95 protein-coding genes and 1 tRNA gene (2 of these 96 cut by a window edge) are annotated in these 115,343 nt (G+C 54.0%); 60 read left to right on the top strand and 36 right to left on the bottom strand.

What is annotated here, in order from left to right; genetic code table 11:
• A protein-coding gene (pta, locus tag SOM82_RS14035; RefSeq protein WP_320459728.1) for a phosphate acetyltransferase crosses the window boundary here: on the bottom strand, positions 1 to 1,963 show its 5' portion. Its footprint begins 179 nt before the window's first position; only the first 1,963 of its 2,142 coding nucleotides appear in the window; its start codon is at positions 1,961 to 1,963; the stop codon falls past the left edge of the window.
• A gap of 77 nt (positions 1,964 to 2,040) precedes the next feature.
• Complete coding sequence (gene ackA / locus SOM82_RS14030) at positions 2,041 to 3,243, bottom strand: acetate kinase (protein ID WP_154127449.1); 1,203 nt, start codon at positions 3,241 to 3,243, stop codon at positions 2,041 to 2,043.
• A gap of 337 nt (positions 3,244 to 3,580) precedes the next feature.
• Between ackA and yfbV the strand changes: the two genes are divergently transcribed.
• The 4 genes from yfbV (at position 3,581) to SOM82_RS14010 (ending at position 7,201) form a co-directional block, all read left to right on the top strand.
• On the top strand, positions 3,581 to 4,036 hold the full coding sequence (gene yfbV / locus SOM82_RS14025) for a terminus macrodomain insulation protein YfbV (RefSeq protein ID WP_154127448.1): 456 nt from the start codon (positions 3,581 to 3,583) through the stop codon (positions 4,034 to 4,036).
• Between the two features lie 90 nt (positions 4,037 to 4,126).
• Entirely contained in the window at positions 4,127 to 4,621 is a 495-nt protein-coding gene (locus SOM82_RS14020) for a YfbU family protein (protein ID WP_154127447.1), read from the top strand.
• A gap of 11 nt (positions 4,622 to 4,632) precedes the next feature.
• Positions 4,633 to 5,292: a sugar phosphatase gene (locus tag SOM82_RS14015; RefSeq protein WP_320459729.1), complete on the top strand. Its 660-nt coding sequence runs from the start codon at positions 4,633 to 4,635 to the stop codon at positions 5,290 to 5,292.
• A 76-nt stretch (positions 5,293 to 5,368) separates the two neighbouring features.
• Positions 5,369 to 7,201, top strand: coding sequence for an SLC13 family permease (locus SOM82_RS14010; protein WP_320459730.1), 1,833 nt, complete (start codon positions 5,369 to 5,371; stop codon positions 7,199 to 7,201).
• 38 nt (positions 7,202 to 7,239) lie between these two features.
• Here the strand turns inward: SOM82_RS14010 and yfbR are convergent, their stop codons facing one another.
• Positions 7,240 to 7,839, bottom strand: coding sequence for a 5'-deoxynucleotidase (yfbR, locus tag SOM82_RS14005; RefSeq protein WP_154127446.1), 600 nt, complete (start codon positions 7,837 to 7,839; stop codon positions 7,240 to 7,242).
• Between the two features lie 94 nt (positions 7,840 to 7,933).
• A complete protein-coding gene (gene alaA / locus SOM82_RS14000) occupies positions 7,934 to 9,148 on the bottom strand; it encodes an alanine transaminase AlaA (protein WP_320459731.1) in 1,215 nt (404 codons plus the stop codon).
• A gap of 114 nt (positions 9,149 to 9,262) precedes the next feature.
• Here alaA and SOM82_RS13995 point away from each other — a divergent pair, with 114 nt between their 5' ends.
• From SOM82_RS13995 to nuoN, 15 genes are all read left to right on the top strand, one after another.
• Positions 9,263 to 9,544, top strand: coding sequence for a hypothetical protein (locus SOM82_RS13995; protein WP_501083531.1), 282 nt, complete (start codon positions 9,263 to 9,265; stop codon positions 9,542 to 9,544).
• A gap of 486 nt (positions 9,545 to 10,030) precedes the next feature.
• Positions 10,031 to 10,966 (top strand): transcriptional regulator LrhA, encoded by a 936-nt coding sequence (gene lrhA, locus SOM82_RS13990; RefSeq protein WP_154127444.1) that lies wholly within the window; start codon positions 10,031 to 10,033, stop codon positions 10,964 to 10,966.
• 634 nt (positions 10,967 to 11,600) lie between these two features.
• Positions 11,601 to 12,041 carry an NADH-quinone oxidoreductase subunit NuoA gene (nuoA, locus tag SOM82_RS13985; protein WP_154127443.1) on the top strand — a complete coding sequence of 147 codons (441 nt, stop codon included), beginning with the start codon at positions 11,601 to 11,603 and terminating at the stop codon, positions 12,039 to 12,041.
• Positions 12,042 to 12,056: 15 nt separating this feature from the next.
• Entirely contained in the window at positions 12,057 to 12,731 is a 675-nt protein-coding gene (nuoB, locus tag SOM82_RS13980; RefSeq protein WP_003861482.1) for an NADH-quinone oxidoreductase subunit NuoB, read from the top strand.
• Positions 12,732 to 12,820: 89 nt separating this feature from the next.
• On the top strand, positions 12,821 to 14,623 hold the full coding sequence (gene nuoC / locus SOM82_RS13975; RefSeq protein WP_154127442.1) for an NADH-quinone oxidoreductase subunit C/D: 1,803 nt from the start codon (positions 12,821 to 12,823) through the stop codon (positions 14,621 to 14,623).
• A gap of 2 nt (positions 14,624 to 14,625) precedes the next feature.
• Positions 14,626 to 15,126: an NADH-quinone oxidoreductase subunit NuoE gene (nuoE, locus tag SOM82_RS13970; protein WP_095282749.1), complete on the top strand. Its 501-nt coding sequence runs from the start codon at positions 14,626 to 14,628 to the stop codon at positions 15,124 to 15,126.
• Complete coding sequence (gene nuoF, locus SOM82_RS13965; protein WP_320459733.1) at positions 15,123 to 16,460, top strand: NADH-quinone oxidoreductase subunit NuoF; 1,338 nt, start codon at positions 15,123 to 15,125, stop codon at positions 16,458 to 16,460. The genes nuoE and nuoF overlap by 4 nt, the downstream gene beginning before the upstream one ends.
• A gap of 57 nt (positions 16,461 to 16,517) precedes the next feature.
• Positions 16,518 to 19,244 carry an NADH-quinone oxidoreductase subunit NuoG gene (gene nuoG / locus SOM82_RS13960; RefSeq protein WP_320459734.1) on the top strand — a complete coding sequence of 909 codons (2,727 nt, stop codon included), beginning with the start codon at positions 16,518 to 16,520 and terminating at the stop codon, positions 19,242 to 19,244.
• On the top strand, positions 19,241 to 20,218 hold the full coding sequence (gene nuoH, locus SOM82_RS13955) for an NADH-quinone oxidoreductase subunit NuoH (RefSeq protein WP_095282746.1): 978 nt from the start codon (positions 19,241 to 19,243) through the stop codon (positions 20,216 to 20,218). The genes nuoG and nuoH overlap by 4 nt, the downstream gene beginning before the upstream one ends.
• Positions 20,219 to 20,231: 13 nt before the next feature.
• A complete protein-coding gene (gene nuoI, locus SOM82_RS13950; protein ID WP_154127439.1) occupies positions 20,232 to 20,774 on the top strand; it encodes an NADH-quinone oxidoreductase subunit NuoI in 543 nt (180 codons plus the stop codon).
• 10 nt (positions 20,775 to 20,784) lie between these two features.
• Positions 20,785 to 21,339, top strand: coding sequence for an NADH-quinone oxidoreductase subunit J (gene nuoJ / locus SOM82_RS13945; RefSeq protein ID WP_320459735.1), 555 nt, complete (start codon positions 20,785 to 20,787; stop codon positions 21,337 to 21,339).
• Positions 21,336 to 21,638, top strand: a complete 303-nt coding sequence (nuoK, locus tag SOM82_RS13940) for an NADH-quinone oxidoreductase subunit NuoK (protein WP_003861496.1) — start codon at positions 21,336 to 21,338, stop codon at positions 21,636 to 21,638. The genes nuoJ and nuoK overlap by 4 nt, the downstream gene beginning before the upstream one ends.
• Positions 21,635 to 23,476: an NADH-quinone oxidoreductase subunit L gene (gene nuoL / locus SOM82_RS13935; RefSeq protein WP_320459736.1), complete on the top strand. Its 1,842-nt coding sequence runs from the start codon at positions 21,635 to 21,637 to the stop codon at positions 23,474 to 23,476. Before nuoK ends, nuoL begins: the two co-directional genes overlap by 4 nt.
• A gap of 75 nt (positions 23,477 to 23,551) precedes the next feature.
• Entirely contained in the window at positions 23,552 to 25,081 is a 1,530-nt protein-coding gene (gene nuoM / locus SOM82_RS13930) for an NADH-quinone oxidoreductase subunit M (RefSeq protein WP_320459737.1), read from the top strand.
• A gap of 6 nt (positions 25,082 to 25,087) precedes the next feature.
• Complete coding sequence (nuoN, locus tag SOM82_RS13925) at positions 25,088 to 26,545, top strand: NADH-quinone oxidoreductase subunit NuoN (protein WP_154127436.1); 1,458 nt, start codon at positions 25,088 to 25,090, stop codon at positions 26,543 to 26,545.
• Positions 26,546 to 26,644: 99 nt separating this feature from the next.
• On the opposite strand, the gene SOM82_RS13920 is transcribed toward nuoN, so the two are convergent.
• Together SOM82_RS13920 and rnz are read right to left on the bottom strand one after the other, a co-directional pair.
• Positions 26,645 to 27,649: a chemotaxis protein gene (locus tag SOM82_RS13920; protein WP_154127435.1), complete on the bottom strand. Its 1,005-nt coding sequence runs from the start codon at positions 27,647 to 27,649 to the stop codon at positions 26,645 to 26,647.
• Between the two features lie 64 nt (positions 27,650 to 27,713).
• Positions 27,714 to 28,631 (bottom strand): ribonuclease Z, encoded by a 918-nt coding sequence (rnz, locus tag SOM82_RS13915; RefSeq protein ID WP_320459738.1) that lies wholly within the window; start codon positions 28,629 to 28,631, stop codon positions 27,714 to 27,716.
• Between the two features lie 72 nt (positions 28,632 to 28,703).
• Here rnz and SOM82_RS13910 point away from each other — a divergent pair, with 72 nt between their 5' ends.
• The 10 genes from SOM82_RS13910 (at position 28,704) to SOM82_RS13865 (ending at position 38,628) form a co-directional block, all read left to right on the top strand.
• Positions 28,704 to 29,165, top strand: coding sequence for a GNAT family N-acetyltransferase (locus SOM82_RS13910; RefSeq protein ID WP_320459739.1), 462 nt, complete (start codon positions 28,704 to 28,706; stop codon positions 29,163 to 29,165).
• Positions 29,166 to 29,218: 53 nt separating this feature from the next.
• Positions 29,219 to 29,524, top strand: coding sequence for a stress response protein ElaB (gene elaB / locus SOM82_RS13905; RefSeq protein WP_154127432.1), 306 nt, complete (start codon positions 29,219 to 29,221; stop codon positions 29,522 to 29,524).
• Between the two features lie 97 nt (positions 29,525 to 29,621).
• Positions 29,622 to 30,917 carry an isochorismate synthase MenF gene (gene menF / locus SOM82_RS13900; protein ID WP_320459740.1) on the top strand — a complete coding sequence of 432 codons (1,296 nt, stop codon included), beginning with the start codon at positions 29,622 to 29,624 and terminating at the stop codon, positions 30,915 to 30,917.
• An 88-nt stretch (positions 30,918 to 31,005) separates the two neighbouring features.
• Positions 31,006 to 32,676, top strand: coding sequence for a 2-succinyl-5-enolpyruvyl-6-hydroxy-3-cyclohexene-1-carboxylic-acid synthase (gene menD / locus SOM82_RS13895; RefSeq protein WP_320459741.1), 1,671 nt, complete (start codon positions 31,006 to 31,008; stop codon positions 32,674 to 32,676).
• Positions 32,673 to 33,449, top strand: a complete 777-nt coding sequence (gene menH / locus SOM82_RS13890; protein ID WP_320459742.1) for a 2-succinyl-6-hydroxy-2,4-cyclohexadiene-1-carboxylate synthase — start codon at positions 32,673 to 32,675, stop codon at positions 33,447 to 33,449. Before menD ends, menH begins: the two co-directional genes overlap by 4 nt.
• Positions 33,446 to 34,303 (top strand): 1,4-dihydroxy-2-naphthoyl-CoA synthase, encoded by an 858-nt coding sequence (gene menB / locus SOM82_RS13885; protein WP_320459743.1) that lies wholly within the window; start codon positions 33,446 to 33,448, stop codon positions 34,301 to 34,303. Before menH ends, menB begins: the two co-directional genes overlap by 4 nt.
• On the top strand, positions 34,303 to 35,268 hold the full coding sequence (menC, locus tag SOM82_RS13880; protein ID WP_320459744.1) for an o-succinylbenzoate synthase: 966 nt from the start codon (positions 34,303 to 34,305) through the stop codon (positions 35,266 to 35,268). Before menB ends, menC begins: the two co-directional genes overlap by 1 nt.
• On the top strand, positions 35,265 to 36,626 hold the full coding sequence (gene menE, locus SOM82_RS13875) for an o-succinylbenzoate--CoA ligase (protein ID WP_320459745.1): 1,362 nt from the start codon (positions 35,265 to 35,267) through the stop codon (positions 36,624 to 36,626). Before menC ends, menE begins: the two co-directional genes overlap by 4 nt.
• A gap of 171 nt (positions 36,627 to 36,797) precedes the next feature.
• On the top strand, positions 36,798 to 37,337 hold the full coding sequence (locus SOM82_RS13870; protein ID WP_154127426.1) for a YfaZ family outer membrane protein: 540 nt from the start codon (positions 36,798 to 36,800) through the stop codon (positions 37,335 to 37,337).
• 91 nt (positions 37,338 to 37,428) lie between these two features.
• Positions 37,429 to 38,628 (top strand): nicotinamide mononucleotide deamidase-related protein YfaY, encoded by a 1,200-nt coding sequence (locus SOM82_RS13865; protein WP_320459746.1) that lies wholly within the window; start codon positions 37,429 to 37,431, stop codon positions 38,626 to 38,628.
• A 30-nt stretch (positions 38,629 to 38,658) separates the two neighbouring features.
• Here the strand turns inward: SOM82_RS13865 and glpC are convergent, their stop codons facing one another.
• Genes glpC through glpA form a run of 3 tightly spaced genes read right to left on the bottom strand, consistent with a single transcriptional unit; the run spans position 38,659 to position 42,723 of the window.
• The gene (gene glpC / locus SOM82_RS13860) at positions 38,659 to 39,849 is read right to left on the bottom strand and encodes an anaerobic glycerol-3-phosphate dehydrogenase subunit GlpC (protein WP_320459747.1); all 1,191 of its coding nucleotides are present in this window, start codon (positions 39,847 to 39,849) and stop codon (positions 38,659 to 38,661) included.
• A complete protein-coding gene (gene glpB / locus SOM82_RS13855) occupies positions 39,846 to 41,105 on the bottom strand; it encodes a glycerol-3-phosphate dehydrogenase subunit GlpB (protein ID WP_320459748.1) in 1,260 nt (419 codons plus the stop codon). The genes glpC and glpB overlap by 4 nt, the downstream gene beginning before the upstream one ends.
• Positions 41,095 to 42,723: an anaerobic glycerol-3-phosphate dehydrogenase subunit A gene (gene glpA, locus SOM82_RS13850; protein WP_320459749.1), complete on the bottom strand. Its 1,629-nt coding sequence runs from the start codon at positions 42,721 to 42,723 to the stop codon at positions 41,095 to 41,097. The genes glpB and glpA overlap by 11 nt, the downstream gene beginning before the upstream one ends.
• 255 nt (positions 42,724 to 42,978) lie before the next feature.
• Between glpA and glpT the strand changes: the two genes are divergently transcribed.
• Positions 42,979 to 44,331, top strand: coding sequence for a glycerol-3-phosphate transporter (glpT, locus tag SOM82_RS13845; protein WP_154127421.1), 1,353 nt, complete (start codon positions 42,979 to 42,981; stop codon positions 44,329 to 44,331).
• A gap of 23 nt (positions 44,332 to 44,354) precedes the next feature.
• Here the strand turns inward: glpT and yfaE are convergent, their stop codons facing one another.
• From yfaE to ubiG, 4 genes are all read right to left on the bottom strand, one after another.
• On the bottom strand, positions 44,355 to 44,609 hold the full coding sequence (gene yfaE / locus SOM82_RS13840; RefSeq protein ID WP_015959801.1) for a class I ribonucleotide reductase maintenance protein YfaE: 255 nt from the start codon (positions 44,607 to 44,609) through the stop codon (positions 44,355 to 44,357).
• Positions 44,609 to 45,739 carry a class Ia ribonucleoside-diphosphate reductase subunit beta gene (gene nrdB / locus SOM82_RS13835; RefSeq protein ID WP_320459750.1) on the bottom strand — a complete coding sequence of 377 codons (1,131 nt, stop codon included), beginning with the start codon at positions 45,737 to 45,739 and terminating at the stop codon, positions 44,609 to 44,611. The genes yfaE and nrdB overlap by 1 nt, the downstream gene beginning before the upstream one ends.
• A 52-nt stretch (positions 45,740 to 45,791) precedes the next feature.
• Positions 45,792 to 48,077 carry a class 1a ribonucleoside-diphosphate reductase subunit alpha gene (nrdA, locus tag SOM82_RS13830; RefSeq protein ID WP_154127419.1) on the bottom strand — a complete coding sequence of 762 codons (2,286 nt, stop codon included), beginning with the start codon at positions 48,075 to 48,077 and terminating at the stop codon, positions 45,792 to 45,794.
• Between the two features lie 348 nt (positions 48,078 to 48,425).
• Positions 48,426 to 49,154 (bottom strand): bifunctional 2-polyprenyl-6-hydroxyphenol methylase/3-demethylubiquinol 3-O-methyltransferase UbiG, encoded by a 729-nt coding sequence (ubiG, locus tag SOM82_RS13825; protein ID WP_320459751.1) that lies wholly within the window; start codon positions 49,152 to 49,154, stop codon positions 48,426 to 48,428.
• A 146-nt stretch (positions 49,155 to 49,300) separates the two neighbouring features.
• Between ubiG and gyrA the strand changes: the two genes are divergently transcribed.
• Complete coding sequence (gene gyrA / locus SOM82_RS13820; RefSeq protein WP_320459752.1) at positions 49,301 to 51,949, top strand: DNA topoisomerase (ATP-hydrolyzing) subunit A; 2,649 nt, start codon at positions 49,301 to 49,303, stop codon at positions 51,947 to 51,949.
• A 135-nt stretch (positions 51,950 to 52,084) separates the two neighbouring features.
• Complete coding sequence (gene rcsC, locus SOM82_RS13815; RefSeq protein ID WP_320459753.1) at positions 52,085 to 54,931, top strand: two-component system sensor histidine kinase RcsC; 2,847 nt, start codon at positions 52,085 to 52,087, stop codon at positions 54,929 to 54,931.
• 50 nt (positions 54,932 to 54,981) lie between these two features.
• On the opposite strand, the gene rcsB is transcribed toward rcsC, so the two are convergent.
• Together rcsB and rcsD are read right to left on the bottom strand one after the other, a co-directional pair.
• A complete protein-coding gene (rcsB, locus tag SOM82_RS13810; RefSeq protein WP_110509325.1) occupies positions 54,982 to 55,632 on the bottom strand; it encodes a response regulator transcription factor RcsB in 651 nt (216 codons plus the stop codon).
• A 16-nt stretch (positions 55,633 to 55,648) separates the two neighbouring features.
• Positions 55,649 to 58,321 carry a phosphotransferase RcsD gene (rcsD, locus tag SOM82_RS13805; RefSeq protein ID WP_320459754.1) on the bottom strand — a complete coding sequence of 891 codons (2,673 nt, stop codon included), beginning with the start codon at positions 58,319 to 58,321 and terminating at the stop codon, positions 55,649 to 55,651.
• 750 nt (positions 58,322 to 59,071) lie between these two features.
• Here rcsD and SOM82_RS13800 point away from each other — a divergent pair.
• The 6 genes from SOM82_RS13800 (at position 59,072) to mgtE (ending at position 66,454) form a co-directional block, all read left to right on the top strand.
• Complete coding sequence (locus SOM82_RS13800) at positions 59,072 to 60,202, top strand: porin OmpC (protein ID WP_154127414.1); 1,131 nt, start codon at positions 59,072 to 59,074, stop codon at positions 60,200 to 60,202.
• A gap of 116 nt (positions 60,203 to 60,318) precedes the next feature.
• Positions 60,319 to 61,374 carry an FAD:protein FMN transferase ApbE gene (gene apbE, locus SOM82_RS13795; protein WP_320459755.1) on the top strand — a complete coding sequence of 352 codons (1,056 nt, stop codon included), beginning with the start codon at positions 60,319 to 60,321 and terminating at the stop codon, positions 61,372 to 61,374.
• Between the two features lie 72 nt (positions 61,375 to 61,446).
• A complete protein-coding gene (gene ada / locus SOM82_RS13790) occupies positions 61,447 to 62,511 on the top strand; it encodes a bifunctional DNA-binding transcriptional regulator/O6-methylguanine-DNA methyltransferase Ada (RefSeq protein ID WP_320459756.1) in 1,065 nt (354 codons plus the stop codon).
• Entirely contained in the window at positions 62,511 to 63,161 is a 651-nt protein-coding gene (gene alkB, locus SOM82_RS13785) for a DNA oxidative demethylase AlkB (RefSeq protein WP_320459757.1), read from the top strand. The genes ada and alkB overlap by 1 nt, the downstream gene beginning before the upstream one ends.
• A gap of 76 nt (positions 63,162 to 63,237) precedes the next feature.
• Positions 63,238 to 64,881, top strand: coding sequence for a multidrug ABC transporter permease/ATP-binding protein (locus SOM82_RS13780; protein WP_320459758.1), 1,644 nt, complete (start codon positions 63,238 to 63,240; stop codon positions 64,879 to 64,881).
• 136 nt (positions 64,882 to 65,017) lie between these two features.
• On the top strand, positions 65,018 to 66,454 hold the full coding sequence (mgtE, locus tag SOM82_RS13775; RefSeq protein ID WP_154127409.1) for a magnesium transporter: 1,437 nt from the start codon (positions 65,018 to 65,020) through the stop codon (positions 66,452 to 66,454).
• Here the strand turns inward: mgtE and SOM82_RS13770 are convergent.
• Positions 66,417 to 67,718, bottom strand: coding sequence for a SulP family inorganic anion transporter (locus tag SOM82_RS13770; RefSeq protein ID WP_320459859.1), 1,302 nt, complete (start codon positions 67,716 to 67,718; stop codon positions 66,417 to 66,419). The genes mgtE and SOM82_RS13770 overlap by 38 nt on opposite strands.
• Positions 67,719 to 67,908: 190 nt before the next feature.
• Between SOM82_RS13770 and mqo the strand changes: the two genes are divergently transcribed.
• A complete protein-coding gene (gene mqo, locus SOM82_RS13765) occupies positions 67,909 to 69,564 on the top strand; it encodes a malate dehydrogenase (quinone) (protein ID WP_154127408.1) in 1,656 nt (551 codons plus the stop codon).
• Positions 69,565 to 69,599: 35 nt separating this feature from the next.
• Here the strand turns inward: mqo and eco are convergent, their stop codons facing one another.
• Positions 69,600 to 70,109, bottom strand: coding sequence for a serine protease inhibitor ecotin (gene eco, locus SOM82_RS13760; RefSeq protein ID WP_320459759.1), 510 nt, complete (start codon positions 70,107 to 70,109; stop codon positions 69,600 to 69,602).
• A 202-nt stretch (positions 70,110 to 70,311) separates the two neighbouring features.
• Between eco and SOM82_RS13755 the strand changes: the two genes are divergently transcribed.
• On the top strand, positions 70,312 to 70,572 hold the full coding sequence (locus SOM82_RS13755; protein ID WP_154127406.1) for a DUF2534 family protein: 261 nt from the start codon (positions 70,312 to 70,314) through the stop codon (positions 70,570 to 70,572).
• A gap of 556 nt (positions 70,573 to 71,128) precedes the next feature.
• The gene (locus SOM82_RS13750) at positions 71,129 to 71,383 is read left to right on the top strand and encodes a hypothetical protein (RefSeq protein ID WP_154127405.1); all 255 of its coding nucleotides are present in this window, start codon (positions 71,129 to 71,131) and stop codon (positions 71,381 to 71,383) included.
• A gap of 487 nt (positions 71,384 to 71,870) precedes the next feature.
• On the opposite strand, the gene SOM82_RS13745 is transcribed toward SOM82_RS13750, so the two are convergent.
• The 3 genes from SOM82_RS13745 to SOM82_RS13735 form a co-directional block, all read right to left on the bottom strand.
• Positions 71,871 to 71,947, bottom strand: a tRNA-Pro gene (locus tag SOM82_RS13745).
• Positions 71,948 to 72,018: 71 nt separating this feature from the next.
• Positions 72,019 to 73,779 carry an LPS biosynthesis-modulating metalloenzyme YejM gene (gene yejM, locus SOM82_RS13740; RefSeq protein ID WP_320459760.1) on the bottom strand — a complete coding sequence of 587 codons (1,761 nt, stop codon included), beginning with the start codon at positions 73,777 to 73,779 and terminating at the stop codon, positions 72,019 to 72,021.
• Positions 73,780 to 73,798: 19 nt separating this feature from the next.
• Positions 73,799 to 74,026 carry a YejL family protein gene (locus SOM82_RS13735; RefSeq protein WP_001135586.1) on the bottom strand — a complete coding sequence of 76 codons (228 nt, stop codon included), beginning with the start codon at positions 74,024 to 74,026 and terminating at the stop codon, positions 73,799 to 73,801.
• A 133-nt stretch (positions 74,027 to 74,159) separates the two neighbouring features.
• Here SOM82_RS13735 and yejK point away from each other — a divergent pair, with 133 nt between their 5' ends.
• Positions 74,160 to 75,167, top strand: a complete 1,008-nt coding sequence (gene yejK, locus SOM82_RS13730) for a nucleoid-associated protein YejK (protein ID WP_154127403.1) — start codon at positions 74,160 to 74,162, stop codon at positions 75,165 to 75,167.
• A 50-nt stretch (positions 75,168 to 75,217) separates the two neighbouring features.
• Here the strand turns inward: yejK and rplY are convergent, their stop codons facing one another.
• Both rplY and radD read right to left on the bottom strand, forming a co-directional pair.
• The gene (rplY, locus tag SOM82_RS13725; RefSeq protein ID WP_154127402.1) at positions 75,218 to 75,502 is read right to left on the bottom strand and encodes a 50S ribosomal protein L25; all 285 of its coding nucleotides are present in this window, start codon (positions 75,500 to 75,502) and stop codon (positions 75,218 to 75,220) included.
• A gap of 124 nt (positions 75,503 to 75,626) precedes the next feature.
• On the bottom strand, positions 75,627 to 77,387 hold the full coding sequence (gene radD / locus SOM82_RS13720; RefSeq protein ID WP_320459761.1) for a DNA repair helicase RadD: 1,761 nt from the start codon (positions 77,385 to 77,387) through the stop codon (positions 75,627 to 75,629).
• 151 nt (positions 77,388 to 77,538) lie between these two features.
• Between radD and rsuA the strand changes: the two genes are divergently transcribed.
• From rsuA to SOM82_RS13705, 3 genes are all read left to right on the top strand, one after another.
• On the top strand, positions 77,539 to 78,246 hold the full coding sequence (rsuA, locus tag SOM82_RS13715) for a 16S rRNA pseudouridine(516) synthase RsuA (protein ID WP_154127400.1): 708 nt from the start codon (positions 77,539 to 77,541) through the stop codon (positions 78,244 to 78,246).
• A gap of 15 nt (positions 78,247 to 78,261) precedes the next feature.
• Positions 78,262 to 79,458, top strand: a complete 1,197-nt coding sequence (locus SOM82_RS13710) for a Bcr/CflA family multidrug efflux MFS transporter (protein WP_320459762.1) — start codon at positions 78,262 to 78,264, stop codon at positions 79,456 to 79,458.
• Between the two features lie 334 nt (positions 79,459 to 79,792).
• The gene (locus tag SOM82_RS13705) at positions 79,793 to 80,137 is read left to right on the top strand and encodes a YejG family protein (RefSeq protein WP_320459763.1); all 345 of its coding nucleotides are present in this window, start codon (positions 79,793 to 79,795) and stop codon (positions 80,135 to 80,137) included.
• Positions 80,138 to 80,140: 3 nt separating this feature from the next.
• Here SOM82_RS13705 and yejF read toward each other — a convergent pair whose 3' ends face one another.
• The 9 genes from yejF to SOM82_RS13660 form a co-directional block, all read right to left on the bottom strand.
• Positions 80,141 to 81,730: a microcin C ABC transporter ATP-binding protein YejF gene (gene yejF / locus SOM82_RS13700; protein WP_320459764.1), complete on the bottom strand. Its 1,590-nt coding sequence runs from the start codon at positions 81,728 to 81,730 to the stop codon at positions 80,141 to 80,143.
• Position 81,731: 1 nt separating this feature from the next.
• The gene (locus SOM82_RS13695) at positions 81,732 to 82,757 is read right to left on the bottom strand and encodes an ABC transporter permease (protein WP_154127398.1); all 1,026 of its coding nucleotides are present in this window, start codon (positions 82,755 to 82,757) and stop codon (positions 81,732 to 81,734) included.
• Positions 82,757 to 83,851 carry a microcin C ABC transporter permease YejB gene (locus SOM82_RS13690; RefSeq protein ID WP_320459765.1) on the bottom strand — a complete coding sequence of 365 codons (1,095 nt, stop codon included), beginning with the start codon at positions 83,849 to 83,851 and terminating at the stop codon, positions 82,757 to 82,759. The genes SOM82_RS13695 and SOM82_RS13690 overlap by 1 nt, the downstream gene beginning before the upstream one ends.
• 9 nt (positions 83,852 to 83,860) lie before the next feature.
• Complete coding sequence (locus SOM82_RS13685) at positions 83,861 to 85,666, bottom strand: extracellular solute-binding protein (RefSeq protein WP_320459766.1); 1,806 nt, start codon at positions 85,664 to 85,666, stop codon at positions 83,861 to 83,863.
• A 90-nt stretch (positions 85,667 to 85,756) separates the two neighbouring features.
• On the bottom strand, positions 85,757 to 87,313 hold the full coding sequence (locus SOM82_RS13680; RefSeq protein WP_320459860.1) for a cyclic di-GMP phosphodiesterase: 1,557 nt from the start codon (positions 87,311 to 87,313) through the stop codon (positions 85,757 to 85,759).
• Between the two features lie 200 nt (positions 87,314 to 87,513).
• Positions 87,514 to 88,083 (bottom strand): bifunctional murein DD-endopeptidase/murein LD-carboxypeptidase, encoded by a 570-nt coding sequence (mepS, locus tag SOM82_RS13675; protein ID WP_154127395.1) that lies wholly within the window; start codon positions 88,081 to 88,083, stop codon positions 87,514 to 87,516.
• Between the two features lie 412 nt (positions 88,084 to 88,495).
• Positions 88,496 to 89,212: a phosphatase PAP2 family protein gene (locus SOM82_RS13670; protein WP_320459861.1), complete on the bottom strand. Its 717-nt coding sequence runs from the start codon at positions 89,210 to 89,212 to the stop codon at positions 88,496 to 88,498.
• Positions 89,213 to 89,246: 34 nt separating this feature from the next.
• A complete protein-coding gene (locus SOM82_RS13665) occupies positions 89,247 to 90,233 on the bottom strand; it encodes a CobW family GTP-binding protein (protein ID WP_320459767.1) in 987 nt (328 codons plus the stop codon).
• 123 nt (positions 90,234 to 90,356) lie between these two features.
• Positions 90,357 to 91,823 carry a mannitol dehydrogenase family protein gene (locus SOM82_RS13660; RefSeq protein WP_320459768.1) on the bottom strand — a complete coding sequence of 489 codons (1,467 nt, stop codon included), beginning with the start codon at positions 91,821 to 91,823 and terminating at the stop codon, positions 90,357 to 90,359.
• Positions 91,824 to 92,028: 205 nt separating this feature from the next.
• Between SOM82_RS13660 and uxuA the strand changes: the two genes are divergently transcribed.
• Positions 92,029 to 93,219 carry a mannonate dehydratase gene (gene uxuA / locus SOM82_RS13655; protein WP_320459769.1) on the top strand — a complete coding sequence of 397 codons (1,191 nt, stop codon included), beginning with the start codon at positions 92,029 to 92,031 and terminating at the stop codon, positions 93,217 to 93,219.
• Positions 93,220 to 93,265: 46 nt separating this feature from the next.
• Here the strand turns inward: uxuA and yeiP are convergent, their stop codons facing one another.
• Complete coding sequence (gene yeiP / locus SOM82_RS13650; RefSeq protein ID WP_154127392.1) at positions 93,266 to 93,838, bottom strand: elongation factor P-like protein YeiP; 573 nt, start codon at positions 93,836 to 93,838, stop codon at positions 93,266 to 93,268.
• Positions 93,839 to 94,003: 165 nt separating this feature from the next.
• Between yeiP and SOM82_RS13645 the strand changes: the two genes are divergently transcribed.
• On the top strand, positions 94,004 to 94,258 hold the full coding sequence (locus SOM82_RS13645) for a YkgJ family cysteine cluster protein (protein WP_320459770.1): 255 nt from the start codon (positions 94,004 to 94,006) through the stop codon (positions 94,256 to 94,258).
• On the opposite strand, the gene setB is transcribed toward SOM82_RS13645, so the two are convergent.
• Entirely contained in the window at positions 94,255 to 95,436 is a 1,182-nt protein-coding gene (gene setB / locus SOM82_RS13640; RefSeq protein WP_154127390.1) for a sugar efflux transporter SetB, read from the bottom strand. The two genes, SOM82_RS13645 and setB, sit on opposite strands and share 4 nt — an antisense overlap.
• A gap of 363 nt (positions 95,437 to 95,799) precedes the next feature.
• On the opposite strand from setB, the gene fruB reads away from it, so the two are divergent.
• From fruB to fruA, 3 genes are read left to right on the top strand one after another with little or no spacing between them, the layout of a single operon-like run.
• Entirely contained in the window at positions 95,800 to 96,930 is a 1,131-nt protein-coding gene (gene fruB, locus SOM82_RS13635; protein ID WP_320459771.1) for a fused PTS fructose transporter subunit IIA/HPr protein, read from the top strand.
• Positions 96,930 to 97,868, top strand: coding sequence for a 1-phosphofructokinase (gene fruK / locus SOM82_RS13630; protein WP_154127388.1), 939 nt, complete (start codon positions 96,930 to 96,932; stop codon positions 97,866 to 97,868). The genes fruB and fruK overlap by 1 nt, the downstream gene beginning before the upstream one ends.
• A 16-nt stretch (positions 97,869 to 97,884) precedes the next feature.
• The gene (fruA, locus tag SOM82_RS13625) at positions 97,885 to 99,573 is read left to right on the top strand and encodes a PTS fructose transporter subunit IIBC (RefSeq protein ID WP_154127387.1); all 1,689 of its coding nucleotides are present in this window, start codon (positions 97,885 to 97,887) and stop codon (positions 99,571 to 99,573) included.
• A 64-nt stretch (positions 99,574 to 99,637) separates the two neighbouring features.
• Here fruA and nfo read toward each other — a convergent pair whose 3' ends face one another.
• Both nfo and SOM82_RS13615 read right to left on the bottom strand, forming a co-directional pair.
• Entirely contained in the window at positions 99,638 to 100,495 is an 858-nt protein-coding gene (gene nfo, locus SOM82_RS13620; protein ID WP_154127386.1) for a deoxyribonuclease IV, read from the bottom strand.
• Positions 100,496 to 100,559: 64 nt separating this feature from the next.
• A complete protein-coding gene (locus SOM82_RS13615; RefSeq protein WP_320459772.1) occupies positions 100,560 to 101,606 on the bottom strand; it encodes a YeiH family protein in 1,047 nt (348 codons plus the stop codon).
• Positions 101,607 to 101,728: 122 nt separating this feature from the next.
• Between SOM82_RS13615 and yieE the strand changes: the two genes are divergently transcribed.
• The 3 genes from yieE (at position 101,729) to cirA (ending at position 106,457) form a co-directional block, all read left to right on the top strand.
• A complete protein-coding gene (gene yieE, locus SOM82_RS13610; RefSeq protein ID WP_154127384.1) occupies positions 101,729 to 102,595 on the top strand; it encodes a DNA-binding transcriptional regulator YeiE in 867 nt (288 codons plus the stop codon).
• A 130-nt stretch (positions 102,596 to 102,725) separates the two neighbouring features.
• Positions 102,726 to 104,195, top strand: coding sequence for a lysine-specific permease (gene lysP / locus SOM82_RS13605; protein ID WP_320459773.1), 1,470 nt, complete (start codon positions 102,726 to 102,728; stop codon positions 104,193 to 104,195).
• A 291-nt stretch (positions 104,196 to 104,486) separates the two neighbouring features.
• Entirely contained in the window at positions 104,487 to 106,457 is a 1,971-nt protein-coding gene (cirA, locus tag SOM82_RS13600) for a catecholate siderophore receptor CirA (RefSeq protein WP_320459774.1), read from the top strand.
• Between the two features lie 72 nt (positions 106,458 to 106,529).
• On the opposite strand, the gene fghA is transcribed toward cirA, so the two are convergent.
• Positions 106,530 to 107,366, bottom strand: a complete 837-nt coding sequence (gene fghA, locus SOM82_RS13595) for an S-formylglutathione hydrolase (protein ID WP_320459775.1) — start codon at positions 107,364 to 107,366, stop codon at positions 106,530 to 106,532.
• A 138-nt stretch (positions 107,367 to 107,504) separates the two neighbouring features.
• Between fghA and SOM82_RS13590 the strand changes: the two genes are divergently transcribed.
• From SOM82_RS13590 to mglC, 7 genes are all read left to right on the top strand, one after another.
• Positions 107,505 to 108,653: a YbfB/YjiJ family MFS transporter gene (locus tag SOM82_RS13590; protein WP_320459776.1), complete on the top strand. Its 1,149-nt coding sequence runs from the start codon at positions 107,505 to 107,507 to the stop codon at positions 108,651 to 108,653.
• 104 nt (positions 108,654 to 108,757) lie between these two features.
• Positions 108,758 to 109,426: a GTP cyclohydrolase I FolE gene (gene folE, locus SOM82_RS13585; RefSeq protein WP_154127379.1), complete on the top strand. Its 669-nt coding sequence runs from the start codon at positions 108,758 to 108,760 to the stop codon at positions 109,424 to 109,426.
• 15 nt (positions 109,427 to 109,441) lie between these two features.
• Positions 109,442 to 110,599, top strand: a complete 1,158-nt coding sequence (gene yeiB, locus SOM82_RS13580) for a DUF418 domain-containing protein YeiB (RefSeq protein WP_320459777.1) — start codon at positions 109,442 to 109,444, stop codon at positions 110,597 to 110,599.
• 155 nt (positions 110,600 to 110,754) lie between these two features.
• Entirely contained in the window at positions 110,755 to 111,777 is a 1,023-nt protein-coding gene (gene galS, locus SOM82_RS13575) for an HTH-type transcriptional regulator GalS (RefSeq protein ID WP_154127377.1), read from the top strand.
• 294 nt (positions 111,778 to 112,071) lie between these two features.
• A complete protein-coding gene (gene mglB / locus SOM82_RS13570) occupies positions 112,072 to 113,070 on the top strand; it encodes a galactose/glucose ABC transporter substrate-binding protein MglB (protein WP_154127376.1) in 999 nt (332 codons plus the stop codon).
• An 81-nt stretch (positions 113,071 to 113,151) separates the two neighbouring features.
• Positions 113,152 to 114,672: a galactose/methyl galactoside ABC transporter ATP-binding protein MglA gene (mglA, locus tag SOM82_RS13565; protein WP_154127375.1), complete on the top strand. Its 1,521-nt coding sequence runs from the start codon at positions 113,152 to 113,154 to the stop codon at positions 114,670 to 114,672.
• Between the two features lie 15 nt (positions 114,673 to 114,687).
• Positions 114,688 to 115,343: the 5' portion of a galactose/methyl galactoside ABC transporter permease MglC gene (mglC, locus tag SOM82_RS13560; RefSeq protein ID WP_100779526.1), read on the top strand. The gene runs 355 nt beyond the window's last position; the window shows 656 of its 1,011 coding nt (coding positions 1-656); the start codon lies at positions 114,688 to 114,690; its stop codon lies beyond the right edge, outside the window.

Genomic DNA, 115,343 nt, shown 5'->3' with positions numbered 1-115,343 from the left:
CCGGGAAGATGAACACGGTAGCGCGACCAGCAACAGGAGAATTCGGCGCTTTGGATTTCGCTACGTCAGCCATTACTGCGGCGTCGTACTGCAGCGGACCATCGATCATCAGGTCTGGACGTTTTTCCTGTGCCAGACGAGTCGCTTCGCGAACTTTCTCTACATCGCTACCTGCACCAGAGGTGCCAGTGGAGTAGGAGAGCATCGCTACGCGTGGTTCGATACCGAAGGCAATTGCGGAATCCGCAGACTGGATGGCGATTTCGGCCAGCTGTTCAGCGGTTGGATCCGGGTTAATCGCACAGTCACCGTAAACGTAAACCTGTTCCGGCAACAGCATGAAGAACACGGAAGAAACCAGAGAGCTTCCCGGTGCCGTTTTGATCAGCTGCAGCGGTGGACGAATGGTGTTCGCCGTGGTGTGAACCGCACCGGAAACCAGACCATCAACTTCGTCCTGTTCCAGCATCAGCGTACCCAGAACCACGTTGTCTTCCAGCTGTTCGCGGGCAACGGCTTCGGTCATGCCTTTACTCTTACGCAGCTCGACCAGACGCGCAACGTAGCTTTCACGTACCACTTCTGGATCAACGATTTCGATACCTGAACCCAGCTCAACGCCCTGAGACGCAGCAACACGGGTGATCTCATCCGGGTTACCCAGCAGCACACAGGTCGCGATTCCGCGTTCAGCACAGATGGCTGCCGCTTTCACTGTCCGCGGTTCGTCGCCTTCTGGCAGAACAACGCGTTTGCCCGCTTTACGCGCCAGCTCGGTCAGCTGGTAGCGGAAGGCAGGAGGAGACAGGCGACGGCTACGCTCGGAGGTGGCAGTCAGAGACTCAACCCAGTCTGCATTGATATAGCTTGCAACGTATTCCTGAACTTTCTCGATACGCTCGTGATCGTCAACCGGAACTTCCAGGTTGAAGCTCTGCAGGCTCAGGGAGGTTTGCCAGGTGTTGGTGTTAACCATGAAGACTGGCAGGCCGGTCGCGAATGCACGTTCGCACAGCTTGCTGACGCGCGGATCCATTTCGTATGCACCCGTCAACAGGATTGCACCAATCTCGACGCCGTTCATGGCGGCCAGACAGGCTGCAACCAGTACGTCAGGACGGTCTGCGGAGGTCACCAGCAGGGAGCCTGCACGGAAGTGTTCCAGCATGTGCGGAATGCTACGCGCACAGAAGGTGATGGATTTCACGCGGCGGGTATTGATGTCGCCTTCGTTAACCACGGTGGCATTCAGGTGGCGCGCCATATCAATTGCGCGGGTGGCAATCAGATCAAAGCTCCACGGCACCGCGCCGAGAACAGGCAGCGGGCTGCTTTCACCCAGTTTTGCCGGATCAACTTTCACGACTTTCGCTTTGGAAGAGTCGTCGAAAATTTCAGAGAGATCAGGGCGAGTACGGCCTTGCTCATCAACCGGAGCGTTCAGTTTGTTAACGATCACGCCTGCGATATTGGTGTTTTTCGCGCCGCCGAAGCTGCTGCGAGTTAACTCCATACGCTCTTTAAGCTGTTCCGGGGTATCGGTACCCTGGGACATCACGAAGACAATTTCAGCGTTAAGCGTTTTGGCGATTTCGAAGTTCAGGGACTGAGCAAACTGATGTTTGCGCGTCGGAACTAAACCTTCAACCAGTACTACTTCCGCGTTCTGCGTGTTGGCGTGGAAGTTAGCAATGATCTCTTCCATCAGCACGTCTTTCTGGTTGCTGGACAGCAGAGACTCGACGTGGCTCATCTTCAGCGGTTCAGCGGCTGGCAGATTGGAGTTGGCACGCACAATGGTAGTGGTCTGGTCTGGCGCGTCGCCACCCGCACGAGGCTGGGAAATAGGTTTGAAAACGCTCAGGCGAACGCCTTTACGCTCCATAGCACGGATAACGCCAAGGCTGACGCTGGTCAGGCCGACGCTAGTTCCGGTAGGGATCAGCATAATAATACGGGACACGGTTTATCCTCTTTTGGTTACCGCCGCAATTGGGCGGGGTACAAAACAGCACCGCCAGCAGGGCTGGCGGTGTGGAATCAGGCAGTCAGACGGTGCGCGTCTTGCGCGATGACCAGCTCTTCGTTGGTTGTGATAACCAGAGCCGGACGGGTGCCTTCTTTGTTGATGAAGCCAGACTTGCCGAAGCGGGCAGCCAGGTTACGCTCATGATCAACTTCGAAGCCCAGAACGCCCAGTTTGCCCAGGGACAGTTCGCGAACCATCGCCGCGTTCTCACCGATACCACCGGTAAAGATAACCGCGTCCAGACGACCATCCATCAGCGCGGTGTAAGAACCGATATATTTCGCCAGACGGTGGCAGTAAACGTCCATTGCACGTTTAGCGTCTTCTTTGGTGGTGTAGTTGTCTTCAACATAACGGCAGTCGCTGGTGACTTCGGTCAGACCCAGCAGGCCGGACTCTTTGGTCAGCATTTTGTTGATAGCATCAACGCTCATGCCCAGGGTGTCGTGCAGGTGGAAGATGATCGCCGGATCGATATCACCGCAGCGAGTCCCCATCACCAGACCTTCCAGCGGGGTCAGACCCATAGAGGTATCAACACACTGGCCGTTGCGGATTGCAGAGACGGAACCACCGTTGCCCAGGTGGCAAGTGATGATGTTCAGTTCTTCAACTGGCTTGTTCAGCGTTTTTGCGGCTTCCTGAGTCACATAGAAGTGGCTGGTGCCGTGTGCGCCATAACGACGAACGCCATGCTCTTTGTACAGGCTGTACGGCAGGGCATAGAGGTAAGATTCTTCCGGCATGGTCTGATGGAACGCGGTGTCGAAGACAGCAACGTTTTTGTCTTTCAGATTCGGGAAGGATTTCAGCGCTTCCGCGATGCCGATCAGGTGCGCAGGGTTGTGCAGCGGTGCAAAAGAGGCTGCATCTTTGATACCCTGAATCACGGAATCGTCAATCACCACAGAACCGGTGTACTTCTCGCCGCCGTGTACAACACGGTGACCGATCGCAGTCAACTGAGCAGACAGTTCTGGTTTTTGTGCCAGAATAGTGTTAACGATAAAGTTCAGCGCTTCACTGTGAGCGGCGCCTGCACCTAAAGCCGCTTCTTGTTTGCCGCCTTCCATTTTCCATTTGATACGTGCTTCTGGGAGATGGAAACATTCGGCTAAACCAGAGAGGTACTCTTCACCGTTGAGCGCATCGATGATGGCGAATTTCAGTGAGGAGCTACCGCAGTTCAGAACCAGTACTAACTTACTCGACATGGAAGTACCTATTATTGATACGTGGCTAAAAAAACGTCAGTGAGTCTCGTAGCGTAGCGCAAGATGACCCAGACATTTATGATTAACATCATGCCAAAGACACTTTCTGGCATGATGAAAGAAATCCATATGATTTTATGCCATTTTGAACGATTTTCAGACAATGGCATAATATGCGATAATTTGACGAGTTAACGATCCTCGTCTAAGGCCCTTCGAGGCTGGCACAGAATACCCGATACTGGGTAGTGATGACAAAATATTTTGAACGTTGTCATAGCTTGTTGTGGTTTTGCACGAAAATTTTAAATTTTATATGTGAAGTTGAGGTACAGCCATGTCGACACCTGAGATCCCCTCCGTGAGCTTCTTTAGTTTGTTTCGTCGGGGCCAGCATTATGCAAAGACGTGGCCCCTGGAAAAGCGCCTGGCGCCAGTGTTTGTAGACAACCGCGTCATCCGCATTACTCGCTATGCGATCCGTTTTATGCCGCCGATTGCCGTCTTTACGCTCTGCTGGCAGATTGCTCTGGGTGGTCAACTTGGCCCAGCTGTAGCAACCGCGCTGTTTGCGCTGAGTCTGCCAATGCAAGGTTTATGGTGGCTGGGTAAGCGCTCGGTCACCCCGTTGCCCCCTACTATTTTACACTGGTTTTATGAAGTGCGCGGTAAACTTCAGGACGCCGGGCAGGCGCTAGCACCCGTCGAAGGCAAACCGGATTACCAGGCGCTGGCGGACACGCTCAAGCGTGCATTTAAACAACTTGATAAAACATTCCTTGATGACTTGTGATTGATCATCGAAACGGTCACGAAAAGAAGGCACAGTAACAATCAGTTACCGTGTCTTTTTTTTAGTGCAACGCGCAACAGGAGTCGAAAGATGGAAATGACCAACGCTCAACGTCTGATTTTGTCCAATCAGTACAAAATGATGACAATGCTTGATCCCGACAACGCTGAGCGCTATCGCCGCTTGCAAACTATCGTTGAACGCGGCTTTGGCTTGCAGATGCGTGAGCTGGACCGTGAGTTTGGAGAACTGAAGGAAGAGACGTGTCGTATCGTTATCGACATTATGGAGATGTATCACGCGTTGCACGTTTCGTGGACCAACCTCAAAGACGCCCAAACGATTGATGAGCGTCGTGTGACTTTCCTCGGTTTTGATGTGGCGACTGAATCGCGTTACCTGAGCTACGTACGCTTTATGGTCAACACAGAAGGGCGCTACACCCATTTTGATGCCGGAACGCATGGCTTCAATTCCCAGACGCCAATGTGGGATAAATATCAGCGTATGTTGAGCGTTTGGCACTCTTGCCCACGCCAGTACCATTTAAGCAGCAACGAAATTCAACAAATTATCAATGCCTGAAGGAGGTAAGCGTGCAGTGTAAAGGGTTTCTTTTCGATCTGGACGGTACGCTGGTGGACTCATTGCCGGTTGTCGAGCGTTCCTGGTGCCATTGGGCCGACAGGCATGGGATCGACCATCGGGAGGTGTTGAATTTTATCCATGGCAAGCAGGCTATCACCTCTTTACGACACTTCTTACCCGGAAGGAGTGAAGAAGAGATTCAGGCTGAATTCACCTATCTGGAGCAGATTGAAGCCGCGGATATCGACGGTATCGTCGCACTGCCGGGGGCACTTGAGCTGCTCAGGCATTTGGATGAAGCGCAGATCCCATGGGCTATCGTGACGTCGGGTTCGGTTCCTGTCGCCCACGCGCGGCACAAAGCCGCGGGATTGCCGATGCCGGAGGTGTTCGTCACCGCCGAGCGCGTCAAACGCGGCAAACCTGAACCTGATGCATTTTTATTAGGAGCTGAGCTGCTCGGGATACCGCCGGCTGATTGCGTGGTGGTCGAAGATGCCGCGGCCGGTGTGCTGGCCGGATTGAACGCAGGCAGCCATGTGATTGCGGTCAACGTCCCGGCTGATTCGCCCCGACTCGACGAGGTGGACTTTGTGCTCACTTCCCTTGCTGCGCTTTCGGTACACAAGGCAGCAGACGGGAATGTCACCGTCTCCCTGAACATGTAATCTCATGATTTAGCCCCACATTGCTGGGGCTTTTTTATGGCAAAATTCCACTCTCTTTTCCTGACAAGGACCAGTTGTGAACGGTGAATTGATTTGGGTGCTCAGCCTGCTTGCTATCGCCATTATTCTCTTTGCAACCGGCAAAGTGCGCATGGACGCCGTGGCTTTGCTGGTTATCGTCGCGTTTGTTCTGAGCGGGACGTTAACGCTCTCTGAAGCATTTTCAGGGTTTAGCGATCCCAACGTTATTCTGATCGCTGCGCTGTTTATCATTGGCGATGGTCTGGTGAGAACGGGAGTCGCGACGGTGATGGGGGCGTGGCTCATTAAGGTTGCGGGCAGCAGCGAAACCAAAATGCTCGTCTACCTGATGCTGACGGTGGCCGGTCTGGGGGCGTTTATGAGCTCGACAGGCGTGGTGGCTATCTTTATCCCGGTTGTTCTCAGCGTGTCTATGCGTATGCAAACATCCCCCTCGCGGCTGATGATGCCACTGAGCTTCGCCGGGCTCATCAGCGGCATGATGACGCTGGTGGCGACGCCGCCCAATCTGGTGGTGAACAGCGAGCTGTTGCGTGAAGGGTATGCCGGATTTAGCTTCTTCAGCGTGACGCCGATTGGGCTGGTTGTGCTGGTGCTGGGCGTGCTTTATATGCTTCTGACCCGCTTCGCGCTTAAAGGCGATACTCAGCACAAAAGCCGGGATGGCTGGCGTCGGCGAACTTTTCGCGATCTGATCAAAGAGTATCGACTGACAGGACGCGCGCGTCGTCTGGCCATTCGCCCGGGTTCTCCGCTCATTGGCCAGCGTCTTGATGATCTCAAATTACGCGAGCGCTATGGCGCGAATATTATCGGTGTTGAGCGCTGGCGGCGATTCCGTCGCGTGATCGTCAATGTGAATGGCGTGTCTGAATTCCGCGCCCGCGACGTATTGCTGATTGATATGTCGACGGCGGATGTCGATCTTCGTGAGTTTTGCACCGAGCAACTGCTGGAACCGATGGTTTTACGCGGCGAATACTTCTCCGATCAGGCGCTGGACGTGGGGATGGCGGAAGTGTCTTTGATACCTGAATCTGAGCTGCTGGGTAAAACGGTTCGTGAAATGAGGTTTCGTACCCGGTATGGGCTGAATGTTGTGGGCCTGAAGCGCGATGGTGTCGCCATCGAGGGGGCGGTGGTTGATGAACCTCTGCAACTGGGGGATATCTTCCTGGTGGTCGGCAACTGGAAGTTGATCGGTCAGCTTGGACAAAAAGGGCGTGATTTTGTGGTGCTCAACATGCCCATCGAAGAGAGTGACGCTTCGCCAGCGCACAGCCAGGCACCTCACGCGATTTTCTGTCTGGTCTTGATGGTCGCATTAATGCTGACGGATGAAATTCCTAACCCCATTGCGGCGATAATCGCCTGTTTGCTGATGGGAAAATTCCGCTGCATTGATGCCGAAAGCGCCTATAAAGCCATTCACTGGCCAAGCATTATCCTGATTGTTGGGATGATGCCGTTCGCGCTGGCGTTGCAAAAAACAGGCGGGGTGGATCTGGTCGTGAAGGGACTCATGGACGTGGGGGGCGGCTATGGCCCGTACATGATGCTGGTTTGTCTGTTCGTGATGTGCGCCACTATTGGGCTATTTATTTCCAATACCGCGACGGCGGTGTTGATGGCGCCTATTGCGCTGGCCATGGCGAAATCAATGGGGGTGTCGCCCTATCCGTTTGCCATGATGGTGGCAATGGCGGCTTCCGCGGCGTTTATGACGCCCGTTTCGTCACCGGTGAATACGCTGGTGCTGGGGCCGGGAAATTACCGGTTCAGTGATTTTGTGAAGCTCGGCGTACCTTTCACCCTTTTGGTGATGCTGGTTTGCGTCGTCCTGATCCCGATGCTGTTCCCGTTTTAACTTTCGGCTCGGCAGTGTTGTGCTGTCGGGCTGCGTGCTTACAGCGGTGAATCCTGACTTATTTCATCCAGTGATAAATGGAAACTCGGCACAAACACCTGCATAAAGTAATCCATCTCTTCACTGCGGCGTGATTCGAGCGTTTTTTCCAGACGCGTCTTCGCCAGCAAAAATTCGTTATTTCCGGCGGACAGTTCTTCCAGACACTTGAGATAAGCGCACAGCGCATCCGCCTGCTTCACCAGCAACCTTTCTTCTTCGCTGCACTGATGCTCATCGATCAGCGGGGCAAAAATATCGCGTAGCTCTTCAGGCACCATATCCACCAGTTTCTGCTGGGCGATTTTCTCGATGGCCTTATATTCCTGCGCTATCTGGGTGTTGAAGTATTTTACCGGCGTGGGTAAATCTCCGGTCAGCACTTCTGATGCATCATGGTACATCGCCAGCAGAGCAATACGCTCGGCATTGACGTTGCCGTTGAATTTACGGTTTTTGATAGCGGCCAGCGCGTGGGCGACCATCGCCACCTGCAAACTATGCTCAGAGACGTTTTCGGTGCGCACATTGCGCATTAACGGCCAGCGGTTGATGAGCTTAAGGCGGGATAAGTGGGCGAAGAAATGACTCTGACTCATAAGATACCTTTTGTCTTGCACTGCGACAGATTTCATTGTGAGGGGAGGGGCGGCAAGATGCAAATCAGGCTGCCAGTGGCAGCCTGAAGGAAGGTTACTGATGATAACCGGAGAGGAAGCGTCCAAATCGGGTAATGGCCATTTCCAGGTCGTCCTCGCGTGGCAAGGTCACGATACGAACGTGATCCGGCCATGGCCAGTTAAAGGCGGTTCCCTGTACCAGCAGCACTTTTTCCTGTAACAGGAAGTCGAGCACCATTTTTTGGTCATCATGAATATTGAAGCGCTTTGCGTCAATTTTCGGGAACATATAGAGCGCGCCGTTTGGCTTCACACAGGATACGCCAGGGATATCGTTGATCAATTCCCACGCGCGGTTACGCTGTTCGTACAAACGACCGCCAGGCACGATAAACTCGCTGATGCTCTGATAGCCCCCAAGCGCTGTCTGAATGGCATGCTGTGCGGGAACGTTGGCACATAAACGCATTGAGGCCAGCATTTCAAGACCTTCGATATAGCCTTTGGCGTGCTTTTTCGGCCCGTTCAGTACCATCCAGCCCTGACGGAAACCCGCAACGCGATAGGTTTTAGACAGCCCGTTAAAGGTGACGGTCAGCAGGTCTGGTGCCAGTGTGGCGATAGAGTGATGCTGTGCGTCGTCATAAAGGATCTTGTCGTAAATCTCATCGGCAAAAATGATCAGGTTGTGCTGACGGGCGATCTCGACGATCTCCATCAACAGCTCTTTAGAATAGACTGCACCCGTTGGGTTGTTGGGGTTTATGATGACGATACCGCGGGTTCGTGGCGTAATTTTGGCGCGGATATCATCCAGGTCCGGGAACCAGTCAGAAGATTCGTCACACAGATAATGCACCGCTTTACCACTGGAAAGCGATACGGCAGCCGTCCATAGAGGATAATCGGGCGCCGGAACCAGCATCTCGTCGCCACTGTTCAGCAGTGCCTGCATTGCCTGCACGATCAGCTCTGAAACGCCGTTGCCGATATAGATATCCTCAACGGTCACGTCCCTCATTCCACGGGCCTGGTAGTGCTGCATAATCGCTTTACGGGCCGAATAGAGACCTTTTGAATCACAGTAACCTTGCGCAGTGGGCAGGTTGCGGATCACATCAACCAGGATTTCGTCCGGCGCGTCAAAACCAAATGGCGCAGGGTTACCGATGTTGAGTTTCAGGACTTTATTGCCTTCCTCTTCCAGGCGTTTTGCCTCTTTGAGAACCGGGCCACGGATGTCGTAACAGACGTTATCTAATTTGCTGGATTTTTCGATAGGGGACATGAATCTTTGACCTTTTAGCTGTTGTTGCCACTTCCTGCCGTGGAAGTCAGCACGGAACAATGTACTCCCACCGCGCTGCGTTTTGAAGGGTGCACAGAAGAAGATTTTGCCGAGATGGATAAATCACATGAAATGTATTTCTCTGGTGAGCGGGGTGATTCGACGGCTGATGCATCGCCTAATGATGATAGCGCAGCGTATTGTCTTGCTTATTTATTCCTTTATTGTATTTTATCCTGCCTGAAACTCAGGGATCGTCGTGTACAGGAACATACCGGGATTGTTACCTCAGTAACCTTTCGTAAAAGCAGAATGCTGCTTAATATCTCTGGCGTTCGGGCGCTTCTGACGAACGTTAAGCATGTGAAAATAATGTTAAGCATTATTAATGAATAAACCTAATCTAAATTAATGTTTATATATTAATGAGGCCAAAATCTTAACTTTCGTTAATTTTAATAAAATTAGTTTAGCCGCTAATCAACATTGATTAATCAGAGTTAATGGAATAATACTTATAAATAAAGTGGATTTGGGTTAAGATGTCGCCTCAGGGAAACAGTTGAATGTAGACATGTTTGTCTATTTTTTTCAGTTTTTCCTGAATTAGTTGATTGTTATTGTTAGAATTATCTCTATTATACTGGATATGCAACACCTTGCTGATGAACCCGTGTTGTGGAAAAGATGCTGCTGCTTTGGGATTTCTTTAATGGAATTTACCTAAATCGGTAAAACATCTAAATATCCTGAACGTTAAGAGAATAAAAATATCGTCATGGAACGTTGTTTCTGACTTCTGCTATACACCAGCCAATAACTATCTGTCAGGTAGTCTGCCGGTCGGGCAGCTCCGCACGAGCAACTTGTAAGTGAATAGATATGATAAATGCAAATCGTCCGATAATGAATCTCGACCTCGATCTGCTGAGAACCTTTGTTGCGGTCGCTGATCTCAATACATTTGCAGCCGCTGCTGCTGCCGTCTGTCGCACTCAGTCGGCTGTCAGCCAGCAAATGCAGCGGCTTGAGCAACTGGTCGGCAAAGAACTTTTTGTACGCCATGGTCGTAATAAACTCTTAACCGAGCATGGGATTCAGTTACTGGGTTACGCCAGAAAGATACTTCGCTTCAATGATGAAGCATGTATGTCACTCATGTTTAGCAACCTTCAGGGTGTTTTAACTTTGGGGGCATCTGATGAATCTGCCGATACAATTTTGCCGTTCTTGCTCAACCGAATCAGTTCGGTATATCCGAAGCTTGCGTTGGATGTCAGAGTAAAACGAAATGCTTTCATGGTCGAAATGCTAAAAGACCTGGAAGTTGATCTCGTGGTGACCACGCATCGTCCAGGACAGTTCGATTGTCTGACGCTGCGCACGTCACCGACGCATTGGTACTGCGCAGCAGAATATGTGCTGCAAAAAGGCGAGCCCATCCCGCTGGTGCTGCTTGACGATCCAAGCCCATTCCGCGATATGGTATTGACTGCGCTGAATGAAGCTAATATTCCGTGGCGCCTGGCTTATGTGGCCTCCACGCTGCCAGCGGTGCGCGCTGCTGTTAAAGCTGGCATTGGCGTGACGGCTCGTCCGGTTGAGATGATGAGCCCTGATCTCCGCGTTCTGGGTCACACTGACGGTCTGCCATCGTTGCCGGACACGGAATATTTGCTTTGCCACAATTCTGCCAGCAATAACGAGCTGGCGAAGATTGTCTTTGAAGCGATGGTTAACTACCACAATCCGTGGCAATACGAACATGTTACTCCAGAAGGGGGGGGCGACTCCCTGGTGGTTGAAGGGGATTTTTAGTGATCCAGGTCTTAAAATTCTCGTAACAATTTGTAAATGTAAAAATGAACCACTCGAGCGAATTTATCGCGGAGTGGTTTTTTTTTGCCACAAATATCGCCATGAAATCTATGGATATTATAAATAATCTTTAATTATCATAATCCTGAATGTAATCGCTGAAATTATGCTCTTATCACGTTTTGTCTTCCATAAATGCAGGTTGATGTTAAAAAACCAGCAAAAATGTTGCCGTTTTTTAGATTGAATTAACAAAAGCGTGTCTCAGATCAAGAAAATACTCCCATTTAGGGGGAGGAATCAGCAGCAAATCCTGTCAAAATAGGAGGGTAATATTTCTTTTACTGCAAAACGGACACGATTCAACAGCATGCGGTTGACGTTAAGTCATGTACCCACCAGGGTTAAAGGGCATGAAATGTTAATGAGAATCGATCTATGTGATTTAATGTGAAGAAACCTTTGTTAAAGTTGACAAAAGGTTATAGAAAGGAGTAAAAAACCACATCATTTTGCTGTCTATGTCTCATTTCTGACAGTCGGTGTAAGGTTATTTATTCCTCCCCATGAATCGATGTGATGTCCATCTGCCAGCAAGAGCAGAGCTGTAGATATCACTTTTGATGAGTAAGCAATGAGTATGTCAACATCCACAGAAGTCGTCGCTCATCACTGGGCATTCGCAATCTTTCTTATTGTTGCCATTGGCCTGTGCTGCCTGATGTTAATCGGCGGCTGGTTCCTGGGCGGTCGCGCCCGCGCAAGGCACAAAAACACCCCATTTGAATCGGGTATCGATTCGGTAGGTACTGCTCGCTTACGCTTGTCCGCCAAGTTCTATCTGGTGGCCATGTTCTTCGTCATCTTTGACGTGGAAGCGCTGTACCTGTTCGCATGGTCAACGTCAATCCGCGAAAGTGGATGGGTAGGCTTTGTCGAGGCCGCAATTTTCATTTTAGTGCTACTGGCCGGTCTGGTTTATCTGGTGCGCATCGGCGCGCTGGACTGGACACCTGTGCGTTCACGCCGTGAACTGGTTAACCCGGAAAACAGTAACTCTAATCGTCAGCAGTAACAGCGAGGCAATAAGATGGATTATACGCTCACCCGCATAGATCCTAACGGTGAGAATGACCGTTACCCCCTGCAAAAACAGGAGATCGTAACCGACCCCCTGGAGCAAGAAGTCAACAAAAGCGTGTATATGGGCAAGCTCGAACATGCCATGCACGATATGGTCAACTGGGGGCGTAAAAACTCCATCTGGCCATACAACTTTGGTCTTTCTTGCTGCTACGTTGAAATGGTGACGTCATTCACTGCGGTGCATGACGTTGCGCGTTTTGGTGCTGAGGTACTGCGTGCTTCACCGCGTCAGGCTGACCTGATGGTTGTGGCAGGAACCTGCTTCACCAAAATGGCACCCGTCATTCAGCGTCTCTACGACCAGATGCTCGAGCCGAAATGGGTTATCTCCATGGGCGCCTGTGCAAACTCCGGTGGTATGTACGACATTTATTCTGTAGTGCAAGGCGTGGATAAGTTTATCCCGGTGGATGTTTACATCCCTGGCTGTCCGCCGCGTCCGGAAGCTTACATGCAGGCGTTGATGCTGCTGCAGGAGTCGATCGGCAAAGAACGCCGTCCGCTCTCCTGGGTTGTAGGTGACCAGGGGGTGTATCGCGCCAATATGCAGTCTGAGCGCGAGCGTAAACGCGGCGAACGTATCGCAGTCACTAATCTGCGTACGCCTGACGAAATTTAATTTGCGCCTGTGGGCATGGAGTAAACCTTCGCATATCACTATACAAATAGCGCGAAGCCACGCCCGACAGTCACCACGGACCATTTGCAATGGTGAACAATATGACCGACTTAACCGCGCAAGACGCCGCATGGCAAACCCGGGATCATCTGGATGACCCGGTCATTGGCGAACTGCGCAACCGTTTTGGGCCGGATGCCTTTACTGTTCAGGCCACCCGCACCGGGGTACCCGTTGTTTGGGTGAAGCGTGAGCAATTGCTGGAAGCGGTAGAGTTCTTAAAGAAACTGCCTAAACCTTACGTCATGCTGTTTGACTTACACGGCATGGATGAGCGTCTGCGCACCCACCGTCACGGTTTACCCGCGGCGGATTTTTCCGTTTTCTACCACCTGATCTCAATAGACCGCAATCGGGATATCATGCTCAAGGTGGCATTGTCTGAAAACGACATGCATCTGCCGACGATCACCAAACTTTTCCCGAACGCCAACTGGTATGAGCGTGAAACCTGGGAAATGTTCGGTATGACCTTCGATGGCCACCCTCATCTGACGCGCATCATGATGCCGCAGACCTGGACCGGCCACCCGCTGCGTAAAGACTATCCGGCACGCGCCACCGAATTCGACCCGTTTGAGCTGACCAAAGCCAAGCAGGATCTGGAGATGGAAGCGCTGACCTTCAAACCGGAAGACTGGGGCATGAAGCGCAGCACCGAAAACGAGGACTTCATGTTCCTCAACCTCGGTCCTAACCACCCATCTGCGCACGGTGCTTTCCGTATTATCCTGCAGCTTGATGGCGAAGAAATTGTCGATTGCGTTCCCGATATCGGCTACCACCACCGTGGTGCTGAAAAAATGGGTGAACGCCAGTCATGGCACAGCTACATTCCGTACACTGACCGTATCGAGTATCTCGGTGGTTGCGTGAACGAAATGCCGTACGTGCTGGCCGTTGAGAAACTGGCCGGTATCAAAGTGCCTGAACGCGTTGACGTGATTCGCGTCATGCTCTCTGAGCTGTTCCGCATTAACAGTCACCTGCTGTACATCTCCACGTTCATTCAGGACGTTGGTGCGATGACGCCGGTGTTCTTTGCGTTTACCGACCGTCAGAAAATCTACGATCTGGTTGAAGCGATTACCGGCTTCCGTATGCACCCGGCCTGGTTCCGTATCGGCGGTGTCGCACACGATCTGCCACGTGGCTGGGATCGTCTGCTGCGCGAATTCCTCGACTGGATGCCGAAGCGTCTGGCTTCTTACGAGAAAGCCGCGCTGCGTAACACCATTCTGATTGGCCGCTCTAAGGGCGTTGCTGCTTACGGTGCAAAAGAGGCGCTGGAGTGGGGCACTACGGGTGCTGGTCTGCGTGCAACCGGTATTGATTTCGACGTGCGTAAAGCCCGTCCATATTCTGGCTACGAAAACTTCGACTTTGAAGTGCCGGTTGGCGGCGGTGTCTCCGACTGCTACACCCGCGTGATGCTGAAAGTAGAAGAGCTGCGCCAGAGTCTGCGCATTCTTGAGCAGTGCCTCAACAATATGCCGGAAGGCCCGTTCAAAGCCGATCATCCGCTGACGACGCCGCCACCGAAAGAGCGCACGTTGCAACATATCGAAACCCTGATCACTCACTTCCTGCAGGTTTCCTGGGGCCCGGTCATGCCGGCCAACGAATCCTTCCAGATGATTGAAGCGACCAAGGGTATTAACAGTTACTACCTGACCAGCGACGGCAGCACCATGAGCTACCGCACCCGTATCCGTACACCGAGCTATGCGCACCTGCAGCAGATCCCGTCCGCGATTCGCGGCAGTCTGGTTTCCGACCTGATTGTGTACCTGGGTAGTATTGATTTTGTTATGTCAGATGTGGACCGCTAATTATGCACGAGAATCAACAACCACAAACCGAGGCTTTTGAGCTGAGTGCGGCAGAACGTGCGGCGATTGAGCACGAGATGCACCACTACGAAGACCCGCGTGCGGCGTCCATTGAAGCGCTGAAAATTGTCCAGAAACAGCGCGGTTGGGTGCCAGATGGCGCGATTTATGCGATCGCGGATGTGCTGGGTATTCCGGCAAGCGACGTGGAAGGTGTGGCAACGTTCTATAGCCAGATTTTCCGCCAGCCGGTTGGCCGTCACGTCATCCGTTACTGTGACAGCGTTGTCTGCCATATCACCGGTTATCAGGGGATTCAGGCCGCACTCGAGAAGAAACTCGACATTAAGCCAGGTCAAACGACGTTTGATGGTCGTTTTACCCTGCTGCCGACCTGCTGCCTGGGCAACTGCGACAAGGGGCCGAGCATGATGATTGATGAGGACACTCACAGCCATCTGACGCCGGAAGCGATTCCTGATCTGCTGGAGCGGTACAAATGAAAACAGTCATTCGCACTGCTGAAACTCATCCGCTGACCTGGCGTCTGCGCGATGACAAACAGCCGGTATGGCTTGACGAATATCAGAGCAAAAACGGCTACGAAGGGGCTCGCAAAGCCCTCTCCGGCATGGCGCCCGATGAAATCGTCAATGCGGTAAAAGACGCTGGCCTGAAAGGCCGTGGCGGCGCAGGCTTTTCCACCGGTCTGAAGTGGAGCCTGATGCCGAAAGACGAATCCATGAATATCCGTTACCTGCTGTGTAACGCGGATGAAATGGAGCCAGGCACTTATAAAGACCGCCTGCTGATGGAGCAGCTGCCGCACCTGCTGGTGGAAGGCATGCTGATCTCCGCGTTTGCGCTGAAAGCCTACCGGGGTTACATCTTCCTGCGTGGTGAGTACATCGAAGCGGCAGAGAATCTGCGTCGCGCGATTGCAGAAGCCACCGAAGCGGGCCTGCTCGGTAAAAACATTCTCGGCACCGGTTTTGATTTTGAACTGTTTGTGCACACCGGTGCAGGGCGCTATATCTGCGGTGAAGAAACCGCACTGATCAACTCCCTCGAAGGCCGCCGCGCGAACCCACGCTCCAAGCCGCCATTCCCGGCAAGTTCCGGCGTCTGGGGTAAACCGACCTGTGTCAACAACGTCGAAACCCTGTGCAACGTTCCGGCAATCCTTGCGAATGGCGTGGAGTGGTATCAGAACATCTCCAGCAGCAAAGACGCGGGGACCAAGCTGATGGGCTTCTCCGGTCGAGTGAAGAACCCGGGTCTCTGGGAGCTGCCATTTGGCACGACGGCACGTGAAATCCTCGAAGACTACGCTGGCGGTATGCGCGATGGGCTGAAGTTTAAAGCCTGGCAGCCGGGCGGCGCAGGGACCGACTTCCTGACCGAAGCTCACCTCGATCTGCCGATGGAATTTGAAAGCATCGGTAAAGCGGGCAGCCGTCTGGGTACGGCGCTGGCGATGGCCGTTGACCATGAAATTGGCATGGTCTCGCTGGTGCGTAATCTGGAAGAGTTCTTCGCGCGTGAATCCTGCGGCTGGTGTACACCATGCCGTGACGGTTTGCCGTGGAGCGTGAAGATTCTGCGCGCTATCGAGCGCGGCGAAGGCCAGCCGGGCGATATCGAGACACTTGAGCAATTGTGTCGATTCCTCGGTCCGGGTAAGACCTTCTGTGCCCACGCACCAGGCGCTGTTGAGCCATTGCAGAGCGCGATTAAATATTTCCGCGAAGAATTCGAAGCAGGCATCAAGCAGCAGTTCAGCAATACCCATTTGATTAATGGTATTCAGCCGAACCTGCTTAAAGCGCGCTGGTAGCGATACTGAATTTTGATTAACGCTCAGTCTTAGACTGAGCCAACTGGAAGCATGCTAATGGCTACGATTCATGTAGACGGCAAAGAATACGAGGTCAACGGGGCGGACAACCTGCTAGAAGCTTGTCTGTCTCTCGGCCTTGATATTCCGTATTTTTGCTGGCATCCGGCGCTGGGCAGCGTCGGTGCTTGCCGCCAGTGTGCGGTAAAGCAATATCAAAACGCGGAAGACACGCGTGGTCGCCTGGTAATGTCCTGTATGACGCCAGCCACCGAAGGCACCTTTATTTCTATAGACGATGAAGAAGCGAAACAGTTCCGTGAAAGCGTGGTTGAGTGGTTGATGACTAACCACCCGCACGACTGTCCGGTCTGTGAAGAGGGCGGTAACTGCCACCTTCAGGATATGACCGTTATGACCGGTCACAGCTTCCGTCGCTATCGCTTTACGAAACGTACTCACCGTAATCAGGATCTGGGGCCGTTCATCTCTCATGAAATGAACCGCTGCATCGCCTGTTACCGCTGTGTTCGTTACTACAAAGACTACGCGGACGGTCAGGATCTGGGCGTCTATGGCGCACATGACAACGTCTACTTTGGTCGTCCGGAAGACGGTACGCTTGAAAGCGAATTCTCCGGAAACCTGGTCGAAATCTGTCCGACCGGCGTATTCACTGATAAAACGCACTCCGAGCGTTATAACCGTAAATGGGACATGCAGTTTGCGCCAAGCATCTGCCAGCAATGCTCCCTGGGTTGTAACACCAGCCCTGGCGAGCGTTACGGCGAGCTGCGTCGTATCGAAAACCGCTATAACGGTACCGTTAACCACTACTTCCTCTGCGACCGCGGTCGTTTCGGCTATGGCTATGTGAACCTGAAAGACCGTCCGCGTCAGCCGGTTCAACGTCGCGGTGATGATTTCATTACCCTGAATGCTGAACAAGCGATGCAGGGCGCGGCCGATATTCTGCGCCAGTCGAAGAAAGTGATCGGTATTGGTTCCCCGCGTGCCAGCGTCGAAAGCAACTTTGCGCTGCGTGAGCTAGTCGGTGCGGATAACTTCTATACCGGTATCGCTCACGGCGAGCAGGAACGTCTGCAACTGGTGCTGAAAGTCCTGCGCGAAGGCGGTATTCGTACCCCTGCGCTGCGTGAAATCGAATCCTATGATGCCGTACTGGTGCTGGGTGAAGATCTGACGCAGACCGGTGCACGTGTTGCGCTGGCGGTTCGCCAGGCGGTGAAAGGTAAAGCACGTGAAATGGCAGCGGCTCAGAAAGTGGCTGACTGGCAGATTGCGGCAATCCTGAACATTGGCCAGCGCGCCAAGCATCCGCTGTTTGTGACTAACGTCGACAACACCCGTCTGGATGATATCGCTGCATGGACTTACCGTGCGCCGGTTGAAGATCAGGCGCGCCTTGGTTTTGCCATTGCACATGCCCTGGATAACAGTGCGCCGGCCGTTGAAGGTCTGGATCGCGATCTGCAAAGCAAGATCGACGTGATCGTACAGGCACTGGCGGGGGCGAAGAAACCGCTGATTATTTCCGGGACAAACGCCGGTAGCCTTGACGTCATTCAGGCGGCAGCGAACGTTGCCAAAGCCCTGAAAGGGCGTGGGGCTGACGTTGGCGTCACCATGATTGCCCGTGCCGTGAACAGCATGGGGCTGGGGATGATTGGCGGCGGCTCTCTGGAGTCGGCGTTGAGCGAACTCGAATCGGGTGCGGCTGACGGCGTTATCGTGCTTGAGAACGACTTACATCGTCATGCTTCTGCGGCTCGCGTGGATGCTGCTCTGTCTAAAGCGCCGCTGGTGATGGTTATCGACCATCAACGTACAGCGATTATGGACAAAGCACACCTGGTACTGTCTGCCGCAAGCTTTGCGGAAAGCGACGGTACGGTGATTAATAACGAAGGCCGCGCACAGCGTTTCTTCCAGGTTTATGACCCGTCTTACTACGACAGCAACACCGTGATGCTGGAAAGCTGGCGCTGGCTGCACTCATTGCACAGCACCGTGGAAAACCGTCAGGTGGACTGGACGCAGCTCGATGATGTGATCGATGCCGTGGTCGCAAAACTACCGCAGCTGGCTGGCATTAAAGAAGCTGCGCCGGACGCGAGCTTCCGCATTCGCGGCCAGAAGCTGGCCCGTGAACCGCACCGTTACAGTGGCCGTACCGCCATGCGCGCGAATATCAGCGTGCACGAACCGCGTCAGCCGCAGGATAAAGACACGATGTTTGCCTTCTCTATGGAAGGGAACAACCAGCCGTCTGCTCCGCGCTCTCAGGTGCCGTTCGCATGGGCTCCGGGCTGGAACTCCCCACAGGCATGGAACAAGTTCCAGGCTGAAGTGGGCGGCTCTCTGCGCCACGGCGATCCGGGTGTGCGTCTGATTGAAGCAAGCGAAAACGGTCTGGATTACTTCACGATCGTGCCGGCAAGCTTCGAGGCCCAGGAAGGCAACTGGCGTATCGCGCCTTACTACCATCTGTTTGGTAGCGACGAGATGTCCCAGCGCTCTCCTGTGTTCCAGACGCGGATGCCACAGCCATACATCAAGCTCAATCCGGCAGATGCCGCGAAGCTTGGCGTTAACGCGGGCAGCCAGATCTCCTTTAGCTATGAAGGCCAGACCATCAGCCTGCCGCTGATTATCTCCGAAGGTCTGACAGCAGGGCAGGTGGGTCTGCCGATGGGTCTGCCGGGTATCGCACCGGTGCTGGCGGGCGCGCGTCTTGATAATCTGCAGGAGGCACAAGCATGAGTTGGTTAACGCCGGATCTCATCGAAATTCTGTTAAGCATCCTTAAGGCGGTGGTCATTCTGCTGGTGGTTGTCACCTGCGGTGCGTTCATGAGCTTTGGTGAACGTCGTCTGCTCGGTCTGTTCCAGAATCGTTACGGACCGAACCGCGTGGGCTGGGGTGGTTCACTCCAGCTGGTCGCGGACATGATCAAGATGTTCTTTAAAGAAGACTGGATCCCGAAATTCTCGGATCGCGTCATCTTTACTCTTGCTCCAATGATCGCCTTTACCTCGCTGCTGCTGGCGTTTGCTATCGTTCCGGTTAGCCCGACCTGGGTTGTGGCTGATCTGAATATCGGGATTCTATTCTTCCTGATGATGGCAGGCCTGGCGGTTTACGCGGTGCTGTTCGCGGGCTGGTCCAGTAACAACAAATACTCGCTGCTGGGTGCGATGCGTGCGTCTGCGCAGACCCTGAGCTACGAAGTGTTCCTGGGCCTCTCCCTGATGGGCGTGGTGGCGCAGGCCGGTTCATTTAACATGACCGACATCGTTAACAACCAGGCCGACATCTGGAACGTCATTCCGCAGTTCTTTGGTTTTGTCACCTTTGCTATCGCGGGCGTGGCGGTCTGTCACCGTCACCCGTTTGACCAGCCAGAAGCCGAACAGGAACTGGCCGACGGTTATCACATTGAATATTCCGGGATGAAATTCGGTCTGTTCTTCGTGGGGGAGTACATCGGTATCGTCACCATTTCCGCGTTGATGGTAACGCTGTTCTTTGGTGGCTGGCATGGCCCGTTCTTACCGCCGTTCATCTGGTTCGCGCTGAAAACCGCGTTCTTCATGATGATGTTCATTTTGATTCGCGCCTCATTACCGCGTCCACGTTATGACCAGGTAATGTCCTTCGGCTGGAAAGTGTGCCTGCCGCTGACGCTAGTCAACTTGTTGGTAACGGCGGCTGTCATTCTCTGGCAGCAGCCATAAGGGGCAATAGACCATGACCTTAAAAGAATTATTGGTAGGCTTTGGCACCCAGGTACGCAGTATCTGGATGATTGGCCTGCACGCGTTTGCAAAACGCGAAACCCAGATGTATCCGGAAGAGCCGGTATATCTGCCGCCGCGCTACCGTGGCCGCATCGTGCTTTCACGCGATCCGGACGGCGAAGAGCGTTGCGTTGCCTGTAACCTGTGTGCGGTAGCGTGCCCGGTCGGCTGTATCTCTTTGCAGAAAGCTGAGACCAAAGACGGCCGCTGGTACCCTGAGTTTTTCCGCATCAACTTCTCACGCTGCATTTTCTGCGGTCTGTGTGAAGAAGCGTGCCCAACCACGGCGATTCAGCTGACTCCAGATTTCGAACTGGGTGAGTACAAACGTCAGGATCTGGTGTACGAAAAAGAGGATCTGCTGATTTCCGGTCCGGGCAAATACCCGGAATATAACTTCTACCGGATGGCGGGTATGGCAATCGACGGCAAAGATAAGGGCGAAGCAGAGAACGAAGCCAAGCCTATCGACGTCAAGAGCCTGTTACCGTAAGGAGAGGGCAATGGAATTCGCTTTTTATATCTGTGGCCTTATCGCCATCCTGGCCACGCTGCGAGTGATCACGCACACCAATCCGGTGCATGCGTTGCTTTACTTAATCATCTCGCTGCTGGCCATTTCCGGCGTGTTCTTCGCGCTGGGCGCCCACTTTGCGGGTGCGCTGGAAATTATCGTTTACGCCGGCGCCATCATGGTTCTGTTCGTCTTCGTAGTCATGATGCTGAACCTGGGCGGCTCTGAAATTGAGCAGGAACGTCAGTGGTTGAAACCGCAGGTGTGGATTGGCCCGGCTATTTTGTCGGCTATCATGCTGGCGGTGATCGTTTACGCCATTCTCGGCGTCAACGATCAGGGCATTGACGGTACACCGATCAGCGCTAAAGCAGTGGGTATCACCCTGTTTGGGCCTTACGTTCTGGCCGTTGAACTGGCATCAATGCTACTGCTGGGGGGCCTGGTTGTTGCCTTCCACGTTGGCCGTGAAGAACGCGCTGGTGAGGTACTGAGCAACCGTGCGAACGATAGCGCGAAAAGAAAAACGGAGGAGCGCGCATGATCCCCTTAACACATGGACTGATCCTCGCCGCGATTTTATTCGTTCTGGGCTTAACCGGTCTGGTTATCCGCCGCAATCTGCTGTTTATGCTGATCGGTCTGGAAATCATGATCAACGCTTCCGCGCTGGCCTTTGTGGTTGCCGGTAGCTACTGGGGCCAGACCGATGGTCAGGTTATGTATATTCTCGCCATCAGCCTTGCGGCTGCCGAAGCGAGTATTGGCCTGGCGCTGTTACTGCAGCTCCATCGTCGCCGCCAGAACCTGAACATCGATTCAGTAAGTGAGTTGCGTGGATGAACATGCTTGCCTTAACCATTATTTTCCCGTTGATTGGCTTTGTGCTGCTGGCTTTCTCCCGCGGCCGCTGGTCGGAAAATCTGTCCGCGACAGTGGGCATTGGCTCAATCGGCCTGGCAGCGCTGGTGACAGCGTATGCCGGTATCGACTTCTTCAATAACGGCAAGCAGGCGTTTAGTCTGCCGCTGTGGACCTGGATGTCGGTCGGTGATTTCAACATTGGTTTCAACCTCGTGCTGGATGGTCTCTCTCTGACCATGCTCTCTGTTGTTACCGGTGTCGGTTTCCTGATCCACATGTTCGCCTCCTGGTATATGCGCGGTGAAGAGGGTTATTCCCGCTTCTTCGCCTACACCAACCTCTTTATTGCCAGCATGGTTGTTCTGGTGCTGGGCGATAACCTGCTGCTGATGTATCTCGGCTGGGAAGGCGTGGGTCTCTGTTCTTATCTGCTGATCGGGTTCTATTACACCGATCCGAAGAATGGCGCAGCAGCGATGAAAGCGTTTGTCGTGACCCGTGTGGGTGACGTCTTCCTCGCTTTCGCTCTGTTCATTTTGTACAACGAACTGGGCACGCTGAACTTCCGCGAAATGGTCGAACTGGCTCCGGCACACTTCGAAGCAGGCAACAATATGCTGACGTGGGCGACGCTGATGCTGCTGGGTGGTGCTGTGGGTAAATCCGCGCAGCTGCCGTTGCAGACCTGGCTCGCCGACGCGATGGCAGGTCCAACGCCTGTCTCCGCGCTGATCCACGCTGCCACCATGGTGACCGCGGGTGTTTACCTGATTGCACGTACGCATGGCCTGTTCCTGATGACCCCAGAAATCTTGCATCTGGTGGGCATCGTGGGTGCTGTCACGCTGGTACTGGCAGGCTTTGCCGCGCTGGTGCAGACCGACATCAAACGTGTTCTCGCTTACTCCACTATGAGCCAGATTGGCTACATGTTCCTGGCGCTGGGCGTGCAGGCGTGGGATGCGGCGATTTTCCATCTGATGACCCATGCGTTCTTTAAAGCGCTGCTGTTCCTCGCGTCTGGCTCCGTCATTCTGGCCTGCCATCACGAGCAGAACATCTTTAAAATGGGCGGTCTGCGGAAATCTATTCCGCTGGTTTACGTTTGCTTCCTGGTGGGTGGCGCGGCGCTGTCGGCTCTGCCTCTCATCACCGCGGGCTTCTTCAGTAAGGACGAAATTCTTGCGGGTGCCATGGCAAATGGGCATATCAATCTGATGGTGGCAGGTCTGGTCGGTGCATTCATGACCTCCCTGTATACCTTCCGAATGATTTTCATCGTCTTCCACGGTAAAGAACAAATTCACGCTCATGCAGGGAAGGGGATTACCCACCACCTGCCGCTGCTGGTTCTGCTGGTGCTGTCTACCTTCGTTGGCGCAATGATTGTGCCACCGTTGCAGGGCGTACTGCCGGATACCACCGAGCTTGAGCACGGTCGCGTTCTGACGCTTGAAATCACCTCCGGTGTGGTCGCCATTGCGGGGATCCTGATTGCAGCATGGCTGTGGCTGGGTAAACGTACTCTGGTTACCGCCGTCGCCAACAGCGCTCCTGGTCGTCTGTTGGGCACCTGGTGGTACAACGCGTGGGGCTTTGACTGGCTGTACGACAAGATCTTCGTTAAGCCATTCCTCGGCGTTGCGTGGCTGCTGAAGCGCGATCCGCTGAACTCAATGATGAACATCCCGGCTGTGCTGTCCCGCTTCGCAGGCAAAGGTCTGCTGTTGAGTGAGAACGGTTATCTGCGCTGGTATGTGGCATCAATGAGCATTGGTGCGGTTGTCGTGCTGGCGCTGCTGATGTTCCTGCGTTGATCGTTACGTGAATTGTTTGCGAATTCGTTGAAAATCAGGCCCCTGGTGGGGCCTTAAAAAGGAATAAAAATCGCCATGTTATTACCCTGGCTAATATTAATTCCCTTCATCGGTGGATTCCTGTGCTGGCAGACCGAACGCTTTGGCGTGAAGATGCCGCGCTGGATTGCGCTGATCACCATGGGATTGACGCTGGCGCTGTCACTGCAACTGTGGTTGCAGGGCGGCTACTCTCTGACCCAGTCTGCGGGCATTCCGCAGTGGCAGTCTGAATTTATCCTGCCGTGGATACCGCGTTTCGGTATCACGATCCACCTGGCTCTCGATGGTCTGTCGCTGCTGATGGTGGTATTGACCGGCCTGCTCGGCGTTCTGGCGGTACTTTGCTCCTGGCAAGAAATTCAAAAATACCAGGGCTTCTTCCACCTGAACCTGATGTGGATCCTGGGCGGCGTGATCGGCGTATTCCTTGCCATCGACATGTTCCTGTTCTTCTTCTTCTGGGAAATGATGCTGGTACCGATGTACTTCCTGATCGCGCTGTGGGGCCATAAGGCGTCCGACGGTAAAACGCGTATCACGGCGGCCACCAAGTTCTTCATTTACACCCAGGCGAGCGGTCTGGTGATGTTGATTGCCATTCTGGCGCTGGTGTTCGTTCACTACAACGCAACCGGTGTCTGGACCTTCAACTATCAGGATCTGCTTAAGACGCCGATGTCTCACGGCGTTGAATATCTGCTGATGCTGGGCTTCTTCATTGCGTTTGCGGTGAAAATGCCGGTGGTTCCGCTGCACGGCTGGCTGCCAGATGCGCACTCCCAGGCCCCAACGGCGGGTTCTGTTGACCTGGCGGGGATCTTGCTGAAAACCGCGGCCTACGGTCTGCTGCGTTTTGCGCTGCCGCTGTTCCCGAACGCCTCCGCTGAGTTCGCCCCGATTGCCATGTGGCTTGGTGTGATCGGTATCTTCTACGGCGCATGGATGGCTTTCACGCAGTACGACATCAAACGTCTGATCGCGTACACCTCCGTTTCCCACATGGGCTTCGTACTGATTGCGATCTACACCGGCAGCCAGCTTGCGTACCAGGGCGCGGTTATCCAGATGATTGCCCACGGTCTGTCTGCGGCGGGTCTGTTCATTCTCTGCGGTCAGCTGTATGAGCGTCTGCACACGCGTGATATGCGCATGATGGGCGGTCTGTGGAGCAAGATTAAATGGCTGCCTGCGCTGTCGATGTTCTTTGCGGTAGCGACCCTGGGGATGCCGGGTACCGGTAACTTTGTCGGCGAATTCATGATTCTGTTCGGCAGCTTCAAAGTGGTGCCAGTGATTACGATCATCTCCACTTTCGGCCTGGTCTTCGCATCCGTGTATTCGCTGGCGATGCTGCATCGTGCTTACTTCGGTAAAGCGAAGAGCCAAATCTCGGCGCAAGAACTGCCTGGAATGTCGCTGCGCGAGCTGTTCATCGTTCTGCTGCTGGTCGTACTGCTGGTGCTGCTGGGCTTCTGGCCGCAGCCGATTCTGGATACCTCGCATTCCGCGATGGGTAACATCCAGCAGTGGTTTGTTAATTCTGCTTCTACTACAAGGCCGTAAATCGCCATGACAATAACTCCACAACAACTGATCGCGCTGCTACCGCTGCTGATCGTCGGATTGACGGTGGTGGTTGTGATGCTCTCCATTGCGTGGCGACGCAATCACTTCCTGAATGCCACGCTGTCGGTTCTGGGTTTGAACGCTGCGTTAGTCTCCCTCTGGTTTGTTGGCCAGGCGGGCGCTATGGACGTCACGCCGCTGATGCGCGTTGACGGTTTTGCCATGCTGTACACCGGGCTGGTTCTGCTGGCGAGCCTGGCAACCTGTACCTTTGCTTATCCATGGCTTGAAGGCTATAACGACAACAAAGAAGAGTTCTATCTGCTGGTTCTGATCGCCTCCCTGGGGGGGATTCTGCTGGCGAATGCGAACCATCTGGCTGCGCTGTTCCTCGGTATTGAGCTGATCTCGCTGCCGCTGTTTGGCCTGATTGGCTATGCGTTCCGTCAGAAGCGCTCTCTGGAAGCAAGCATCAAGTATACGATCCTGTCCGCTGCTGCTTCGTCGTTCCTGCTGTTTGGTATGGCGCTGCTGTACGCGCAGTCGGGTAATCTCTCTTTCGTGGCGCTCGGCAAGAGCCTTGGCGACAACATGCTGCATGAACCGCTGCTGCTGGCGGGTCTGGGCATGATGATTGTCGGACTGGGCTTTAAACTCTCTCTGGTTCCGTTCCACCTCTGGACGCCAGACGTGTATCAGGGCGCTCCGGCCCCTGTCTCCACCTTCCTGGCGACGGCGAGCAAAATCGCTATCTTCGGCGTGGTGATGCGTCTGTTCCTGTACGCTCCAGTGGGCGATAGCGAAGCGGTACGTGTGGTGTTGGGCATTATTGCCTTCGCCTCCATCATCTTCGGTAACCTGATGGCGTTGAGCCAGACCAACATCAAGCGTCTGCTCGGTTACTCTTCCATCTCACACCTGGGCTATCTGCTGGTGGCGTTGATTGCGCTGCAAAGCGGTTCGATGTCGATGGAGACCGTGGGGGTTTACCTGGCCGGTTATCTGTTCAGCAGCCTCGGTGCGTTCGGCGTGGTGAGTCTGATGTCCAGCCCTTACCGTGGCCCGGATGCCGATTCCCTGTTCTCCTATCGTGGTCTGTTCTGGCACCGCCCGATTCTGTCAGCGGTCATGACGGTGATGATGCTGTCTCTGGCGGGCATCCCGATGACGCTGGGCTTTATTGGTAAGTTCTACGTGCTGGCTGTCGGTGTGCAGGCGGGTCTGTGGTGGCTGACAGCGGCGGTCGTTATCGGCTCCGCGATTGGTCTCTACTACTACCTGCGCGTGGCGGTGAGCTTGTACCTGACTGCGCCACAGCAGCTGAACCGCGATGCGCCATCTAACTGGCAGTACAGCGCGGGCGGTATCGTGGTGCTGATCTCTGCGCTGTTGGTGCTGATCTTCGGTATCTATCCGCAGCCGCTGATCACGCTGGTGCAGCATGCGATGCCTTTGATGTAAGTGACGCAAGAAATAAAAAAACCCGCCTCGGCGGGTTTTTTTATGATTATCGCCCTCCGGTGGGAGAGAGCGGGGTGAGGGCAACAGCCTGCACTAAACCTACGCTAACTGTTTCCTGCTGATCAGTGGACCCTCAATTTTCTTCATGGAGCGATCCAGCACTTCCTCAATGACCGATGACAGCTCATTGAGTTCGAACTTCGCCACATAGCCGTCAGCTTTGACCTTACGGATATGATCTTCGTTGGCATTGCCGGAGAGGGATGAGTGGATCACCACCGGAATGTGCTTGAGGATTTCATCGGATTTGATTTTACGCGTGAGCGTAAATCCGTCCATCTCCGGCATTTCGAGATCGGTCAGGACCAGCGCGATTTTATCGGTGATCGGTACGCCTTCGGCCTGTGCCTGTGCGGCCAGAACGCCAATTTTCTCCCATGCCTCTTTGCCGGTAATATGCAGCTGGGCCGGGATATTCATTGCTTCCAGCCCTTTTTCCAGCATTGAGCGCGCGACTTTGGAGTCTTCGGCAACAATGGCCACCGCACCCGGCTTGATGTTGAATTTTTTGGTCTTCAGATTATTGGCATGCAGATCGTGGTTAGATGGCGTGATGTCATACAGGATCTGTTCAACATCAAGCACCATCGCCAGGTCGTTGGTATCCGTTTTTTCATCAAGGCAGGCGATGCTGGTGATATAGCGTCCACTGACCGCGGTTTCAGCCGCATGAACCTGCTTCCAGTCGAGGCGCATGATGTTTTCCACGGACTCGACGGCAAACGCCTGCACGCTGCGGGCGTATTCGGTAATCAGCAGAATATTCAAACCGGTAGCGGGCTTACAGCCCGCGACTGCCGCCAGATCGATAACCGGGATCACCTGATCGCGAATATTCACCATGCCCATCAGCGGTGATTTCATCCCTGCGGGTTTCGTGAATTCCGGCATCGGGACAATTTCGCGCAGCTTAAAAACGTTAATGCCAAACAGCTCAGACTTGTTTTCATTCAGCGAGGTGCCGAGACGGAACAATAACAGCTCAAACCGGTTCGACAGGGTGAGATTCGCCCTGTCATCAATATCTTTCTGGAAATTATCCATTTTACCCTCAAGTGAGATGCCTGCCTTTTAATCGTTATCGGCACGCTGGGGGAAAAATGAAGGGCTAAACGCAAACCTGCATGAAATCTTCTGCCAGCAGGCACTCCGGAAAGACGCTCTGGCACTCCTCCAGCAGGGCCGCACAGCCACGGGCGTCGTAACGAGAGCTCACATGCGTGACGATCAACTTCCCGACGCCTGCATCACAGGCGAGCAGCGCTGCCTGGCGCGTTGAGCTGTGGCCACGGCTATTGGCTTTTTCTTCCATTGCCGTCTCAAGCGTCGCCTCATGGACCAACACATCAACGCTTTGCGCCAGAAGCAACGCCTCCGCGCAGGGGGCTGTATCGCCGAAGATCGCCACTTTTTTACCGGGAACAGGGGCAGAGAGATAGACCTGACCGTCAACAATGCGCCCGTCATCCAGCGTTACCGTTTCGCCTTTCTTGAGCTGCTGGAATAGCGGCCCGGGCTTAATCCCGTCAGCTATAAGCGCTGCGGCATCCAGAGCGCCCGGTTTATCGTGTTCTTCGATGCGATAGCCGTAGCACTCCACCGGATGATTCAGCGGCTGTGCCGTCACGGTACAGCGCTCATCCTGGTACACCACGCCCTGGCGGATCTCAACCACCTCAAGCGGATAGTCCGTCCATGACCCGCTCAAACGCAGCGTGGTTTCAACAAATTCCTGAAGACCGGCCGGGCCGTAAAGGGTCAGCGGCCTGGCGTTTCCGGCCATAGAGCGACTGCACAGCAATCCCGGCAGGCCAAACAGATGATCGCCATGCAGATGAGTAATGAAAATTTTATCGAGTTTGCCGGGGTGATACGGTGTATTTAACAGCTGATGCTGCGTTCCTTCACCACAATCGAAAAGCCATAAACCAGGGCGAGTGGGATGCTGCAGATCCAACAGTATCGCCGTCACATTTCGTGACAGGGTTGGCACGCCCGCGGACGTACCCAGAAAAATCAGTTCCATAGCGCAATCAGACTCTTTGCCGAACGGGAAAGTGTTTAGTATAACGGGATGATTCTCAAGAAGGAGCCTGACATGATCCAGTGGCAAGATTTACACCATAGTGAATTGACCGTTTCCAGCCTCTACGCCTTGCTTCAACTGCGTTGCGAGGTCTTTGTCGTCGAACAAACGTGCCCTTATCAGGACATTGACGGTGACGATCTGGCAGGAGAGAACCGTCATATCCTCGGCTGGAAAGATAACGAGCTGGTAGCGTATGCGAGGATTCTGAAAAGTGAAGACGATTTCGAGCCTGTGGTCATTGGCCGGGTGATTATCAGCAGCAAAGCGCGCGGCGAAAAACTGGGCTATGCGCTGATGGAACAAACCCTCGCCTCCTGCGTGAAACAGTGGCCTGACAAGGCGTTATACCTGGGCGCGCAGGCTCATCTTCAGGGCTTCTATGCCCACTTTGGCTTCTCCCCGGTGACCAATGTTTATGATGAGGATGGGATTGCGCACATCGGTATGGCCCGGGAAGCGAAACAGGCGTAATCCGCTGTCGTTGTCTATAGTTAGCGGACTGATGCACTCACACGGAGAAAAAAATGTCTTTTCAATCCTGGGATTCCCGTATCGATGACGATCTGGCACTGCTAAGCGAAACGCTGGAAGAAGTACTACGTTCTTCAGGCGATCCGGCCGATCAAAAGTACATTGAGCTGAAGGCACGCGCTGAACAGGCGCTGCATGAAGTGAAAAACCGCGTCAGCAATGCGTCTGACAACTACTACTACCGGGCCAAAAAAGCGGTTTATCGTGCCGATGATTATGTGCATGAAAAACCGTGGCAAGGCATCGGCGTCGGTGCTGCGGCAGGCCTGGTACTCGGGCTGTTGCTCTCTCGCCGCTAATCATTTGCACGAACGGTGACCCCTCCCTATACGTGGGTACTGCTTTTTACGGCAAGTACCCCGTATAATATGAGGTTTTTAACCGGGAGAGGTCAGCGTGCATTCGATTTCAATCGCTCTGGAAGGTCTTTGCCACTTTCTTGCGCAAGACTTTCCTGCATCGCCCGGTATGCGTCACGCTGACGTCACTTTCCCGTTAAACGATGCTTTCGATCCCCTGGCCTGGCTCGGCTCACAGATCTGTTTTCCGCAATTTTACTGGCAACAGCGCAACGGCGATGAAGAGCTCGCTGCCCTGGGGGCGGTAGAACAGTTTGCTTCGTTATCTTCGGCGCAGCACTTTCTTACAGCCCACACTGCGACTGACGACACCCGAATTTGCGGTTTGAATGCCTTTCGCCCTGAACAGAGCAGTTTATTTCTGCCTCGCCTGCTGTGGCTACGCGCCGGTGGCGTGGCAACGCTACGTTTGAATCTGTGGAGCGACAGCTCGCTTCGGGAGGACGCACAACGCGCCCGCGACTGGCTGCAACAGCTTCGCGATAGTCAACCGATAGCCGCGCTTTCAGCGAAACTGCTGCGCGAAACCCAACTCCCCGCAAAACCAGAATGGCTGGAACTGATTTCTCAGGCAACGGACACGATTACCCGCGGTGCATTTGAAAAAGTGGTGCTGGCACGGGCAACCGATCTGCATTTTGATCGCCCAGTCAATGCCGTCTCGCTGATGGCCGCCAGCCGTCGTCTCAACCATAACTGCTACCATTTCTGCATGATTTTCGACGCGGAAAATGCCTTTACTGGCTCATCTCCGGAGCGTCTGTGGCGACGCCGTGGCACGCATTTGCGTACCGAGGCGCTGGCGGGAACCGTCGCCAGCCATAGCGAGGATACGCAGGCGCAGCAATTGGGCGACTGGTTGCTGAACGACGACAAAAACCAGCGTGAAAACATGCTGGTCGTTGAAGATATCTGCCAGCGGCTACAGCATCACGCTCAGGCGCTGGAAGTGCTACCGCCGCAAGTTGTCCGGCTGCGCAAGGTCCAGCATTTACGCCGCTGCATCTGGACGGAACTGAGCATCGCGGACGATGCGCAATGTCTCCAGTGGCTACAGCCCACGGCCGCCGTCGCCGGTCTTCCGCGCCAGTCTGCGCATCAGTTTATCCAGCACGTTGAGCCGTTTGACCGGGAATGGTATGCCGGTTCTGCCGGTTATCTTTCCCTCGCCCAAACCGAGTTTTGCGTATCGCTACGCTGTGCCCGCGTGGGTGACAGTGCGGTAAGGCTTTACGCCGGAGCGGGGATTGTCAGCGGTTCGGTCCCGGAGGAAGAGTGGCAGGAGATAGAGAATAAAGCGGCGGGGCTGAGAACACTGCTCCTTAGGGATTAATACTGAGTCGCACATTACCGATTCATATCAAAATTCAATCGCTCTCTATTATTTATACTGTGTCTTAATATTGATACCGGACAATTTCATGTCAGTAAGTTCTTTTAACCGGCGCTGGGCGGCGGTCATTCTTGAAGCCCTGACTCGCCATGGCGTCAGGCATGTGTGTATTGCGCCGGGCTCACGTTCAACGCCGCTAACGCTTGCGGCGGCAGAAAACCGGGCGTTTATTCATCATACCCATTTTGATGAGCGCGGCCTGGGTCATCTGGCGCTGGGGCTGGCGAAAGTCAGTAAAGCGCCCGTGGCGGTCATCGTGACGTCCGGTACGGCTGTCGCCAATCTCTATCCGGCGCTGATCGAAGCCGGGCTGACGGGTGAAAAACTGATCCTCCTTACCGCCGACCGGCCACCTGAGCTGATTGACTGCGGGGCAAACCAGGCGATTCGACAGCCTGGGATTTTTGCCTCGCATCCCTCTGCTGCTCTGGCGTTACCGCGCCCGACGCAGGATATTCCCGCCAGCTGGTTAGTCTCGACGCTCGACAACGCGCTGGGCGCATTACGTCACGGGGCATTGCATATCAACTGTCCGTTCGCCGAGCCGCTGTATGGCGAGATGGACGATACCGGCGTGAAGTGGCAGCAAGCGCTTGGCAACTGGTGGCAAAGCGACAAGCCGTGGTTGCGCGCGCAAACGCATCTCGAAAGCGCCCGACAGCGCGACTGGTTCTTCTGGCGGCAAAAACGCGGGGTGGTCCTCGCCGGGCGAATGAGCGCAGCCGAAGGCAAACAGGTGGCGGAATGGGCGAAAATGCTGGGCTGGCCGCTGATTGGCGATGTTCTGTCGCAAACCGGACAACCGCTGCCCTGCGCCGATCTCTGGCTTGGCAATGCCAAAGCGGTAACCGAGCTCGCCGAAGCGCAAATTGTTATTCAACTTGGCTCCAGCCTCACCGGTAAACGTTTATTGCAGTGGCAGACGACCTGCGAACCCGAAGAGTACTGGCTGGTGGATCCGCAGGAAGGGCGGCTTGATCCCGCTCACCATCGTGGGCGTCGTCTGGTCAGCGAAATCAATCAGTGGCTTGAAGCGCATCCGGCGGAAAAACGTCAGCCGTGGACACTGGATATCCTGGCGCTGTCGCGTCAGGCGTGGGAGCTCACGTCACAACAATGCGAAGCCTTTAGTGAAGCCGGGCTGGCGCATCGTATCCAGCGCTATCTGCCGGAACAGGGGCAGCTTTTCGTTGGCAACAGCCTGGTGGTACGTCTGATCGATGCGTTTTCACAGCTGCCAGCCGGATATCCGGTTTACAGCAATCGTGGCGCCAGCGGCATTGACGGCCTGATTTCCACCGCAGCAGGCGTTCAGCGAGCCAGCGCCAAATCCACGCTGGCCATTGTGGGTGATTTATCCGCCCTCTATGACCTGAATGCGCTGGCGCTGTTGCGCCAGGTTTCAGCGCCGTTCGTGCTGATTGTGGTCAATAATAACGGCGGACAAATCTTCTCCCTGCTGCCGACGCCGCAAAGCGAGCGCGAGCGCTTTTATCTGATGCCGCAAAACGTGCAGTTTGAGCACGCCGCGGCCATGTTCAGCCTCAAATACCGCCGCCCGGAAAGTTGGACCGATTTAGACGACGCGCTTGATCACGCCTGGCGACAGCCGGGAGCGACCTTAATCGAACTGGTGGTGAATGACGCTGACGGGGCCCGGATGTTACAGAACCTGCTGGCACAGGTGAGCCAGCTATGACACTGGCCGGAGAGATGCGTGCCGGCAAGCCAGGTCTTCCCTGGCTGGTTTTTTTGCACGGTTTTTCCGGCGATTGTCGCGAATGGCAGGATGTGGGCGCACGGTTGCCCGACTATCCGCGGCTGTATCTTGATCTCCCGGGGCATGGTAACGCTCAAGATATTGCCGTGTCGGGATTCAGCGATGTGCATCAATGGCTGAAGGCCACACTGCTTAGTTACAACATACTTAACTACTGGCTGGTGGGCTACTCCCTCGGCGGTCGTATCGCCATGTATCATGCGTGTCAGCAGCCAGACGGGCTGGCGGGGCTGATTGTCGAAGGGGCGCATCCGGGTCTGAGCGATGCCGCTGAGCGCACCGCGCGATGGCAGTCCGACAGCCGATGGGCGCTGCGTTTTCGCGATGAGCCCTTAGAGACCGTTTTTAACGCCTGGTATCAGCAGCCCGTTTTTGCCTCGTTGACCGACTCACAGCGTGGCGAGCTGGTAATGCTACGTCGGCAAAACAGTGGCCCCGCGCTGGGCGCAATGCTGATGGCGACATCGCTGGCTGAACAACCGGATTTACGCCGTGCACTCAGCGCCCGCGCTTATCCTTTTTATTATTTGTATGGCGATCGCGACGACAAGTTTGCGGCCCTTGCTGCGGAACTTAACGCCGAACGCCATGTGATCCCCAATGCCGGACACAACGCCCACCGGGAAAATCCCGTCGCGGTTGCCGCGAGTCTGGCTCAGATACTGCGTCTTCGAATAAAGGACACCCCATGATCTATTCTGATGAACAAATGCTGTATGCACCGGTTGAATGGCAAGACTGCTCCGAAGGCTACACCGATATTCGTTATCACAAATCCGCAGACGGGATTGCCAAAATCACGATTAACCGTCCGCAGGTGCGTAACGCGTTTCGTCCGCTCACGGTTAAAGAGATGATTCAGGCGCTGGCCGATGCGCGTTACGACGATAATATCGGTGTGATCGTGCTGACCGGCGAAGGTGATAAAGCCTTCTGCGCGGGCGGCGATCAGAAAGTGCGCGGTGACTACGGCGGTTATCAGGATGATTCCGGCGTTCATCACCTGAACGTTCTCGACTTCCAGCGTCAAATTCGTACCTGTCCAAAACCGGTTGTCGCGATGGTTGCGGGCTTCTCCATCGGTGGCGGCCACGTGCTGCACATGATGTGCGATCTGACCATCGCCGCGGAAAACGCCATTTTTGGCCAGACCGGTCCGAAAGTCGGCTCCTTCGACGGCGGCTGGGGCGCATCCTACATGGCGCGCATTGTTGGACAGAAAAAAGCGCGTGAGATCTGGTTCTTGTGCCGTCAGTACAACGCCAAAGAGGCGCTCGATATGGGCCTCGTCAACACCGTTGTACCGGTTGCCGATCTGGAAAAAGAGACGGTACGCTGGTGTCGTGAAATGCTGCAAAACAGCCCGATGGCCCTGCGTTGTCTGAAAGCCGCGCTCAACGCCGACTGCGACGGTCAGGCGGGTCTGCAGGAACTGGCGGGCAATGCCACCATGCTGTTCTACATGACCGAAGAGGGTCAGGAAGGGCGCAACGCGTTTAACGAAAAACGCCAGCCTGATTTCAGCAAATACAAACGGAATCCGTAATGCGCCGCGCGCAGGTTTACCGCTGGCAGATACCCATGGATGCGGGCGTGGTGCTGCGTGAACGGCGGTTAAAAACCCGTGATGGCCTTTTCGTTCATCTGCAACAAGGCGAGCGGCAAGGCTGGGGTGAGGTTTCTCCTCTGCCCGGATTTAGCCAGGAATCGCTCGACGACGCCCAGTCCGCGCTGATGGCGTGGACGGTCGCCTGGCGCGACGGCGAATCTCCGGTGTTACCGGCGATACCTTCTGCGGCGTTCGGTATAAGCTGCGCGCTGGCCGAGCTGGACGGAACCCTGCCTGATGCGGCGGATTACCGCGCTGCGCCGCTCTGTTCGGGCGATCCGGATGAGCTGTTTGCGGTACTGGCTGCCATGCCCGGCGAGAAAGTGGCGAAGGTGAAGGTCGGTCTGTACGAAGCCGTCCGCGACGGCATGGTGGTGAACCTGCTGCTGGAAGCGATTCCCGATCTGCGTCTGCGTCTGGACGCAAACCGCGCTTGGACGCCGCTTAAGGCACAGCAGTTCGCGAAGTATGTCAATCCGGCCTGCCGCGATCGCATTGCATTTCTTGAAGAGCCGTGTAAAACCCGCGAAGATTCTCGCGCCTTTGCACAGGAGACAGGGATCGCCATTGCCTGGGACGAAAGCCTGCGCGAAGCGGATTTCCAGTTTCTCGCCGAACCGGGGGTGAGCGCAGTCGTCATAAAACCGACCCTCACCGGTAGTCTTGATAAAGTGCGAGAGCAGGTTTACGCGGCGCATGCCCTGGGAATGACGGCGGTGATCAGCTCATCTATTGAGTCGAGTCTTGGTCTGACGCAACTGGCGCGTATCGCCGCGTGGCTCACGCCGCACACGATTCCGGGGCTGGACACGCTCAATCTGATGCAATCGCAACTGGTACGACGCTGGCCGGGAAATTCGCTCCCTTGTCTTGAGGTTGAGGCGCTGGAGCCGCTGCTATGATGTTTACCGACTGGCCGTGGAGAGCGTGGCGCAGCCGACAGGCGGATAAACCTGCGTTGCGCCTCAACCGTGAAATCCTCACCTGGCGGCAGCTTTGTCAGCGAGTGGATGCCCTGGCGACCGGGTTCCACCGTCAGGGGGTAGAAGAGGGGGACGGGGTGATGCTGATGGCGCAAAATCACCCTGACACTCTGCTGGCCTGGCTGGCGTTACTGCAATGCGGAGCGCGCATTTTACCGATCAATCCGCAACTCCCGCGCCCGCTGGTGGATGTGCTCATCCCGCAACTGACGCTGCGTTTTGCGCTGGCGTTGGACGGCGAGCCGGGTGGACTGGCACCGCTTACCCTGCGCGACCAACCGGGCTGTCATGCCGCAGCGTGGCAACCCGGGCGGCTGGTATCCATGACGCTGACCTCCGGTTCCACGGGGCTGCCAAAGGCGGCGGTGCATAGCAGTGCCGCGCATCTTGCCAGCGCTGAAGGGGTACTGGGCTTGATGCCTTACGCTGGTGATGACGACTGGCTGTTATCGCTGCCGTTATTTCATGTCTCAGGACAGGGGATTTTATGGCGTTGGCTGTTGGCTGGCGCCAGGTTGACGGTGTGCGATAAACAACCGCTGGAACAGATGCTGCAAGGGTGCACCCATGCGTCTCTGGTTCCGACGCAGCTCTGGCGGCTACTCAATCAACACCAACCGGTGGCACTGAAAGCGGTGCTGCTGGGCGGCGCGGCTATCCCTGTTGAACTGACGCTGAAGGCGAAGGAGCAGGGGATTCGCTGCTGGTGTGGCTACGGGCTCACCGAGTTCGCCTCGACCGTCTGTGCGAAAGAGGCGGACGGAAAAGCCGATGTGGGTTATCCGCTCGCGGGCAGAGAGGTCTGTATTGTTGATGGCGAAATCTGGCTGAAAGCGCAAAGTATGGCCAGCGGCTACTGGCGCGACGGCAAACAGGTCCCACTCGTGAATGAGAAAGGCTGGTTTGCCACGCGCGATCGCGGTGAACTTCTTGATGGCCGCCTGACGATCATGGGGCGCATGGATAATCTGTTTTTCAGCGGCGGTGAAGGGATCCAGCCCGAAGAACTTGAACGCGTTATCAGTGCGCATCCTCTGATTCATCAGGTTTTTGTCGTTCCGCTGGATGACGCGGAGTTTGGTCAACGACCGGTCGCCGTGGTGGAGTGTGATACCGGCACGGATATCGCCCTCTTTCCTGAATGGGTTCGCGATAAGCTGGCTCGTTTCCAGCAGCCGCAGCATTGGCTGGTATTGCCCGCCGAACTTAAAAGCGGGGGAATTAAAATCTCGCGCCGCGCGCTACAGCAATGGGTTAATGTTTTTCTGAAAGGCTAGCGCTGAAATCAGAGGGCCAGGACGTGCTCTGAGTACAAAAAAAGCGTGAAAGTTTCAAATCGTTACAATCTAAAGGGCCTAGGCACTCATAGAGCATTGATCCCAGCCCGACTCGGGTTAAAATCTCGCGGTTTTGGGACATCTAAATTTAATGAGTGTGGGATCACGACAATGAAAAAAGTGGCATTAATGGGCTTAGGCCTGATGTGTGTATCTGCGGCGGCGAACGCAATTTCTGTTAGCGGCCAGGCGGGTAAAGATTATACCCATCTCGGCTTTGGCATGGGAACGGAAACCTCTGGACTGGCGGTAACCGGCGGCTGGACGCATAACGATGACGACGGCGACGCAGCAAGCCTCGGCCTGGGTCTGAATGTTCCACTGGGACCTTTCCTGGCCACCGTTGGCGGGAAAGGCATCTACACCAATCCGAACGACGGTAGCGAAGGTTACGCGGCGGCAGTGGGCGGTGGTCTGCAGTGGAAAATTGGCGACAGCTTCGGGCTGTTCGGCGAGTACTACTATTCTCCGGATTCCCTCTCCAGCGGTATCGACAGCTACGAAGAAGCCAACGCGGGTGCGCGCTGGACTATCATGCGTCCGATCACCATCGAAGCCGGTTATCGTTACCTGAACCTCGCAGGGAAAGACGGTAATCGTGACAACGCCTTGGCTGATGGCCCATACGTTGGCGTAAGCGCAGGTTTCTGATTTTCTGGCGCGGCGTTCTGCCGCGCCTGTTTCTCTTCCCCCCACATCTGATTGCGCTATAGTGTTTCCACCAAATACGTGGGAGAACACGATGATAAGCGTGGAAATGCTGTCCACTGGCGACGAAGTGCTGCATGGACAAATTACCGATACCAATGCGGCCTGGCTGGCCAATTATTTCTTTGAACAGGGATTACCTTTAACGCGCCGCAACACCGTCGGTGACAGTCTGGATGCTTTAGTCACCGTTCTGCGCGAGCGTAGCGAACAGGCGGATGTGTTGATCGTCAACGGCGGTCTGGGGCCGACCAGCGACGATCTCAGTGCTCTTGCGGCGGCAACGGCAAAAGGCGAGGAGCTGGTCCTGCACACCGAGTGGCTGGAGCAAATGGAGCGTTTCTTCACCGAGCGTGGCCGGGTGATGGCGCCGAGTAATCGCAAGCAGGCGGAAATCCCGGCCAGCGCCGAGCTGATTGATAACCCGGTCGGCACGGCTTGCGGATTCGCCGTCAAGCTCAATCGTTGCCTGATGTTCTTTACTCCCGGCGTTCCCTCAGAATTCAAAGTGATGGTCGAGCAGCAAATCCTGCCGCGCCTGCGCGCGCGATTGACTCTGCCGGAGCCTCCGGTTTGTCTGCGTCTGACCACCTTTGGTCGCTCAGAGAGCGATCTGGCGCAGAGTCTCGATCATCTTGAGCTGCCGGAAGGCGTATCCATGGGATATCGCTCTTCGATGCCCATTATCGAGCTGAAGCTTACCGGCCCGGCAGTCCATAAGGCAGCGATGCTGGCGGCGTGGCCTGAAGTGCAGCGGGTGGCAGGCGAAAACCTGATTTTTGAAGGTACGGAAGGTTTGCCAGCGCAAATTGCCCGCCATTTACAGGAGCGTCAGCTAAGCCTGACGCTGAGCGAGCAGTTCACCGGCGGTTTGCTGGCGTTACAGCTATCGCGTGAAAATGCCTCGCTGCTGGCCAGCGAAGTGGTGCCATCGCAGGAAGAAACGCTGGCGCAAACCGCGCACTGGGCGGCGGACCGCCGAACGAAACATTTTGCCGGGCTGGCGCTGGCGGTGACCGGACTTGAAGATGAACATCTCAACTTCGCGCTCGCCACGCCGCAGGGCACACATGCGCTACGGGTCAAGATGAGCGTCACGCGCCACAGTCTGCAGGTGCGGCAGGAGGTTTGCGCGATGATGGCGCTGAACATGCTGCGCCGCTGGCTGAACGGGAAAGATGTTGCCAGCGAACACGGCTGGATAAATGTCGTCGAATCGCTGTTTATTGAGTGAGAATACCGGGGCAAACCGCCCCGGCCATGATTAACTCAGCGCTTTGGCCAGCAGGGTTATCGGATGTTCACAGCGAAGGCTCGTGGACATCTCGATCTGCCATTTGCAGGTTTCGCAGTCGCTTACCACTAAGTCCGCGCCACTCTCCTCAATCTGTTGAAACAATGGTGCGCCAATAGCCTGCGACGTGGCGTAGTTTTCGCGCTTAAAGCCATATGTGCCCGCAATTCCGCAGCAGCGTGAATCCAGCACCGTCAGCTCCAGGCCAGGGATGAGCCTGAGCAGTTCCAGCGTATAGATTGACCAGCCCATTTTTTCCATATGACACGGCGTGTGATAGACCACTTTCAGCGGTAACGTCTTCAGCGGTAGTGTCTGTCCGTTATCCAGCTTGCGCCAGATAAAACGTGTCGCCAGTTCAATGTGTTCGCGCAGGCCGCTGTTGTCCACGTCCAGCACGTGCGGATACTCATCACGCAGCGTAAAGGTACAGGTGGACGACGTCGCCAGAACCGGAAGCTCTCTGTCGACAATCGCTTCGCGAAGTGATGAGACGTTATGTTGAGCCTGCTTCCGCGCCTTGTCAGTGAATCCGTTGGCAATCAGCGGTACGCCGCAACACTTCTCTTTATTCAGCAACTGCACGCCCGTGCCCATGGCATTAAGCACCGTTATCAGGTCTTTACCCAGCTGCGGGTGGTTATAGTTGACGAAACAGCCGTGGAAGAACGCCACCTGGTCGGCATACTGCGCCTGTTCCGCGGCGACGGATTTGTACCAGCGGCGGAAGGTGCCGTGTGAGTACTTTGGCAGCTTACGATGGTTATCTATTTTCAGTGTCACATCGAGCAACTGACGAACCGGTTTGAACGACGTGACCGCATTCACCAGCGGCGCAAACGGCGTCGAGACGCTGCCCATCAGATCGGTGTGGCTTAAGATGGCATCACGCAGGGTGGGTTTGTTTTGGCTGTATTGTGCGCGTGCGCGCTGAATGATATCGCCGATTCTGACATCAGAAGGGCAGGCCACTTCGCAGCGCTTGCAGTTGATGCAGTATTTCAGCGCCTCATCGTACAGCGCGCCATCTTTCAGGCGCAGACGTTCCCCATCGGGGCCTGCCTGCTTCGGTCCGGGATAGCGCGGGTTGACGCTACTCACCGGGCAGACCGTGGTACAAACGGTGCATTTTATGCAGCTTTCGAAACGGGTATCGTTCATTGGTCGGCCTCCGCGCGCTGGCAAATGTGTTCGGCGGCGTAAGCCGCCGTTATGGCACACACGCCGCCACCGCAGCCCTGCGCGATGGGATCAAATCCGCCCAGCACTGAGCCAATGGCATAAAGGTTGTCGATCGCCACGCCGGAGATCCGTGGACGCAGAGTCTCATCGGTAATGACGCCAAATTGTTGCCAGGGTTGGGGGGCAAAGAAATCACTCTGATACCAGTCGGCCCTGGAGTCGGTTTGCCGCACGTCGAGACCCATCACCGCTTCCTGTATCCCGTCGCGGGTGCTAAGCAGCCCGTTGCTGAAGAAGCTGCCGCTTGCCAGCACCACAAAACGCGCGCGCAGCGGGATATCCTCATGGTTGCGCGTCCAGATATGGCTCACCACACCGTCCGTCAGCGTCACCTTTTTGACTTCGTCGCCAGCCATCCATACGCCACCCTGGGCGATAAACTGGCGCTGGAGCTGGTGGTGCAGGCGAATGCCGGGAACGGAAGGGGGAAGCGTGGGTAACAGACAGAGCCCACAGGGGAGACGGTCAGACAGCCAGCGCCACAGGCGGTTATCGTTCAGCCCGAAACAGGCGGGCATATACAGCACGTCATATCCCTGGCAGAGCGGCTCCAGCGCCGCAAACAGGACAGGCCAGTTCGTTTCTTTATCCAGCAGTCGGGCAATATTGACCGCCCGAAACTCACTGGGGTTTTCACGCAGCACGTCGAGTTCCGGTAGCTCAATTTCAGCGGTATCCGCGCTCATACCCTGCTGACGCAAAGAGGCCGCAGCAAGATGCGCCTGGAAATCGAGAAAACCGCTGATCCCGACCACGCGCACGCGTGATGTGGCCAAAGGCGATACCGGGACTTCTTCAGGACTCAGCCAGGCGGGACGGAGCGTACCAAGCGGAGTCACGCGCGGGTGGTTTTGCCGGGCATTTCCCTGCAGACGCGCCCCGCACGATGCGAGCAATGATTCGGTTTCAAAAGCCAGGCGGGCAATATTCTCCCCGCCCACCAGTCGATAAGGATGCCCGGGTGGCAAAACGTCGGTTTTTTGCAGCGTGGCGAGCGGTGTCTGGACGGGAGACCCGTCCGGCAACGCGCCCAGCAGGTCCAGCGAGCCAGAAGAGAAATGCAGGGCGCTCTGACCGCGACTGACGATCGCGCAGCGCAGGCCGCGTTGGGTGAGCTTTAGGCCACACAGAATCCCTGCGAGGCCGCCGCCAATGATCACCGTATCAAACTTCATCGCGATGCTCCTTCTCCAGCCCGCATAACCCCTGATACACCCAGCGGGTAAATTCACTTTCGCGCAGCGCGTCGCCCCATGCGACAGGCTGCACACCTTTCCAGCGCTCATTAAGAAACTCACTGAGCTGTGTGAGCGACTGTGCGGATGTTGTGACATTAAAACGCTGTAACAGCCCGGCGGCACGACATGCGCAAAGCTCGCCCTGACAGGTTCCCATGCCTACGCGGGTGCGGCGGCGTAAATCGAGCAGCGTGTTAACGGTCAGATTCTCCACCGCATACTGCACTTCTCCTGCTGTTACGGCTTCGCATTCACAAACCAGACTGCGGCTCAGCCGGCCCTGACCCAGCCATGCAGGCGTTCGGTCACCGTGGCGATAAATAGCCGAGCCGCGCAGCGGAGCAGGCAGCGAGATAATTTTTTGCAGCGTCTTTTCGGTTGGCTCCTGCGATCCCGGCAGCGACCGCTCTGCGGTGAGGCAGGGCTGTGAATTGCCGAGTTTGCGACAGACCGCATCGGTCGCCCACTGCGCCATCAGCCGGTAGGTCATCAGCTTGCCGCCGGTGATGGTAATAAAGCCTTCCAGCCCGTCACGTTCGGCGTGATCCATCAGGACAATTCCCCGGCTGACGTTGCGCCCGCTGGGATCGTTATCACTGGCGACCAACGGGCGCACGCCGGCATAGGCACGCAAAATGCGCGTCTGCGCCATGACTGGCGCCAGTTTTTCGCCTTCGCGCAGTAAAATATCGACCTCTTCTGCGGTCACCCGGTTGCTGTCGATATCGTTATAGTCAATGTGCGTTGAGGTGGTGCCAATCAGGGAAATGGTATCGCCAGGGACCAGAATATCGGCGTCGGAGGGCTTGCGGCAGCGGTTGATCACGTGGTTGTTGATGCGGTGGTCCAGGATCAGCAGTGAGCCTTTCGCCGGGAACATGCGGATGGATAAATCCGCATATTCAGCGATGCGCTGCCCCCAGATACCGGCCGCATTGATCACGACGCTGGCATAAAGCTCGCTGTGTTCGCCATATTGCCGATCATAGACCCGCACACCCCGCACGGTATCGTTGTCGCGGATGAGCCCCGTCACTTCATGCGCGGTCAGAATGGTGGCTCCATGCTCGCGGGCATCAAGCATATTGGCGGCCGTCAGACGAAAAGGATCGACGGTTCCGTCCGGGACTTTAACGGCTCCGGTCAGCGCCGGATTGACTGACGGTTCCATGCGCCGGGCGAGCAGAGGATCGATCGCTTCGGCGCGGATACCCGCTTCGGTACAGGCCGCGATAAAGGTCTGCTGAAACGAAAAGTCGTCTTCGGGAAGTGTAATGAACAGGCCATCGGTGGGTTCAATACAGTGGCGGGCGATACGTTTCAGGATTTGGTTTTCAGCAATACATTCGCGAGCGGATTCGTTATCGGTCACGGCGTAGCGCGCTCCGCTGTGCAGCAGGCCATGATTGCGTCCGGTTGCACCTGTCGCAATATCATGACGTTCCAGCAGCGTCACGCTTAACCCGCGCAGGGCGCAGTCTCGCGCTATTCCGGCACCGGTGGCACCGCCGCCAATGATAATCACGTCGCTATAACGGGGATCGCGGATTGTCATTGTCTTCCCTCATGTTCGTTTTTTTACCATTTAGCCACATTAAAACTGTGGTTTGTTTGATTTCGAACATAAACGAGCGCAATGCGAAAGTGAAACGTGATTTCATGCGCTTTTTTGCTCACGCCGTCATATTTCTGTAACAATTTGTGCGTTGATTCACAGTAACAATCGCTGTGATTTTTTAACATCCCCGCCTCTCTTGAGCCGGGGCGTGGTAAAGCCCCGAAAATTCACGACATGGCCATGGAGGCTATTATGCTCAGTATCTTTAAACCTGCGCCGCATCAGGCGCGTGTGCCCGAGGCAGAGATCGACCCGCTGTATCGCCGCCTGCGTTGGCAAATTTTCCTGGGAATTTTCTTCGGCTATGCCGCTTACTATCTGGTGCGTAAGAACTTCGCGTTGGCCATGCCTTATCTGGTCGAACAGGGGTTTTCACGCGGTGATTTAGGCTTTGCGTTGTCGGGGATCTCGATCGCCTACGGATTTTCCAAGTTCATTATGGGATCCGTTTCGGACCGCTCGAATCCGCGCGTGTTCCTGCCCGCAGGTTTGATCCTGGCTGCCGCGGTGATGCTGTTTATGGGCTTTGTACCGTGGGCCACCTCCAGCATCGCCATTATGTTCGTCCTGCTTTTCTTGTGCGGCTGGTTCCAGGGAATGGGATGGCCGCCGTGCGGACGAACCATGGTCCACTGGTGGTCGCAGAAAGAGCGTGGCGGAATTGTGTCAGTGTGGAACTGCGCGCATAACGTCGGCGGGGGCATTCCGCCTCTGCTGTTTTTGCTGGGGATGGCGTGGTTTAACGACTGGCACGCAGCGCTGTATATGCCTGCGTTTGGCGCGATTCTGGTGGCGATAATTGCCTTTGCGTTGATGCGTGATACTCCGCAATCCTGCGGTTTGCCGCCGATTGAAGAGTACAAAAACGATTATCCGGACGATTACAGCGAGCAGCACGAAGAGGAGCTGACGGCGAAGCAGATCTTTATGAAGTATGTGCTGCCCAACAAGCTGCTGTGGTACATCGCCATTGCCAACGTTTTTGTCTATCTGCTGCGCTACGGCATCCTCGACTGGTCACCGACCTATCTGAAGGAGGTGAAGCACTTTGCGCTGGATAAGTCCTCCTGGGCCTATTTCCTGTATGAATACGCGGGGATCCCGGGCACGCTGATTTGTGGCTGGATGTCGGACAAAGTCTTCCGCGGGAATCGCGGTGCGACGGGGGTATTCTTCATGACGCTGGTCACTATCGCGACCATCGTTTACTGGCTCAACCCGCCGGGAAATCCGGGTGTGGATATGGCATGTATGATCGTCATTGGCTTCCTGATCTACGGTCCGGTCATGCTGATTGGTCTGCATGCGCTTGAGCTGGCACCTAAGAAAGCCGCAGGGACGGCCGCGGGCTTTACCGGGCTGTTCGGTTATCTCGGCGGATCGGTCGCCGCCAGCGCCATTGTTGGCTATACGGTCGATTTCTTCGGCTGGGACGGTGGCTTTATGGTAATGATTGGCGGCAGCATTATGGCGGTGCTACTGCTGATTGTGGTGATGTTCGGTGAAAAACGCCATCACGCAGAGATGATGCAGAAACGCGGATAAAAAAAATGCCCGCGCTGCGGGCATTACATTTCGATTTCGATATCGCCTTTTGCCCGGCAACAGCAGGGCAAAATTTCCCCTTCATTGATAAACGCCAGCGGCTCGGTGAGCCAGTCGACCTGACCTGCCACTAAACGGCAGCGGCAGGAGCCGCAGTAACCGGCGCGACACTGGTATTCGACTTCTACCTGATGCGACTCAAGCGCCACCAGCAGAGAAGGGTGCTCTTCGCGGCACAGAACTTCTGTGCCGGAAAGACTTAGCGTGACGCGGCTCATCAGAGCTGGAAATCGCTCAGGTCATCAGTATTGACTTCGGAATCAATCTGACCGACCAGGTAAGAACTCACTTCCACTTCCTGCGGAGCCACCTGTACGTTATCGGACACCAGCCAGGTGTTGATCCACGGAATCGGATTGGAGCGGGTCTGGAATGGCAGCTCAAGGCCCACCGCCTGCATGCGGATATTAGTAATGTATTCCACGTACTGGCACAGAATATCTTTGTTCAGACCGATCATGGAACCGTCACGGAACAGGTAATCTGCCCACTCTTTTTCCTGCTGCGCGGCCAGCACAAACAGGTCGTAGCACTCTTGTTTGCACTCTTCGGCAATCTCTGCCATTTCTGGATCGTCCACGCCGCTGCGCAGCAGATTCAGCATGTGCTGAGTGCCGGTCAGGTGCAGGGCTTCGTCACGGGCGATCAGGCGGATAATTTTTGCATTACCTTCCATCAGCTTGCGCTCGGCGAAAGCAAACGAGCAGGCAAAGCTGACATAGAAGCGGATGGCCTCCAGCGCATTGACGCTCATCAGGCACAGGTACAGCTGTTTTTTCAGGGCGCGCAGATTCACAGTGACGGTTTTGCCGTTCACGTTATGCGTGCCTTCACCCAGCAGATGCCAGTAGCTGGTCATTTCGATCAGCTCATCATAGTAATGCGCGATACCTTCGGCACGCTTCTGGATCTGTTCGTTAGTGACGATATCGTCAAAGACCACCGCCGGATCGTTCACGATGTTGCGAATGATATGGGTGTACGAACGAGAGTGGATCGTTTCGGAAAACGCCCAGGTTTCGACCCAGGTTTCCAGCTCCGGGATGGAGATCAGCGGCAGCAGCGCCACGTTAGGGCTGCGGCCCTGGATCGAATCCAGCAGCGTCTGGTACTTCAGATTGCTCAGGAAAATGTGTTTTTCATGGTCCGGCAGCGCCTGAAAGTCGATACGATCGCGTGAGACGTCCACTTCTTCCGGACGCCAGAAGAAGGAGAGTTGCTTTTCAATCAGCTTTTCGAAGATGTCATATTTTTGCTGATCGTAGCGTGCCACGTTGACCGGCTGGCCGAAGAACATGGGCTCTTTGAGCTGGTCGTTTTTCGTCTGTGAAAAGGTGGTATATGCCATGAATAGGAGTCCTGTCTTACGGAATAAAGGCGGGGAAATCCCCGCCCTTCATTTAGATCTTACATGCGCCGCTTTCGCAGCCATCATCCTGAATAGACGGTGCCATGTCGTCCTGCGCATCTTCAGCACCGTCACGGGTGTTGTGATAGTACAGAGTTTTCACGCCAAATTTGTAGGCGGTGAGCAGATCTTTCAGTAACTGTTGCATTGGCACTTTCCCTGACGGGAAGCGCGTTGGATCGTAGTTGGTGTTAGCAGAGATCGACTGGTCGATAAATTTCTGCATGATGCCCACCAGCTGGAGATAACCGTCGTTGTTCGGCATTTCCCACAGCAGTTCGTAGTTGTCTTTCAGCAGTTCGTAATCCGGTACGACCTGGCGCAGAACGCCATCTTTCGATGCTTTGATGCTCACGTGGCCGCGCGGTGGCTCAATGCCGTTCGTGGCGTTGGAGATCTGAGAAGAGGTCTCAGATGGCATCAATGCGGACAGCGTAGAGTTACGCAGGCCGTGGGTCTTGATAGATTCACGCAGCGTTTCCCAGTCGAGATGCAGCGGCTCGCTGACAATCGCATCCAGATCTTTTTTGTAGGTATCGATCGGCAGAATACCTTTCGCGTAAGTGGTTTCGTTGAACCACGGGCACGCACCTTGCTCTTTAGCCAGCTCGTTAGAGGCTTTCATCAGGTAATACTGAATCGCTTCGAACGTCTGATGAGTCAGGTTGTTCGCGCTGCCGTCGGAGTAGCGCTTGCCATTTTTCGCCAGCCAGTAGGCGAAGTTGATCACGCCAATACCCAGCGTACGACGCCCCATTGCGCCACGTTTTGCGGCAGGGATCGGGTAATCCTGGTAATCCAGCAGCGCATCGAGAGCACGAACCGCCAGTACCGCCAGCTCTTCCAGTTCGGAGAGGCTGTTGATCGCGCCCAGGTTGAAGGCGGACAGCGTACACAGCGCGATTTCGCCGTTTTCGTCGTTAACGTCGTACAGCGGTTTGGTCGGCAGGGCGATTTCCAGGCACAGGTTAGACTGACGCACTGGCGCAATGGCCGGATCAAACGGGCTGTGAGTATTACAGTGATCCACGTTCTGAATGTAGATACGGCCAGTCGAAGCACGTTCCTGCATCATCAGGGAGAACAGGTCAACGGCTTTCACGCGCTGCTTGCGAATGCTGTCGTCGTTTTCGTACTGGGTGTACAGACGCTCAAACTCATCCTGGTCGGCGAAGAAGGCATCGTACAGACCCGGGACGTCGGACGGGCTAAACAGCGTGATGTCCTGGCCTTTCAGCAGACGGGTGTACATCAGTTTGTTGATCTGTACGCCGTAGTCCATATGACGAACGCGGTTGCCTTCAACGCCACGGTTGTTTTTCAGGACCAGCAGGCTTTCCACTTCCAGATGCCACATTGGATAGAACAGGGTGGCCGCACCGCCGCGCACGCCGCCCTGAGAACAGGATTTCACGGCGGTCTGGAAGTGCTTATAGAACGGGATACAGCCGGTGTGGAACGCTTCACCGCCGCGAATTGGGCTACCCAGCGCGCGAATACGACCGGCGTTAATACCGATACCGGCACGCTGGGAAACGTATTTCACAATCGCGCTGGACGTGGCGTTGATGGAGTCCAGGCTGTCGCCGCACTCGATCAGAACGCAGGAGCTGAACTGACGAGTCGGGGTGCGCACGCCAGACATAATTGGCGTAGGCAGAGAAATTTTAAACGTGGAGACCGCATCATAGAAACGCTTCACGTATTCCAGACGCGTTTCACGCGGGTAGTTCGAGAACAGACATGCCGCGACCAGAATATACAGGAACTGCGCGCTCTCGTAGATTTCGCCCGTCACGCGGTTCTGAACCAGGTATTTTCCTTCGAGCTGCTTAACCGCAGCGTAGGAGAAGTTCATGTCGCGCCAGTGGTCGATAAACCCGTCCATCTGCTTGAACTCTTCTTCCGTGTAGTCTTCCAGCAGATGCGTGTCGTATTTACCCAGCTCAGCCATTTTGACCACGTGGTCATAGAGTGCTGGCGGCTCAAACTGGCCGTAAGCTTTTTTGCGCAGATGGAAAATCGCCAGACGTGCGGCGAGATACTGATAATCCGGCGCTTCGCGGGAGATCAGATCGGCAGCGGCCTTGATGATGGTTTCGTGAATGTCAGAGGTTTTGATGCCGTCGTAGAACTGGATATGTGAACGTAACTCAACCTGGGAAATAGATACGTTATTCAGTCCTTCTGCTGCCCAGTCGAGAACTCGATGGATTTTGTCGAGATTGATACGCTCGGTAGTGCCGTCGCGTTTTGTCACCAGCAGACTCTGATTCATGTGGTTTTTTACCTGTCCGTGAAATAAAAAATATCCCCCGTTTATCCACAAACCGGCCTTGTGGCTAAGTCTGTGGATAAATACTACATATAGGGGGTTTGCGATTAAAAGAACGCTATATGGTGAGTATTCTAGTAAGGATTCTTTTCAGTACAAGAGTTGATTTTGAGGTTAAAGTGAGGTTGCCAAAGCGTAATAAACCCTAAGTCCACGTACCGTAAGGCCTGGATGGATTGTCAATAATTAAGAAAAAAAATTCAAAATTTGATCGAGTGCTGATTTCTTCAACGAGAGGTCAAAATTGCGCAACATGATGTCGCGCAATCTTTATAAGAATAATTGATGACGTTAGTCGTTTTTTGCGGTTGTGTGCAACATATAATTAACATCCACGCCCGGCGCGAGCTTGAATTTGTCCGTTAACGGATTGTAATGGAGCCCGGTGATGTGTTGCTCTTTGAGCCACGTCTGATCGACCCAGCTCAATAATTCAGCGGGTTTGATAAATTTCTTCACATCATGCGTCCCTTTCGGCACCATCCGCAGCACATATTCCGCGCCAACGACCGCCATCAGCCACGCTTTACCGTTGCGGTTGATGGTCGAGAAGAAAACCTGTCCGCCGGGTTTCACCAGAGCTGCGCAGGCTTTGACCACGGATTGTGGGTCGGGGACGTGCTCAAGCATTTCCATACAGGTGACGACATCATATTGCTGCGCATGCTTCGCGGCGTGCTCTTCAACGGTCTCCTGCACGTAATCCACCTGGATACCGGTCTCTAAGGCGTGCAACCGCGCAACCTGTAGCGGCTCAAAGCCCATGTCCAGCCCGGTGACTGTTGCACCTTCGCGCGCCATGCTTTCTGCCAGGATGCCGCCGCCGCAGCCTACATCGAGCACTTTTTTACCGAACAGACCACCAGAACGCTCCGCGATATAGCCCAGACGCAGTGGGTTAATGCGGTGCAGGGGTTTGAACTCACCTTCGAGATCCCACCAGCGGGATGCCACCGCTTCGAACTTGGCGATCTCTTCATGATCGACGTTGTGAGCTACCGTGGTTTTTTCGGCATTCATGGGCGCTTTTACTCCTTATTTAGCAAGAGGATCGAGTATATCAGGCTATCCCCGTGAATAAAGCATACAGGTTTACCTGTCTGTGAGCGGTTGTGTTATAATTTGCGACCTTTGAATCCGGGATACAGTAGAGGGATAGCGGTTAGATGAGCGACCTTGCGAGAGAAATTACACCGGTTAACATCGAGGAAGAGCTTAAGAGCTCCTATCTGGACTATGCGATGTCGGTCATTGTTGGCCGTGCGCTGCCAGACGTCCGAGATGGCCTGAAGCCGGTACACCGTCGCGTACTATACGCCATGAACGTATTGGGCAATGACTGGAATAAAGCCTACAAAAAATCTGCCCGTGTCGTTGGTGACGTAATCGGTAAATACCACCCTCATGGTGATACCGCCGTTTATGACACTATCGTGCGTATGGCGCAGCCATTCTCCTTGCGTTACATGCTGGTGGATGGCCAGGGTAACTTTGGTTCTGTCGATGGTGACTCTGCTGCGGCGATGCGTTATACGGAAATCCGTATGTCGAAAATCGCCCATGAGCTGATGGCCGATCTGGAAAAAGAGACGGTTGATTTCGTCGATAACTACGACGGCACCGAGCGCATTCCTGATGTCATGCCAACCAAGATCCCGAACCTGTTAGTCAACGGTTCATCAGGTATCGCGGTCGGGATGGCGACCAATATTCCGCCGCATAACATCACGGAAGTGATCAACGGCTGCCTGGCCTTTATCGACGATGAAGATATCAGCATTGAAGGGCTGATGGAGCACATCCCGGGGCCGGACTTCCCAACTGCCGCCATTATTAATGGTCGCCGCGGTATCGAAGAAGCGTACCGTACCGGCCGTGGCAAAATTTATATTCGTGCCCGCGCAGAAGTGGAAGCTGACGCAAAAACCGGTCGCGAAACCATCATCGTCCACGAAATTCCGTATCAGGTGAACAAAGCGCGCCTGATCGAAAAAATCGCGGAGCTGGTAAAAGACAAACGCGTTGAGGGTATCAGCGCGCTGCGTGACGAGTCTGATAAAGACGGTATGCGCATCGTGATTGAAATCAAACGTGATGCGGTGGGTGAGGTTGTCCTGAACAACCTGTATTCCCAGACTCAGCTTCAGGTTTCCTTCGGTATCAACATGGTGGCATTGCACCATGGTCAGCCGAAAATCATGAACCTGAAAGAGATCCTCAGCGCATTCGTGCGTCACCGCCGTGAAGTGGTGACTCGCCGTACCATTTTCGAACTGCGTAAAGCGCGCGATCGTGCGCATATCCTTGAAGCTCTGGCCGTTGCGCTGGCAAACATCGATCCGATTATCGAGTTGATTCGCCGCGCGCCAACGCCTGCTGAAGCTAAAGCAGGATTAGTGGCTCGTCCGTGGGCGTTGGGTAACGTCTCTGCGATGCTGGAACGCGCTGGCGATGACGCTGCGCGCCCTGAGTGGCTGGAGCCGGAATTTGGCGTGCGTGATGGTCAATACTATCTGACCGAACAGCAGGCCCAGGCGATTCTGGATCTGCGTCTGCAGAAGCTGACTGGCCTTGAGCATGAAAAACTGCTCGACGAGTACAAAGAGCTGCTGGATCAGATTGCTGAATTGCTGCATATCCTTGGCAGCGCAGATCGTCTGATGGAAGTGATCCGCGAAGAGCTGGAACTGGTCCGCGATCAGTTTGGCGATGAGCGTCGCACTGAAATCACCGCCAACAGCGCGGATATCAACATCGAAGATCTGATCAACCAGGAAGATGTGGTTGTGACCCTGTCTCATCAGGGCTACGTGAAGTATCAGCCGCTGACCGATTACGAAGCACAACGTCGTGGCGGTAAAGGCAAATCTGCGGCGCGCATTAAAGAAGAAGACTTCATTGACCGCCTGCTGGTGGCCAACACCCATGACACGATCCTCTGCTTCTCCAGCCGTGGCCGTCTGTACTGGATGAAGGTGTATCAGCTGCCGGAAGCGAGCCGTGGGGCGCGTGGTCGTCCAATCGTTAACCTGCTGCCGCTGGAGCCGAACGAGCGTATCACCGCGATTCTGCCGGTCCGTGAGTACGCAGAAGGCGTGAACGTCTTTATGGCGACCGCCAGCGGCACCGTGAAGAAAACCGCTCTGAAAGAGTTCAGCCGTCCGCGTTCAGCCGGCATTATTGCCGTCAACCTGAACGAAGGCGATGAACTGATCGGCGTGGATCTGACTTCCGGTACTGACGACGTCATGCTGTTCTCTGCCGCCGGTAAAGTGGTGCGCTTTAAAGAGAATGCGGTTCGTGCGATGGGCCGTACCGCGACAGGCGTTCGTGGTATCAAACTGGCAGGTAAAGACAGCGTTGTTTCCCTGATTATTCCGCGTGGCGAAGGGGCAATCCTGACCGTGACGCAGAATGGTTACGGTAAACGTACGGCGGAAGGCGAATACCCTACCAAGTCTCGTGGAACGCAGGGTGTTATCTCCATCAAGGTCACCGAGCGTAACGGTTCTGTTGTGGGCGCGGTGCAGGTTGATGACTGTGACCAGATCATGATGATCACCGATGCCGGTACGCTGGTGCGTACGCGTGTGTCCGAGATCAGCGTCGTAGGCCGTAATACTCAGGGCGTGATCCTCATCCGTACAGCGGAAGATGAAAACGTCGTGGGGCTGCAGCGTGTTGCAGAACCGGTGGATGACGAAGAGCTGGATTCCATCGACGGTAGCGTAGCGGAAGGCGACGATGAAATCGTACCGGAAGCGGATACCGATGACGATGCAGCAGAAGATGCGGCGGATGACGAAGCCGAGTAATCTCTTCTGACATAAAAAGGGCCGGATTCCGGCCCTTTCTTTTTTGCTTTGCAGACAAGCGAACATTGCGGCAAGCCGCGTTTACCGCTACTTTAACCACATTCTTTTTGACCCTGATGGCGGAGCTTCGCCCCCTTGAAATACCTCGTCTCCTTTCGTACCACGCTTAAAGTCTCTCGCTATCTGTTTCGGGCGCTGGCGTTATTGCTCTGGTTACTGGTTGCTTTGTTCTCGGTGTTTTACATCGTCAATGCCTTGCATCAGAAGGAGTCCGAGATCCGCCAGGAGTTTAATTTAAGCTCCGACCAGGCCCAGCGTTATATCCAACGCACCGCCGACGTGATGAAAGAGCTGAAATATATCGCTGAGAATCGTCTCACGGCGGAAAACGGCATACTTGCCTCTCGCGGGCGCGAAGATAAATCAGAAGTGCCGGACTTTGAGCCTCTGTTCCCGGATTCCGATTGCTCGGCGATGGGCACCGCCTGGCGCGGGTCGCTTGAGTCGCTGGCCTGGTTCATGCGCTACTGGCGCGATAATTTCTCCGCTGCCTACGATCTGAATCGCGTTTTCCTTATTGGCAGCGAAAACCTCTGCATGGCTGATTTTGGCTTACGGGATATGCCCGTTGAGCGTGAAGATGCGCTGAAAAGCCTGCATGAGCGAATTATGAAATACCGCAACGCCCCGCAGGACGAACGCGGCAATAACATCTTCTGGATTAGCCAGGGGCCGCGGCCGGGCGTGGGGTATTTCTACGCTCTGACGCCGGTTTATCTGGCTAATCGTCTACAGGCCCTGCTCGGTATTGAGCAGACGATCCGCATGGAGAACTTCTTCACGCCGGGTAGTTTGCCGATGGGCGTGACCATTCTGGATGAAAACGGCCACACGCTGATTTCCCTGACCGGCCCTGAGAATCGCTTAAAAGTGGATCCCCACTGGATGCAGGAGCGCTCCTGGTTCGGTTACACCTCCGGGTTCCGCGATTTAGTGCTGAAGAAAAGCTTGCCGCCATCCTCACTGAGTATCGTCTATTCCGTGCCGGTGGATATGGTGCTGGAACGTATTCGTATGCTTATCCTCAACTCTATCCTGTTGAACGTGCTGGTCGGGATTGCGCTGTTTACTCTGGCGAGGATGTACGAGCGCAAAATCTTTATTCCGGCGGAAAATGACGCACAGCGGCTGGAAGAGCATGAGCAGTTCAACCGTAAAATTGTCGCGTCCGCTCCCGTCGGGATCTGTATTCTGCGCACTCAGGATGGGACGAATATCCTCAGTAACGAGCTGGCGCATAACTATCTCAACATGCTGACGCATGAGGACCGGCAGCGGCTGACGCAAATCATCTGTGGCCAGCAGGTCAATTTTGTTGATGTGCTGACCAGCAATCACACAAATCTGCAAATCAGCTTTGTGCATTCGCGCTACCGGAATGAAAACGTGGCGATCTGCGTACTGGTGGATGTGTCATCGCGCGTCAAAATGGAAGAGTCTTTGCAGGATATGGCGCAGGCGGCGGAGCAGGCCAGCCAGTCGAAATCCATGTTCCTCGCCACGGTGAGCCACGAGCTGCGCACGCCGCTGTACGGGATTATCGGTAACCTCGATCTGCTGCAAACCAAAGAGTTACCGAAAGGCGTTGAGCGCCTGGTGACTGCGATGAATAACTCTTCTAGCCTGCTGCTGAAAATCATCAGCGACATTCTCGACTTCTCTAAAATTGAGTCTGAGCAGCTGAAAATTGAACCAGGTGAATTTTCACCTCGCGAGGTGATGAACCACATCAGCGCCAACTATATGCCGCTGGTGGTGCGTAAACAGCTTGGGCTGTACTGCTTTATCGAACCGGATGTGCCGCTGACCCTGTTGGGCGATCCAATGCGTCTGCAGCAGGTCATTTCCAACCTGCTCAGTAATGCGATTAAATTCACCGATATTGGCTGCATTGTTCTGCATGTTTCGCGCGCCGGCGATTATCTCAGCATTCGTATCCGTGATACGGGAGTGGGGATCCCGGCAAAAGAAGTGGTCAAACTGTTTGATCCGTTCTTCCAGGTGGGGACCGGAGTACAGCGTAACTTCCAGGGCACGGGACTGGGGCTGGCGATCTGCGAACAGCTGATCAGCATGATGGACGGCGACATCTCTGTGGATACCGAGCCGGGTATGGGCAGTCAGTTTACGATTCGCATTCCGCTCTACTCGGCCCAGTACCCAACGAAGACGCCTGCGGAAGGACTGAGCAGCAAAACGTGCTGGCTGGCGGTGCATAATGCGTCACTCTATACCTTCCTTGAATCCCTGCTGTCGAACAGAGGGATCCGGGTGGTTCGCTATGAAGGCCAAAACACCGATGCGGACGATACGCTCATTACGGACGTCGAGTTAGACCCGTCGTGGAAAGGCCGCGCGGCCATTATCTTCTGTCGTCGTCATATCGGTATTCCGCAGGAACGCGCGCCGGGAGAGTGGGTTCACAGCGTCGCCACGCCGCATGAACTGTTGCATCTGTTGGCGCATATTTACAGCGTTGAGGTGGATGTCCACGACGGCGTGACCGCGCTGCCGTCGCCGGAGTCTTCCGTCTCCATGAATGACGATATGATGATTTTGGTAGTGGATGACCATCCGATAAACCGTCGTCTGCTGGCCGATCAGCTTGGATCATTGGGATACCAGTGCTTAACGGCGAATGACGGAGTGGATGCGCTGAATGTATTAAGCAAAAACCACATTGATATCGTACTCAGTGACGTCAACATGCCGAACATGGATGGTTATCGTCTGACCCAGCGTATCCGCCAGCTTGGCCTGACGCTACCGGTTGTCGGGGTCACCGCGAATGCACTGGCGGAAGAGAAGCAGCGTTGTCTGGAGTCGGGTATGGACAGCTGTCTGTCGAAGCCGGTAACGCTGGACGTGCTCAGGCAGACGCTGTCGCTGTATGCCGATCGCGTCAGGAAATCGAGAGCATAAAAAAACCCGGTAAGCGCGAGCGCTACCGGGTTTTTATAATCACAACCGAATCAGTCTTTATCGACTGCGCTCAGCGTCACGGAAGAGAGATAGTTCAGCAGGGCGATATCATTTTCAACGCCCAGTTTCATCATCGCAGATTTCTTCTGGCTACTGATGGTTTTGATGCTGCGGTTCAGCTTCTTGGCGATTTCCGTCACCAGGAAACCTTCTGCAAACAGACGCAGAACTTCACTCTCTTTCGGAGACAAACGTTTGTCTCCGTAACCGCCAGCGCTGATTTTCTCCAGCAGGCGGGAAACGCTTTCCGGGGTAAATTTCTTACCTTTCTGCAGGGCTGCCAGCGCCTTAGGCAGGTCAGTTGGCGCGCCCTGTTTCAGGACGATCCCTTCAATATCGAGATCCAGCACGGCACTTAAAATCGCCGGGTTGTTGTTCATGGTCAGAACAATGATCGAGATAGCCGGGAAGTGGCGCTTAATGTATTTGATCAGCGTGATCCCATCGCCGTATTTATCTCCAGGCATGGAGAGATCGGTAATGAGCACGTGTGCATCAAGTTTCGGGAGATTATTAATAAGTGCTGTAGAGTCTTCAAATTCACCGACAACATTCACCCACTCGATCTGTTCAAGTGATTTGCGAATACCGAACAGTACAATCGGGTGGTCATCGGCAATAATTACGTTCATATTGTTCATGTATAAGGCTACCTTGCTACAGCAAGCTTTTGACGTAGGCGTCAATGTCGCTGATGTATTTTTCTGTGCCAGGAGCATCTTTCTCGCGAATAAGATGTTCCAGCGTTTCACATAACTGCTTGCCCGGAACCAGATTAAGCATGGCAAACACCCCTTTTAGCCGGTGTGCTGTCTGCGCCAGCGCAGCGAAGTCCTTCGCTTCCGACTCAGTATACAACCGCTTAACATCATCTGGTACTGTATCTACAAAGAGGGAATAGTATCCACTGGCATGGAGTTCGGCATTTTCATCGCCACCCAACGGGGACTCCAGGATCTCCTCTTGTGCCAGCTGTTCCTCTATAAGATGTAGTACAGCTTCCTGCATCGCATTGCTCATATTAAAGTTGACGCGCAGTTGACCGGGGCCGATTTTCCGCACGCCTGACTCATCATCGCTTAAAAGCAAGCCCGAGGCAGTAAGATTAGACGGATTATCTGTTAAAAAGAGATCATATTCTTGACTCGTGAGCCTTTCATCCGGCGTTATGCAGGCCGCGCCCCAGTTTTCGAGCTGACGAACGACAACGTTGCGGATATCACTCGAGGTGACATCCACCATCACCACGACATCATCGAGCAGACGTTCTTCATCTTCTTCCTGCGGATTGGCGGCCATTTTGACATGCAGTGAATAGCGCGTGCCCAGTGATTCGCGGGCCTTAATATTCAGATGTCCGCCAAGCTTACGGGCCAGCTGATCGCACAGCCAGAAGGTGAGGGCATTGGCTTTCCCGTAACGGTCACTTTGCGTGTCGTTCAGGAAGGGGAAGTGTAAATTGTCGATTTCACTCGCCGTGACGCCTTCGCCGGTATCCAGAATACGGAATGTCAGGCGATCTTCCGCGGATTCATCGGTGCTCACTTCCAGCGTGATTTTACCGATTTGCGTTGTCGTCACCGCATATTGCATCAGCATCAGCAAAATGCGGCGCAGCGCATCACGATCGCCGTGGCGTTCATCGTTGGCCGGCAGATGATTATTAATCAGCAGCTGCAATCCTTTACGTTTGATGACCGGCAAGACTTCTGGCACCACTTCGTTGATCAGATCCTGAATCGAAAACAGGGTTGGATTTCCTTTCCAGCTGTCATTTTCCAGCATATTGGCCAGCTGAATTTCATCCACCAGACGCACCAGGGTGTCAGCCTGGCTGGCCAGCTGATGATTCTCTGGCGTGCTGATGCTTGCCGCCTGGCTGGCGAGGGCTTTCAGCGGCTGTTTAAACGCATCGCTGATGTTTTGCATAAATGCCGCGCGGCCCTGCTGATTTTTCTCATACAGCCGCTGGGCTTGCTTAAGCTTTTTGTTCACCAGGACTTCCCGATCCTGGTCGCGGATAATAAAGATCTGGGTGCGGGAGGCGACCTGACTTCTGAACTGACGGATCTCGTACAGTTCATTGTTAATCGTCGCCTGAATCACGCCCTGATGCTGGTCGGCCATCGTAGTAATATTTTGCAGGTTAAGATGCGGCAGTAGATGATCGGCAATCTTATTGCTCATAATCGTGCGATTGGCTTCCTGATCGTGTACTAAAAGTCCGAGTGGCAGAACCGATACGATCTCTTCATTCAGCGCCCGCAATACGCGCAATTCTTTACCAGAACCGGATGACGAAACGTGTTCACTTTGACGGCCCGGCTGGAAGCGGAAGGTGCTGTAGCCAAAAAGCGCCAGCGCCAGTAGCCCGATGTTCAGCAGCAGCGGTAGCAGGATATTTTGCAGGGTATCGAGCAGCAGGGTGCCAAACGGGACTTGCCAGATCAGACGCATGCCGGTTGAGTTAAGCGGCGAGGCGATTTCGATCTTCGAGCCATTAAAGGAGATAGACGCACTCTCTGTGTCTTCTTTTTTATCCGCTGGCGCGCGCATGGTTTGTGCAGAGGTATCAGGTTCCAGGCGGAAGCTGTCCAGCGGCATATCCGGCGGAATTAAATCGTTAATGGGCAGATCGAAGGCGACAACGGTAGCCAGGTGTCCCGGCTGATTAAAGGTTGTACGCAGCGTAAAGTAATGGCCGTTTTGCCATGCCAGGCGACGCAGAGAAGAGAAGCTTTCGCGCTCATCCAGCGCATTAGCCTGCTGGAGCATCTCCGCACGGCGGGAATCAACAATTGAGCCAATGGTCGATTCTTTAAACCCTGAAGATAAATCTTTTAACGGCAGCGTGGAGATCAGGATCATGCTGTTGTCCTGACCATTCAGATAATACATCGACCACGGGACCGTCTCTGCGCCCCACAGCGTGTCGAGATAGGTAGAAATACGCTGCGTCATTTCAAGCGTAGCGCTATCGTGCGAGCCAAATATCAGCGCTTCAGTTTTACGGCGTGGTTTTTCAAGGTAATAGACATCTTGTTTAAGGCGCGTTTCCTGCAGGCCTTCGCCGGATGACGTTCCTGGTGCAGCGGCAATATTGTCGTAAATCTGCCACGTAGCATAACGCCAGGTATCAATCCGTTTATGAACGGCGTGAGTGATATCAACAATCTGATAGCTTCTGTCCTTGAGCCAGGTATTGACGGCGCTTTGTACCATCACCCCCATCGTCACTAACAGCACAATGATTAACAGAAGAAAGAAGCGGGTGATGCTCCCGGGGATCAGGGAGAACTTACCTGGTGCTGTGGTTTCAGACTGACTCATTGATATGTTTAACCCGATATGGCCGCTAGTAAGGGGGGATAGGCCAGTATAAAGGGTAATATCCGAATTTCCAGCATCCCGGTCCGGCTAACAGGGACTTTTTCGCCGCTGACGATTGCTCCGCTTATCCGTTGTAAAAGTGTACAAACAGAACCGTTCTGTACAAATAATTGTCGATTAAATGAAAAAATAGCACTAATTAACAAGAAATTAAGATTTGTTAAATAAGAGGAGAGGGAATTAAACGGCGAACGGAGATTAATTAATAGTCGTTACAATTTCAGTACGGTAGCACAAAAGAATTCTTTTACGTAAAGAAGCGTAAAAAAAACCGAATGCATTGCACTCGGTTGAATTTGGGATAAACAGACATTCAAAACTGAATGACGGTAATAAATAAAGTTAATGATGATAGCGGGAGTTATTTTAGTGATCTCAGTGTTTTTTGTTTTGACAATCAGTGCGGTAATGTATTTTTTCATATCCTTATGATTAGTATACTTTATTTTTTTTCTTTGATTTTAAGTGCTATATTTTTTAGCTCTTTGTGCTATCGAGAAGTTCCTTGTTATTTACAAATGGAAACATCTTTACGGATAAATGAAACATCTTCAAAGTTTTAGTAGCATATTCGCATTGGATTATTCTGTAATTTTGAGGAGAATGAACTTGCCGACTGGTTAAGAGGGTTAATCAGTAAGCAGTGGTAATAATAAGGCATAAAAAGGCATATAACAGAGGGTTAATAAAATGAAAGTTAAAGTACTGTCCCTCCTGGTACCAGCTCTGCTGGTAGCAGGCGCAGCAAATGCGGCTGAAATTTACAACAAAGACGGCAACAAATTAGATCTGTTCGGTAAAGTCGACGGTCTGCACTATTTCTCCGATGACAAAGGCGCTGACGGCGATCAGACCTATATGCGTATCGGCTTCAAAGGCGAAACTCAGGTTAACGATCAGCTGACCGGTTACGGCCAGTGGGAATACCAGGTTCAGGGTAATACCTCTGAAAGCGACAACCAGTCCTGGACTCGTGTGGCCTTCGCGGGTCTGAAATTTGGTGATGCAGGTTCTTTCGATTACGGTCGTAACTACGGCGTGATCTACGACGTAACGTCCTGGACCGACGTTCTGCCAGAGTTTGGCGGTGACACCTACGGTGCTGACAACTTCATGCAATCTCGTGGTAACGGTGTAGCAACTTACCGTAACAACGATTTCTTTGGTCTGGTCGATGGCCTGAACTTTGCTCTGCAATACCAGGGCAAAAATGGCAGCGTAAGCGGTGAAAACGACTCTACTGGCGGTCGTAGCCTGCTGAAACAGAACGGCGACGGCTATGGCGCATCTCTGACCTACAACCTGGGCGAAGGCTTCAGCGTTGGCGGTGCAATGTCTTCCTCTAAACGTACTGCTGACCAAAATGCAGCAGGTGTATACGGCGAAGGCGACCACGCTGAAGTGTACAGCGGCGGCCTGAAATACGATGCCAACAACGTTTATCTGGCAGCGCAATACTCTCAGACTTACAACGCCACTCGTTTTGGTACTTCTAACGGTAGCAGTCCTTCTGATATTTACGGTTTTGCAAACAAAGCGCAGAACTTTGAAGTGGTCGCTCAGTACCAGTTCGACTTCGGTCTGCGTCCTTCCGTTGCTTACCTGCAGTCTAAAGGTAAGGACGTAAGCAACAACACCACCAACTTCGGCGATCAGGATCTGCTGAAATATGTGGATGTTGGCGCGACTTACTACTTCAACAAAAATATGTCCACCTATGTGGATTACAAAATCAACCTGCTGGATGAAAACACCTTCACCAAACAGGCGGGTATTGGTACTGACGATATCGTTGCTCTGGGTCTGGTTTACCAGTTCTAAGACACTCTCAGTAACAAAAAGGGGCCAACTGGCCCCTTTTTCTATCCATTTTTTAGGCTCTTACCCATGACTCGTTTTGGTATACTCTTGCCGCCCTGGCATGAGGATAATAACGAATGGACATAACTTTTTTGCGAGTCGGCTTTCTGGCGACGTTTTTCTTTTTGGCTGCCTGCGACTCTTCCGGTCCGGCGGCGAAAGCAGACGCGCCTGCAGCCACCGTGCTGGAAGGGAAAACCATGGGGACTTTCTGGCGCGTCAGTCTCGTGAATATTGAAAAACATCGGGCGGATGAACTTCGCGCTAAAATCCAGACGCAGCTTGATGCCGACGATCAGCTGCTTTCAACGTATAAAAACGACTCTGCGCTGATGCGGTTTAATCTGTCGAACAGCACCTCTCTTTGGCCAGTGAGTGAGGCGATGGCCGATATCGTCACTGAAGCCTTACATGTCGGCTATAAAACCAACGGCGCCATGGATATTACCGTCGGGCCATTGGTCAATCTTTGGGGGTTTGGCCCGGATAAACAACCGGTTAAAATCCCCGATCAGGCCCAGATTGACGATGCTCGTGCCCGTACCGGCTTGCGACACCTCACGGTCATGAACCAGTACGGACAACAGTATCTGCAAAAAGACATTCCCGATTTGTTTGTCGATCTCTCAACGGTCGGAGAGGGCTACGCAGCGGATCATCTGGCCACTCTGATGAGCCAGGAGGGTATTTCACGCTATCTGGTTTCCGTCGGGGGCGCGCTGGTCAGCCGTGGGGTGAATGCCAGTCAGCAACCCTGGCGGGTGGCGATTCAAAAGCCGACCGACAGTCAAAATGCGGTGCAGGCGGTTGTTGATATCAACGGCCACGGTATCAGCACCTCCGGCAGTTACCGTAACTACTACGAGCTGGACGGAAAGCGGGTGTCGCATGTTATCGACCCGCTAACGGGACGCCCGATCGCACACAATCTGGTTTCGGTGACGGTTATCGCCCCCACTGCGCTTGAAGCTGATGCCTGGGATACGGGGCTGATGGTGCTCGGACCGGAAAAGGCTAAGCAGGTGGTCCGCCAGGAAGGGCTTGCGGTGTATATGATCACCAAAGAAGGGGACACCTTCAAAACCTGGATGTCGCCGCAGTTTAAAAGCTTCCTGATTAGCGAAGCGAATTAAAAAGCAAGGTTGCGGGTTTTTGTCCAGTGGCACTCAGGCATTGTGTGAGTATGCTTGTAAGAGGAGTCCATTATGCAAAACCTGACACTGAACACTGATGAAGATCGCTGGCAGGCGCTGCTGGCCCGCGATCCCCACGCGGATGGCCTGTTTGTCTTTGCCGTTCAGACAACCGGCATTTTTTGCCGTCCATCCTGTCGGGCCCGCCATCCGCTGCGCAAGAACGTCCGCTTCTTTTCTGATTCCCGTCAGGCTGAAGGGGCGGGATTTCGTCCCTGTAAGCGCTGTTTTCCGGACCGGGCCGATCCACAGGCCCATAAGGTGGCCAAAGTTGAAAAAGCCTGCCGCCTGCTGGAGCAGGCGCAAACCCTGACGCTGGAAGCCCTGGCAGAGCGGGTCGCCATGAGTCCGTTTCATTTTCACCGCTTGTTTAAATCCGTAACGGGAATGACGCCAAAAGCCTGGCAACAGGCGGCGCGTGCCAGGCGTCTGCGCAGTGCGCTCTCGCAGGGGGAAAAAGTGACGGATTCTCTCCTGGCGGCGGGATTCCCTGACTGCAGCAGTTATTACCGAAAAGCGGACCAGACGCTGGGCATGACGGCGAAACAGTATCGCAGCGGCGGTCACGACGTGACGGTGCGCTACGCCACGAGTCAATGTGAGCTGGGTCGTTGCCTGGTCGCCGAAAGCGAACGCGGAATTTGCGCGATACTGCTGGGAGACAGTGACGAGCCGCTGATTCAAGAGCTGCGGTCGCTCTTTCCTCAGGCGCAGCCTGAATCGCTTGAAGGCGAATTTGCGCAGCGTATCCATCAGGTGATCCGCAGTCTGGATGACCAACGTGTCGCCCTGGCCCTGCCACTGGACATTCGCGGGACGGCCTTTCAGCAACAGGTCTGGCAAGCGCTGCGCGCCATTCCGTGCGGGCAGACGGCGAGTTATCAGCAGATCGCCAACGCGATAGGTAAACCCAGCGCGGTGCGTGCGGTGGCGGGAGCCTGTGCGGCCAACAAACTGGCAATTATCATTCCTTGCCACCGTGTGGTGCGTCATGACGGCGGTTTGTCGGGTTATCGCTGGGGGACGGCGCGCAAAGCGCAGCTGCTGCAACGTGAGGTTAAAAACCAGGAGGAATAATGCTCGATCTTTTTGCCGATAGCGATCCCTGGCACGAGCTGCTGGCTCCCGGAGCACTGATCCTGCGCCGCTTTGCGCTTGCGCGTACGGCGGCGATTTTCGAGGCTATCGACGCAGTTGCCGCGCGCTCACCGTTTCGTCATATGGTGACTCCCGGCGGTTATACCATGTCGGTGGCAATGACCAACTGCGGGGCGTTGGGCTGGACGACCAACGATCGGGGCTATCTCTATTCCCCCGTCGATCCGCTGACCCACCGTCGCTGGCCGCCGATCCCCGAAGTATTCGGCGCGCTTTGTCATGATGCGGCAGTTGCGGCGGGATACCCGGATTTTCAGCCCGATGCGTGTCTGATCAACCGCTACGCGCCGGGCGCGAAACTGTCGCTACATCAGGATAAGGATGAACCTGACCTGCGGGCCCCCATCGTTTCAGTCTCGCTGGGCCTGCCTGCCGTCTTCCAGTTTGGCGGTTTACGTCGCAACGATCCGCTCAAACGTCTGATGCTTGAGCATGGCGATGTGGTGATATGGGGCGGAGAATCACGGCTCTTTTATCACGGTATACAACCGCTTAAACCGGGTGTTCATCCACAAGCGGGTGAGTACCGCTATAACCTGACCTTCCGCCAGGCATCGAATAACGAATAAAAATAAGAATTATTCTTGATGTGAGCGTCGGGCAGTTTACACTGCTGGCTGTTTTTTCTTGTCCGGATCGCTTTGCATGCAACTACTTCTCCTTGTCTGGCGTCAGTATCGCTGGCCGTTTGTCGCGGTGATGGCGCTGAGCCTTGCCAGTGCCGCGCTGGGTATTGGCCTGATCGCGTTTATCAACGTACGCCTGATTGAAATGGTCGATACGACTTTGTCCGTCTTGCCGGAATTCCTCGGCCTGTTACTGCTGCTCATGGCGGTGACGCTGGCATCGCAGCTGGCGTTGACGGCGCTGGGACACCATTTTGTTTATCGTCTGCGCGGCGAATTTATCAAACGTATTCTTGATACTCAGGTTGAACGCATCGAGCAGCTGGGAAGTGCGTCACTGTTGGCGGGGCTGACCAGTGATGTGCGTGCGATTACCATTGCTTTTGTACGCTTGCCTGAACTGGTGCAGGGTATCATTCTCACTTTTGGATCGGCAGCGTATCTGGCCTGGCTCTCCACCAAGATGTTAGCGGTCACGGCACTGTGGATTGTGGTCACTATTTGGGGCGGCTATCTTCTGGTGGCGCGCGTCTATAAGCATATGGCGGTGCTGCGCGAAACAGAAGACAAGCTCTATAACGACTATCAGACGGTGCTGGAAGGGCGTAAAGAGCTGACCCTGAACCGCGAGCGCGCTGAGCATATTTTCAATAATCTCTATATTCCTGATGCCCGCGAGTACCGTCACCATATTATCCGTGCCGATACCTACCATTTGAGCGCAGTGAACTGGTCGAACATCATGATGCTGGGGGCGATTGGCCTGGTATTCTGGATGGCGAACAGCCTTGGCTGGGCGGATACTAACGTGGCGGCAACCTACTCGCTGACGTTGCTGTTCTTACGCACGCCGCTGCTTTCTGCCGTGGGGGCTTTGCCGACCCTGCTGAGTGCGCAGGTGGCGTTCAGAAAACTGAATCAATTTGCGCTCGCCCCGTTCCGCCCGGAGTTCCCGCGCCCTGAAGCGTTCCCGAACTGGAAAACGCTGGAGCTGCGTAACGTCACGTTCCATTATCAGGACAATAATTTCGCGGTCGGACCGGTCAATTTGACTCTCCATCGCGGCGAGCTGGTGTTCCTGATTGGGGGGAACGGCAGCGGTAAATCGACGCTGGCGATGCTGCTGACCGGACTATATCAACCGCAATCGGGTGAAATTCTGCTGGACGGCAAACCGCTGTCGGTTGAAAAACCGGAAGACTATCGCAAGCTTTTCTCTGCCGTCTTTACGGACGTGTGGCTGTTTGATCAGCTGTTAGGGTCGGAAGGCCAACAGGCGCGACCGGAGCTGGTGGCGAAGTGGATCGAGCAACTGAAAATGTCGCATAAGCTGGAGCTTCAGGACGGAAAAATCCTCAATCTCAGGCTGTCAAAAGGACAGAAAAAGCGCGTGGCGCTGCTGCTGGCACTGGCAGAAGAGCGCGACATTATTCTGCTGGATGAATGGGCTGCTGATCAGGATCCGCACTTCCGCCGCGAGTTTTATCAGGTATTGCTGCCGCTGATGAAAGAGATGGGGAAAACCATTTTCGCCATTAGCCATGACGATCACTACTTCATTCACGCCGACCGATTGCTGGAGATGCGTGACGGTCAGCTAAGCGAATTGACCGGTGAAGAACGCGATGCCGCCTCGCGTGATGCGGTCGCAAGGACGGCATAACATCAGAATGCCGGGTTCGCCCGGCATTAACGTCGTAAAATAGCTGCATTTTTACCCATTTCACCCTGCTGTTTATACTCATTTACATATCCCCGCGCTATTCTTAATGCCATCTCATTTTGTGGATTGATGATTGATGTCTGTCATAAATAAAAACAGCGCAAGGCTGCGCGATCAGGAGCGTGCCCGACTCATCTGGCTGCTCACCACTGATAAAGCGGTCACTTCGGCATTATCAGGTAAATTGACCCTGGCTGAGCAATATGACGTCGGTACTCTCGCCGACGATATTGCTGAGGTAGGGGCGTTAGTTGCCCATCTGCCGCCGCCAGATCTCGCGGATACCCTGGAAGCACTCCCCTCAGAAGAACGTCATGCGTTATGGCGGCTGGTGCAGAATCATGAGCGTGGACAGGTGCTGGTGGAAGCCTCTGAAAGCGTCTGGGACGATCTGATTGATGAGATGAGCGACCGCGATATTCTCGATGCCCTGCAAACGCTGGATATCGACGAGCAGATCTATCTGGTTCAACACCTGCCGCGTAACCTGACCGGACGGTTGCTGGCGTCACTGCCTGCCGATGAACGCGCCCGTGTGCGGCAGGTAATGAACTTTGAGAAGAACAGCGTCGGGGCGATCATGGAGTTCGGGGTGATTATGGTGCGCCCGGATGTCACGCTGGCAACCGTTCAGCGCTATCTGCGCCGTCTGGGAAAAATGCCGGAAAACACCGACAAATTGTTCGTTACCTCGCGCGACAAAACGCTGCTCGGCGAGCTCACCCTGCAATCCATCCTGCTGAACAGCGCGCAGCGCCGGGTCAGCGAGGTGATGGATACCGAGCCGATGGTTTTCTCTCCGGAAGATGATGCAGAAAAAGCCGCCCGAACCTTTGAGCGTGACAACCTGATCAGCGCCGCGGTGGTCGATTCCGTTGGCATACTAATGGGGCGTGTGACGATCGATGAGATCGTTGACGTGGTGTATGAAGAAACCGACAACGATTTGCGCGCGATGAGCGGGATCAGCGCCGGGGAGGATGTTTATGCGCCAGTCAGTAAGGCGGTCAAAACCCGCTGGGCGTGGCTTGCGATAAACCTGTGTACGGCGTTTATCGCTTCGCGTGTCATCGACGGCTTCGAACACACCATCTCACAGCTGGTCGCGCTGGCCTCTCTGATGCCGATTGTCGCCGGGATTGGCGGAAATACCGGTAATCAGACCATCACAATGATCGTGCGAGCGCTGGCGTTACAAAACATTCAGCCTGGAAACTTTACCTTCCTGATCCTGCGTGAAGTCGGGGTCGCACTGATTAACGGCCTGGTGTGGGGCGGGATTATGGGGGGGGTCACCTGGTGGCTGTACGATGATATGGCCCTGGGGGGCGTCATGACGCTGGCGATGGTGCTTAATCTGCTGGTGGCGGCGATGATGGGGGTAATTATCCCGCTGACGATGACCAAATTAGGACGCGACCCCGCGGTGGGGTCGAGCGTCATGATCACCGCCATTACCGATACCGGCGGTTTCTTTATTTTTCTGGGTCTGGCGACGATTTTCCTGATGTAGTCGCGGACTTACGTTTGATACGGGCCGGGATTATTGCCATCACAACGATCCCGCCCAGCACGCCAATCGCCAGATTGCCGGTTGAAACGGTGGCTGCAACGGTCACCAGCATCACCAGCGTTTCGGCGATCGGCGCGTTTTTCATGGTTCCCGGCTGAATGCTGTGCCAGTTGAAGGTCTTGAACGCCACAATCGCCATAATCCCGGCCAGCACCGCCATGGGGATTTTGGCCATCACTTCGCTCAGTCCGGTAACCAGAATCAACAGAACCAGACCCGCTGCGAGCGTCGACACCCGGCTGCGTCCTTTCCCCATCTCAACGTTAACGATTGTTTGCCCGATCATGGCGCAACCGGCGATCCCGCCGTAAAAACCCGACATGATATTGGCAACGCCCAGGCCGATGCTTTCCCGACGTTTGCTGGAAGGCGTTGCTGTCAGCTCGTCCACCAGTTTTGCCGTCAGCAAAGACTCCATCAGACCGACAAAGGCGATACTCAGCGCGCAGGGCCAGATGATACTTAGCGTATGGAGATCCAGCGGTACCAGCAGTTGCGTGAAGCCGGGTAACCCTCCGCTCATCGAGCCTTCGTCACCGACGGTCGGCAGGATTTGCCCACTGATCACGGTGAACAGGGTCAGCAGAACAATCGCAATCAGCGGTGACGGAACACTTTTAATGAACCGGGGGGCCCATAAGACGATAAGGAGTGTCAGTACAAACAGGCCAACGATCAGCGGGCTTTTACTCCAGAAATGCGGTACCTGGGCAAAAAAGATCAAAATGCCAAGGGCGTTAACAAAACCGGTCATCACCGACTGAGGAATAAAGCGCATCAGCCGCGCCATACCCAGTGCGCCAAACAGGATTTGAATGAGACCCGCGAGGATCACGGCCGGCAGAATGTACTGAACGCCGTGCTGATGCACCATTGGGCCAATCACCAGCGCGACCGAGCCGGCAGCAGCTGTCACCATCGCCGGGCGACCGCCGAAGACGGAAAGGGCCAGGCAGAGGACGACCGAGGCAATCAGGCTCACCTTCGGGTCAACGCCCGCGACCACGGAAAATGAGATCACTTCTGGAATCAAAGCCAGCGCGGTAATGACACCCGCCAGCGTCTCGCGCATCAATAATTTGGGTGAGCGGAGCACGCTCGCGACGCGGCCATCATCGGGCGTCAGGGCTGAAGTGTGAGGTAATGACATAAATATTCGCAGGTTAGGGCAGGCTTCCGTGCGCGCGATCACAAAGTGCAGCATAGTAGCGGGGAAAGCGGCGGTTTGCCAGACGACAATTTCAAAGCCCCTACAATTATTCAAACATTTAATTTCACAATTACAATAATTTCTTAACCTTTAAACAATATTTAAAAGTTGTTACCGTTGCCCCGCAGCTTATTTCACCTGCAATTTCCACGTAAAAAGCACGACTACAAGTAAGGCATAAATGATGAAAAAAATGACTGCCATGCTCTTTTCACTGGCCGTGGGGCTGAACGTCGTCTCAATGGCGGCGAAGGCTGACACCCCAAAAGAGCAGGAAACGGATGTTCTATTAATTGGCGGCGGCATTATGAGCGCCACTCTGGGAACCTATCTGCAGGAACTGCAGCCGGACTGGTCGATGACCATGGTTGAACGCCTGGACGGGGTCGCACAAGAAAGTTCGAATGGCTGGAACAACGCCGGTACGGGCCACTCGGCACTCATGGAACTGAACTATACGCCGCAGAAAAAGGACGGTTCCATTAGTATCGAGAAAGCGGTAGAGATCAACGAAGCGTTCCAGATTTCCCGCCAGTTCTGGTCACATCAGGTCAACAGCGGCGTGATGCATGATCCGCACTCTTTCATTAATACGGTTCCGCACATGAGCTTTGTGTGGGGCGATGAAAACGTGAATTTCCTGCGTGCGCGCTATGCCGCGTTGCAGCAGAGCAGCCTGTTCCGCGGGATGAAATACTCGGAAGATCACGCTCAGATTAAAGAGTGGGCGCCGCTGGTCATGGAAGGGCGCGATGCGAACCAGAAGGTTGCCGCAACACGCACCGAGATCGGAACCGACGTCAACTACGGTGAAATTACCCGTCAGCTGGTGGGCGCGTTGCAGAAGAAAGATAACTTCAATCTGCAGCTCAGCACCGAAGTGCGCGGCTTTAAGCGCAATGCGGATAACAGCTGGAGCGTGACGGTTGCCGATCTGAAAAATAACGAAGCCGAACATGTCATTAAGGCGAAATTCGTCTTTATTGGCGCCGGTGGCGCTGCGCTGAAGTTGCTGCAGGAATCGGGTATTCCTGAAGCTGACGACTATGCAGGCTTCCCGGTAGGGGGGCAGTTCCTGGTGTCTGATAACCCGGAAGTGGTGAATCGCCATCTGGCAAAAGTATACGGTCAGGCTTCGGTGGGTGCTCCGCCAATGTCGGTCCCGCATATTGATACCCGTATTCTGGACGGCAAACGCGTGGTGCTGTTTGGACCGTTCGCGACGTTTTCCACTAAATTCCTGAAAAATGGCTCTCTGTGGGATCTGCTGAGCTCGACAACCACCTCAAACGTTATGCCGATGGTGGATGTGGGTCTGGATAACTTTGACCTGGTGAAATACCTGATTAGCCAGGTGATGCTCTCCGATGACGACCGTTTTGCGGCATTGCAGGAATATTACCCGCAGGCGAAGAAAGCCGACTGGCGTTTATGGCAGGCAGGTCAGCGCGTACAAATTATCAAACGCGATCCGAAAGAGGGCGGCGTGCTGCGCCTGGGAACGGAAGTGGTGAGCGATAAAGACGGGACTATTGCAGCACTGTTGGGCGCGTCGCCTGGGGCATCCACTGCGGCGCCTATCATGCTGCATCTGATGGAAAAAGTGTTTAAGGATAAAGTCGCCAGCCCGGAATGGCAGGCGAAGCTGAAAAACATCATTCCGTCTTACGGCACCAAACTGAACGGTAACGTGGCCGCGACGGAACAAGAGCTGGAATATACCAGCGGCGTGCTGCAGCTCAAATACGAAAAACCGCAAACTGCTGACGTTGCGCCTCAGGCACAACCGCAAGCAAAACCTCAGCCGGAATCTAAACCGGTCGCGGATATCGCGCTCTGAGGACAAAAAAGCCGGGTATGACTACCCGGCTTTTTTTAACGCACGACGGCGTTTTCGATTTGCTCGTCTGCTTTCCAGACCCGGTATTTCACGTCGATGTTCTCGGGCGTGTACACAACGATCGGGAGTTTGCTGTTATAGCGCAGCAGGCTGTTATCACCGAGATACGCCGTCACAAACTTCTGCGTTTTCTTCCCATCCGGGCAGGCCATCATGGTTGAAACCGGAGATGTCACGTTATCAAAGACGTAATAGTCGTAGCCCCAGCCTTCCAGCGTTTTGCTCTCCAGTTTGCCGACAAGGCGATGCTGATTGCAGTCTACTTCCAGATTCTGACCAATCAGCAACTCAACCTTAAAGGCTGACTCATCTTCCTGAACCGGGAGCTGAATAACCAGGCGCTTCATGCCCTTATCTGCCTGAGGGTAGGGCGCAATTTTTTCCAGCGGCTGCGTGTTCTGATTGTCGCTGGCAAAGGCGCTGGTGCTGATGCAGGCAGCGGTCAGCAGGGCAAGGGCAAATTTAGGTGCGTTTTTCACAGTCATTCCTTTTATGTCAAACGATGGGTGAAAGACTAGCACAGTGCCCCGGCTTAGACGGTTGGATTTACCTATATTTTCTTTTTGAATAGTTAATTGCACTGCCTGTTTGCTCTTTGTTTAGGTTTAAATGCTGGTATGGAATCAATGAAGCGATCGTGTTAGGGTTAGCGCAAAATAATGTTAGTCATCTGTAAAGGGAAAAGACATGGTTCGCGCAAAGCTTAAAACCCCGGAAGGCAGGAAGTTTTTACTGGCGCTGTTCGTTGTGTTTATGATTGCCGCCGCAGGCGTTGGGCGAGCGACAATTGTCGGTGTTATTGAACAGTACAACATTCCGCTCTCTGAGTGGACGACCAGCATGTTTGTACTGCAATCGGCGATGATCTTTGTTTACAGCATGGTATTCACTATTCTCCTTGCCATTCCACTGGGGATATTTTTCCTTGGCGGCAGCGAGAAACGCTAAACTCCGGCGACCATCATCAAGCCAGCCTGCGGGCGTGAGCAAGAGGGCTTCGTGGTCGCCTTTCCCGGTGTCAGGTTCCTGTCATCCGGCCTCTGGTTCACCGATTTCAGCGGGGATCACATCCGTTGCCGGGCTTCATATATAAGCAATAGCCGTATTCATGAACCACAAAAGGCCATCATTTGATGGCCTTTTGGCGATCTGTTGAGTGTAAACGAGACGCTGATTATTTGCTCTCGGGGATGCTGTACGGATGAGAGAATCAGTTACGCAACCACCTTTATTGTCCAGAAATAGAATGTTTATTCCTGTGATAAAGCGAGCCCACTAATTATCATCCGCGCTGAACACTCAGATTATGCTTGTATGCTTTTTTAGCTGCGACAGGCTCACAGAAAAAGAGAGCAACTCATAATCTGGGTCGCTGGCGTAAACCAGCAAGTGCAGTCCGCGCCACCTCTGCTTACCTGAGAGAACTACTGTTTGTTATCAGGTTACCCGTGGGGGTCCGGGGGCAGCGCAATCACTATTTTCAATTTATCGAGGGAATCGTTAAATGAATTCAAAACCGGGAAAATTTGTTCTGCTGGCAATCGTGCTTTCAGCTTTTTACTCTTTCACTGCGTCAGCAACCGAGCAAGGGTCGCAGCGCCGTGACGCACGTGATACCCGCCAGGACACGCGTCAGGATGCCCGCCAGGATAAACGCTCGTGTGTAGTCAGCAACGATCAAAGTAATCACGACTGCCGTCAGGATAAGCATCAGTCGAAACAAGATGGTCGACAGGAAGCGCGAGACATTAAATACTAACGCCTGAGCATCTCGTATTCTGTATAAATGTGAAATCATGACAGCCCTGCCGCCAGGCAGGGCTTTTTATTGCTTACAGAAATCCCACGTCCGATATCTGTTTTGGTTTTGCCTTACAATCGGAATTTCTGGAAAAACCTGTTGATTTCCCATAGTAATAAGGTGGTTATTTTCGCGAAAAAAATTAACAGGATTATGAGATGAATAATGCTGAACAACTTCAGAATAGATTAATTGCTCGGTTCACGCGGTGCGGCATTGAGCACAGGAATATTGTCTTAGATAATTATTTTGAGTCAGCGCTGTTCTGGTGAAAATGGAGAGTCGGATAGGCGCTGTCAAAAAATTAAAGACACTGTCGCCAGGTATGATTATTGCGTCGGTCCGGGCGCTGGCGGTATGACTCAAGAGGGGCTCTCGTCGCTCATTATCTCTAAATTGCAGACATAAAAAAACCAACCGTAAAAGGTTGGTTTTTTTTAAATTTTGGTCGGCACGGAGAGATTTGAACTCTCGACCCTCGCCACCCCATGACGATGCGCTACCAGGCTGCGCTACGTGCCGATGCAGAAAAATATAGTACCCGTTTACTTGCTGAATGCAAGAGCCTGCTACGCTAACTGATTTAAAATTAATCAGTTAGCGATGAACCGTTTCTCGTCAGTCAGCACTTGCAACAGTAAGCTCAACTGCGGTTTCTGGTCGTGTATTTTCTCACCCTGCAGATTATAGGTCTGGTAATTCCCGTTGCTGTTGAGCACCAGCGTCAGTACAGGGGTTGTCACCGCCAGCGTATTTTCGCTGGCTGCAGTCACCCAGTCGTGTCGGCGCGTGGCGCTGAACAGATCCTGTCCCTGCGAGTATTCATTTGCCGGCGTGCTCACGTGCAGCAACCGTTGCATCAGCGTCGTCATGACGTCCTTATGATCGGTCAGCATGTTGATGCGCTGCGAAGGCGTACCCGGCCAGTGAACGACCAGCGGAACGTGAAGGTTAGGGCGCGACCAGTTCATATTCTTCGCTTCGTCACCCAACGGTACGCCGTGACCTGCCGTAATAATCACCACCGTATTATTCAGTTTACCGGAGTCACGCAATGCGCTTATGACGCGCGCAATCTGCGCATCGACATCACTTGCGGCACGGCTATAGCGGCGCGTAAAGCCTTTTTGATTGCTGTCATCAAGCGTGGTGCCATTCAACGCGACCCATGAGAACCAGCGCGTGTCTTCCTGGGCATAACGATTGAGCCAGTTAACCCACTGACTGGCAGTCTGTTGGTCGGACTGACTGCGTGGCGCAGGTAATGAGAAATCAGACAGCAGCGCCTGGCGATAGAGTGGGCTGCTGAATCCGTCAGAGGAGAACAGCCCAAGCTGATATCCCTGCTGATTCAGTGAGGTAACCAGCGCAGCCGGGATGCGGGCTGACAGTACGCCGTCCATATAGCCGGCAGAGATACCGTAGAACAGGCCAAAAATACCCGCATCGGTGTTATTCCCCGAACTCATATGCTGAGTGAAATTGATGTTCTGCTCTGCAAATTCAGCAAGCGCAGGCATCTGTTTTTCATAGCGAGAATAGTTCAGGCTGTCGACGGTAATCAGCAATACGTTTTGGCCCTGGCCCATATCGCGATAGCGCAGGTCACTCAACGGATACTGAACCGACACGGCTTCCGGATTGCCTTGTTCTACCAGACGACGCTGATACTCCTGCGCATCCAGCAGACCGTGTTTTTCAAGAAAACGACGCGCCGTCATGGGGTAGGAGAGCGGCAAATTGGCGCGCTGCATGGTAATCGGGCGATAGAAGTTCGCATCGGCCCAGATATACATAATATGCGAGCTGATAAACGCCACAAAAAACAGCCCGGCGACAGGCTTGGCGTAGTGACGGCGGCGGGTCAAACTCCGCAGCTTTTGCCAGCTCCAGGTGGCAAACAGCATCTCAATCAGCAGAATGACGGGCACGCTAATAAACATCAGCTGCCAGTCACGTGCGGTTTCGTTCTGGTCGGGATTGATCACCAGTTCCCAGACAACCGGGTTGAGATGCAGGTGGAAGCGAGTGAAAACTTCGCTGTCGATCAGCAGCAGGGTCATTCCAGCGGTGGCAAGAATGGCGGATAAGAACCGCATCAGCCGCTGCGACATGACGATAAACGTCAGAGGAAACAGAATCAGCAGATAAGTGGCGAAAACTAAAAAGCTGAAGTGCCCAACAACGCTCACCCAGGAGTAGATACGCCCGATCAGCGTCGTTGGCCAGTCGGCCACGAACAGATAACGACTGCCCAGCACCATGCCCAACAAAATGTTGAACAGGGCAAACCAGTGCCCCCAGCTTACCATCTGGGAGACTTTTTCGCGGTAGCGCTGACGATTCGTCACCATAGACTGTCGTTCGTTTCCCTTAGTGCGCCTGGTCGTCGCTGACTGAAGACTGCAATGCCTGGGCGAATGATTTTGCGATCGCCTGACGCTGAGCCGGAGCAACGCTGGTATTGATAAGGTTGGTGACCATATTTCCCAGAACCATCAGGGAGAGATCGGTCGGCGTTTTATGTTTTTCAAGTACGTTGACCAGCTCACTGAGCAGTTGTTCAACGTGTTCATCACTATAGCGGGAATGTTGTGGCATAAATCAAAATCAGTTTGTTGATGAAAGGGCAACATATTACCGTAGCAACAGCTTTTTTTCCCCTTTTTTATCTTCTGTTGCACACATGCGTTGGTGGTGGTTGAATACCGCCGGTCTAAAAGGAGAGTTTATCATGAGTCTGGATATCAACCAGATTGCTTTGCACCAGCTTATCAAGCGTGATGAGCAAACCCTGGAGCTGGTGCTTCGCGATTCGTTACTGGAACCAACGCCTACCGTTGTGGAAATGATGGCGGAGCTACACCGCGTTTACAGCGCCAAAAATAAAGCCTACGGCATGTTCAACGAAGAGAGTGAACTGGCTGAAAGCTTGCGTTTGCAGCGTCAGGGCGAAGAAGACTTTCTGGCCTTCAGCCGAGCGGCGACCGGGCGTCTGCGTGACGAACTGGCAAAGTATCCGTTTGCCGATGGTGGCATCGTCCTGTTCTGCCAGTACCGCTATCTGGCGGTGGAATATCTGCTGGTAACGGTACTCAACAATCTGAGCAGTATGCGTGTCAATGAACAACTGGATATCAGCTCGACGCACTATCTGGACATCAACCATGCCGATATCGTGGCGCGTATTGATTTAACCGAATGGGAAACCAACCCGGAGTCGACCCGCTATCTGACCTTCCTGAAAGGGCGCGTGGGCCGTAAAGTCGCCGACTTCTTTATGGATTTCCTGGGAGCCAGCGAAGGCCTGAACGCGAAAGCGCAGAACAAAGGGCTGCTGCAGGCTGTCGATGATTTCACCGCAGAAGCGCAGCTCGATAAATCTGAGCGTCAGAACGTGCGTCAGCAGGTTTACAGCTACTGCAATGAACAGCTTCAGGCGGGTGAAGAGATTGAGCTGGAGTCTCTGTCGAAAGAGCTTTCAGGCGTCAGCGAGGTCAGCTTCCATGAGTTTACGGCGGATAAAGGCTATGAGCTGGAAGAGAGCTTCCCGGCCGATCGCAGCACGCTGCGTCAGCTTACCAGGTTTGCCGGAAGCGGTGGCGGGTTAACGGTCAATTTTGATGCCATGCTGCTGGGCGAGCGTATTTTCTGGGATCCGGCGACAGATACGTTGACCATCAAAGGCACGCCGCCAAACCTGCGCGATCAGCTGCAACGTCGGACTTCCGGCGGCAAATAGCAGACATAAAAAAACCCCGCAGCGCGGGGTTTTTCTCAACTTGTCAGCGATTACGCGCGAACGAAGTCGATGTGAGACAGTTTTGGCTTGAACGGGTGACGCTGAACAGCCTGAACTTTCACTTTTTCTTCTTTACCATCGATAACGATAGTCAGAACTTCGCTGTAGAACCCTTCTTTAGTCTGCTGGTTCCAGACTTTGTCTTGTTCCAGTTCGATAGCAACTGGAGCAGCTTCGCCACCATAAATGATAGCCGGGAACTTGTTAGCTGCGCGCAGGCGGCGGCTCGCACCCTTACCCTGCACATTACGTACTTCTGCGTTGATAGTGAACATTGATTTCTCTCTGTAAATAAGTCCTGCTACAGGCGACCCAGCAGCAGGTAAGTGTTCTGCCTCACGGATGTGAAGCGGGCGGCATTTTATACTCAATCGCGCCTCACATCAATGAAAAGTCCCGTTAACCTCGTAATTCATTGGCCCGGCGAAAACGGCCTTCATAATCGAAAACCTTCTCTCGCACTTGCCAGAACTGACCTTTTTTACGCGCAACAACAAAATCAGGATGACGTAATAGCGCCTGCTTCTGAACGATATCGTCGACGGTGATCCAGCGTAACGGCACGCCCGGCGTGCGGGTGTGCGGGCGCATAAACAGCTGCTCAAAGGCCATGCGTTGGGCGGGCGTGTGCAGACGAAAACGCTCGCTGACGTCTGCGCCATCTTCATCGTAATAGGTGATTTTCAGCCATTCCCCTTTCTCATCCGCACCGGGCTGCAACGCCATTCCCGAGCTGCGCAGAACCAAAGCGTCTTTGAGCTTCAGCGCAGCTTTCAGCATGTCATCGGGATCGACAAGCACCGTATCGCACTCGCGACAGCGCCGTGCAGCGATGTCATTTTCGGCGTTGCATTGCGGACAATTTTTAAAGCGAAAACGGTAATCGCACTGTTCGCGGTGGCCATCATCATCTTCGAACCACCCCTGACAACGGCGGCCAAAGTGCTCAATCAATGTGCCGTCAGCGGTGGTTTTCCCCCAGAAAGTATTCGCAAAGCCGCAGGCAGGGCAAAAGACCTGCACCGGCACATTGCCGCTTTTTCCCTTGGGGGTGCCCACTTCGGGCGCATAAAGATCGTGCGGATTGCCCGCGTAATCGAGGATCAGACAGTCGGTTTTGCCCGGTGCGAGCCGTAATCCGCGCCCGACAATCTGTTGATACAGGCTCACGGACTCGGTCGGGCGCAAAATGGCTATCAGGTCGACGTGCGGGGCGTCAAACCCGGTCGTCAGCACCGACACATTCACCAGGTAGCGGAACTGCTGCGCCTTAAAGGCTTCGATCAGCGTGTCACGTTCCGGGCCCGGCGTCTCGCCGGTAATTAACGCGGCGTCACTGGCGGGGAGCAGGCCGGTGATTTCCCGCGCGTGTTCCACCGTGGCGGCGAAAATCATGACCCCTTTTCTTGTCCGGGCGAACTCTTCAATCTGGCTGATGATATGCGGCGTGATGCGTTTTTGTTTTTTCAGCTCATGGTTCAGATCCGCCTCACTAAACAGGCCGTTGCTTTGCGCCTGCAGACGGCTGAAATCATACTGCACCACTGGCATATCCAGACGCTCCGGAGGGGTGAGATAGCCATGCTTAATCATGTAGCGAAGCGGTAGCTCGTAGATGCAATCGCGGAACAGCGCTTTCTCGTCGCCACGCACCATGCCGTGATAATGAAACTGATAAATCCAGCCTTTGCCCAGACGGAAAGGCGTGGCGGTCAGGCCCAGCAGGCGAACATGAGGGTTTACTGTTTTCAGATGGGTGAGGATTTGCTGATACTGGCTGTCGTCATCATCGCTGATGCGGTGGCATTCATCGACGATCAGCAGTGAAAATTCACTGCGAAACCGTTCAAGATTACGCGCCACGGATTGCACGCTGCCAAACACCACTTTGCCATGGCTCTCTTTGCGTTTCAGCCCGGCGGCGAAAATGTCGGCTTCAAGCCCCAGCGCACAGTATTTGGCGTGGTTCTGCGCGACCAGCTCTTTGACGTGCGCCAGTACCAGTACCCGGCCTCGCGCCAGACGTGCAAGCTCAGCGATCACCAGACTTTTGCCAGCACCGGTCGGCAGCACAATAGCGGCGGGTTCTGTGTGTTTGCGAAACCAGGCGAGGGTGGCGTCAACGGCCTCCTGCTGGTAGGGGCGAAGTGTAAAAGTCATGGGTTCTCGATTTTGTTATCTCGCACATAGTATGCCACGAAACTTTTTCCCTTGAGTGGCGCGTCCAGACCGCTATACTGGACAGTTCTTGACTGCTTCTTTTTCGGACATGTGGTCCGACTTCCAGCACCATTAAGGCTAAAAAGATTTCATGCGACTTGATAAGTTTATCGCTCAGCAACTCGGCGTAAGCCGCGCTATTGCCGGGCGTGAAATTCGCGCCAGCCGCGTTACTGTGGATGGCGATATTGTGAAAGATAGTGCTTTCAAACTCCAGCCAGAACATGAGGTGGAGTTCGACGGCAACACGTTGACCCAGCAGAACGGCCCGCGCTACTTCATGCTCAACAAGCCGGAAGGCTACGTGTGCTCGACCGATGACCCGGATCATCCGACGGTGCTCTATTTCCTCGACGAACCGGTGGCGCATAAGCTCCACGCGGCAGGGCGCCTGGATATTGACACCACCGGGTTGGTGCTGATGACCGATGACGGTCAGTGGTCGCACCGTATAACCTCTCCGCGCCATCACTGCGAAAAAACCTATCTGGTCATGCTCGAATCCCCCGTTGCCGACGACACCGCCGAGCAGTTCACTCGTGGCGTGCAGTTGCATAACGAAAAAGATCTGACCAAACCCGCCGTTCTTGAGGTCATCACCCCAACAGAAGTGCGCCTGACCATCACCGAAGGGCGCTACCACCAGGTGAAGCGGATGTTCGCTGCCGTTGGCAACCGTGTTGTGGGGCTGCATCGCGAACGTATTGGTGACATTGCACTCGATCCCGAGCTTGAGCCCGGTGAATACCGCCCGTTGACGGAAGAAGAAATTGCCAGCGTTGGCATGCCTTCACGCTAATTTCAGGAGCACAATGTGACCACCAGGCCACACTCATCAATCAGCATTGTTTTTATCCTGGGTTTACTGGCGATGCTGATGCCGCTGTCTATCGACATGTATCTGCCTGCACTCCCGGTCATTTCCGCGCAGTTTGGCGTACCGGCAGGCAGCGCGCAAATGACGCTCAGTACCTACATCCTCGGTTTTGCCGTCGGGCAATTGTTATATGGCCCAATGGCAGACAGTATCGGCCGTAAGCCGGTTATCCTGGGGGGAACGCTGGTATTTGCGGGTGCTGCGGTGGCCTGTGCGTTGGCACAAACGATCGATCAGCTGATTGTCATGCGCTTTTTCCATGGCCTGGCGGCAGCCGCCGCGAGCGTGGTGATTAACGCTCTGATGCGTGATATCTATCCGAAGGAAGAGTTCTCCCGCATGATGTCGTTTGTCATGCTGGTGACAACGATTGCACCTTTACTGGCACCGATGATCGGCGGCGCTGTACTGGTCTGGCTTAGCTGGCACGCCATTTTCTGGATCCTGGCGATCGCCGCTCTGCTGGCATCCGCGATGATCTTCTTTTTCATTGATGAAACCCTGCCGGTCGAACGTCGGCAAAAGTTTCACATCCGTACCACAATCGGTAATTTCGCTTCGCTGTTTCGCCATAAGCGCGTCCTCAGCTATATGTTGGCAAGCGGCTTCAGCTTTGCGGGGATGTTCTCATTCCTCAGCGCCGGGCCATTTGTTTACATCGAAATTAACCACGTCTCACCGCAGCATTTTGGCTACTACTTCGCGCTAAACATTGTGTTCCTGTTTGTGATGACCATCATTAACAGCCGCTTTGTTCGTCGGGTGGGGGCGTTAAACATGTTCCGCGCGGGGCTGTGGATCCAGTTTGTGATGGCGATCTGGATGGTGTTCAGCGCGTTCTTCGATGTTGGCTTCTGGGCATTGGTCGTCGGCGTGGCGGCCTTTGTCGGCTGCGTGTCGATGGTGTCGTCGAATGCGATGGCGGTGATCCTGGATGAATTCCCGCATATGGCCGGAACCGCATCATCGCTGGCGGGCACGTTCCGTTTTGGCATTGGCGCGATTGTCGGCGCACTGCTGTCAATGGCCACCTTTAACACCGCGTGGCCGATGATTTGGTCTATCGCATTTTGCGCGACCTGTTCGATTCTCTTCTGTCTGTACGCCAGTCGGCCCAGAAAATCGGCTAACTGATGCATGAAAAGGGGCCAAAGCGGCCCCTTTTTTTGATACGCATCAACCAGACTCACGTTTGTTTACCCCGTGTTTGTTTATTTTATGTAAAATCTATTTATGTAAAAAGTCACATCGTTGTAGTTAAAAAGGTTGAGTTAGATCGCAGAAACGGGTACATATAGCGCCGAAGCGAGCCTGTAACTTACATAATAACGCCCTGAAAAATGAGACGCTAAAGCCCGTAACATACGGCTGGAAAGGGTTTCTCATGAAAAAAACAGCAGGTAAGCGACGATGTGTTACAATAAATGTAAATAAATTGTGAAGTATTTTTTGCTTCCGGGGAAAGAAAGTGAATACATTACAACTCTCCATTGTCCATCGCTTGCCGCAAAGCTATCGCTGGCTGGCGGGTTTTGCAGGTTCGAAAGTTGAACCGATTCCGCAAAGTGGAAATGAGTGCGAGAATTGTCTGGTCGCGCTGAAATTACTCAGCCCGGACGACGAAAATGCATGGCCAGTGATGGAACGACTGAGCCAGGCGCTGACCGATATCGAGCTGGATAGCTCGGTACTGGAGTGCGAAGGCGAGCCGTGCCTGTTCGTGAAAAGCCAGGACGAATTTGCGGCGACCTGCCGTCTGAAGAACTTTGGCGTCGCGATCGCCGAGCCGTTTTCGGGTCAACACCCTTTCTGAACGTCAGCGCAGGGCTAACAGCTGGCGGGTGTAGTCATGCGTCGGTGCAGCAAACACGCGCTGGCAGTCACCCTGTTCGACCACCTCTCCCTGACGCAGCACAATAACCTGATGGCACAACGCGCGTACCACCTGTAGATCGTGGCTAATAAATATATAGGCCAGTCGGTGCTTTTCCTGTAATCCTTTCAGTAAGGCCAGAATCTGAGCCTGTACGGTCCTGTCCAGCGACGACGTTGGCTCATCAAGAATAATCAGCTCGGGTTTCAGGATTAGCGCCCGGGAGATGGCGATACGCTGGCGCTGGCCGCCAGAAAAGGCGGCCGGGTAACGATAGCGGCTTTCCGGATCCAGCCCGACCTCCTGCATCACCCGTATCACTTCTGCTTCACGCTGCCGGGCGTTAAGCTCGGGCTGATGCACCCGCAGCCCTTCCTCTATGATTTGCAGAACGTTGAGCCGCGGGTTGAGCGATGAGTTCGGATCCTGAAAAACAACCTGCATTCGCGGGCGAACGGGCAGCATCTGGCGGCGGTTCCAGCTGTGCAGCGGTTTGCCATCAAACAGAATAGTACCGCGCGAGGCAATCAGCCGTAACAGCGCCAGGCCCGTGGTACTTTTCCCTGAGCCGGATTCACCCACCAGCCCCAGCGTTTCGCCGGGTCGCAGCGAAAAACTGACGTTCTTCAGAACCTGAGTCTGATCCACCACCCGGCGGAAGAGGCCTTTTCGGACCGGAAAAGCCACGGAGAGATTGTCGACGCGCAACAGGGGCTCGCTCTGTGCGGGCAGAGGGACAGGATCGCCGGACGGCTCACTGTCCAGCAGGCGCTGGGTATACGGATGCTGCGGCGCATGAAACAGCGCGGTCGCGGTATTTTGTTCAACGCAGCGACCGTTTTGCATCACCGCCACGTTGTCCGCCAGTTTTTTCACAATACCGAGATTATGCGTGATAAACAGCAGACTCATGTTCAGTTCGTCGCGTAACTCGCGCAGGAGTTGCAGAATCTGCGCCTGCACCGTGACATCCAGCGCGGTGGTCGGCTCATCGGCGATCAGCAGTTCCGGGCGAGTCAATAAAGCCATGGCGATCATCACGCGCTGACGTTCGCCGCCAGAGAGCTGGTGCGGGAAATCCGCCAGGCGCTTAGCGGCGTTGCGAATACCGGTCCGTTCAAGGCAATCCAGCATTTCCCCCCTGGCGGCTTCTTTACGCATTCCGCGGTGCAGCGAAAGCACCTCATACAGCTGTTTTTCCAGCGTGTGGAGCGGATTGAGCGACACCATCGGCTCCTGGAAAATCATCGCAATCTTGTTGCCACGTATGCCACGCAGGGTCTGCTCATCGGCATGCAGCAATGACTGGCCGTGGAAAAGAATATCGCCCTGTGGATACACGGCGGGAGGCGAGGGGAGCAGGCGTAAAATCGAAAGTGCCGACACGCTTTTCCCTGAACCGGATTCGCCTACCAGAGCCAGCGTTTCTCCGGCCTGAATGTGCAGCGAAAGATCGCGAACCACTTCACGCGTTTCGCCTTGCTGGGCAAACGCAATGGAAAGATGGTCGATACTGAGCAGGGGCTGGGTCATCTTATACCGCCTTGTTGGGATCGAAGGCATCGCGCACCGCTTCGCCAATAAAAATCAGTAGCGAGAGCAGCACGGCAACAGAAAGAAACGCCGTAATACCCAGCCAGGGAGCCTGTAGGTTATTTTTGCCCTGTAACAGCAGTTCTCCGAGAGATGGTGAGCCGAGTGGCAAACCAAAACCGAGAAAATCCAGTGAGGTAAGAGTGGTAATTGAGCTGCACAGAATAAAAGGCAGAAAGGTCAGCGTGGCGACTACGGCATTGGGCAGCATATGGCGGAAGATAATGCTGCGATCGCTGACTCCAAGCGCCTGCGCGGCGCGGATGTAATCGAAATTACGGGTACGCAAAAATTCCGCTCGCACTACGCCGACCAGCGCCATCCAGCCAAAGAGCACGGTAATACCCAGCAGCCACCAGAAGTTTGGCTGGATTACGCTCGACAGCAGAATAATCAAAAACAGCGTCGGCATGCCTGACCAGACTTCGATAAAGCGCTGTCCCCATAAATCAATTTTCCCGCCATAGTAGCCCTGAATCGCTCCCGCGACGACGCCCATCACGCTTGAAAACAGCGTTAGCATCAGCCCAAACAGAATGGAGATCCGCGTTCCGTAGAGGATACGCGCCAGTACATCCCCTCCGTTAGCGTCCGTACCCAGCCAGTTCTGTGCCGATGGCGCTGAAGGGAAGGGCGTGGCGGTGGAAAAGTTAATGCTGTTTGCGCCAAAGCGGATCGGAGCCCAAAGCGCCCAGCCGTGGTGTTGAATCTGCTCACGTAGCCACGGGTCCTGATAGTCCGCGGGTGTGGCAAACGGACCGCCAAAATCGCTTTCGCTGTAGTTGGTGAGCACCGGCGTATACCAGCGATCGTTGAAATGCACCAGCAGCGGTTTGTCGTTGGCAATCAGTTCTGCGCACAGGCTCAACACAAACAGCACGGAAAAGATCCACAGCGACCAGTAACCGCGACGGTTATGGCGAAAACGCGCCCAGCGGGCGTGGTTCACGGGGCTTAAATGGAGCATCAGCGGCCCTCAAAATCAATGCGCGGATCGACCAGTGTATAGCTGATATCACTGACGATATTCAGCAGCAGGCCGATCAGGGTGAAAATATAGAGCGTACCGAACATCACGGGATAGTCGCGCGAGACGGTGGCTTCGTAACCCAGCAGGCCAAGCCCGTTGAGGGAGAACATCACCTCAATCAGCAGCGAGCCGGTGAAAAACATACTGATGAAGGTGGCGGGAAAACCGGCAATGACCAGCAGCATGGCGTTCCGGAATACATGTTTCCACATGATCTGTTTTTCGCTTACGCCTTTCGCCCGTGCGGTCACCACGTACTGCTTTCGGATTTCATCCAGAAAAGCGTTTTTGGTCAGCATGGTCAGCGCTGCAAATCCGCCAATGACGGTCGCCAGCACTGGCAATGTGATATGCCAGAGATAATCGGTGATTTTCTGATACCACGGCAGCGAGCTAAAGTCGGCGGAAACCAGCCCGCGCAGCGGGAAGAGATCGAAATAGCTGCCGCCGGCAAAAAAGACAATTAACAGCACGGCGAAAAGAAACGCGGGAATGGCGTAGCCGATAATAATGAAGGTGCTGCTCCAGATGTCGAATCGGCTGCCGTTGTAGACCGCTTTGCGTATCCCTAACGGAATGGAGACCAGATAAATAATTAACGTCCCCCATAATCCCAGGGTCACAGACACCGGTAAACTGTCTTTGATGAGCTGCAAGACGGATGCGCTGCGAAACAGGCTGTCGCCAAAATCAAAGCGAACGTAATCCCAGAGCATTTTGAAATAGCGTTCATGCATAGGTTTATCAAAACCGTAACGGTGGGTGATCTCGGCGATGACCTCTGGATCCAGGCCGCGCCCGCCGCGGTAGTGGCTGTCGCTGATGTTTCCCGCTCCGGTTTGTGCATGACTGGCGCGCAGGCCTTCCTCACTGCCTCCCGGCAGGCCGCTGCTGTTACCAAACTCAATCGCCGCAATAGCCTGATCGACCGGGCCACCGGGCGCGATTTGGACAATAAAAAAATTAATCGTGATGATCGCCCACAGCGTAGGGATGATCAGCAGTAAACGTCGTATCAGGTAAGCGCCCATCGTTAATCCTTAGCGCCGCTCAGCAGGCAGTTTTGCGGCTTTATTGACGTCATACCACCAGTTATCGAACCCCAGCGCGTAAATCGGCCGAACGGCGGGCATCGAAAATTTATCCCAGTAGGCGAGGCGATCTTCACCCATAAACCACATTGGCAGCATGTAGGCGTTCCAGGTCAATACGCGATCGAGCGCGCGTCCCAGCGGGACCAGCTTATCTTTATTTCCCTGCGCGGCAATGATTTGCGCAATAAGAGTGTCGATGACCGGGCTTTGGACGCCGGGAGCATTGTAGGACGAGTTGATATAGTCGGAGGCCCAGGAGATCCGCAGATTGGTGCCTGGCCACGGCTGCGCTTGCCATATGCGCGGCATCATATCGTAGTCGCGGCTACGCATCCGGTTGGTTATCTGAGCATTATCAACCTGGCGGATCTCCATGGTGATCCCCAGACGCTCCAGATTGTGCTGGAAGGGGAGGACCCATTGGTTATTGCCGCCGGAAGAGAGTAACAGCTCAAAACTGAGCGATTTTCCGCTACGGGTATCAACGCGTTTCTGATTTTTTAACACCCAGCCCGCATCGTCCAGCAGCTTGCTGGCTTTGAGCAAATTAGCACGATCGTAACCGTCACCTTTTGACGCGGGTGGCTCATAGATGGTCGTGAAAACTTCTGGCGGTATTTCTGCTTTCAGCGGCGCAAGCAGCGTCAGCTCTGCGGCATCCGGATAATGGCGCGCAGCGTATTCGGTATTCTGGAAATAGCTGTTGGTTCGGCTGTAGGCACTATAAAACAGCGCTTTATTCATCCATTCAAAATCGAAGGCTAAAGAAATTGCCTGGCGAACGCGTCTGTCGGCAAATACCGGCCGCTGAATATTAAATGCCAGCCAGCGGGTGTCCTGGGCAGATTCGTTTTTTTGTTCGTCTTTGACGATATAGCGGTTCGCGAAGTTTTTGCCGACATAGCGAGTTGCCCAGTTTTTGGCGCTGACTTCCTGGCGCATATCAAACGCACCCGCCTTGAAGGCTTCAAAGGCGACGTTATCGTCGAGATAGTAGTCATAGCGGATAGTATCGAAGTTCCAGCGACCGCGGTTAACCGGCAAATCTGCGGCCCAGTAATCTTTGACGCGAGAATAGACAACATATTGCCCCATTCGCCAGCTGGTGATGCGATAGGGACCGCCAGCCAGCGGCGGCGTAGAGAGCGGGTCGCTCAGTTTATGATCTTTCCAGAAGGATTCCGGCATTACCGGCAGCGAGAGCAGGCTCAAGATGCTCTCTTTTCCCGGCTCCGCCAGTTCAATGCGCACGGTTAACGGGGCAATGGCTTTGACAGTCGCCCCTTTAAACACCAGGCGAAACTGGGGTACCCCTTCCGTCATAAATTTGTGAAAGGTAAAAGCGACATCGCTGGCTTTCACCGAAGAGCCATCGTGAAAACGCGCTCGCGGATTGAGAGTGACTTCCGCCCACGAAAAATCATCGGCATAGCGCACCATCTCCGCGACAAGCGGGTAGTAGCTACCAGGCTCATCGTCGGAGGTAACAAACAGCGTATCGTACAGTGCGTCGGTTCGTTCTGCAGCCACACCGCGAAGCGCAAAACGGTTGAAGTTATCGAAGGTGCCGGTAGCGGAGAGCGTGACATTCCCGCCTTTTGGCGCTGCGGGATTGACGTAATCAAAATGGGTAAAATGGGTGTCGTATTTCGGCTCGCCCAGCACCGCGAGCGCGTAACTCTCTTTAATGGTCTGCGCCTGGCTGGTCACGCTGAAGAACGCCAGTAACATCAAAACGGAGCGTATAGACATTCGCAGCGTATCCCTCATTATATTCTGGCTCACACGCGGTGAGGCTTTTTGTTAAGCTGAATAATAAGTGACGAAGCGATGATTGTGAAATTATTCACTATTTTTCGCGATATCAGGCTGCCATTTGAGGAACATCTCCAGCGGCATCGGACGGCTTATCCAGTACCCCTGCAGGTAATTGACGCCGTGCTCGCGAAGCCATGCCGCTTGTTCAGGCGTTTCGACACCTTCAGCGACGGTTACCATATTCAGCCGTCGGGCCAGCGTCAGCACGGCATCAAGCACCGGAGAGGTGACCGTTTCCGTACCAATGGCGTTCACAAAACCGCGATCAATTTTGAGATAGTCCATCGCGAAACGTTCCAGATAAATCAGCGCACTATGGCCCGTGCCGAAATCGTCTATCGCAATTTCAAAACCTTCACGGTGTAACCATTCAAAGAGCGGAGTCGCTTCAAGCTGATTAATCATGTCGCGCTCGGTGACCTCGAGCACCACCTGGAAGTGATCCGCGGGTAATGATTCGCTGAATCGGCGCATATCCTCTTTAAAGCTTTCGGCATGCAGATGCCCTGGTGCAATGTTAATACCCAGTTTGGCGCCAGCAGGCAGGACCGTTTGCAGCAAGGGGGCATCGCGAATAATTAACTCAAAAAGATGCAGCGTCAGAGGAACAATCAGTTTTTGCGCTTCGGCAAAGTTGATAAATGCATCCGGCGGGATCTCACCCATTACGGGATGTCGCCAGCGCATCAGGACTTCAACGCCCTGCATCTTCAACTCTTTGGCATCGACGACTGGCTGATAAACCACGTAGAACTGACCGCGTTTAATGGCCATCAGGATCTCTTTACCCGGATGCAAACGAATCGTGAGAATGTAATAGGAGAGCGTTCCCGCAGCAATTCCGCAGATCAGCCCAAAGAACAGCGCAAATAAGATTTCTTCAGTGGTCCACGCCTTTGCATACAGATTGATGGTCAGCGGTAAATCGTTGAGTGTGGTACTGCGGATGGCCGTTTCATGCAGGTCATTAACATGTACCAGACGACCTGACGAAGTGGAAAGCGCCAAATCACCCACAATGACCGCCACACTGGCAAATTCATCCTGACGCGCGGTATAGAGCATATATGGCGTCAGATTAATGTTGATGGAGGTAAAGACACCGCCACTTTTTACCAACGGATTTTGATACCAGATCGCAATCGCGGGTTTTTCCGGCAACATTGGCGTACCGGCCAGAAGCTCCATATCGACGCGCTTGCGGGTATCCAGTTTGGGAATGAGTTCCTGAAGCGGAACATTCATCGGGCCAGTGGCAGAAGAGCAAAACGCAATGTTATCTCTGACCAGTAAAAAAGCACGGACGTTAAGGCTAAAAGCGGCGCGAGAGGTCAGCTCAGCGCTGACATCCTGGCAATTATTCAGGGTATACGGTTGCAGCGTATCAATAGACTGTTTGAGATCGGAGAAATAGCTTTCCATATAGCTACGCAGGTCGACGATAAGGGTATCGAACTTAACTTCCCGCTTATGGTAGCTCAGGAAAAACTGCAGCGTTCCGCATAGCAGGGCGACAATAATGCCTGCAAGAATGCTTCCTGTCAGAACTTTGCGGCTGGTGGAAAAGAAACGGGTGAACATAAACGTCATTGTTCCTGGATTGCCGTCGGTTCCTGCAGAACGGCCAAACTTACATATTTACAAGACTATAGCCTGGTTTTTCTTAACCAGTCATATCGATGGACCGCTAAACGGGTTTCGAACAGGCGAAAAAAAACACCGCCGAAGCAGTGCTTTTTTTATCACGTTGCAAGCCAAGGGATAACCCGCAACATGACCGATTAACTGCGGCTCAGAACGCGGCGCGCTTCGTTATAGCGCTTCTTCCAGTAAGGCTCGTTCATGCTGGAAATGGTCACACCGCTGCTGGTGGACGCGTGAACAAACTGGTCGTTACCGATATAGATACCAACGTGACGACCGGTTGAACCTGCGCGGAAGAGAACCAGATCGCCTGTACGCAGTTTCGTACGAGAGATTGATTTACCCATTTCCTGCTGTTCGTAGGTAGAACGTGGCAGATCTAAGCCAAACTGCTCGCGGAATGTACGCTGTACAAAGCCGGAACAATCAATACCTTTCTTGGTGCTGCCGCCAAGGCGATAGCGCACGCCTTTCCAGTCAGCATATTGATCCATAATGCGGGACTTAACGTCCAGATTACGCACCATATTCTCAAATTCATCCTGAGAGGCTTGCAGTGACGAGGCATCTTCCATGCCCACAACACGCGTCTCAGGATGCATATTATTTGCGGTGTTTGTCGAACTACATGCAGACAGCAGTACCGCCACTGCTATTGCCGGGATTCCCCGCAAGATATATCTCAAAATCGGTTGAGATTTGACCATTGTGATTATTTTCCCTTGAAGTCCTTAACGATAAATATCGTTATAAAAATGCCAAACGTGACGAGACTAAATACCTGCGCACAATGAGACAATTCTTTATGGCCAAATCTGTGCTCTAACGCACAAACTTATTTATGCTGAGAATAATTATCTCTGTGAGGCAAAACGAGTTCGAGATTAACCGATTGGCTTAGGCAATGCGAGCAAAAAAAAACGATTTTTTATAAGAAATTGTGATAGAGAAAGCGATTAAATGGGATTGCTTAAAATATCGTCAATTTAGGTTAAATATCACGCAATGCTTTCATTTATCTCATGAATGATATTACGAGAATATGACATCCGGGGACAGTGTCGGCGGGGAAATAGCCAGGGATCGAAAACGATCCCTGATAGATGGTGTTAATTTCGGTTAGTTATTTGTTTCTGGTTTGTTGCGTTTACCGGGTAAATAGCGATCGAAAAGGGCAATAAGGCGATCGCTCACAGGGGTCATTAAGCACCATGGCAGACCAATCAACACAGCGGAAAGCGATCCAACAACAATATCAGTCAGCCAGTGCGCGCCAATCATTACGCGTGGGAATGCGAAAACCACAACAATAATGAGGCCAATGAAGAAGGCTTTTCTGCCGAAATAGCGAAGCATGAATGCTGAGAAAATAAGCAGCATCATTCCGTGATCGCCTGGGAAACTGTCTTTAGACGCATCTTTGGTGGAGATATGCAGTAATTCACTCACACGGTGAACATCCGGGAAGAACAGCGTTGGGCTGGAGCGCTTGACCGGCATCAACCCCTGTGCCAGCTGATTAATCACCACGGCGGTCAGCAGCATCACCAGGCCGATGATGATAATGCGGCGGCGTTCGGCGGCATCTTCTTTCAACCAGAAAGAGAGCATTAAGCAGCCCATCGCCAGCAGTGAACAGCCATCAAAGGCGCGATTGTTGGTGATGGCCACCAGCCATAATATCGCATGACTTTTGACCAGCTGTTCATTGAAGAAATGAAAAATGCCCAAATCCACCGGGAACCAAAAGCCATGATTCACCGGCAAATACCAGGATAAAAAGAGCGCCAGACCGGCAGCGTTGAGCAGTAATATCAGGGGAAGTTTTTTAATCATTTTCATATGCAAAGCAGTTTAGTCGAGAGCAACGTTAGTCGCTGGAAGTTAAACGAAGCCTCAACAAGCTGGCCTGAAGCACGTTCCAGTCCGTGTTAACCGCACTAATTAACTCTATTCGACTGTCTGGCGGCGCAACATTTTGCGTTTCAATGAAGAAATCCGCGCCCTGACGATTGATCCTGACCAGCCCATCTTGCGTTCGCATCACGCCTTTGACGCGCTCGACAGGGGCGAGTCTGGCCCACTCAAGGATGCCAATGGTGTCAAAGCGGGTATCGGCATCAAAAATCCAGCCACAGGCCTGGTGTCCCTGACCGCTGTTCAGGCTGCGACGCCAGCGTTGATGCGCCGGAAGACTTAACGCCGCCAGCCCTTTTTTCTCGCCATGAGCGTGAGAATGCGCGGCGCTGGCAAGAAGCTCGACGCTGTTACGACGCGGGAGATCAAGCAGGCTGTTGTCAATCTCGCCCTGCGTCGCCATGACGAACTGACGATCGCCGCCGAAATGTTGCCACCAGAAATCAAAGGCTTCACGACTCTCCTGGGTTGCGCGGTCTTCTTTATTGGCGACGATAATATCGGCGCAAGCCAGCTGGTCACGGAAGTTTTCATTCTGTACCACTTTCTCATCCAGCAACTGGCGGGGATCGACCAGACACAGCGTCGCGCGAAGGTCGATCCACGGCTCATACACCGGAGCAGTGAGCAGATCGAGGATCTGTTTTGGGTGGCCTAAACCGGTAGGTTCAATAATCAACCGGTCCGGTTTTCCCAGACGCAGCAGCGTATTCAGCCCCACCTGCATCGGTAAGCCGTTGATGCAACACATGCATCCGCCGGGGATCTCTTTGACCATTGCGCCATTGTCGGCCAGTAGTGCGCCATCAATTCCGATTTCACCGAATTCGTTGACCAGCACAGCCCATTTTTCTGAAGGATCTTTATGGGCCAGCAGATGAAGGATTGAGGTAGTTTTTCCGCTACCGAGAAAACCGGTTACCAGATTGGTTTTGGTCACATGCGCTCCAGGAGATAATCGTCATTCGCGAACAATTATCAGTAATCCTGGCGAAAAAAGACAGTGATGTGAAGGGGCTTATGCGCGCGGAAAGCTCTCCACGCGCATAAGCAGCAAGAAGGGTTAAAGCATGAGCGTCTCATTCACCGCCTGACGCGCGCCGTTACGCGCAATACGCTGCCAGGCCTGTTGAATGGCATCGACAAAGCGCGGGTTCTGGGGCAAATCAGTACCAAATATTTCACTCAGCGTGAGCAGGGCGCTGACGCGCTCCGCGTCGCTGCTGGTTTCAACGAGTCCACGGATTTTATCGCTCAGCGGATCGCGAATATCAATGCTGTTACCCTTATCATCCACACCGCTGACATAACGCATCCAGCCGGCGATCCCCAGCGCCAGTAAGGGCCAGGCGCTGTTGCGTTGCTGATGGACACGAACGCCGTCCAGCATGCGTTGAGGGAGTTTCTGGCTTCCGTCCATCGCGATCTGCCAGGTGCGATGCTGCAAAGCCGGATTCGCAAATCGGGTCAGCAGGCTGTCGGCATAGTCAGTGAGATCGACCCCGGTGATTCGTAGCGTCGGGGCCTGTTCATCGAGCATCAGGCGGCGCGCGGCCTCCCGGAAGGCATCGTCCTGCATGCAGTCGTTAATGTGGGCATAGCCGGCAAGGTAACCCAGATACGCCAGGAAAGAGTGGCTGCCGTTCAGCATGCGCAACTTCATCTGTTCCCAGGGCAAAACGTCCTGCACCATTTGTACGCCTGCGATCTCCCATTCCGGACGGCCTGCCACGAAGTTATCTTCAACCACCCACTGCACAAACGGCTCGCAGCTAATGGCGCAGGGATCTTCCACGCCCAGCTCCTGCGTGATTTCTGCGAGGGATTGCTCGGTCGCCGCCGGGACAATTCTGTCGACCATCGTTCCCGGAAAACTCACGTTAGCCGCAATCCACTCGGCCAGCGCCGGTGAGCGCTTCTCTGCCATCCCGAGAACCGCATTTTTGACCACATGACCGTTGTCAGGAATATTATCGCAGGACAATACGGTGAAGGGCGCCAGGCCGCGCTCACGACGGCGATGTAGCGCTTCAACCAGAATGCCCGGCGCAGAATGCGGTTCTGACGGGTTTTCAAGATCATGAGCAATCCGTGCATTTTGCGTATCCAGCTTGCCGGTCGCCGGATCGATGCAATATCCTTTTTCAGTGATCGTCAGCGAGACAATCGCTACCTGCGGCTCGCAGAATTTTTCGATAATGGCCGCCAGCGAATCGAGCCTGGCGTTCAGGCATTCATGCACCGCGCCCACGATGATCGGCTGGTTCCCGTCTGCGCCTTTTTCCAGCACGGTAAAAAGGTGATCCTGAGCGCGCAGCTGGCTCATCAGGGTATCGCCGCTGAAAAGACTGATCTCACAGATGCCCCAGTCACCCCCTTTTGCATTAAGCACGCGGTTTGTTAACAACGCCTGATGTGCGCGGTGAAAGGCACCAAAACCGAAATGAACGATACGAGAGCGGAGCTGCGAGCGATCGTATTGCGGTTGTTGCACCTGCGAAGGAAGGGAAACGGAGGCAATTGTCTTCATGAAGTAAACACCTGATTAACCATTAATTAACAATGTCAGTGTAAAGTTATATGACAGCAAATAGAATTGGTAAGCCGTAATTATCCCGTTTATGTGAGTTGGATCAATCAATGCGGCGGCGAGGATTGACCGTTTTTGGCAAACATGTATGGTAGTCGTCATTGTGGTTACATATATTGGTATAACAACTTTAGAGGGTTAGGCGATGGAACAAACCTGGCGTTGGTATGGACCGAATGATCCGGTTTCTCTTGATGATGTGCGTCAGGCTGGCGCAACGGGTGTTGTCACCGCACTGCACCATATTCCCAATGGTCAGGTCTGGCCGGTAGAAGAGATCAAAAAGCGTCAGGCTATACTGGCCGAAAAAGGGCTGACCTGGTCGGTCGTCGAAAGTATTCCGGTGCATGAAGATATCAAAACCCATTCCGGGGAGTTTGAGACCTGGATTGCTCACTATCAGCAGAGTATCCGTAACCTGGCGGCCTGCGGTATTGATACGGTTTGCTACAACTTTATGCCGATCCTGGACTGGACGCGCACCGATCTCGAATATCAGCTGCCGGACGGCTCTAAAGCATTGCGTTTCGATCAAATTGCTTTTGCCGCCTTTGAGCTGCACATCCTGAAGCGTCCTGGTGCCGACGCGGATTATTCCGCCGAGGAACAGCAGCAGGCGCAGCAATGGTTTAACGATGCCAGTGAAGCGGATATCGAAAAACTGACCCGCAATATTATCGCCGGCCTGCCGGGTGCGGAAGAGGGCTATACGCTGGACCAGTTCCGCGCCCGTCTGGCGGAATACGGTGATATCGACAAAAACCAGCTGCGCGAAAACATGGCTTATTTCCTGCGCGCGATTGTGCCCGTGGCAGAAGCATCGGGTTTGCGACTTGCCGTGCACCCGGACGATCCACCGCGTCCTATCCTCGGTCTGCCGCGTATTGTTTCTACCATTGAAGATATGCAATGGCTGAAAGAGACCGTGGACAGTATCCACAACGGTTTCACCATGTGTACCGGCTCTTATGGCGTGCGGGCAGATAATGATTTAGTACAGATGATCGAAACCTTCGGCGATCGGATTCATTTCACCCATCTGCGCGCGACGTGTCGTGAAGATAATCCAAAAACCTTCCACGAAGCCGCGCACCTGGGCGGTGACGTCAATATGGTGGCAGTCGTGGACGCCATTCTGGGCGAAGAACTGCGCCGTAAGAATGCAGGGGATTTACGTCCTATTCCATTCCGTCCGGATCACGGACATCAGATGCTGGACGATCTGCGTAAAAAAACCAATCCAGGCTATTCGGCGATTGGGCGTCTGAAAGGGATGGCTGAAGTGCGTGGCGTAGAGCTGGCGCTGAAAATGACCAAATACCCTGATCTGCTGTAACAACGGCAATAAAAGAAAACCCGGCAATAGCCGGGTTTTTTTATGATTAGTCTGCGCGACCCATATAGCGTTTTTCTTCGATATGGATGCGGATCTTCTCGCCTGCAGAGAGGTATTCCGGAACCTGAACGACCAGACCGGTCGTCAGTGTGGCGGGTTTGTTGCGCGCGCTGGCGGAGGCGCCTTTAATGCCTGGTGCGGTTTCGACGATTTCCAGATCAACGGTCTGCGGCAGTTCCAGCGCTAACAGCTGGCCATCCCAGGTCAGAACCTGCATATCCGGCATTCCGCCTTCAGGAATAAACAGCAGCTCTTCTTCAATCTGGTCTTTGGTAAAGGTGTACGGCGTGTAGTCTTCTTTATCCATAAACACGTATTCGTTGCCATCCACATAGGAGAAGTCAACGAAGCGGCGGGTCAGCGTAACGGTATCAACGATATCGTCACCCTTGAAACGCTCTTCAACTTTCAGGCCGGTACGCACATCGGCAAAGCGCATTTTGTACAGCGTCGCTGCGCCACGGGCGCTGGGGGATTGAATATCAATGTCTTTCACAATCAGCAGCTTGCCGTTGTAATTCAGTACCATACCTTTCTTAATTTCGTTCGCTCTTGGCATTGCAGTAATCCTGTTTACTGGGAGGTAAAAAATATCGCGCCAAATTACTCGCGAGAAGCCTTTCAGGCAAGAGGAATTAGTGGCTTTTGCTATCAATACACAAAAGGTGTTACTGTGCGCGCCATGCCCGACGGCCCGGGCCTCAGTGAATGAAAGAGAGCGTTTATGGATTGCCGTCCCGACTGTGGAGCGTGCTGTACCGCACCGTCCATTTCAAGCCCGATTCCGGGGATGCCAGACGGCAAGCCTGCCAACACCCGCTGTGTTCAACTTTCTGACCGCAACCTGTGCAATTTGTTCGGTTCGCCTTTGCGTCCCAGGGTGTGCGCCGGGCTGCAGCCTTCACAGGAGATGTGCGGCGCAACACGGGCGCACGCGATGGTTTATCTCCTCGAGCTTGAGGCGCTTACCGCGCCTTAAACGTCTTTAATGCGCGTCAGACACCCGATCGTCATGATGCACATCGCCAGCGCAATCCAGAACACGGTATGGTAACTCCAGATTTCTGCCACAACCCCCGCCAGTGAACCCGCAATAATCCAGCCCACGCGCGTGGTATTCGTATACAGCGTCGTCGCTGCGCCCGCCTGACCCGGCATCAGATCCTGGAAGTAGAGCATGCCGATCCCCGCCAGAATGCCAATATAAATAGCGTTCAGCAGTTGTAACGCCAGCAGTAAGGCCGGGGAGTGGACGGTGAGCATTCCGGTGTAAAACAACAGTCCCGCCACCGCGGCAATACGCATCAAGAAACGTTTCCCGAAGCGCCTGGCGTAATAGCCCGCAATTAACATCGTCGGAATTTCCAGCCCCGCAGCGGTCCCCATCATGATGCCCGCCAGTTTCTCCGGCAGATGCAGCTCGTCAATAATAAACAGCGGCATATTGATGATATAGAGGCTGTTGGTTCCCCACATCAGCGTACAGACGATAAACAGCAGCAGCGCATCGCGGCGATTACGGCGGGGCGCTTCCAGGGTGCTGGTTGAAAGTCTGGGCTCTTTGCGCATCGACGGCAGGAAAAACCACACCATAATCCCGCACACCACGAAAGCAACGGCGGCGCTCAGATACATCACGGTAAAGCCGAATCCCATTGCCAGCGCATACGCCAGCGGCGGGCCAATGACCCACGCCAGCGAGACCTGGGCGCGCAAAATCGAGCTGAACATGACCGCTTCCCGGCCCGTGCGATCTGCATGCTCACGCGCAAGAGCAAACATTTGTGGGTTGGCCGTGGAGCCGAAGCTGCTGAGGAACACGCCGACAAACAGCAGAACGAAATAGTTACGGTTCCAGGCGAACAGGATGCAGGCAAAAACGCCGAGCAGGCAGCAAAAGACAATCAGACTTTTGCGGTCGCCTTTTCGGTCTGAACGACCTGCCAGAAACTGGCTCACCAGAATGCCGATAATGGCGCTGCCGGTGAAGAAGAAACCGACCATTGCCGGACGCGCGTGGACTTCGTTGGTGAGGAATAAACTCAGCGTTGGGGTTTGTAACGCACCGGCAATACCGGTGAGGAAGGCCACAATTAAAAACGCCGATGACGTCAGATCAAATGGTTTTGGTGTGGCGGCAGCGGGGGTGTTATGCATGTTTCTGTATCAGTGATTTGAAGAGTGGCGAAGTTTACGCCGCTTGTCAGAAAATAAACAGCTGTTGGGATCATATTCGCCACGAAAAATCAAAATAGCATTTCAATTCTTTAAAAGGCTGAAGTGTGCTGAAGCTTAATGACGGAAAAACCTGCTGCGTCAGCTAATGTGGGGCAAATGTTGAAGAAATGTGCTGCACTTCTAAATTCTTAAACGAGAAATGTAACTTTTCTTGCAAGCTCAACGGTAACAGGCAAGACTCATTGAAACGTTTCAGCGCTATCTTGTTTAACTAACGGAGCAGGTTAGCGCATTTTTTCTCATTAAGGCTGAAACGATTCAATTCAGCGAGAGAGGAGAACCATGTTCCAGTTATCAGTGCAAGACATCCATCCCGGCGAACAGGCCGGTAATAAAGAAGAGGCGATTCGCAAGATTGCTGCTGCCCTTGTGCAGGCAGGCAACGTTGCGAATGGCTACGTTGACGGCATGCTGGCCCGAGAGCAGCAGACCTCTACCTTCCTGGGGAATGGGATCGCCATTCCACATGGCACCACGGATACCCGCGATCAGGTGCTGAAAACCGGTGTTCAGGTGTATCAGTTCCCGCAAGGTATTTTATGGGGCGAAGGGCAGGTGGCTTACGTGGCCATCGGCATCGCGGCAAGCAGCGATGAGCATCTTGGCTTATTGCGTCAGCTGACGCACGTGCTGAGCGATGACTCCGTAACTGAACAGCTGCAATCAGCTACCACTGCAGAAGAACTGCGTGCGCTGCTGATGGGTGAAAAGCAGAGCGAAGCGCTGAAGCTGGATAACGACACGCTGACGCTGGATGTGGCGGCCTCCGATCTGGTGACATTACAGGCCCTCAACGCCGGTCGTCTGAAAGAAGCGGGTACTGTCGATACCGCATTTGTCGCTCGCGTCATTAATGATAAGCCGCTGAATCTGGGTCAGGGCGTCTGGCTGAACGACAGCGCTGAAGGCAATTTGCGCAGTGCCGTTGCGGTGAGCCGCGCCGCGTCTGCATTTGATGCAGATGGCGAAAGCGCAGCCGTCCTGGTGACAGTCGCAATGACGGATGAACAGCCGGTAGCGGTACTGAAGCGTCTGAGCGATTTACTGCTGAACAACAAAGCTGACCGCTTGCTGAATGCGGATGCCGCCACGCTGCTGGCACTGCTGACCAGTGACGACGCCCTAACGGATGACGTCCTGAGCGCTGAGTTTGTGGTGCGTAATGAACACGGCCTTCACGCTCGTCCGGGCACGATGCTGGTCAATACTATCAAGCAGTTCGAAAGCGATATCACCGTGACCAATCTCGATGGATCCGGTAAACCGGCAAATGGCCGTAGTCTGATGAAAGTGGTTGCTCTTGGCGTCAAAAAAGGGCATCGCCTGCGCTTTACCGCGCAGGGTGCAGATGCTGAACAGGCGCTGAAAGCGATTGGCGACGCCATCGCTGCGGGTCTGGGGGAGGGCGCATAATGAGCAGACGTGTTGCCACTATTACCCTGAACCCGGCCTATGACCTGGTCGGATTCACGCCAGAAATTGAACGTGGCGAAGTCAACCTTGTACGCACCACCGGTCTGCATGCAGCCGGTAAAGGCATCAACGTTGCCAAAGTGCTGAAAGATTTAGGTATCGACGTGACCGTGGGCGGGTTCCTCGGCAAAGACAATCAGGATGGTTTTCAGCAGCTGTTCAGCGAACTGGGTATCGCCAACCGCTTCCAGGTCGTTCAGGGTCGTACCCGTATTAACGTCAAGCTGACGGAAAAAGACGGTGAAGTCACCGACCTGAATTTCTCCGGGTTTGAAGTGACGGGCGCAGACTGGGAGCGTTTTGTGACGGATTCTCTGAGCTGGCTTGGACAGTTCGATATGGTTTGCGTCAGCGGCAGTCTGCCGTCAGGCGTCAGCCCGGAAGCGTTCACCGACTGGATGCTGCGCCTGCGTAGTCAGTGCCCATGCATTATTTTCGACAGCAGCCGTGAAGCGTTGGTGGCGGGCCTTAAAGCCTCGCCGTGGCTGGTCAAGCCCAATCGTCGTGAACTTGAGATCTGGGCGGGCCGTAAGCTGCCAGAATTAAAAGATGTGATTGAAGCCGCCCATGCGCTGCGTGAACAGGGTATCGCTCACGTGGTGATTTCGCTGGGCGCAGAAGGCGCGCTGTGGGTTAACGCGTCTGGCGAATGGATCGCCAAACCGCCGTCGGTGGAAGTGGTCAGCACCGTAGGTGCCGGGGATTCCATGGTTGGCGGACTGATTTACGGCCTGCTGATGCGTGAATCCAGTGAACATACTTTACGTCTTGCTACCGCAGTAGCCGCCCTGGCAGTGAGCCAGAGCAATGTTGGTATTACCGAACGTACCCAGTTGGCCGCGATGATGGCGCGCGTTGACTTACAACCTTTTAACTAACAGCAGGAGAGGCATAATGAAAACGCTGCTGATCATTGATTCCGGTCTCGGACAGGCGCGCGCCTACATGGCGAAGACGCTGCTGGGCGCGGCGGCACACAAAGCACATGTTGAAATTGTCGATAACCCGAACGATGCTGAACTGGCTATCGTGCTGGGCGATAAGATTCCTGCCGACAGCGCGCTGAACGGCAAAAAAGTATGGCTGGGCGATATTAATCGCGCAGTCGCGCATCCGGAGCTGTTCCTGAGCGAAGCGAAAGGTCACGCAGAGGTGTACAGCGCACCCGTCGCTGCTCCGGCTGTGACGGCTAACGGTCCGAAACGTGTGGTCGCCATCACAGCCTGCCCGACGGGCGTGGCTCACACCTTTATGGCTGCAGAAGCTATTGAAACCGAAGCGAAAAAACGCGGCTGGTGGGTAAAGGTGGAAACCCGAGGTTCTGTGGGCGCTGGCAATGCGATTACCCCAGAAGAAGTGGCTGAAGCGGATCTGGTGATTGTTGCTGCTGATATCGAAGTGGATCTGGCAAAATTTGCCGGTAAGCCAATGTATCGCACCTCTACCGGTCTGGCGCTGAAGAAAACGTCGCAGGAGTTTGATAAAGCGCTGGCAGAAGCCAGTCCTTATCAGGCGACGGGCAAAGCGGCATCTTCCGCAACCGACGGTAAAAAAGAGTCTGCGGGCGCGTACCGTCACCTGTTGACGGGCGTGTCTTACATGCTGCCGATGGTGGTTGCGGGCGGTCTGTGTATTGCGCTCTCGTTTGCATTCGGTATCGAAGCATTCAAAGAGCCGGGAACGCTGGCGGCTGCGTTGATGCAGATCGGCGGCGGCTCTGCGTTCGCGCTGATGGTGCCGGTATTGGCCGGTTACATTGCATTTTCCATCGCTGACCGTCCGGGTCTGACCCCGGGTCTTATCGGCGGGATGCTGGCAGTGAGCACCGGTTCAGGTTTTATCGGCGGTATCATTGCCGGTTTCCTCGCAGGCTATGTGGCGAAGGCCATCAGCTCTAAGCTGAAATTGCCGCAAAGTATGGAAGCGCTGAAACCTATTCTGATCATCCCGCTGATTTCCAGCCTGGTGGTTGGCCTGGGTATGATTTACCTGATTGGTAAACCGGTCGCCGGGATCCTCGAAGGTCTGACCCACTGGCTGCAAACCATGGGTACCGCTAATGCGGTCCTGCTCGGTGCAATCCTCGGTGGCATGATGTGTACCGATATGGGTGGCCCGGTCAATAAAGCGGCATACGCCTTTGGTGTCGGCCTGCTGAGTACCCAGACGTATGCACCGATGGCAGCGATCATGGCGGCGGGTATGGTGCCTCCTCTGGCGCTGGGCCTGGCAACGATAATTGCTCGTCGTAAGTTCGACAAGGCACAGCAAGAAGGTGGCAAAGCGGCTCTGGTATTGGGACTGTGCTTCATTACTGAAGGGGCAATTCCGTTCGCCGCCCGTGACCCAATGCGTGTCCTGCCTTGCTGTATCGTTGGCGGTGCGGTGACTGGCGCAATCTCGATGGCCATTGGCGCAAAACTGATGGCTCCGCACGGCGGTCTGTTTGTCCTGCTGATCCCAGGCGCGATTACCCCGGTTCTGGGTTATCTGTTCGCGATTATCGCGGGTACGCTGGTGGCGGGTCTGTCTTACGCGGTGCTGAAACGCCCGGAAGCAGAAGCGGTCGCGAAAGTGGCATAATTTACTGGCCCGGTTTTGCGGGCCAATAAAACAAAAGCCGGGCGCTTAAGCGACCCGGCTTTTTTTATGCCGCCTGTTCTGCGGTCTGTTGCGCCTTCAGCCAGGCGATCTCTTCTGCCCAGATATCCGGATTGACCGTTTCCAGTACCATCGGGATCCCGTCAAAACGCGTATCCTGCATGATAAAGCGGAATGCATCGTGCCCAATATTGCCTTCACCCAGGCTGTGATGGCGGTCAACACGGCTGCCGAACGCGCTTTTGGCGTCGTTGAGGTGCATGCCACGCAGGTACTTAAAGCCCACGATGCGCTCAAATTCCGCGAAGGTTTTTTCGCACTCTTCGCGGCTGCGTAAGTCGTAGCCTGCGGCAAAGGCATGGCAGGTGTCGATACAGACGCCCACGCGGGATTTATCTTCTACGCCGTCGATAATGGCCGCCAGATGTTCAAATTTGAATCCAAGATTGCTGCCCTGACCGGCGGTGTTTTCGATGACTGCCGTCACACCCTGGGTTTGCGCCAGCGCGATGTTGATGGATTCGGCGATACGCGCCAGGCAGGCGTCCTCGTCAATCTGCATCAGATGGCTGCCCGGATGGAAGTTCAGCAGCGTCAGGCCAAGCTGTTCGCAGCGTTGCAGTTCGTCGAGAAATGCCTCGCGTGATTTATCGAGCGCTTCCTGTACCGGATGACCCAGGTTAATGAGATAGCTGTCGTGTGGAAGGATCTGCCCTGGCCCGTAGTGATATTTTTCACAGGCGGCTTTGAAATCATCAATGACTTCCGCGGTGAGCGGGGCGGCGCGCCACTGACGCTGATTTTTGGTGAACAGGGCGAAAGCGGTCGCCTCGATTTCGGCGGCGCGAATCGCGGCATTCGCCAGTCCGCCCGCTGCGCTAACGTGCGCTCCAACATATTTCATAAAGGGACTCCTGTTAACCCGAAACGCTTATGATAGCGGGTTAACAGGAGAAGGACGTAGTGGTTTATGCCATCAAAGTGTGGACGGCAAGGTTAATCGCGCCCCCGCCAATAATCAGCCAGATGAAGAGTATCAGTGCCATCAGCAGCGGTTTTGCGCCCGCTTTTTTCAGCGCGCTGACGTGAGTGGTCACCCCCAGCGCCGCCATCGCCATCGCCAGCATCACGGTATCCAGCGTGACCAGCATATTCACCACGGATTTTGGCAGCAGGTGGAAGGAGTTAAACACCGCCACGACGATAAACAGAATGGCGAACCACGGGATGGTGATCTTGCTTTTCTCTCCGTTGCCCGCCGGGGCCAGCTGTTTAACACGCGCCGCCAGAATAATCAGGAACGGTGCCAGCATCATGACGCGCAGCATTTTGGCAATAACCGCCGCATTTTCCGCATCCGGATTAATGGCATGACCCGCCGCTACCACCTGCGCCACTTCATGCATGGTTGAGCCAATATAGATGCCGTAGGCCTCCGGGCTAAACCAGTGCGCAACCAGCGGATACATGGCCGGATAGAGGAAAATCGCCAGCGTCCCGAAAATCACCACCGTTGCTACGGCGACGGTGACTTTGCTCGATTCTGCTTTCACAACCGGTTCTGTCGCCAGGACCGCCGCGGCTCCACAAATACTGCTGCCCGCACCAATCAACCAGCTGGTCTGTTTATCCAGGCCAAAGACTTTCTGGCCGATAAAGCAGGCCAGCAAAAAGGTACTGGTGAGGGTCAGGATGTCGATCGCAATCCCGCTCACCCCCACGTCTGCAATTTGTGAAAATGTGAGGCGAAAGCCATACAGAATAATCCCCAGACGCAGCAGGTGCTGTTTGGCAAATAACACGCCGCCGTCGCAGGCGCTCCAGATTTTGGGGTAAACGGTATTCCCGACGACCATGCCCAGCAAGATCGCCAGCGTCAGGGCGCTAAACCCCGCCCCGGCGACAGCCGGAATGCTGCCTCCCCATAATGCTGCGCCGGTGATCAATGCGCTTAACGCCAGCCCTGGAACGTAGTGCCACACTGTACGATGATGCTGCAGAGTGATTTCAGTCATAACCTTCTCCTTTGTATGCCTGAAAGGTTACGGCGCTCTGGCTTAAAAATAAAATTGATTATATATTTATAATTAATCTTTATAAGTGGTAAGCAAGGCGCTTACCGAAGCGGACGTTCACTATGCACATTACATTGCGTCAACTGGAAGTATTTGCTGAAGTGCTGAAAAGCGGGTCGACCACGCAGGCCTCGCAGAGACTGGCATTGTCTCAGTCTGCTGTGAGCGCTGCGTTAACCGATCTTGAAGGACAGCTGGGCGTTCAGCTTTTTGACCGGGTAGGGAAGCGGCTGGTGGTGAACGAACATGGTCGCCTGCTGTATCCGCGCGCGCTGGCGTTGCTGGAACAGGCGACGGAAATCGAGCAGCTATTCCGGGAGGACAACGGTGCTATTCGCGTCTTTGCCAGCAGCACCATCGGCAACTATATTCTTCCGGAAGTGATTGCCCGCTATCGCCGCGATTTCCCGACGCTACCGCTGGAGATGAGCGTCGGTAATAGCCAGGATGTGATTAACGCGATTATTGATTTTCGTGTCGACATTGGGCTTATCGAAGGGCCGTGCCATAACGTCGATATCATTGCCGAGCCGTGGCTGGAAGATGAGCTGGTGGTGTTTTCTTCTCCGGCGTCTCCGCTGTTGCAGGGTGAGGTCACGCTCGACCGGCTGGCACTGGCCCCGTGGATTTTACGCGAGCACGGCTCAGGCACGCGTGAAATTGTCGATTATCTGTTGCTCTCGCATTTACCGCAGTTCCATCTGGGCATGGAGCTGGGGAATTCCGAAGCCATTAAGCATGCCGTGCGTCATGGGCTGGGGATTAGCTGTTTGTCGCGACGAGTGATCGCCGAGCAGCTGGAAAGCGGATCGCTGGTAGAAATTCCGGTGCCATTACCAAAGCTGGTACGCACGCTGTGGTGTATTCACCATCGGCAAAAACATCTGTCTAACGCGTTGCAGCGTTTTTTGCGCTATTGCGAAATCTAGTCCAGGCTCTGCTTTGCTAATAATCCTGGGCTTGTCATGAAGCTCTCTTATAACAGCGCATTTCTGCCAGAAGGATGGCTTATCGTCTGCTACAATCTCGCCTCATTTTTTGAATGGACAGCATTTTCATATGGTTTCCGAAACTAAAACCACAGAAGCGCCCGCGCTACGCCGCGAACTCAAGGCGCGTCACCTGACGATGATCGCTATTGGCGGATCGATTGGTACAGGTCTTTTTGTTGCCTCTGGCGCAACCATTTCTGCAGCAGGCCCGGGCGGGGCACTCTTTTCTTATATCCTGATTGGCCTGATGGTGTATTTCCTGATGACCAGTCTGGGCGAACTGGCGGCTTACATGCCGGTATCCGGTTCCTTTTCGACTTACGGGCAAAAATACGTTGAAGAAGGCTTCGGCTTCGCGCTGGGCTGGAACTACTGGTACAACTGGGCGGTCACGATCGCCGTTGACCTCGTCGCCGCGCAGCTGGTGATGAACTGGTGGTTCCCGGACACCCCAGGCTGGATCTGGAGCGCCGTCTTCCTGGCAGTGATCTTCCTGCTGAACTACATCTCGGTACGCGGTTTTGGCGAAGCGGAATACTGGTTCTCGCTGATTAAAGTCGCCACGGTGATCATCTTTATCGTCGTCGGCGTGGCGATGATTGTCGGGATCTTCAAAGGCGCGCAGCCAGCGGGCTGGAGCAACTGGCAGATTGGCGAAGCGCCGTTTGCCGGCGGTTTTGCGGCAATGATTGGTGTGGCGATGATTGTCGGCTTCTCTTTCCAGGGAACCGAACTGATTGGTATCGCGGCCGGCGAATCAGAAGAGCCGGAGAAGAATATCCCCCGCGCAGTGCGTCAGGTGTTCTGGCGTATCCTGCTGTTCTATGTGTTTGCGATCCTGATTATCAGCCTGATCATTCCTTACACCGACCCGAGCCTGCTGCGTAACGATGTGAAAGATATCAGCGTGAGTCCATTCACCCTGGTCTTCCAGCACGCGGGTCTGCTCTCTGCGGCGGCGGTAATGAATGCGGTGATCCTGACGGCGGTACTTTCGGCGGGTAACTCCGGCATGTATGCGTCAACCCGTATGCTGTACACCCTGGCCTGTGACGGTAAAGCACCGCGCATTTTCTCTAAGCTGTCTCGTGGCGGTGTGCCGCGTAACGCGCTGTATGCCACGACGGTGGTAGCAGGCCTGTGCTTCCTGACTTCCATGTTTGGTAATCAGACGGTCTATCTGTGGCTGCTGAATACCTCCGGTATGACGGGATTCATCGCCTGGCTGGGTATTGCCATTAGCCACTATCGTTTCCGTCGCGGCTATGTGAAGCAGGGGCACGACATTAACGATCTGCCGTACCGCTCGGGCTTTTTCCCGCTGGGACCGATCTTCGCCTTTATTCTGTGCCTGACCATTACCCTCGGCCAGAACTACGAAGCCTTCCTGTCGGACACGATCGACTGGGGTGGCGTGATGGCGACTTATATTGGTATTCCACTGTTCCTGATCATCTGGTTTGGCTACAAACTGACAAAGGGAACGCGTTTCGTCCGCTACAGCGAAATGGATTTCCCTGGACGTACTAAACCATAACCGCACTTCCTCTCTTTTAACCCGCTCAAATGAGCGGGTTTTTTTATGCCCACACTATGAAGAAAAGACATAATTATTAACAATTAAATTGATAATAATTATCGTTTGCTTTATCGTTACGCCGTTATCAAAAGGATGAAGGAGTCAGCGTCGCGTGCTGGTCTGACGAAGACGTTGCTGCCACACCTGCAAATAAACACCCTGTTGACTCGCCATAGAAGCGAGCGGCATGCAATGCACTGTGAGCAATAATTATTTGATATTGTTGTGTTTACCTCATGGAGATATGGAATGTTTAGGTTAAATCCCTTCGTACGGGGAGGACTCTGCGCGTCCGCACTGTCCCTGGCGCTACCTGTTGTCGCGGCCGAATCTGGCGAGACGATGGTTGTCACGGCTTCCGCCACCGAACAAAACCTCAAAGATGCACCCGCCAGTATCAGCGTCATTACTCAGGAAGATCTGCAACGTAAACCCGTGCAGAACCTGAAAGATGTGTTACGGGATATTCCGGGCGTGCAGCTCACGAGCGAAGGCGATAACCGAAAAGGTGTCAGTATCCGTGGGCTGGACAGCAGCTATACCTTAATCCTGGTGGATGGCAAGCGTGTCAGCTCGCGCAATGCTGTTTTCCGCCATAATGATTTCGACCTCAACTGGGTCCCGGTTGATGCCATTGAGCGTATCGAAGTGGTGCGCGGGCCGATGTCGTCGCTGTACGGTTCCGATGCCCTCGGCGGCGTAGTGAACATCATCACTAAAAAAATCGGTCAGAAATGGACCGGAACGCTGACGGCTGACTCGACGATTCAGGAGCATCGCGATCGCGGTGATACTTATAACGGCCAGTTCTTTACCAGCGGTCCGCTGGTGGATGGCGTCCTGGGCGTGAAAGCGTTCGGTAGCCTGGCCAAACGTGAAAAAGACGACCAGCAGCAATCTTCGACTACCGCGACGGGTGAGACCCCGCGCATCGAAGGATTTACCAGCCGTGATGCCAACGTAGAGTTTGCGTGGACGCCGAACGAAAACCATGATTTCACCGCAGGCTACGGTTTTGACCGCCAGGACCGCGACTCCGACTCCCTCAATCAGAACCGCCTCGAACGCCAGAACTACTCCCTGAGCCACAACGGGCGCTGGAATACTGGCAACAGCGAGCTGAAATTCTACGGCGAAAAAGTCGATAACAAAAACCCGGGCAACAGCAGCCCAATTACCTCAGAAAGCAACAGCATCGACGGGAAATACGTCCTGCCATTGGGCGAAATTAATCAATTGCTCACCTTCGGTGGGGAATGGCGCCACGATAAGCTCAAAGACCCGGTAAACCTGACCGGGGGATCCAGCAGCAATACCTCTGCCAGCCAGTACGCTCTGTTTGTTGAAAACGAATGGCGTATTTTTGAACCGCTGGCGCTGACCACTGGCGTGCGTATGGATGATCACGAAACCTACGGCGATCACTGGAGTCCGCGGGCGTATCTGGTTTACAACGCGACCGATACCGTCACGGTGAAAGGGGGCTGGGCAACGGCGTTTAAAGCGCCTTCGCTGCTGCAGTTAAGCCCTGACTGGACCACCGGTTCATGCCGTGGTGCTTGTGAAATCGTCGGTAGCCCGGATCTGAAACCGGAAACCAGCGAAAGCTTTGAACTGGGCCTGTATTACGCCGGGGAAGAGGGCTGGTTAGAAGGTGTTCAAGCGAGCATCACGACCTTCCAGAATGACGTTGATGACCGTATCAGCATCTCACGTACCGCTAACGTTAATCAGGCAGCTGGCTATCCCAATTATGTTGGGCTGAATGCTGACGGCGAGCCTATTTTCCGCTACTACAACGTTAACAAAGCGCGTATCCGCGGTGTGGAAACGGAGCTGAAATTCCCGCTGGCTGAAGACTGGAAAATGACGCTGAATTACACCTATAACGATGGTCGTGATATCAGTAATGGCGGCAATAAGCCACTGTCGGAGCTGCCGTTCCATACCGCTAACGGTACGGTCGACTGGCAGGCTACCGATGCCTGGTCATTCTATGTGCAGGGGAACTACACCGGCGAGAAACGTGCGCTCACCGATGGCGATGCAACGCCTGGCGGTTACGTGGTCTGGAACACCGGTGGCGCCTGGCAGGCAACAAAAAACGTCAAGCTGCGCGCGGGTGTGCAAAACCTGATGGACAAAGATCTCAGTCGTGACGATTACAGTTATACGGAAGATGGTCGCCGTTACTTTATGGCGGTGGATTATCGCTTCTAAACTGGTGCGATGATAAAGCCCTCTCTGATGGTGAGAGGGCAAGGGGGCATAATGCCCCCGATGACCCGCTGATTACTTCAGCAGGTGCTCCGCATGGAAGCGGAGATGATCTTCGATAAACGACGCAATAAAGTAATAGCTGTGGTCGTGTCCGGGCTGAATGCGCAGCGTCAGCGGCCAGGCTTTCTGGCGCGCCACTTCCGCCAGCACGGCGGGTTGAAGCTGGTTGGCAAGAAACTGATCCGCATCACCCTGATCGATCAGGGTAGGGATAGCGTCTCCCGGCTGGCTGGCCTGCATTAACGCGCAGCTGTCCCACTCCTGCCATACTGATTCATCTTCACCCAGATAATGTGAAAACGCCTTCTGCCCCCACGGGACCTGAGTCGGGTTCACAATCGGCGCAAATGCCGACACGCTGGTGAATTGACCTGGATTTTTAAGCGCCATGATTAACGCGCCGTGGCCGCCCATCGAATGGCCGCTGATAGCCGCGCGATCGCTCACCTCAAACTGAGCCTGCACCAGCGCGGGCAGCTCGTCGCGAAGGTAATCGTACATCCGGTAATGGCTTGCCCAGGGCTGCTGAGTCGCATTCAAATAAAAACCTGCGCCTTTACCCAGATCGTACCCGGCATCGTCAGCGACATCATCGCCGCGCGGGCTGGTATCTGGCATCACCAGCGCGATCCCCAGCTCCGCCGCGATACGCTGCGCCCCGGCTTTGGTGGAGAAGTTTTCATCATTGCAGGTCAGGCCGGAGAGCCAGTACAACACCGGTGGCTTAACATTTTCGCCTGTCGGCGGCAGAAAAATGCTGAACGTCATCGCGCAGTTCAGCGTGGTGGAGTCGTGCCGCCAGCGCTGCTGCCGACCTTCAAAACAACGGTGCTCTTCGAGCAGTTCCATGCAAGGCTCCTTACTTCATTTAGCTATTCATGAAATCCATAATACAGATAATTCATTCACCTGTGAGCAACTTTCACTTCCGCTGTCACGCCAGATGTTGCATCATTAATTAACTTAATTTTAACAAATGAGGCAACCATGGCGCTGCGAATCGCGCTCAGTGGATTTGTGGTGTTGGTTGTGGCCATGGGGATTGGCCGGTTTGCCTTCACACCTCAGGTTCCACTGATGATTGAGGCCGGGCAGTTGACGTTAACCAGCGCCGGGCTGGTGGCGGCCATGAACTATCTCGGCTATCTCGTGGGTGCCTGGGATGCTATGCGCGCGCATCGTTTTGTCGAAGGACGGCTCTGGCTCGGCATTTTTGGTGCTGTTGCACTGACGCTGCTGTCGGCAATAGCGGATAACGCCATTGTTCATGGGATTATGCGTTTTGTCATTGGCTGTATGAGCGGCTGGTCAATGGTGCTGATTGCCGCGTGGACTAACGAACGGCTGGCCCATTTTGGTAAGCCGGGCCTGAGCGCGGCGGTATTTGCCGGGCCGGGGGCGGGGATTGCGTTAAGCGGTTTGCTTGCCGTGTACATTCAGGCGCGTTCGCTGTCAGCGGGGGCTGCATGGCAGATTTATGGCGTGCTGGCGCTGATTTTAATTGTGCTGGTTGCGCGTTATCTGCCGCGAACGGGGCAGTTACATCGTCCCGGGACGGCGCCGCAGCCTCTGGTGCTGACCGCCGACCTGCGCCGCCTCGTCTGGAGCTACAGCCTGGCGGGATTTGGCTACATTCTTCCGGCGACCTTTTTATCGCAAATGGCGGCGCTTCGCTTTCCGGGCAGTGTGTTTGCCCAGTTTGTCTGGCCCGTATTTGGTGCGGCTTCCGTCGTCGGGATCGCACTGAGTATCGCGCTGCGTCATGTCTCGACGTCAAATCGCCGGCTGTCCATCGTGCTGTGGTTACAAGGGGTGGGCGTGTTTGCCGCCTGGCTGTTGCCGGGAATCGGCGGCCTGGTGACCGGTGCGCTATTGGTGGGCGGCGGTTTTCTCTGCGCTGTTCAGCTGTCGCTGCTTTGTGGTCGGGAGCTGGCGCCTCAGCACACGCGCTATATGGCGGGATTACTGACCACCGGCTACGCCATCGGTCAGCTGATTGGCCCGATGACCTCGGCTTTATCGACGTGGCTGACCCATCAGCTGGAGCCTGCTCTCGGCCTGGCGGGCGTGGCACTTTTTGTCGGCGGAGCGCTGGTCTGGAATCGTCAGGCCGAAAGGCAGCAACAATTGCAATAATTATCACCGTGAATACTGGATTATGTGCGCCACCTCACGCACAATGAGCGCACACTTTTGCCTCAAAGAGGGCAAAAGGCAGCCACACCTGCAGGAGAAAAATAATGCCATCACTCAGTAAAGAAGCCGCCCTCGTTCACGAAGCGCTGGTTGCGCGTGGTCTTGAAACCCCGCTGCGCCCGCCGGTTAATGAACTGGACAACGAAACACGTAAACGTCTTATTTCCGGGCACATGACTGAGATCATGCAGTTGCTGAATCTCGACCTGAGCGATGACAGCCTGATGGAGACGCCGCACCGTATCGCAAAAATGTACGTCGATGAGATTTTCTCTGGCCTCGATTACGCCAACTTCCCGAAAATCACCGTCATCGAAAACAAGATGAAAGTTGATGAAATGGTGACCGTGCGCGACATCACGCTGACCAGCACCTGTGAACATCACTTTGTGACTATTGATGGCAAAGCCACGGTAGCGTATATCCCTAAAGATACGGTTATTGGCCTGTCCAAAATCAACCGCATCGTGCAATTCTTTGCTCAACGTCCGCAGGTTCAGGAACGTTTGACGCAGCAGATCCTGACGGCGCTGCAAACGCTGCTGGGAACCAATAACGTGGCAGTGTCGATTGACGCGGTTCACTACTGCGTGAAAGCACGCGGCGTGCGCGATGCGACCAGTGCGACGACCACAACCTCGCTGGGCGGTCTGTTTAAATCCAGCCAGAACACTCGCCAGGAGTTCCTGCGCGCCGTGCGTCATCATAACTAATTAAAGGGCAGGGTAATGGAGCGTAATGTCACGCTGGATTTTGTTCGTGGCGTCGCCATCCTCGGTATCCTGCTGCTTAATATCAGCGCCTTTGGTTTGCCAAAGGCCGCTTATCTGAATCCTGCCTGGTATGGCGATATCACTCGTAGTGATGCCTGGACCTGGGCGATTCTGGATCTCTTTGCTCAGGTCAAATTCCTCACCCTCTTCGCGCTCCTTTTCGGTGCGGGATTGCAGATACTGCTCAAGCGCGGGAAGCGCTGGATCCAGTCCCGCCTGACGCTACTGGTCCTCCTCGGTTTTCTCCATGGGCTGTTACTCTGGGACGGCGATATTTTGCTGGCTTATGGGTTAGTGGGATTGATCTGCTGGCGGATGATCCGCGACGCTCAGGATGTCAAAAGTCTCTTCAACACGGGTGTCATTCTTTATCTTATCGGCATCGGCGTACTGCTGTTGCTGGGAATGATCTCCGGCGGCGCAACGAACCGTTCCTGGATACCGGATGCGGCAAATCTTCAGTATGAACAATTCTGGAAACTGAAAGGCGGCGTAGAAGCCATCAGCAACCGGGCCGATATGCTGGGTGATAATCTGATTGCTCTGGGTGCGCAGTATGGCTGGCAGCTGGCGGGGATGATGCTGATGGGCGCGGCGCTGATGCGTACCGGTTGGCTGAAAGGGGAATTCAGCGCCCGACACTATCGCTTAGTGGGGGCGGGGCTGATCCTGCTCGGTGTGGCAATCAATCTTCCGGCGGTGATTGCGCAATGGCGGCTGGACTGGGATTACCGCTGGTGCGCATTTCTGTTGCAGGCCCCGCGCGAGTTAAGCGCGCCGTTTCAAACCATTGGCTACGCATCGTTAATCTACGGTTTCTGGTCGCATATTGCGCGGTGGAAATTAGCCTCTGCGGTGGCCTGCGTCGGGCGAATGGCGCTGACCAACTACCTGCTACAAACCCTGATTTGCACCACGCTTTTCTATCGTTTCGATCTGTTTATGAAATTCGACAGGCTTCAGCTGCTGGCGTTTGTGGTTCCGGTGTGGATTGCGAACATCGGCTTTTCCGTTTTCTGGCTGCGTTATTTCCGCCAGGGACCGGTGGAGTGGCTGTGGCGTCAATTAACCGCACGCGCTTCGGGTGTATCACTGACTCATACATCCAGATAACGATCTGGATCACAATCATTAACAAAACGGATGTAACCGTTTTCATCTGTGTGAGCTTCTTCACGTAGTCCCCTCTCTGTCGCTGCCAAAATAGCCTCCTTGCTAAACACAGGGGGTGTCTGTGAGTTGCTGCAATCCATTTAAGGATGGTGAATATGATCACCATTCGTGACGTAGCCCGCATCGCGGGTGTTTCTGTTGCTACCGTTTCCCGCGTGCTGAACAACAGCGCGCTGGTCAGCCCTGAAACGCGTGAAACCGTGATGAAAGCGGTCAACGAGCTGGGCTATCGCCCGAATGCCAATGCTCAGGCGCTTGCCACCCAGGTGAGCGACACCATTGGCGTGGTGGTGATGGATGTCTCCGATGCGTTTTTTGGCGCGTTGGTCAAAGCCGTCGATGTTGTGGCCCAACAGCATCAGAAATATGTGTTGATCGGCAATAGCTATCATGAGGCTGAAAAAGAGCGTCACGCCATTGAGGTACTGATTCGCCAACGATGTAACGCATTGATTGTACACTCAAAAGCATTAAGTGACGAAGAGTTATCCGGGTTTATGGATCATATCCCCGGCATGGTTCTGATCAACCGTGTCGTACCGGGATATGCCCATCGCTGTGTGGCGCTGGATAACGTGAGTGGGGCAATGATGGCCACGCGAATGTTACTCAGCAACGGCCATCAGCGCGTCGGCTATCTGGCCTCCAGCCATCACATTGAAGATGACGACATGCGGCGCGAGGGGTGGCAGAACGCCCTGAAAGAGGCCGGAATCATGCCGGTGGACAGCTGGATGGGTACCGGCTCGCCGGATATGCAGGGCGGAGAAGCTGCCATGGTCGAACTGCTGGGACGTAACCTGCAACTGACGGCCGTCTTTGCCTACAACGACAGCATGGCCGCCGGGGCGCTGACGGCGTTGAAAGACAACGGCATTGCTGTGCCACAGCATTTGTCATTGATTGGTTTCGATGATATCCCAATCGCCCGTTACACGGACCCGCAGCTGACGACCGTACGCTATCCGATTGCATCAATGGCCCGTCTCGCCACTGAGCTGGCGTTACAGGGAGCCGCAGGGCAGCTGGATCCGGACGCAACGCACTGTTTCATGCCTACTTTAGTACGCCGCCACTCTGTGGCGTTAAGACAAATTGTGGCTCCGATCACTAACTGATAACAGAGGGTGATGTAACCGTTTTCAATCTGTGAGTAAATTCACAGTATCTTAACAAGGCGATGACTATGATGTCAGCGTTTTGGGAACTGAAACGCTATGTAACGGTGATTAATCACTTTCACAATAGTCAAAGTGCCACAAACAACGAATAAAACGCATTCTGGAGCGTTACCGAACACGGAAGATAGAAATTTTATAAGTGAACTTCGGCAGTCAGTAACGTTTTATTAACACCTGCCCGCCGACCGTTATTCACAAGAACTACCCTGCATAAAAAAAACCGGAGATACCATGAATAAGAAGGTGTTGACTCTGTCTGCTGTGATGGCAAGCATGCTTTTTGGTGCAGCAGCGCACGCTGCGGATACCCGTATTGGTGTGACTATCTATAAATACGACGACAACTTTATGTCTGTTGTTCGTAAAGCTATCGAGAAAGATGCTAAAGCAGCGCCAGACGTTCAGCTGCTGATGAACGACTCTCAGAACGACCAGTCCAAACAGAACGACCAAATTGACGTTCTGCTGGCGAAAGGCGTGAAAGCCCTGGCAATCAACCTGGTTGACCCGGCAGCAGCAGGTACGGTCATTGAGAAAGCGCGCGGCCAGAATGTGCCAATCGTCTTCTTCAACAAAGAACCTTCTCGCAAAGCGCTCGACAGCTATGACAAAGCCTTCTACGTGGGTACTGACTCCAAAGAGTCCGGTATTATCCAGGGCGATCTGATCGCAAAACACTGGGCCGCAAATCCAAACTGGGATCTGAACAAAGATGGTCAGGTTCAGTTCGTACTGCTGAAAGGCGAGCCGGGCCATCCGGATGCTGAAGCACGTACCACTTACGTTATCAAAGAGCTGAACGACAAAGGCCTGAAAACCCAGCAGCTGGCGTTAGACACCGCGATGTGGGATACCGCTCAGGCGAAAGATAAGATGGACGCGTGGCTGTCTGGCCCGAACGCTAACAAAATCGAAGTGGTAATCGCCAACAACGATGCGATGGCAATGGGTGCAGTTGAAGCGCTGAAAGCACACAATAAATCCTCTATCCCGGTATTCGGCGTGGATGCGTTGCCAGAAGCGCTGGCTCTGGTTAAATCTGGCGCAATGGCCGGTACCGTTCTGAACGACGCAAACAACCAGGCGAAAGCAACCTTCGATCTGGCGAAAAACCTGGCGGATGGCAAAGGCGCAGCTGATGGCACCACCTGGAAGATCGAGAATAAAATCGTTCGCGTACCTTACGTGGGCGTAGACCAGTCAAACCTGGCTGAGTTTATCGGTAAATAAGTCAGAGATTGCATGTTCTCACAGGGCGCAATTCGTTGCGCCCTTTTATAACGCGATATGCGAGGCCGTCAAGGTATAATTATGGTCAGCACAAATACTCAGTCGTCAGGCGAATTCTTGTTAGAAATGAGCAGTATTAACAAGTCTTTTCCAGGCGTTAAGGCCCTCGATAATGTTAATTTAAAAGTGCGTCCTCACTCTATTCATGCGTTGATGGGTGAGAATGGTGCGGGCAAATCAACATTATTAAAGTGTCTTTTCGGAATCTATCAAAAAGATTCTGGTAGCATTCTTTTTCAGGGAAAAGAGATCGACTTCCATTCCGCCAAAGAAGCGCTGGAAAATGGTATTTCGATGGTTCACCAGGAATTAAACCTGGTTCTTCAACGTTCTGTTATGGACAATATGTGGCTGGGTCGTTATCCGACCAAAGGCGTATTTGTCGATCAGGATAAAATGTATCGCGACACCAAAGCTATTTTCGACGAGCTGGATATTGAAATCGACCCGCGCGCGCGCGTAGGGACGTTATCCGTGTCTCAGATGCAGATGATTGAAATTGCCAAAGCGTTTTCCTATGATGCGAAAATTGTCATCATGGATGAACCGACTTCATCGTTAACGGAAAAAGAGGTTAATCACCTTTTTACTATTATCCGTAAACTGAAAGATCGCGGCTGTGGCATTGTGTATATCTCGCATAAAATGGAAGAGATCTTCCAGCTGTGTGATGAAATCACCATTCTGCGTGACGGACAGTGGATTGCGACTCAGCCGCTCGAAGGGCTGGACATGGATAAGATCATTTCCATGATGGTTGGCCGCTCCCTGAACCAGCGTTTCCCGGATAAAGAAAACAAGCCGGGCGAGGTGATTCTGGAAGTGCGCAATCTTACGTCACTACGCCAGCCCTCTATCCGCGATGTCTCCTTTGACCTTCACAAAGGCGAAATTTTAGGTATTGCCGGACTGGTCGGGGCGAAACGTACCGATATCGTGGAAACGCTGTTTGGTATCCGTGAAAAATCCGATGGCACTATCACGCTGCACGGCAAGAGAATTAATAACCATAATGCGAACGAAGCGATTAACCACGGTTTTGCGCTGGTGACCGAAGAGCGCCGCTCAACGGGAATTTATGCGTACCTGGATATTAATTTTAACTCGCTCATTTCGAATATTCGTAATTATAAAAATAAAATTGGTCTGCTGGATACTTCCCGTATGAAAAGCGATACCCAGTGGGTTATCGACTCCATGCGTGTGAAAACGCCAGGACACCAGACGCAAATTGGTTCACTGTCCGGCGGTAATCAGCAGAAAGTCATTATTGGCCGCTGGTTATTAACCCAGCCAGAAATTTTAATGCTTGATGAACCTACGCGTGGTATCGACGTTGGTGCAAAATTTGAAATCTATCAGCTGATAGCTGAACTGGCTAAAAAGAATAAAGGGATCATTATTATTTCTTCCGAAATGCCGGAATTGTTAGGGATCACAGATCGTATTCTGGTTATGAGCAATGGTCTCGTTGCCGGAATTGTTGACACCAAAACGACAACGCAAAACGAAATTCTCCGTCTTGCGTCTTTGCACCTTTAAGATCAGGGGCTCCTCATGAGTGCGTTAAATAAAAAAAGTTTTCTCACTTATCTGAAAGAAGGCGGTATTTACGTTGTTCTTTTAGTGTTACTGGCCATTATTATTTTCCAGGACCCCACGTTCTTAAGTTTATTAAACTTGAGTAACATTCTGACCCAGTCCTCAGTGCGTATCATCATTGCTCTGGGTGTCGCGGGGCTGATTGTGACTCAGGGTACTGATCTGTCAGCCGGACGTCAGGTTGGCCTGGCGGCGGTCGTGGCGGCAACGCTGTTACAGTCGATGGAAAACGCGAACAAAGTCTTCCCGGAAATGGCGACTATGCCGATTATCGTGGTGGTGCTGATTGTCTGCGTCGTCGGCGCCATCATTGGCCTGATCAACGGTATTATCATTGCTTACCTGAATGTGACGCCGTTTATCACCACGTTGGGTACGATGATTATCGTTTACGGTATCAACTCCCTGTACTACGACTTTGTCGGTGCATCGCCCATTTCTGGCTTTGACAGCGGCTTCTCAACGTTTGCACAAGGCTTTGTGGCGCTGGGCAGTTTCCGACTCTCTTACATCACTTTCTACGCGCTGATTGCCGTCGCGTTTGTCTGGGTGCTGTGGAACAAAACTCGCTTCGGTAAAAACATCTTCGCCATCGGCGGTAACCCGGAAGC

Origin of the sequence: Lelliottia sp. CFBP8978 (assembly GCF_034046055.2) — a bacterium.
Taxonomy (GTDB): Bacteria; Pseudomonadota; Gammaproteobacteria; order Enterobacterales; family Enterobacteriaceae; genus Enterobacter.
This window is presented reverse-complemented; position numbering and strand designations above follow the sequence as displayed.

Bases quoted from the DNA above. Each gene is read 5' to 3' on its own strand.
- ackA (WP_154127449.1), bottom strand. From the start codon at position 3,243: ATGTCGAGTAAGTTAGTACTGGTTCTGAACTGCGGTAGCTCCTCACTG.
- yfbV (WP_154127448.1), top strand. From the start codon at position 3,581: ATGTCGACACCTGAGATCCCCTCCGTGAGCTTCTTTAGTTTGTTTCGT.
- SOM82_RS14020 (WP_154127447.1), top strand. From the start codon at position 4,127: ATGGAAATGACCAACGCTCAACGTCTGATTTTGTCCAATCAGTACAAA.
- yfbR (WP_154127446.1), bottom strand. From the start codon at position 7,839: ATGAGTCAGAGTCATTTCTTCGCCCACTTATCCCGCCTTAAGCTCATC.
- alaA (WP_320459731.1), bottom strand. From the start codon at position 9,148: ATGTCCCCTATCGAAAAATCCAGCAAATTAGATAACGTCTGTTACGAC.
- SOM82_RS13995 (WP_501083531.1), top strand. From the start codon at position 9,263: ATGGATAAATCACATGAAATGTATTTCTCTGGTGAGCGGGGTGATTCG.
- lrhA (WP_154127444.1), top strand. From the start codon at position 10,031: ATGATAAATGCAAATCGTCCGATAATGAATCTCGACCTCGATCTGCTG.
- nuoA (WP_154127443.1), top strand. From the start codon at position 11,601: ATGAGTATGTCAACATCCACAGAAGTCGTCGCTCATCACTGGGCATTC.
- nuoB (WP_003861482.1), top strand. From the start codon at position 12,057: ATGGATTATACGCTCACCCGCATAGATCCTAACGGTGAGAATGACCGT.
- nuoC (WP_154127442.1), top strand. From the start codon at position 12,821: ATGGTGAACAATATGACCGACTTAACCGCGCAAGACGCCGCATGGCAA.
- nuoE (WP_095282749.1), top strand. From the start codon at position 14,626: ATGCACGAGAATCAACAACCACAAACCGAGGCTTTTGAGCTGAGTGCG.
- nuoF (WP_320459733.1), top strand. From the start codon at position 15,123: ATGAAAACAGTCATTCGCACTGCTGAAACTCATCCGCTGACCTGGCGT.
- nuoG (WP_320459734.1), top strand. From the start codon at position 16,518: ATGGCTACGATTCATGTAGACGGCAAAGAATACGAGGTCAACGGGGCG.
- nuoH (WP_095282746.1), top strand. From the start codon at position 19,241: ATGAGTTGGTTAACGCCGGATCTCATCGAAATTCTGTTAAGCATCCTT.
- nuoI (WP_154127439.1), top strand. From the start codon at position 20,232: ATGACCTTAAAAGAATTATTGGTAGGCTTTGGCACCCAGGTACGCAGT.
- nuoJ (WP_320459735.1), top strand. From the start codon at position 20,785: ATGGAATTCGCTTTTTATATCTGTGGCCTTATCGCCATCCTGGCCACG.
- nuoK (WP_003861496.1), top strand. From the start codon at position 21,336: ATGATCCCCTTAACACATGGACTGATCCTCGCCGCGATTTTATTCGTT.
- nuoL (WP_320459736.1), top strand. From the start codon at position 21,635: ATGAACATGCTTGCCTTAACCATTATTTTCCCGTTGATTGGCTTTGTG.
- nuoM (WP_320459737.1), top strand. From the start codon at position 23,552: ATGTTATTACCCTGGCTAATATTAATTCCCTTCATCGGTGGATTCCTG.
- nuoN (WP_154127436.1), top strand. From the start codon at position 25,088: ATGACAATAACTCCACAACAACTGATCGCGCTGCTACCGCTGCTGATC.
- SOM82_RS13920 (WP_154127435.1), bottom strand. From the start codon at position 27,649: ATGGATAATTTCCAGAAAGATATTGATGACAGGGCGAATCTCACCCTG.
- rnz (WP_320459738.1), bottom strand. From the start codon at position 28,631: ATGGAACTGATTTTTCTGGGTACGTCCGCGGGCGTGCCAACCCTGTCA.
- SOM82_RS13910 (WP_320459739.1), top strand. From the start codon at position 28,704: ATGATCCAGTGGCAAGATTTACACCATAGTGAATTGACCGTTTCCAGC.
- elaB (WP_154127432.1), top strand. From the start codon at position 29,219: ATGTCTTTTCAATCCTGGGATTCCCGTATCGATGACGATCTGGCACTG.
- menD (WP_320459741.1), top strand. From the start codon at position 31,006: ATGTCAGTAAGTTCTTTTAACCGGCGCTGGGCGGCGGTCATTCTTGAA.
- menH (WP_320459742.1), top strand. From the start codon at position 32,673: ATGACACTGGCCGGAGAGATGCGTGCCGGCAAGCCAGGTCTTCCCTGG.
- menB (WP_320459743.1), top strand. From the start codon at position 33,446: ATGATCTATTCTGATGAACAAATGCTGTATGCACCGGTTGAATGGCAA.
- menC (WP_320459744.1), top strand. From the start codon at position 34,303: ATGCGCCGCGCGCAGGTTTACCGCTGGCAGATACCCATGGATGCGGGC.
- menE (WP_320459745.1), top strand. From the start codon at position 35,265: ATGATGTTTACCGACTGGCCGTGGAGAGCGTGGCGCAGCCGACAGGCG.
- SOM82_RS13870 (WP_154127426.1), top strand. From the start codon at position 36,798: ATGAAAAAAGTGGCATTAATGGGCTTAGGCCTGATGTGTGTATCTGCG.
- SOM82_RS13865 (WP_320459746.1), top strand. From the start codon at position 37,429: ATGATAAGCGTGGAAATGCTGTCCACTGGCGACGAAGTGCTGCATGGA.
- glpC (WP_320459747.1), bottom strand. From the start codon at position 39,849: ATGAACGATACCCGTTTCGAAAGCTGCATAAAATGCACCGTTTGTACC.
- glpB (WP_320459748.1), bottom strand. From the start codon at position 41,105: ATGAAGTTTGATACGGTGATCATTGGCGGCGGCCTCGCAGGGATTCTG.
- glpA (WP_320459749.1), bottom strand. From the start codon at position 42,723: ATGACAATCCGCGATCCCCGTTATAGCGACGTGATTATCATTGGCGGC.
- glpT (WP_154127421.1), top strand. From the start codon at position 42,979: ATGCTCAGTATCTTTAAACCTGCGCCGCATCAGGCGCGTGTGCCCGAG.
- yfaE (WP_015959801.1), bottom strand. From the start codon at position 44,609: ATGAGCCGCGTCACGCTAAGTCTTTCCGGCACAGAAGTTCTGTGCCGC.
- nrdB (WP_320459750.1), bottom strand. From the start codon at position 45,739: ATGGCATATACCACCTTTTCACAGACGAAAAACGACCAGCTCAAAGAG.
- nrdA (WP_154127419.1), bottom strand. From the start codon at position 48,077: ATGAATCAGAGTCTGCTGGTGACAAAACGCGACGGCACTACCGAGCGT.
- ubiG (WP_320459751.1), bottom strand. From the start codon at position 49,154: ATGAATGCCGAAAAAACCACGGTAGCTCACAACGTCGATCATGAAGAG.
- gyrA (WP_320459752.1), top strand. From the start codon at position 49,301: ATGAGCGACCTTGCGAGAGAAATTACACCGGTTAACATCGAGGAAGAG.
- rcsB (WP_110509325.1), bottom strand. From the start codon at position 55,632: ATGAACAATATGAACGTAATTATTGCCGATGACCACCCGATTGTACTG.
- rcsD (WP_320459754.1), bottom strand. From the start codon at position 58,321: ATGAGTCAGTCTGAAACCACAGCACCAGGTAAGTTCTCCCTGATCCCC.
- SOM82_RS13800 (WP_154127414.1), top strand. From the start codon at position 59,072: ATGAAAGTTAAAGTACTGTCCCTCCTGGTACCAGCTCTGCTGGTAGCA.
- apbE (WP_320459755.1), top strand. From the start codon at position 60,319: ATGGACATAACTTTTTTGCGAGTCGGCTTTCTGGCGACGTTTTTCTTT.
- ada (WP_320459756.1), top strand. From the start codon at position 61,447: ATGCAAAACCTGACACTGAACACTGATGAAGATCGCTGGCAGGCGCTG.
- alkB (WP_320459757.1), top strand. From the start codon at position 62,511: ATGCTCGATCTTTTTGCCGATAGCGATCCCTGGCACGAGCTGCTGGCT.
- SOM82_RS13780 (WP_320459758.1), top strand. From the start codon at position 63,238: ATGCAACTACTTCTCCTTGTCTGGCGTCAGTATCGCTGGCCGTTTGTC.
- mgtE (WP_154127409.1), top strand. From the start codon at position 65,018: ATGTCTGTCATAAATAAAAACAGCGCAAGGCTGCGCGATCAGGAGCGT.
- SOM82_RS13770 (WP_320459859.1), bottom strand. From the start codon at position 67,718: ATGCTGCACTTTGTGATCGCGCGCACGGAAGCCTGCCCTAACCTGCGA.
- mqo (WP_154127408.1), top strand. From the start codon at position 67,909: ATGAAAAAAATGACTGCCATGCTCTTTTCACTGGCCGTGGGGCTGAAC.
- eco (WP_320459759.1), bottom strand. From the start codon at position 70,109: ATGACTGTGAAAAACGCACCTAAATTTGCCCTTGCCCTGCTGACCGCT.
- SOM82_RS13755 (WP_154127406.1), top strand. From the start codon at position 70,312: ATGGTTCGCGCAAAGCTTAAAACCCCGGAAGGCAGGAAGTTTTTACTG.
- SOM82_RS13750 (WP_154127405.1), top strand. From the start codon at position 71,129: ATGAATTCAAAACCGGGAAAATTTGTTCTGCTGGCAATCGTGCTTTCA.
- yejM (WP_320459760.1), bottom strand. From the start codon at position 73,779: ATGGTGACGAATCGTCAGCGCTACCGCGAAAAAGTCTCCCAGATGGTA.
- SOM82_RS13735 (WP_001135586.1), bottom strand. From the start codon at position 74,026: ATGCCACAACATTCCCGCTATAGTGATGAACACGTTGAACAACTGCTC.
- yejK (WP_154127403.1), top strand. From the start codon at position 74,160: ATGAGTCTGGATATCAACCAGATTGCTTTGCACCAGCTTATCAAGCGT.
- rplY (WP_154127402.1), bottom strand. From the start codon at position 75,502: ATGTTCACTATCAACGCAGAAGTACGTAATGTGCAGGGTAAGGGTGCG.
- radD (WP_320459761.1), bottom strand. From the start codon at position 77,387: ATGACTTTTACACTTCGCCCCTACCAGCAGGAGGCCGTTGACGCCACC.
- rsuA (WP_154127400.1), top strand. From the start codon at position 77,539: ATGCGACTTGATAAGTTTATCGCTCAGCAACTCGGCGTAAGCCGCGCT.
- yejF (WP_320459764.1), bottom strand. From the start codon at position 81,730: ATGACCCAGCCCCTGCTCAGTATCGACCATCTTTCCATTGCGTTTGCC.
- SOM82_RS13695 (WP_154127398.1), bottom strand. From the start codon at position 82,757: ATGCTCCATTTAAGCCCCGTGAACCACGCCCGCTGGGCGCGTTTTCGC.
- SOM82_RS13690 (WP_320459765.1), bottom strand. From the start codon at position 83,851: ATGGGCGCTTACCTGATACGACGTTTACTGCTGATCATCCCTACGCTG.
- SOM82_RS13685 (WP_320459766.1), bottom strand. From the start codon at position 85,666: ATGTCTATACGCTCCGTTTTGATGTTACTGGCGTTCTTCAGCGTGACC.
- SOM82_RS13680 (WP_320459860.1), bottom strand. From the start codon at position 87,313: ATGTTCACCCGTTTCTTTTCCACCAGCCGCAAAGTTCTGACAGGAAGC.
- mepS (WP_154127395.1), bottom strand. From the start codon at position 88,083: ATGGTCAAATCTCAACCGATTTTGAGATATATCTTGCGGGGAATCCCG.
- SOM82_RS13670 (WP_320459861.1), bottom strand. From the start codon at position 89,212: ATGATTAAAAAACTTCCCCTGATATTACTGCTCAACGCTGCCGGTCTG.
- SOM82_RS13660 (WP_320459768.1), bottom strand. From the start codon at position 91,823: ATGAAGACAATTGCCTCCGTTTCCCTTCCTTCGCAGGTGCAACAACCG.
- uxuA (WP_320459769.1), top strand. From the start codon at position 92,029: ATGGAACAAACCTGGCGTTGGTATGGACCGAATGATCCGGTTTCTCTT.
- yeiP (WP_154127392.1), bottom strand. From the start codon at position 93,838: ATGCCAAGAGCGAACGAAATTAAGAAAGGTATGGTACTGAATTACAAC.
- SOM82_RS13645 (WP_320459770.1), top strand. From the start codon at position 94,004: ATGGATTGCCGTCCCGACTGTGGAGCGTGCTGTACCGCACCGTCCATT.
- setB (WP_154127390.1), bottom strand. From the start codon at position 95,436: ATGCATAACACCCCCGCTGCCGCCACACCAAAACCATTTGATCTGACG.
- fruB (WP_320459771.1), top strand. From the start codon at position 95,800: ATGTTCCAGTTATCAGTGCAAGACATCCATCCCGGCGAACAGGCCGGT.
- fruK (WP_154127388.1), top strand. From the start codon at position 96,930: ATGAGCAGACGTGTTGCCACTATTACCCTGAACCCGGCCTATGACCTG.
- fruA (WP_154127387.1), top strand. From the start codon at position 97,885: ATGAAAACGCTGCTGATCATTGATTCCGGTCTCGGACAGGCGCGCGCC.
- nfo (WP_154127386.1), bottom strand. From the start codon at position 100,495: ATGAAATATGTTGGAGCGCACGTTAGCGCAGCGGGCGGACTGGCGAAT.
- SOM82_RS13615 (WP_320459772.1), bottom strand. From the start codon at position 101,606: ATGACTGAAATCACTCTGCAGCATCATCGTACAGTGTGGCACTACGTT.
- yieE (WP_154127384.1), top strand. From the start codon at position 101,729: ATGCACATTACATTGCGTCAACTGGAAGTATTTGCTGAAGTGCTGAAA.
- lysP (WP_320459773.1), top strand. From the start codon at position 102,726: ATGGTTTCCGAAACTAAAACCACAGAAGCGCCCGCGCTACGCCGCGAA.
- cirA (WP_320459774.1), top strand. From the start codon at position 104,487: ATGTTTAGGTTAAATCCCTTCGTACGGGGAGGACTCTGCGCGTCCGCA.
- fghA (WP_320459775.1), bottom strand. From the start codon at position 107,366: ATGGAACTGCTCGAAGAGCACCGTTGTTTTGAAGGTCGGCAGCAGCGC.
- SOM82_RS13590 (WP_320459776.1), top strand. From the start codon at position 107,505: ATGGCGCTGCGAATCGCGCTCAGTGGATTTGTGGTGTTGGTTGTGGCC.
- folE (WP_154127379.1), top strand. From the start codon at position 108,758: ATGCCATCACTCAGTAAAGAAGCCGCCCTCGTTCACGAAGCGCTGGTT.
- yeiB (WP_320459777.1), top strand. From the start codon at position 109,442: ATGGAGCGTAATGTCACGCTGGATTTTGTTCGTGGCGTCGCCATCCTC.
- galS (WP_154127377.1), top strand. From the start codon at position 110,755: ATGATCACCATTCGTGACGTAGCCCGCATCGCGGGTGTTTCTGTTGCT.
- mglB (WP_154127376.1), top strand. From the start codon at position 112,072: ATGAATAAGAAGGTGTTGACTCTGTCTGCTGTGATGGCAAGCATGCTT.
- mglA (WP_154127375.1), top strand. From the start codon at position 113,152: ATGGTCAGCACAAATACTCAGTCGTCAGGCGAATTCTTGTTAGAAATG.